The organism is Paenibacillus sp. J23TS9, from assembly GCF_018403225.1.
Lineage (GTDB): Bacteria > Bacillota > Bacilli > Paenibacillales > Paenibacillaceae > Paenibacillus_AQ.
In genome coordinates, this window is record NZ_BOSG01000006.1 from 230,687 (window position 1) to 346,029 (window position 115,343).

The 115,343-nt window shown below is 47.8% G+C and carries 88 protein-coding genes and 2 pseudogenes (1 of these 90 cut by a window edge); 16 read left to right on the forward strand and 74 right to left on the reverse strand.

The window, feature by feature from the left end:
- The 13 genes from KJS65_RS26850 to KJS65_RS26910 all read right to left on the reverse strand — a co-directional run.
- A protein-coding gene (locus KJS65_RS26850) for a glycoside hydrolase family 35 protein (RefSeq protein ID WP_213652889.1) crosses the window boundary here: on the reverse strand, positions 1 to 651 show its 5' end (the start). Its footprint begins 1,098 nt before the window's first position; the window shows 651 of its 1,749 coding nt (coding positions 1–651); its start codon is at positions 649 to 651; its stop codon lies beyond the left edge, outside the window.
- Positions 652 to 669: 18 nt separating this feature from the next.
- Positions 670 to 1,944, reverse strand: coding sequence for a Gfo/Idh/MocA family protein (locus KJS65_RS26855; RefSeq protein ID WP_213652890.1), 1,275 nt, complete (start codon positions 1,942 to 1,944; stop codon positions 670 to 672).
- A 37-nt stretch (positions 1,945 to 1,981) separates the two neighbouring features.
- Complete coding sequence (locus KJS65_RS26860; RefSeq protein WP_213652891.1) at positions 1,982 to 2,869, reverse strand: carbohydrate ABC transporter permease; 888 nt, start codon at positions 2,867 to 2,869, stop codon at positions 1,982 to 1,984.
- 16 nt (positions 2,870 to 2,885) lie between these two features.
- Complete coding sequence (locus tag KJS65_RS26865; RefSeq protein WP_213652892.1) at positions 2,886 to 3,776, reverse strand: ABC transporter permease; 891 nt, start codon at positions 3,774 to 3,776, stop codon at positions 2,886 to 2,888.
- A gap of 109 nt (positions 3,777 to 3,885) precedes the next feature.
- Positions 3,886 to 5,607, reverse strand: a complete 1,722-nt coding sequence (locus KJS65_RS26870; RefSeq protein WP_213652893.1) for an extracellular solute-binding protein — start codon at positions 5,605 to 5,607, stop codon at positions 3,886 to 3,888.
- A 373-nt stretch (positions 5,608 to 5,980) separates the two neighbouring features.
- The gene (locus KJS65_RS26875) at positions 5,981 to 7,339 is read right to left on the reverse strand and encodes a response regulator transcription factor (RefSeq protein ID WP_213652894.1); all 1,359 of its coding nucleotides are present in this window, start codon (positions 7,337 to 7,339) and stop codon (positions 5,981 to 5,983) included.
- Between the two features lie 2 nt (positions 7,340 to 7,341).
- Complete coding sequence (locus KJS65_RS26880; protein WP_213652895.1) at positions 7,342 to 9,087, reverse strand: sensor histidine kinase; 1,746 nt, start codon at positions 9,085 to 9,087, stop codon at positions 7,342 to 7,344.
- A 511-nt stretch (positions 9,088 to 9,598) separates the two neighbouring features.
- Complete coding sequence (locus KJS65_RS26885) at positions 9,599 to 13,915, reverse strand: S-layer homology domain-containing protein (protein ID WP_244864870.1); 4,317 nt, start codon at positions 13,913 to 13,915, stop codon at positions 9,599 to 9,601.
- Between the two features lie 46 nt (positions 13,916 to 13,961).
- Positions 13,962 to 14,969 (reverse strand): peptidylprolyl isomerase, encoded by a 1,008-nt coding sequence (locus tag KJS65_RS26890; RefSeq protein ID WP_213652897.1) that lies wholly within the window; start codon positions 14,967 to 14,969, stop codon positions 13,962 to 13,964.
- Between the two features lie 683 nt (positions 14,970 to 15,652).
- A complete protein-coding gene (locus KJS65_RS26895) occupies positions 15,653 to 16,324 on the reverse strand; it encodes a hypothetical protein (protein WP_213652898.1) in 672 nt (223 codons plus the stop codon).
- Between the two features lie 708 nt (positions 16,325 to 17,032).
- Positions 17,033 to 18,223, reverse strand: coding sequence for a DUF4317 domain-containing protein (locus KJS65_RS26900; protein ID WP_213652899.1), 1,191 nt, complete (start codon positions 18,221 to 18,223; stop codon positions 17,033 to 17,035).
- A gap of 178 nt (positions 18,224 to 18,401) precedes the next feature.
- Positions 18,402 to 18,971, reverse strand: coding sequence for an SF0329 family protein (locus KJS65_RS26905; RefSeq protein ID WP_213652900.1), 570 nt, complete (start codon positions 18,969 to 18,971; stop codon positions 18,402 to 18,404).
- A 243-nt stretch (positions 18,972 to 19,214) separates the two neighbouring features.
- A complete protein-coding gene (locus KJS65_RS26910; RefSeq protein ID WP_213652901.1) occupies positions 19,215 to 19,430 on the reverse strand; it encodes an XRE family transcriptional regulator in 216 nt (71 codons plus the stop codon).
- A 419-nt stretch (positions 19,431 to 19,849) separates the two neighbouring features.
- Here KJS65_RS26910 and KJS65_RS26915 point away from each other — a divergent pair, with 419 nt between their 5' ends.
- A complete protein-coding gene (locus tag KJS65_RS26915) occupies positions 19,850 to 20,323 on the forward strand; it encodes an alpha/beta fold hydrolase (protein ID WP_244864876.1) in 474 nt (157 codons plus the stop codon).
- A 116-nt stretch (positions 20,324 to 20,439) separates the two neighbouring features.
- Here the strand turns inward: KJS65_RS26915 and KJS65_RS26920 are convergent, their stop codons facing one another.
- The 11 genes from KJS65_RS26920 to KJS65_RS26970 all read right to left on the reverse strand — a co-directional run bounded on the left by KJS65_RS26920 (position 20,440) and on the right by KJS65_RS26970 (position 35,978).
- Entirely contained in the window at positions 20,440 to 20,802 is a 363-nt protein-coding gene (locus KJS65_RS26920; RefSeq protein WP_213652902.1) for a Rieske (2Fe-2S) protein, read from the reverse strand.
- Positions 20,799 to 21,893 (reverse strand): amidohydrolase family protein, encoded by a 1,095-nt coding sequence (locus tag KJS65_RS26925; protein WP_213652903.1) that lies wholly within the window; start codon positions 21,891 to 21,893, stop codon positions 20,799 to 20,801. The genes KJS65_RS26920 and KJS65_RS26925 overlap by 4 nt, the downstream gene beginning before the upstream one ends.
- A gap of 32 nt (positions 21,894 to 21,925) precedes the next feature.
- Positions 21,926 to 23,476 (reverse strand): extracellular solute-binding protein, encoded by a 1,551-nt coding sequence (locus KJS65_RS26930; protein ID WP_213653004.1) that lies wholly within the window; start codon positions 23,474 to 23,476, stop codon positions 21,926 to 21,928.
- Positions 23,477 to 23,552: 76 nt separating this feature from the next.
- Positions 23,553 to 24,413 carry a carbohydrate ABC transporter permease gene (locus KJS65_RS26935; protein WP_213652904.1) on the reverse strand — a complete coding sequence of 287 codons (861 nt, stop codon included), beginning with the start codon at positions 24,411 to 24,413 and terminating at the stop codon, positions 23,553 to 23,555.
- 13 nt (positions 24,414 to 24,426) lie between these two features.
- The gene (locus KJS65_RS26940; protein ID WP_213653005.1) at positions 24,427 to 25,284 is read right to left on the reverse strand and encodes an ABC transporter permease; all 858 of its coding nucleotides are present in this window, start codon (positions 25,282 to 25,284) and stop codon (positions 24,427 to 24,429) included.
- Between the two features lie 295 nt (positions 25,285 to 25,579).
- Entirely contained in the window at positions 25,580 to 27,901 is a 2,322-nt protein-coding gene (locus KJS65_RS26945; protein WP_213652905.1) for a helix-turn-helix domain-containing protein, read from the reverse strand.
- A 659-nt stretch (positions 27,902 to 28,560) separates the two neighbouring features.
- Positions 28,561 to 29,319: an ABC transporter ATP-binding protein gene (locus tag KJS65_RS26950; protein ID WP_213652906.1), complete on the reverse strand. Its 759-nt coding sequence runs from the start codon at positions 29,317 to 29,319 to the stop codon at positions 28,561 to 28,563.
- A 4-nt stretch (positions 29,320 to 29,323) separates the two neighbouring features.
- Positions 29,324 to 31,642, reverse strand: a complete 2,319-nt coding sequence (locus KJS65_RS26955; protein ID WP_213652907.1) for an ABC transporter permease — start codon at positions 31,640 to 31,642, stop codon at positions 29,324 to 29,326.
- A 114-nt stretch (positions 31,643 to 31,756) separates the two neighbouring features.
- The gene (locus tag KJS65_RS26960; protein ID WP_213652908.1) at positions 31,757 to 32,401 is read right to left on the reverse strand and encodes a TetR/AcrR family transcriptional regulator; all 645 of its coding nucleotides are present in this window, start codon (positions 32,399 to 32,401) and stop codon (positions 31,757 to 31,759) included.
- A 260-nt stretch (positions 32,402 to 32,661) separates the two neighbouring features.
- A complete protein-coding gene (locus KJS65_RS26965; RefSeq protein ID WP_213652909.1) occupies positions 32,662 to 34,959 on the reverse strand; it encodes a thiamine pyrophosphate-dependent enzyme in 2,298 nt (765 codons plus the stop codon).
- The gene (locus tag KJS65_RS26970; RefSeq protein WP_213652910.1) at positions 34,956 to 35,978 is read right to left on the reverse strand and encodes a 2-oxoacid:acceptor oxidoreductase family protein; all 1,023 of its coding nucleotides are present in this window, start codon (positions 35,976 to 35,978) and stop codon (positions 34,956 to 34,958) included. The genes KJS65_RS26965 and KJS65_RS26970 overlap by 4 nt, the downstream gene beginning before the upstream one ends.
- Positions 35,979 to 36,375: 397 nt before the next feature.
- On the opposite strand from KJS65_RS26970, the gene hcp reads away from it, so the two are divergent.
- Positions 36,376 to 38,064: a hydroxylamine reductase gene (gene hcp / locus KJS65_RS26975; protein ID WP_244864878.1), complete on the forward strand. Its 1,689-nt coding sequence runs from the start codon at positions 36,376 to 36,378 to the stop codon at positions 38,062 to 38,064.
- A 195-nt stretch (positions 38,065 to 38,259) separates the two neighbouring features.
- Here the strand turns inward: hcp and KJS65_RS26980 are convergent, their stop codons facing one another.
- The 5 genes and pseudogenes from KJS65_RS26980 to KJS65_RS27000 all read right to left on the reverse strand — a co-directional run bounded on the left by KJS65_RS26980 (position 38,260) and on the right by KJS65_RS27000 (position 42,757).
- Positions 38,260 to 39,489, reverse strand: a complete 1,230-nt coding sequence (locus tag KJS65_RS26980; RefSeq protein WP_213652911.1) for a multidrug effflux MFS transporter — start codon at positions 39,487 to 39,489, stop codon at positions 38,260 to 38,262.
- A gap of 232 nt (positions 39,490 to 39,721) precedes the next feature.
- Positions 39,722 to 40,429, reverse strand: coding sequence for a class I SAM-dependent methyltransferase (locus KJS65_RS26985; protein WP_213652912.1), 708 nt, complete (start codon positions 40,427 to 40,429; stop codon positions 39,722 to 39,724).
- Positions 40,430 to 40,817: 388 nt separating this feature from the next.
- Entirely contained in the window at positions 40,818 to 41,093 is a 276-nt protein-coding gene (locus KJS65_RS26990; RefSeq protein WP_213652913.1) for a hypothetical protein, read from the reverse strand.
- A 128-nt stretch (positions 41,094 to 41,221) separates the two neighbouring features.
- Positions 41,222 to 41,646, reverse strand: a pseudogene (locus KJS65_RS26995) (tRNA-dihydrouridine synthase); the annotation flags it as partial.
- An 88-nt stretch (positions 41,647 to 41,734) separates the two neighbouring features.
- Positions 41,735 to 42,757 (reverse strand): SGNH/GDSL hydrolase family protein, encoded by a 1,023-nt coding sequence (locus tag KJS65_RS27000; RefSeq protein ID WP_244864880.1) that lies wholly within the window; start codon positions 42,755 to 42,757, stop codon positions 41,735 to 41,737.
- Positions 42,758 to 43,023: 266 nt separating this feature from the next.
- On the opposite strand from KJS65_RS27000, the gene KJS65_RS27005 reads away from it, so the two are divergent.
- Positions 43,024 to 44,073 carry a GntR family transcriptional regulator gene (locus KJS65_RS27005; protein ID WP_213652915.1) on the forward strand — a complete coding sequence of 350 codons (1,050 nt, stop codon included), beginning with the start codon at positions 43,024 to 43,026 and terminating at the stop codon, positions 44,071 to 44,073.
- Positions 44,074 to 44,113: 40 nt separating this feature from the next.
- Positions 44,114 to 45,121 carry an SGNH/GDSL hydrolase family protein gene (locus KJS65_RS27010; RefSeq protein ID WP_213652916.1) on the forward strand — a complete coding sequence of 336 codons (1,008 nt, stop codon included), beginning with the start codon at positions 44,114 to 44,116 and terminating at the stop codon, positions 45,119 to 45,121.
- Positions 45,122 to 45,285: 164 nt separating this feature from the next.
- Here the strand turns inward: KJS65_RS27010 and KJS65_RS27015 are convergent, their stop codons facing one another.
- The 3 genes from KJS65_RS27015 to KJS65_RS27025 all read right to left on the reverse strand — a co-directional run bounded on the left by KJS65_RS27015 (position 45,286) and on the right by KJS65_RS27025 (position 48,767).
- Positions 45,286 to 46,824: an extracellular solute-binding protein gene (locus KJS65_RS27015; RefSeq protein ID WP_213652917.1), complete on the reverse strand. Its 1,539-nt coding sequence runs from the start codon at positions 46,822 to 46,824 to the stop codon at positions 45,286 to 45,288.
- A gap of 74 nt (positions 46,825 to 46,898) precedes the next feature.
- On the reverse strand, positions 46,899 to 47,810 hold the full coding sequence (locus KJS65_RS27020; RefSeq protein ID WP_213652918.1) for a carbohydrate ABC transporter permease: 912 nt from the start codon (positions 47,808 to 47,810) through the stop codon (positions 46,899 to 46,901).
- Positions 47,811 to 47,855: 45 nt separating this feature from the next.
- Positions 47,856 to 48,767: an ABC transporter permease gene (locus KJS65_RS27025; protein WP_213652919.1), complete on the reverse strand. Its 912-nt coding sequence runs from the start codon at positions 48,765 to 48,767 to the stop codon at positions 47,856 to 47,858.
- A 320-nt stretch (positions 48,768 to 49,087) separates the two neighbouring features.
- Here KJS65_RS27025 and KJS65_RS27030 point away from each other — a divergent pair, with 320 nt between their 5' ends.
- Positions 49,088 to 51,337 carry an AraC family transcriptional regulator gene (locus KJS65_RS27030; RefSeq protein WP_213652920.1) on the forward strand — a complete coding sequence of 750 codons (2,250 nt, stop codon included), beginning with the start codon at positions 49,088 to 49,090 and terminating at the stop codon, positions 51,335 to 51,337.
- A 149-nt stretch (positions 51,338 to 51,486) separates the two neighbouring features.
- Here the strand turns inward: KJS65_RS27030 and KJS65_RS27035 are convergent, their stop codons facing one another.
- From KJS65_RS27035 to KJS65_RS27060, 6 genes are all read right to left on the reverse strand, one after another.
- Positions 51,487 to 53,112, reverse strand: coding sequence for a hypothetical protein (locus tag KJS65_RS27035; protein WP_213652921.1), 1,626 nt, complete (start codon positions 53,110 to 53,112; stop codon positions 51,487 to 51,489).
- Positions 53,113 to 53,527: 415 nt separating this feature from the next.
- Positions 53,528 to 56,569 carry an alpha-mannosidase gene (locus tag KJS65_RS27040; RefSeq protein WP_213652922.1) on the reverse strand — a complete coding sequence of 1,014 codons (3,042 nt, stop codon included), beginning with the start codon at positions 56,567 to 56,569 and terminating at the stop codon, positions 53,528 to 53,530.
- A gap of 93 nt (positions 56,570 to 56,662) precedes the next feature.
- Entirely contained in the window at positions 56,663 to 58,288 is a 1,626-nt protein-coding gene (locus tag KJS65_RS27045; protein WP_213652923.1) for an ABC transporter substrate-binding protein, read from the reverse strand.
- Between the two features lie 93 nt (positions 58,289 to 58,381).
- The gene (locus KJS65_RS27050; protein WP_213653007.1) at positions 58,382 to 59,278 is read right to left on the reverse strand and encodes a carbohydrate ABC transporter permease; all 897 of its coding nucleotides are present in this window, start codon (positions 59,276 to 59,278) and stop codon (positions 58,382 to 58,384) included.
- Positions 59,279 to 59,289: 11 nt separating this feature from the next.
- Complete coding sequence (locus KJS65_RS27055; protein WP_213652924.1) at positions 59,290 to 60,204, reverse strand: ABC transporter permease; 915 nt, start codon at positions 60,202 to 60,204, stop codon at positions 59,290 to 59,292.
- Between the two features lie 277 nt (positions 60,205 to 60,481).
- A complete protein-coding gene (locus tag KJS65_RS27060; RefSeq protein ID WP_213652925.1) occupies positions 60,482 to 61,330 on the reverse strand; it encodes a helix-turn-helix domain-containing protein in 849 nt (282 codons plus the stop codon).
- Between the two features lie 140 nt (positions 61,331 to 61,470).
- Here KJS65_RS27060 and KJS65_RS27065 point away from each other — a divergent pair, with 140 nt between their 5' ends.
- The 3 genes from KJS65_RS27065 (at position 61,471) to KJS65_RS27075 (ending at position 64,161) form a co-directional block, all read left to right on the forward strand.
- Positions 61,471 to 62,412 carry an MTP-1 family protein gene (locus KJS65_RS27065; protein WP_213652926.1) on the forward strand — a complete coding sequence of 314 codons (942 nt, stop codon included), beginning with the start codon at positions 61,471 to 61,473 and terminating at the stop codon, positions 62,410 to 62,412.
- Positions 62,413 to 62,744: 332 nt separating this feature from the next.
- Positions 62,745 to 63,824 (forward strand): substrate-binding domain-containing protein, encoded by a 1,080-nt coding sequence (locus KJS65_RS27070; RefSeq protein WP_213652927.1) that lies wholly within the window; start codon positions 62,745 to 62,747, stop codon positions 63,822 to 63,824.
- Between the two features lie 4 nt (positions 63,825 to 63,828).
- Positions 63,829 to 64,161: an MFS transporter gene (locus KJS65_RS27075; RefSeq protein WP_244864882.1), complete on the forward strand. Its 333-nt coding sequence runs from the start codon at positions 63,829 to 63,831 to the stop codon at positions 64,159 to 64,161.
- A gap of 207 nt (positions 64,162 to 64,368) precedes the next feature.
- Here KJS65_RS27075 and KJS65_RS27080 read toward each other — a convergent pair whose 3' ends face one another.
- The 7 genes and pseudogenes from KJS65_RS27080 to KJS65_RS27110 all read right to left on the reverse strand — a co-directional run bounded on the left by KJS65_RS27080 (position 64,369) and on the right by KJS65_RS27110 (position 74,121).
- Positions 64,369 to 65,355 carry a tRNA dihydrouridine synthase gene (locus KJS65_RS27080; RefSeq protein ID WP_213652928.1) on the reverse strand — a complete coding sequence of 329 codons (987 nt, stop codon included), beginning with the start codon at positions 65,353 to 65,355 and terminating at the stop codon, positions 64,369 to 64,371.
- A 567-nt stretch (positions 65,356 to 65,922) separates the two neighbouring features.
- Complete coding sequence (locus tag KJS65_RS27085) at positions 65,923 to 67,728, reverse strand: glycoside hydrolase family 30 protein (RefSeq protein ID WP_213652929.1); 1,806 nt, start codon at positions 67,726 to 67,728, stop codon at positions 65,923 to 65,925.
- 541 nt (positions 67,729 to 68,269) lie between these two features.
- Positions 68,270 to 68,818, reverse strand: a complete 549-nt coding sequence (locus KJS65_RS27090; protein ID WP_213652930.1) for a GNAT family N-acetyltransferase — start codon at positions 68,816 to 68,818, stop codon at positions 68,270 to 68,272.
- Between the two features lie 57 nt (positions 68,819 to 68,875).
- Positions 68,876 to 69,748: an MBL fold metallo-hydrolase gene (locus KJS65_RS27095; protein ID WP_213652931.1), complete on the reverse strand. Its 873-nt coding sequence runs from the start codon at positions 69,746 to 69,748 to the stop codon at positions 68,876 to 68,878.
- 250 nt (positions 69,749 to 69,998) lie between these two features.
- Positions 69,999 to 73,130: an S-layer homology domain-containing protein gene (locus KJS65_RS27100; RefSeq protein WP_213652932.1), complete on the reverse strand. Its 3,132-nt coding sequence runs from the start codon at positions 73,128 to 73,130 to the stop codon at positions 69,999 to 70,001.
- Positions 73,131 to 73,570: 440 nt separating this feature from the next.
- A pseudogene (locus tag KJS65_RS27105) lies at positions 73,571 to 73,835 on the reverse strand (carbohydrate-binding module family 20 domain-containing protein); the annotation flags it as partial.
- 115 nt (positions 73,836 to 73,950) lie between these two features.
- Positions 73,951 to 74,121, reverse strand: a complete 171-nt coding sequence (locus tag KJS65_RS27110) for a hypothetical protein (protein WP_213652933.1) — start codon at positions 74,119 to 74,121, stop codon at positions 73,951 to 73,953.
- A 10-nt stretch (positions 74,122 to 74,131) separates the two neighbouring features.
- Here KJS65_RS27110 and KJS65_RS27115 point away from each other — a divergent pair, with 10 nt between their 5' ends.
- Positions 74,132 to 74,560 (forward strand): hypothetical protein, encoded by a 429-nt coding sequence (locus KJS65_RS27115; protein WP_213652934.1) that lies wholly within the window; start codon positions 74,132 to 74,134, stop codon positions 74,558 to 74,560.
- A 648-nt stretch (positions 74,561 to 75,208) separates the two neighbouring features.
- Here the strand turns inward: KJS65_RS27115 and ptsP are convergent.
- The 6 genes from ptsP to KJS65_RS27145 all read right to left on the reverse strand — a co-directional run bounded on the left by ptsP (position 75,209) and on the right by KJS65_RS27145 (position 80,618).
- A complete protein-coding gene (gene ptsP / locus KJS65_RS27120; protein ID WP_213652935.1) occupies positions 75,209 to 76,921 on the reverse strand; it encodes a phosphoenolpyruvate--protein phosphotransferase in 1,713 nt (570 codons plus the stop codon).
- Positions 76,914 to 77,186: an HPr family phosphocarrier protein gene (locus tag KJS65_RS27125; RefSeq protein ID WP_213652936.1), complete on the reverse strand. Its 273-nt coding sequence runs from the start codon at positions 77,184 to 77,186 to the stop codon at positions 76,914 to 76,916. Before KJS65_RS27125 ends, ptsP begins: the two co-directional genes overlap by 8 nt.
- Before the next feature lie 74 nt (positions 77,187 to 77,260).
- On the reverse strand, positions 77,261 to 78,712 hold the full coding sequence (locus KJS65_RS27130) for a glycoside hydrolase family 1 protein (protein ID WP_213652937.1): 1,452 nt from the start codon (positions 78,710 to 78,712) through the stop codon (positions 77,261 to 77,263).
- Positions 78,713 to 78,717: 5 nt separating this feature from the next.
- Entirely contained in the window at positions 78,718 to 79,965 is a 1,248-nt protein-coding gene (locus KJS65_RS27135) for a PTS sugar transporter subunit IIC (RefSeq protein ID WP_213652938.1), read from the reverse strand.
- Positions 79,966 to 79,977: 12 nt separating this feature from the next.
- On the reverse strand, positions 79,978 to 80,298 hold the full coding sequence (locus KJS65_RS27140; RefSeq protein WP_244864885.1) for a PTS sugar transporter subunit IIA: 321 nt from the start codon (positions 80,296 to 80,298) through the stop codon (positions 79,978 to 79,980).
- 2 nt (positions 80,299 to 80,300) lie between these two features.
- A complete protein-coding gene (locus KJS65_RS27145; RefSeq protein ID WP_213652939.1) occupies positions 80,301 to 80,618 on the reverse strand; it encodes a PTS sugar transporter subunit IIB in 318 nt (105 codons plus the stop codon).
- Positions 80,619 to 80,869: 251 nt separating this feature from the next.
- Here KJS65_RS27145 and KJS65_RS27150 point away from each other — a divergent pair, with 251 nt between their 5' ends.
- Together KJS65_RS27150 and KJS65_RS27155 are read left to right on the forward strand one after the other, a co-directional pair.
- A complete protein-coding gene (locus KJS65_RS27150; RefSeq protein WP_213652940.1) occupies positions 80,870 to 82,780 on the forward strand; it encodes a BglG family transcription antiterminator in 1,911 nt (636 codons plus the stop codon).
- Positions 82,781 to 83,060: 280 nt separating this feature from the next.
- Positions 83,061 to 83,405: a hypothetical protein gene (locus KJS65_RS27155; protein ID WP_213652941.1), complete on the forward strand. Its 345-nt coding sequence runs from the start codon at positions 83,061 to 83,063 to the stop codon at positions 83,403 to 83,405.
- A 463-nt stretch (positions 83,406 to 83,868) separates the two neighbouring features.
- Here the strand turns inward: KJS65_RS27155 and KJS65_RS27160 are convergent, their stop codons facing one another.
- Genes KJS65_RS27160 through KJS65_RS27170 form a run of 4 tightly spaced genes read right to left on the reverse strand, consistent with a single transcriptional unit; the run spans position 83,869 to position 86,609 of the window.
- Complete coding sequence (locus KJS65_RS27160; RefSeq protein WP_213652942.1) at positions 83,869 to 85,575, reverse strand: DUF2326 domain-containing protein; 1,707 nt, start codon at positions 85,573 to 85,575, stop codon at positions 83,869 to 83,871.
- On the reverse strand, positions 85,566 to 85,820 hold the full coding sequence (locus KJS65_RS30315) for an ABC-three component system middle component 6 (protein WP_374706225.1): 255 nt from the start codon (positions 85,818 to 85,820) through the stop codon (positions 85,566 to 85,568). The genes KJS65_RS27160 and KJS65_RS30315 overlap by 10 nt, the downstream gene beginning before the upstream one ends.
- Positions 85,793 to 86,389, reverse strand: coding sequence for a hypothetical protein (locus KJS65_RS27165; protein ID WP_213652943.1), 597 nt, complete (start codon positions 86,387 to 86,389; stop codon positions 85,793 to 85,795). The genes KJS65_RS30315 and KJS65_RS27165 overlap by 28 nt, the downstream gene beginning before the upstream one ends.
- A complete protein-coding gene (locus tag KJS65_RS27170) occupies positions 86,373 to 86,609 on the reverse strand; it encodes a hypothetical protein (protein WP_213652944.1) in 237 nt (78 codons plus the stop codon). The genes KJS65_RS27165 and KJS65_RS27170 overlap by 17 nt, the downstream gene beginning before the upstream one ends.
- A gap of 259 nt (positions 86,610 to 86,868) precedes the next feature.
- Between KJS65_RS27170 and KJS65_RS27175 the strand changes: the two genes are divergently transcribed.
- Complete coding sequence (locus tag KJS65_RS27175) at positions 86,869 to 87,711, forward strand: TIR domain-containing protein (RefSeq protein WP_213652945.1); 843 nt, start codon at positions 86,869 to 86,871, stop codon at positions 87,709 to 87,711.
- Between the two features lie 439 nt (positions 87,712 to 88,150).
- Here the strand turns inward: KJS65_RS27175 and KJS65_RS27180 are convergent, their stop codons facing one another.
- The 12 genes from KJS65_RS27180 to KJS65_RS27235 all read right to left on the reverse strand — a co-directional run bounded on the left by KJS65_RS27180 (position 88,151) and on the right by KJS65_RS27235 (position 103,397).
- Positions 88,151 to 90,034, reverse strand: coding sequence for a hypothetical protein (locus KJS65_RS27180; RefSeq protein ID WP_213652946.1), 1,884 nt, complete (start codon positions 90,032 to 90,034; stop codon positions 88,151 to 88,153).
- Between the two features lie 960 nt (positions 90,035 to 90,994).
- Positions 90,995 to 91,486 carry a DUF4358 domain-containing protein gene (locus KJS65_RS27185; protein ID WP_213652947.1) on the reverse strand — a complete coding sequence of 164 codons (492 nt, stop codon included), beginning with the start codon at positions 91,484 to 91,486 and terminating at the stop codon, positions 90,995 to 90,997.
- Between the two features lie 19 nt (positions 91,487 to 91,505).
- Positions 91,506 to 92,663, reverse strand: coding sequence for a DHHW family protein (locus tag KJS65_RS27190; RefSeq protein ID WP_306432996.1), 1,158 nt, complete (start codon positions 92,661 to 92,663; stop codon positions 91,506 to 91,508).
- 5 nt (positions 92,664 to 92,668) lie between these two features.
- Positions 92,669 to 94,075 carry an MBOAT family O-acyltransferase gene (locus KJS65_RS27195; protein ID WP_213652949.1) on the reverse strand — a complete coding sequence of 469 codons (1,407 nt, stop codon included), beginning with the start codon at positions 94,073 to 94,075 and terminating at the stop codon, positions 92,669 to 92,671.
- A gap of 35 nt (positions 94,076 to 94,110) precedes the next feature.
- Complete coding sequence (locus KJS65_RS27200) at positions 94,111 to 94,797, reverse strand: GDSL-type esterase/lipase family protein (protein WP_213652950.1); 687 nt, start codon at positions 94,795 to 94,797, stop codon at positions 94,111 to 94,113.
- 17 nt (positions 94,798 to 94,814) lie between these two features.
- Entirely contained in the window at positions 94,815 to 95,528 is a 714-nt protein-coding gene (locus KJS65_RS27205; RefSeq protein ID WP_213652951.1) for an N-acetylmuramoyl-L-alanine amidase family protein, read from the reverse strand.
- A gap of 619 nt (positions 95,529 to 96,147) precedes the next feature.
- Positions 96,148 to 97,965 (reverse strand): sensor histidine kinase, encoded by a 1,818-nt coding sequence (locus KJS65_RS27210; protein ID WP_213652952.1) that lies wholly within the window; start codon positions 97,963 to 97,965, stop codon positions 96,148 to 96,150.
- Entirely contained in the window at positions 97,962 to 98,639 is a 678-nt protein-coding gene (locus KJS65_RS27215; RefSeq protein WP_213652953.1) for a response regulator transcription factor, read from the reverse strand. The genes KJS65_RS27210 and KJS65_RS27215 overlap by 4 nt, the downstream gene beginning before the upstream one ends.
- A 501-nt stretch (positions 98,640 to 99,140) precedes the next feature.
- Complete coding sequence (rlmD, locus tag KJS65_RS27220) at positions 99,141 to 100,667, reverse strand: 23S rRNA (uracil(1939)-C(5))-methyltransferase RlmD (protein ID WP_213652954.1); 1,527 nt, start codon at positions 100,665 to 100,667, stop codon at positions 99,141 to 99,143.
- A gap of 595 nt (positions 100,668 to 101,262) precedes the next feature.
- Positions 101,263 to 102,144 carry a diacylglycerol kinase gene (locus KJS65_RS27225; protein WP_136608795.1) on the reverse strand — a complete coding sequence of 294 codons (882 nt, stop codon included), beginning with the start codon at positions 102,142 to 102,144 and terminating at the stop codon, positions 101,263 to 101,265.
- A gap of 196 nt (positions 102,145 to 102,340) precedes the next feature.
- Complete coding sequence (locus tag KJS65_RS27230; RefSeq protein ID WP_213652955.1) at positions 102,341 to 103,105, reverse strand: sirohydrochlorin chelatase; 765 nt, start codon at positions 103,103 to 103,105, stop codon at positions 102,341 to 102,343.
- A 1-nt stretch (position 103,106) separates the two neighbouring features.
- Positions 103,107 to 103,397, reverse strand: coding sequence for a YerC/YecD family TrpR-related protein (locus tag KJS65_RS27235; protein WP_213652956.1), 291 nt, complete (start codon positions 103,395 to 103,397; stop codon positions 103,107 to 103,109).
- Between the two features lie 666 nt (positions 103,398 to 104,063).
- Here KJS65_RS27235 and KJS65_RS27240 point away from each other — a divergent pair.
- Positions 104,064 to 104,627, forward strand: a complete 564-nt coding sequence (locus KJS65_RS27240; RefSeq protein WP_213652957.1) for a hypothetical protein — start codon at positions 104,064 to 104,066, stop codon at positions 104,625 to 104,627.
- Positions 104,628 to 104,784: 157 nt separating this feature from the next.
- Here the strand turns inward: KJS65_RS27240 and KJS65_RS27245 are convergent, their stop codons facing one another.
- The 5 genes from KJS65_RS27245 to KJS65_RS27265 form a co-directional block, all read right to left on the reverse strand.
- Positions 104,785 to 105,915 carry a C45 family autoproteolytic acyltransferase/hydrolase gene (locus KJS65_RS27245; protein WP_213652958.1) on the reverse strand — a complete coding sequence of 377 codons (1,131 nt, stop codon included), beginning with the start codon at positions 105,913 to 105,915 and terminating at the stop codon, positions 104,785 to 104,787.
- A 216-nt stretch (positions 105,916 to 106,131) separates the two neighbouring features.
- Positions 106,132 to 107,091 carry a magnesium/cobalt transporter CorA gene (gene corA / locus KJS65_RS27250; RefSeq protein ID WP_213652959.1) on the reverse strand — a complete coding sequence of 320 codons (960 nt, stop codon included), beginning with the start codon at positions 107,089 to 107,091 and terminating at the stop codon, positions 106,132 to 106,134.
- A 180-nt stretch (positions 107,092 to 107,271) separates the two neighbouring features.
- Positions 107,272 to 108,264: an inorganic phosphate transporter gene (locus KJS65_RS27255; RefSeq protein ID WP_136608799.1), complete on the reverse strand. Its 993-nt coding sequence runs from the start codon at positions 108,262 to 108,264 to the stop codon at positions 107,272 to 107,274.
- Between the two features lie 15 nt (positions 108,265 to 108,279).
- Entirely contained in the window at positions 108,280 to 108,894 is a 615-nt protein-coding gene (locus KJS65_RS27260) for a DUF47 domain-containing protein (protein ID WP_136608800.1), read from the reverse strand.
- Positions 108,895 to 109,129: 235 nt separating this feature from the next.
- Positions 109,130 to 110,236, reverse strand: a complete 1,107-nt coding sequence (locus tag KJS65_RS27265; protein ID WP_213652960.1) for a DUF3048 domain-containing protein — start codon at positions 110,234 to 110,236, stop codon at positions 109,130 to 109,132.
- A gap of 323 nt (positions 110,237 to 110,559) precedes the next feature.
- Between KJS65_RS27265 and KJS65_RS27270 the strand changes: the two genes are divergently transcribed.
- Positions 110,560 to 111,102: a DoxX family protein gene (locus KJS65_RS27270; RefSeq protein ID WP_213652961.1), complete on the forward strand. Its 543-nt coding sequence runs from the start codon at positions 110,560 to 110,562 to the stop codon at positions 111,100 to 111,102.
- A 97-nt stretch (positions 111,103 to 111,199) separates the two neighbouring features.
- On the opposite strand, the gene KJS65_RS27275 is transcribed toward KJS65_RS27270, so the two are convergent.
- Entirely contained in the window at positions 111,200 to 111,979 is a 780-nt protein-coding gene (locus tag KJS65_RS27275; protein WP_213652962.1) for a DODA-type extradiol aromatic ring-opening family dioxygenase, read from the reverse strand.
- A gap of 134 nt (positions 111,980 to 112,113) precedes the next feature.
- Complete coding sequence (locus KJS65_RS27280; protein WP_213652963.1) at positions 112,114 to 112,944, reverse strand: alpha/beta hydrolase family protein; 831 nt, start codon at positions 112,942 to 112,944, stop codon at positions 112,114 to 112,116.
- 420 nt (positions 112,945 to 113,364) lie between these two features.
- Here KJS65_RS27280 and KJS65_RS27285 point away from each other — a divergent pair, with 420 nt between their 5' ends.
- Entirely contained in the window at positions 113,365 to 114,030 is a 666-nt protein-coding gene (locus KJS65_RS27285; RefSeq protein WP_213652964.1) for a DUF1129 family protein, read from the forward strand.
- 201 nt (positions 114,031 to 114,231) lie between these two features.
- Positions 114,232 to 115,176: a hypothetical protein gene (locus KJS65_RS27290; RefSeq protein ID WP_213652965.1), complete on the forward strand. Its 945-nt coding sequence runs from the start codon at positions 114,232 to 114,234 to the stop codon at positions 115,174 to 115,176.
- The last annotated feature ends 167 nt before the right edge of the window (positions 115,177 to 115,343 follow it).

Here is a 115,343-nt window from a genome sequence, read left to right on the forward strand (position 1 = left end):
GGCTTCCTCCGCGCGCGAACCGAAGTTCACCGTCGCCAGCACGCCATCGACCATCCCGCCCTGCAGCATGGCGTCTTCAGGACCGTCGGAGGTGAACAGCAGTACGTCCATGCCGCGCTTGATCATCGCGTCCTTGAGATAGTTCAAGTAGGCTTTATCGTTGCCATAACTTCCGTATTCATTCTCGATTTGCAGGGCGATGATCGGCCCGCCTTGCGTGCAGAGCAGCGGCTTCAGCTTCGGCAGCAGGACATCGTAATAATCGTCCACATGGTCCAGAAACGGCTGATGGAAGCAGCGCAGGCGCATGTCCGAATCCGCCAGCAGCCATGCCGGCAAACCGCCGAATTCCCATTCGGCGCAAATGTATGGAGACGGCCGTACGATCACGTGCAGGCCAAGCTCCCCGGCTAGTCCGACAAAACGCTCCAGGTCGGCAATCCCTTCAAAATTAAACTGCCCCTTGGTCTGCTCATGAAGATTCCAAGGCACATACGTCTCCACGGTATTTAGCCCGAGAGCCTTCAGCTTCCGAAGCCGGTCTTCCCAGTACTCCGGCACCACGCGGAAATAATGAAGCGCCCCCGATAAAATTTGGATAGGCTTGTCATCCAGGATGAATGAAGAGCCCGAATAATGAAATGTTGGCATGTTGTCCTCCCGCTCTGTTTATTTCACTTCCTCGCGGCTGTACCGCTGTCCGAATTCCTCCAGACGGATCACTTCGCCCGAAATGCGGGATTCCTCTGCCGCGAACGCCATCAGGTGGCTCTGCACCGAATGTGCCGCCGACGTCAATCCCTCGCCTTCGCCGTCCGCCCGGACGAGTTTCAGGAAGTCCTTGACGAGTCCCATGTCGCCGCCGCCGTGTCCGACGTGGCCGCCCATATCGGAGAAGCTGATCCGCTCGACCTTGCCGCTGCCGAAGTGGATAATTTCGATTTCATTCTTTTCCATCGCGCCCCGGATTTCGCCCGTCGTTCCCATGAGCTTGATACCCCGGCTCACGTCCCGCGTGAACGCGCTCATCGTGAACGCGACCGTCACTTCGTTCGCGAATTCCAGATTGACGACCTGATGGTCGACCACGTCGTTGTCGCAATGATACACGCAGCGGCCGTACGGTCCTTCCTCCAGCGCTTTATAACGGGCTTCGTAGCTCATGTCATCGCTGATGGCCGATGTCGGCCAGTTCGTGTCCTCGGTCAAATAGACGTTCGGCGCGTAATAGAGGCAGGAATCCGCGACCGGGCAACCGTCGAGGCAGCGCAGCGGCGCGCCTTCCGGCGCCTCGGAGGCTTTGAAATGGGTCAGGTCCCCGAAGGAGGACACCTTGACGCAGTCCGCGCCGGCCAGCCAGGACAGAATGTCCAGGTCATGGCAGGACTTGGCGAGGATCATCGGACTGGACTCGTCCTTGCGGCGCCAGTTGCCGCGCACGAAGCTGTGGGCCTGATGCCAATACCCGACGTTTTCGTTATGCTGAATCGAGATGAGCCTGCCGATCTTGCCGTCCTCCAGCAGGTTTTTCAGCGTCTGGAAGAACGGGGTGTACCGCAGCACGTGGCAGATCGAGAATACCAGCCCCGCCTTTGCCGCCATTTCACCCATGTTGATGCATTCCTCGGGATCGGGGGACATCGGCTTTTCGAGCAGCACGTGATATTCGGCTTCGAGCGCCTTCATCGTCGGCTCGTAATGCTGCTGATCCTGCGTACAGATCAGGACGGCATCGGCCATTTTCGGCGCTTTGAAAAAGTCGTCCCAATGCTCGAAGCACATCTCGTCCGCTAAGCGATGTCTGGCCTGAAAGCTCTCCCGCCGCTCCCGCACCGGTTCCGCCACGGCCACCACTTCCAGCTCGTGCGGATGCGAGACCGCATATTCCAAATAGTTGATTCCGCGCAGTCCTGCGCCGATTAAGGCTACCTTTACTTTCTTCATCCGATTGTGCACTCCCTTACGTATATATCACAAGCTGCTATTCCTTGACGCTTCCGACCGTCATGCCTTTTACGAAGTACTTCTGCAGGAACGGATACACGACCATAATCGGCAGCGCCCCCATGAAGATCTGTGCCGTCTGCAGCGTCTTCTCGCTCAGGTTCTCCATGGCCTTGATCTGTTCGAGCGAAAGGGACTGCATCTGGGCATTGATCGACATAATCAGCGTGGACAAATACGTCTGCAGCGGATATTTATCCGGGGAATTCAAGTAAAGAATTCCGTCAAACCATGAATTCCAATGGCCTACGATCGTAAATAATCCAATCGTAGCGATGGAAGGGAGCGACACGGGCAAATAGATTTGCCATAAAACCCGCCATTGTCCGGCACCGTCTATCGTCGCAGCCTCATCCAGCTCCCGCGGGATCGACCGGAAGAAGTTCAGCATCAGCACCATGTTCCATACGCTCAGCGCTCCAGGCAATATGAGCGCCCAGATCGAATCGATCAAGCCTGTATTTTTTACGATGATATAAGTCGGAATCAGACCACCGCCAAAAAACATGGTGACGGCAAAAAACCAGACATACACCGTTCTGAATTTAAATTGATCCACAGATTTCGATAACGGAAAGGCGGTTATGAAGCATAAAAACATATTCACAGCCGTTCCCAGCACCACCCGCTCAACGGAAACGCCGAGAGCCCGGAAGAATTCCACCTTCTCCCCAAGATAACGGTAAGCATCGAAGTTGAAACCCACCGGCCACAGCTTGACTTCGCCAGCCATCGCCGCCGTGTTCGAGCTGAGGGAAACGGACAGCAAATGAATGAAAGGGATGATACCGAGTAGGGTAATGGCGGTAAGCACCAGCGTATTGAATACCACGAAAACCCTTCTGCTAAGCGTTGTTCTAATCATGTCTGTTGCCTCCTGCCTAAAAGATCCGGTAATTGTTGAATTTGTAAGCCGCATAGTAGGTCACGGACACGAGCACAAGCGAGATCACCGATTTGAACAGTCCCACGGCTGCCGCAGGCCCGAATTGCTGGCTGAACATGCCAAGCCTGTACACGAACGTGTCGATAATGTCAGATCCTTCGTATACGGTCGGGTTATACATGATCAGGATTTGTTCAAACCCGGCGTTCAAAATGCCGCCTAGGCTCAGTACCCCAAGCACGATGATGATCGGAGCGATGCCCGGCAAAGTGATATGAAGCATTTGCTTCCATCTTCCCGCGCCATCCACTTCAGCCGCTTCATAAAGCGTCGCATTGATGCCTGTAATGGCGGCCAGCATGATGATCATGTTATAGCCCATTCCCTTCCAGATATCGGAGCCGATGATGATACCGCGGAACCACTGATTGTCCAGCATGAACATGATAGGTTTCAATCCCATAGATGCAATTAATCCGTTTATGGGGCCGCTCAAAGAGAACAATTCGATAACAACGCCGCCAAGCACCGTCCAAGACAGAAAGAATGGCAAGAACACGGCAGACTGAATAAAGCGTGAGAACCAGCGTTTGGTAACCTCGTTGAGCAATAAAGCCAGAATCAAAGGCACCACCAAAGCGAGTACCATTTTAATAACGGCAATCAATACGGTATTCCATAACACTTGCTTAAAATCAGGGATATTAAACACATACTTGAAATTATCAAACCCGACGAACTTCGAGTGAAAAAAACCTGATAGCGGCTCAAACTGCTGAAAAGCCATGACTAGGCCGGCCATGGGACCGTAAGCATAGATCAACGTCACGATAATCCCCGGCAACAGCATGAGATGAAGTAAATATTCTTTTTTTAGTGTTCTCACAGATGAACCTCCCCGCCTAATCTTAAACGGGAGGAAGCGCCGATATCATCAGGCTCCTCCTCCCGTTCACCACTTCAATCCGATTGTTGCAGCATCTTAAAAGCCTGATTTATTTCTCCTGTTTGCCGTACCAATCGTTCACCTCTTGCGTAACTTGATCGCCGCCGAGGGATTTCCAGCTTTGAACGAACTTGTCGAACTCGTCCAATGAAGCACCCATAATAATTTTGGTGAAAGATTCCTGCATCAGCTTATCAAGCTGAGCGCCTTTTTCAACTTGCGCTTCCGTCGGAAGTCCGTAGAACTCGTTGTTCACGAAAGCACCGCTTTCCTTGATCTTGCGTGTTGTTCCCCAACCGCCGTCTTTCGCTGCACGGCTGAAATATAGTCCCCAATTCACGCCCTTGCTTCCGGTTTCCGTATTTCCGGATAAATAATCGTTTCTGGCTTTGAATACTCTTTCGACATCTTTGAAGTTTTCATCATCCAGCGTAATTTCCGTTTGTTTCGCATCAAGCGCCTTGTTGACTTCCGTATAGATCGTATCGATCGAGGCCGGGTTGTAAATCCGCGGATTAAACCAGTTGTAAACAAAGCCGTCTTTCGCCTCAGTCTTACCCTGATATTTCTTTTTGCCCACTTCAATGTAGTAATTTAACATTTTAATGGCAGCTTCCGGATGCTTCATACTCTTGTTGACCGCGAAAGCTTTTCCGCTGCGGATTTTAGGCACGAGCGATTTGCCCGGACCGTCCAAACCAGGAATTTGAATGGCGATCCAGTCCGCCTTCGGATCTTTATCGACACTGTTGTTCAGAGGGAAGTTCGGATACCACCATTCGCCGTACACAATACCCACTTTGCCTGCCACAATGTCCTCAACCGTCTTGGTGTCGTCCTTCAGCGCAAATTCCTTATCCAGGATGCCATCCTTATACCAGGATTGCAATTTACCGAGCGCCGTTTTCACTTCTGGCTGAATCAAACCTGGAATCAGCTTGCCGCCGCTGTCTTTAACCCATGCCGTTTGGTTGTTGCCATCGGATGGATAAGCACCAAAGCCGTTAAAGAAGCCTCTCAGGTCATAACCCCAGAAGAACAGGTTTTTTTGCAGCGCGACGCCGTAGGTGTCGCTTTTGCCGTTTTGATCCGGGTCATTTTTTGTAAAAGCTTCTGCGATCTTGTCCAGGTCATCCATCGTTTTTGGCGGCTGCAGCTTTAGCGCATCAAGCCAGTCTTTCCGTAGCCAGAGCAGCTGCGTGGACAGGAACGGGTCTTCGAAAGCCGGCATCGCCAGCAGCTTCCCGTCCTGGGAGAAGGTCTTCATCGCAAAACCGCCGTCAGACTCCATGTACTTCTTCAGTTCAGGAGAAGCGTAATCATTGTAGGCTTGCGTCAAATCGGCCAGCATGCCCTGATTTTTCAGCTTTTCAAAATCTTTCTGGCTCAGCTCCAAAATGTCCGGCAAATCAGCCGAAGCCATGGCCAGCGAGAATTTTTGCTCATACTGACTGTTTGGAACCGTCCATTTGTATTTGACTTCGATGTTCATCATGTCTTTCAGATCTTTCAGATACGCATTCTGATCCGGCGTAATGCCCTTCGGCGTCCGCGGATCCTCCGGCGGATTATAGCCGAGCACTTCCGTGACGGTCACCGTGTCGGCATATTTGCCGAGCGGCTCCGGCGGAGCGTCGCTGGTTTTCTCTTCCTTGGAAGAGGTCTGGGGTGAAGATCCGGCCGAATCCTTCGCGGGACTCGAGCAGGCGGATAATACGGATAACGTCATCGTGGCAACCAAAATCATTTTCCATGGCTTATTCCATTTCATGTTAAATGCTTTCCCCCTTTTATGTGCTGTCGCTGGTGTAATCTTGTCTGTACTTTCATTATAGTTTTGGAAGGAAAACGCTATCAATTTTGAGTTTTTTACATTGCTATCACTTTGTTTACCATCTGTATAGAATGAAATCTGCTTGATAAAAAGCAAATGTAGCGAAGGGGACGGAATCGTTCTGAAGAAGCGATAGCGCTCGCCTTTGTCTCCGAATTCATACCTCTTTCCTAGTAAAACCAAAGAATTTGGAGACAACAGCGATCGGAAGAACGATCCGTAACCGTAGCGGCCACGATGCACATTACCAAGAACTTGTTTACGCAATGAGAAAGAACGGATACATAGCATGAACGAGATCAATTCTCCGTTATTTCCCTCCCGCCAGGTGGGCGTTGCGGTAATCCTGAGGCGCCATCCCCATCTTTTTCTTGAAAAAGGTCGTGAAATACGAGTGCGAATCAAAGCCGACCCTGGCCGCGATTTCATTCAGCTTCAGGCTCGTATTCCTCATCAGCTGAACCGCGCCCTCAAGCTTTTTGTTCTGAATATAGTCCTGAAGGTTCTGCCCCGTCATTTGCTTGTAATAGCGCGACAAATAGGACGGATTGAAATGCACCTCCTCCGCGATCGCGGTCAAGGAGACATCTCCGGACAGATGCGTCTCGATATAGCCGTGAATCTGGTCGATCACCAGCTGCTTCATGTCCTCCTGCTTCATGCGTCCGGGCTCGTACAGCGCTTCTTCATGAACGCTTGCTCTTTCAATGTCGACAATGACCATATCGTGGCCCATGGCGGCCCGCCCCTGCAGCATCCGCTGCAGTGTCTCATACTGGCTCCCCGCGGTTTCCCAGCGGCCGGCGAGGTTGCCGGAAATGCCGAAGGATACGGATGCGCCCAGCAGCTGCTCACACTCGTTCTGAATCAGCTCCAAAATTCCCTTCATGTACACCGTGATTCCATGCCAGTGAAGCCGCTGCTCGCCGTCCCCTTCCTGAAAGCGTCCGAGCAGCTCCGTGCCGGGCTGCAGCAGCCATACCGGCACCCCGTCCTCCAGGACCGCATATTCGCAGGCGAAGGTGGATGGCAGATCATTACCGAAAATGCGCTGGATCGCCTCCTGAACCACCTTCGCGGGCAGCTCATCCATCCGGTCGATTTTGGCCGCGACGAAAAATGCCGGACGCTCCGCGTCGATGCCAAAAGAAAGCTCCTCATAGCGCGGATCGGACAGCAGCCCCTGGATCGGTTCGCCTCTCAATGCGCGCTGCATCAGCTCGTTCCTGAGGACGGATTCCGCGATCTGAAAATGCATCTTCGCCTTCTCCTCGCGGATTCTGCGCCGGTTCTCCTCGTCCAGCTTGGCCGACGCCTTCTTCACCGCCTCGAAAATCGGATCAATGCCCTCCGTTTTCAAAATATAGTTATCCGCGCTCTTGCGCAGCGCTTCATGCACGTATTCGAATTCGCTGTATCCGGTCAGAAAAATGACCCGGCAATGCGGCCAATAGTAGGTAATTTCGTCCACCAGCTGCAGTCCGCTTTTATGAGGCATGCGGATGTCGCTGACCAGAATGTCGAGCTTCATCTTCTTTGCCGTCTCCAGCGCTTCCTTGGCGGAATACGCCTTGCATACGTCAAGCTCAAGCTCCGTATTTTCCTGAAAAAGCTGAACCAGGCCGTTCACGATTACCGGCTCGTCGTCTACGATTAACAGTCGATACATGGTTACGCCTCCTCTTTATCTTCAAGCATAATGATCAGGTCCACTCTCAGGCCGCCGTAGGCGCTTTTGGATACAAACACTCCGCTGTCCGGACCGTATTTCAGCTGCAGGCGGTTATTCACGTTCACGAGCCCCGTATTCTCGATCAGCTTCGAGTCCATCGCCAGCTTCTCGCGCAGCCTCTCGATCACGTCATCCTGCGCCAAATTCCCGTTATCCTCCACGGTCACCCGCAGCCGGCCATCCCGGTATTCGGTGTCGATATAGATCATGCCTTCCATCATGCCATCCTCGAAAGCATGCTCGAACACGTTCTCGACGATCGGCTGGATAATGAGCCGCGGCACGGTCAGGGACGGCGGAACGTCGGCCAGGGCCTCGTATTCGTACGCGATGCGGTTCGAGAACCGGATGCACTGAATGTCGCAGTAATCGAGCGCATGGCGGTATTCCTTATAAAACGGCACCTCGTCCGCACCGCTCCGCGTTATGTACTGGTAATAGCTTCCCAGCTTCTGCGAGAGCTCGGCCGCGCTGTCGGCATCGCCGACCTTGCACATCATGTAGATGTTGAAAAAGCTGTTGTACAAAAAATGCGGGTTGATCTGCGATTGCAGCTGCTTCAGCTGGGAATGCTGCAGGGCGATCTTTTGCTCATAGTTCTCCTCGATGGAGCCTTTCAGCTTTTGCGCCATATTGTTGAAGCTGTTGAACACGTAATGGAATTCATCCTTCGTCTTGGAATCGATGACGATGTTCAAATTGTCGGTTTCGATCATGTGGAACGCCTTGACCAGCTTCGACAGCGGCCGGTGAATCATCAGATTGACCGAAAACGAATACAGCACCATCACGATGACGGCTATGATAAACAGCGTATAGAACCAGGTAATAAAATGGCTCAAGGGACGCGTGATTTCATTCTGGTTTACGTACATCAGCAGAGACAGATGCAGCGAGCTGACCTGGTTCGGTATGATAAAATAACTCACCCCGTTCACCTTGCGAATTTCGGACGCGTCCGCATCCTGCACATCGGGCTCCGATGTCAGGCTGAGCATCCGGTTCGACTCCTTCATATCCTTCGCTGTCGTCAGTACTGTGCCGAGCTCCTTGCTGCCGAGCAGCACCTCGGATTGCGGGTATAGTGCGGCAATTTCCTGCAGCGCTTCGAGCAGCTTGGGCCTGGAAATTTCGATATAGGACCAAATGCCGCCGTTGTTCTCCGTTTCGATCAGGAAGATACGGCTGCCGCTCCGGTAAAACGAAGGCTTGGGCTTCTCCGCCATCAAAGACGAGATCAGCTTCATTTCCGCGTTGGGCGTATTGGTGACGCCGGTATCGGTAGAAATGGTTTTGCCGGCCGCTTCAACATACACGCCGGCATTCACAACGTAATCGCTGGATACGGTGAGGGTCGACAGCCTGTCCCTAACTTGGTCGATCAGCTGGACCTCCTCGTAATTCTCAAGCAAACCTCCCCGGAAGCCGAGCTTCTGAAGGTCTTTGTCGTTCAGCAGCTGAAGCTGCAAGTTCCGGATAAAAAACATTTCCTTGTCGAGCTGTTTGGAATAAAAAGACGCGCCTGCCAATGAGGAATTCAGAATGGCATGCTTGGTGATGGACATCCCCTTGTAATTCAGCCAGATGTTCATCGATAGGAGAGGAAGCATAAACAAGATGAACACGATCACGATTTTTTGGTATACGTACCATTTGGATGACTTGCCTACTGCCTGCAGCTTCATGTCTTACCCCCGTTAGTCGTTTCATGTTCCGCTACCTCTAGTATAGTTTGAATGGAAGAAAGGAAAAGCCCTTTCCTGAACAAAAAAAGAACCGTCCCGATGGAAGATTCCTTGTGCCTATGAAAAACGCCCGCCATGCGGGACCTTGCTCCCACCCATTCAGATCCTTGGCCGGGACCGGGAGAACTCATGAGCTCTATACGGGTAAAAATGCGGGAAAGAGGGATGTCCCACTCTCTCCCGCATGTCTTCCGATTCCCGCTGAGGCAAGCTTTGCCATTCCAGAGCTGGCCTTGCTTCGGGTGCCGCCCCTCTGTATCTGCCCTACCGCACCTGCCTTACGATCATTTGGCGCGGGTAGCGTCTCGCATTCGCTGCTATTGCTTGTCGTATATTTCCAACTCGTTGATCGCGAAGTTGCCCCATTGCAGGTTAGCTGCTTGGATCTTGAGACGAAATTTCGACGCGGTCGTCTGGGCGCCCCATTAGTTTCTTTCTATTTTTTTTCATTTTAAAGCAGTCTATATAATATTTGTGCAGTTTCTCCTCTTGTTGAGATTTCCTTTGGGCTCAGGTTTGTTCCGTCTCCTGCAATAATCCCGGTTTCAACAAACTGCTTCATCGCATCCTTTGCATAATCTGCTGTTTCCCCGGCATCCTTAAAGTTATCAAGACTCGTTCCTTTCATATCGGTTGGCAGCCTATCAAGAGTTCTCAATGCCTGGAATAAGATAACAAACATATCTTCCCGGCTGATCGCAGCTTCCGGCTTGAATTTGTTATTCCCTACACCGGATACGAGGCCAAGGCGTTTTGCTGTTCCAAGGTACCCGGCATAGTATTTGCTGCCCGCATCATCAAAATTGTTCTGGATACTGCTATCCAGCCCTATATCATACGTATTCATTAACATGATAAGGAAGTCGGCACGAGTTACGCGATTCATAGGAGCAAATCGATCACCGCCCACGCCGGATATCATATTTCTTGCAGCCATGAAGCCGACAGCCTCATTGTACCAGTCTGTTTCTGCCACATCGCTGAAATTCACTTCATTATATCCGACTGCAAAATATGAAAAACGCGAAGCTGCAAAGTTCACTTTTTCCGTTAACGGATCAAATTTGCCAATAGCGGTTGTTAGGACTCCTTCACGATCCATACGGTAGACCACAATGGAGTTATGCTTTTCACCGGATTTAGGCGTATATGGTATGCTTATCTGTGCGCTTCCTTCGCCAAAGCTTGATACTGGGGTACTTCCGGCCTGTAATGTAAAATTATAGACTGGTCTGTCCCCTAGCTTGGCCCTTACGGTCTCGGTCAAGGAAGCAGGATCAACCTTTTTAGCGCTGATGCTGATATTTTCTGCCTTCACCTGACTACTGATGGAGACAACTGCTTTTTTATCAAAAGTGATCGTCCCCATTCCGGTGTCGATTTTCACTTCTGCTTTTGCGGTTTCGGCAATCTTCTTAAAATCATCTGAGGGAATTTGCAATTCAACAGCTTTGGCATCTTCAGCCCGTTTCACCTTGATTTCAATAACCAATTTTTGTGCGGAGGCTTCAGCCTTTTTAACATTGTCAATCAAGGATGCAATCGTACCGGCTTCAATCTTCGCACTGGCTGTACCGGTTGCCTTATCGACTGATGCCTGTACTTCAATCGTTATCCTTGCAATATTTCCGTCGTTCGTAACAGGAGGTGTTGGCGTTGGTTTTGGTACCAGCGTTGGTGCTGGCGTCGGCGTTGGTGTTGGTACTGGTGTGGCAGGTACTGTTGTACTTCCCCCGCTTGTACTTTTCACCTTAAAATCAACCGATTTTGCAGCACAATTTCCAGCCAAATCACAGGCTTTGACTGTGATTTTGTGTTGTCCGAGCTCAAGCGTATTCAACGCAATATCATCTAAATCCGTCAGAATCTTATCGTCCAGCATAACGGCTGTCTTCGTATGGTCGACTCCGCTCAGTTGATCTGTCACTGTAAACTTCGCCGGTTGAAGAAGACCCGTATTATATTCAGAGGAGACAACCGAACCAATCCTAATTTCCGGTGCTGTCCAGTCAACCATTGCATTGCTGTCGGCTTGAAAACCTCCTTCTTCCGATGTCGCTGTAATGACAGCTTTTCCTTCACCTACTGCTGTCACCCGTCCATTGTCGTCTACCTTAGCAACTTGGGCGTTATCCGTTCCCCATGTGACTTTTTTGTTGGTTGCGTTATCCGGAATAACTATGGCCTGCAATGCTATGCTGCTGGAAGAAGGATTAAAGATCACCTCCGGTTTATCAAGCTGAATTCCTGTAACGGGTACCTTATCCGGAATATACTCCGCAACAAGTTCAGTAAGCGCAATGCAGTCCCAAGTCAAATTTGCAGCCTTAACCTTCAAACGAAGCTTGTGTGCGGTAATCGTCGGAAAAGTGACTGATTGAGGTTCTCTGGTGCTGTCACTCAGCTGCCATTCAATTTTTGCGTCAGATAGAGCCGTCTTCCACTCGCTTCCATCGTAATACTCCACATCAAAATTTGTAATCCCTTGATCTTTGCCAAAATGCGTGTACAAAGTGAGCTTGTTAAGGGTAATCGGATTATTGCCGTAGTCGATTGTAATGTCACCCGGGAAGTCGCGATTTTTATCCAGGTTACCAGGTGTTCCCCATGCAGAGTTTATATTGCCGTCGATAATATTTGTAATCGGATTGTCTCCTGTAGGGAAGGACGTGGTGACCATGCCCTTGTTTAATTCAGGGTTGTTATATAATTCGATCTCGTTCACAGCAATGGCCCCTGGTTGTACGGCTCCTTCATTGACTTTTAACCGCATCTTGGAAAACCTGGTGAGAGGAAATTCCACTGATTTAATCTCATCTTGACCATTGTCCGAATCCCAGTTCAGATGAATGTCTGTCTTGATTGGAACCCACCCGGACCCATTGTCATATTCCAAATCGAATTGTGCTATGCCATATGTTTTACCCGATCTTGTATTTAATTTTAATTGATTAGCTGAAACTGCCTTTCCGCCAAAATCCAGCGTGATATAGTTCGGATAACTTGGCGAAACCTCACTAGACCAAGCCGTATTGTAATGTTTGTCGTTCATGTTTGCCGCCGGTTGTGAAGATGACGTTGTGAAGGTCGTACTTGCAGTTGCCTGAGGAGCCAGATCATCATTCGGGGTGTCGATAGTTCCGGCCTTAACAACTTCGATCGGATCGGGCATATCTTCACCGGCTGCAGGCACTTTTCCTTCATATTCATAAGCACCGATATCAGGCGCCTGGTTATACAGCTTATTGCCGAAATAATCCCGACTCCCGGCATCGCTAATGCGGATACCTGCGCCAATTAAAGGGGAATCTTCATGCAGCTTGTATCCGCCGACCGTGTCCATGCCATTCCCTCCGGTTCCGGGAGCGATAAATCCCGGTTCGGCAGTTACCTTATGGGCATCGGATTCGACTGTCGTTTTTCCCCCGTAATAGGCATTGTAGTCGAAGATTTGCCCTGTTAAATTCCAGCCCTTATCTCCGGCGCTATAGTACGCATTATTGTAGTTTTTAATGTTGCGCGGTTCACCGGATGCCTTTACATAGTAATCACTCATAACCGGATTGCCGGATGATTGTCCCACATAAACTGTATTATTGTAGTTATAAACATTATCAATCGATCCGCTGTACCGGAAGATGCTTCCTTTGTCATTTTGGCTGATATTGTACCTGACGATCGTGTTGAGCGTCCAATACGTATCATTGACATACAGCATAAATCCGCCGGCGTTATCATGGCTGTAATTATACTGAACCAATGAACCGATGTTTCCTGCGTCTACATCGAAACCATGTCCGTCCTCTTCTCCGTGTACAGATCCAAAGGACTCATTGAACTGAACGAGATTATTGTCCGCATATGCCCACCAGATTGAAGCATTTGTTGCCAGGTAGGTAGCTTCTTGTACCGTATTGTGTTCGACAACCGCACCATCCGTCACATTCCATGCGATCCCTCCCGTTGCCGCTCGGACCACGGAATTATTGGAAACCCTTACATTTGTGGAGGGCGTCCATGGTCCATATGGCTTTTGAACCCAAGGCCACAAATCCCCCATACCATATCGCAATATGCAATTGGAACCGATGTAAATGCCATAAGCGTCTACATCCGTCAGAGCATTGCCGTCAATGAGAATATCATCAAAAGCGCTTGGTGTTGTTGACCCCACGGAGTCAAATATAATTCCTCCGGAGCGTGTCGTATAGGAACCATCGACATCGTGAATGTTCATATTTTTAATATGAATATGATGTAGTATACCTGCTTCCTCATTCAAAATATATACGCCGCGACGCTGTCCGCGCTCATTTTGCCAGTTTCTATCAAAGGGAATCGACGAACGATTAGTGACCTCCAGATTATTTATTTCCCAATATTCCTGGTTTTTCAAGTAGACGGCTTCCAGTTCAGAGGTCACCCCCGATATTAATGGTTTTTCTTCGGGGTCGTCGGAGCCGTATTTATCAATTACGATCGGATTTCCTTCTTCTCCAGAACCTTTGGGCCACAGTCTTCCTTCCCATTCCCCATCGGATTTGAACAAAATTTTGTCTCCTGGACTGAAGGTCGTCTCATTCACTTTATCCAGTGATTTCCAAGGCGAATCAGCGCTCATGCCATCATTATTGTCATCACCCCCAGTGCTGTCAATATAGTAGGTTGTGCCCGAATCACTTGCACTTGTCGGAGAAACGACAAACCATGAACAGAGCATTGAAAATACCAGGATCATGCAAGCAATTTTTTTGATGCTTTTCCTCAAAGAAATCATTCCCTTCCATTTTTAATTATGTAATGCCATGTTGGCTTTACATTTCAAAGTTCCGGTACTTTTCTTCATTCAATACAATCTGTGCTTCGGATACCCGTTTTTGAACATAATCCTTATACCTGCTATCCATATAGTCATTAACAACCCTGTCCTTAACGAGATCAAATGGCAGATACGTTGAGCCGGGCTTGTTATTCTCGAGGCATTTGATGATATAGAAAGAGCCGTTTTCTTCAATTACTCCCCCCACTTCCCCAGGTTGCAGGTTCCGGGCGGCTTGAATGACAGGGCTTCTGGAGACATGGATATCGTTGTCCATTTGATATTGCTGCTCCGTCACTTGTACTTTTTGTCCCATTTCCCTTGCTGCCTGTTCAAATGACATTCCGGAAGAAATATCATTTGAAATCGCTTCCATTTCTTTCTTTGCTTCGGCTTTCAGCTGTTCATGGATATTCCGGTTTGAATCAAGAAATGAAAACGATATTTGCTTCACTTTAATTGACGCAGACGCTTGGTATAACAGGCTTTTATTCGCTTCATAAAACTGTTTCGACTGCTGCTCATCCGGCTTCCAACCATTTTTCTCCAGATTCTTGGTAACGGCCAATATCGCATTGCTCATCATATTTTCAAAATAGGCATTCTCCGTGTATTGGACAGGTCCGAAAATGACCTTATGATCGTTGACTGCTTTTTGCCTTCTGTCATTCTCGATGTTTAAGCTTCTTAGAAAACCTTCGTAGCTGATATCCTTCATTACTCCCTGCTCTTTTGCGATCATTTGCTGAACCTTCATGCGCACACAATCTTCCAGCGCTTGTTTCTTTAATAACTCCAGCGGAATTTCTCCTCCGTAGGAAGTGCTCCAAAAGGAAGCTGACTGTTGGGCGTTATATCGATCATGAAAATAGCCAAAGATTTGGGCTTTGTCCGCTTGAACGGCCTTCCGGAATTCATTGATATGAATCGGAGTACCGTTTATTGTTGCAATATTATAACTGCGGCGACTCAAATCGGGATAGACGGAACCCATCATGACCATGATGCAGATGACAACTAAAGCTGTTATTCCGGCAGTGCACCACCACTTATAAACGTTGAATTTACGTGCCGCTATTCCCCTCTCCCCCTCTTTACCAGAATCTTATCGAAATATAATCCCGTTTTAAGCGGATACAGCAAGTTCTCTCCATTTTGTTTAACCAGATCGTAGCACCTGGTTTTGTGCAAAACAATTTAACGCTTTTTACTTTTCTTTTCTTTTGTTTACTTGTTTGGTATTTAAGATCAAATTTATCGAAAAAAACGTACATTTCTATGGGATCATATCCCTTCATTCAGTTCACCGCTTACAGGTTGTCCCCGCCAAAACTTTAGAGTTACTCAAAGTAAAGAGCGTAAGAGCAAAATTTGCTCTTACGCTCTATGTCTCTTAAGGTTGAAACGGGAAAACGGCCTCTGTCATCCCGCGATCAACCACGTGCAGGGCTAGAACTAGTTTCCTTGGCAATCTTACTACTAAGCCCTATATGGGGTGCCGATCGATTAGTATCGCTACTCCGCTTTTTCCAATAACGTCTCTGTGGTGAGCGTAAAGCCCTCGATAACGGCATCTTCATCAACCTCGATCATAATGCAGCGTTTGCCTTGAAAGCTCACCTACTTCGGTGTCCTCCACTATCTTGTGTCGTTTTAACTCGAAATAAGTTAAGGAATCCTTATATTTTAGTAACCATTTCTATATTTATCGTCGAAAATCAGAGTAGACTCATTTTCTTTTCCTACTTTAATTATGAATCCGATAATAATATCTTTATCAACCTCAGGCAGTTCTAGGACGCCACTTACTGAAAGTTCTGAATTAACTGGGATTGTCTTCTTGATTTCTACTTTGCGTATCTCCCTTTGGATATTAGATTGTTTCTGCGGATCAAAGAAAGGTTCTATCCATTCAATAACATAATCAATATTCCCATTATTTTTAATATTAAAGTGATATTCTTCTCCGTCTTGTTCAGTTCCACTGATTTCTAGATCCATACCTGCTTGCGTCAGACCTTTTATTACTGAAATAATTGATCCATCTTTCTTACTAATATAATACGAGGCGGCAGGTGCATTTTTCACTTGGGGATTATAAGCTGCGTCAATATTAACCTGCCACACCTCAAGGTGCCTGTTTTCTTCCGGTGAAAAAATGAGTCGCGTATGTGTTTGTGCGTTAAATCGTGTCCAAATCTTTGCATCCTTATAACCATCTTTTTCCGCTTGAGAAAGGGCTGTTTTTTCAGCTTCTTCTTTTGAAAGGGGTGTACTTTTATTAAAATTTGCAATGAACATACTTACTAAAAGCATTGTTATAATGATCCCAAAACCAAAATAATAATATCTTTTCATAATATCCCCACTTATAGACCATTTGTCCAAACAAAGACAGGACCATTCCATTTCTCATTTTGCTCATCACAACGGCAAGGTCTTTCAAAAATCGAGGTCGAGCTTCAGAGTGCTCCATCATATTTAAGTTCTTTAAATTTAGAAACCTATGAACCCTCCTAATTAAGGCACATCAATTAAGAATTAATGTGTCATAAATAAATCCTCTTCTAACAAATAACGTCCGAAAGCAGCATTTAGTTACCGCATTTCACTTGAAACCTGAAGAAATAGAAAATAAATAATTAGACGCTAAAATTAAAAACTGCCTAGGATTATTTCTCCTGGTTATGGTTTTTTCCTTCACGATTTATTTTATCCGTGGGTCATTTCATCAACTGAACTTTGAAACCCTGCGGGCGACCATCAACCTATTCATGAAATTCAATCCAATCACAATCGTCTCCGTACCGCAAGCTTAATCCCCTGCGAAATGAACCGTTATCAATTGGAGCAGATGGGGTAATCCCTCTCTTCAGACTTATCTCTGTTCACCTACCGAAGAATTTAATTTTCACGGTAGTTGATTTCTGTCATTACAAAAAAAGCCCCCCTCACGCTAGACAGGTAAATTCATAAATCCTGTCTTCGTAAGGGGAGCATCTCCCTAAGCCACCGATGCGACCAATGCAAAATCCAATTTAAAGGCTGTTAACGCTTGTTTTCGCTTCACTCCGCTTTTTCCAATAACGTCTCCGTAGTCAGCGTAAAGCCCTCGATAACAGCATCTTCGTCAACCTCAATCATAATGCAGCGTTTGCCTTGAAAGCTCACCTGTTTAATATACCTTAAATCCTGTGGACTGATCGTAATCGTGGCTACCTTGGTATCGATCTTGATCGATTTGGACGTGAATTTCGGGATCACGCTGTTCGCCTTCAGTTCATAGTTCTTATCGTCAACGATAGTCTCAAACGCCCGTTCCACGGCTTCCTTGGTCACATTGTCTACCCCGCTTGCGGTCAGCACGCGCTCCACGTCGGTATAATCCAGCTTCGCGGGTTCTTCCTCATCCTGGTGGGATTCAATCACATGATGGATCTCCTCGTACACATGTGCGATCGTGGCCGAGTCCAGCTGTTCACCCGCCACTTCCTTCACGATGTCTTCAAAGATTCCTCTCTCTTCCAGTGCCGTCACAGACCGTTCCGCATTCAACACCTCTTCGATGAAATGCGGATTCGGATCATTCGATTTCCCCGTAGCATATAGAACCCGGTTCACGTCGGAATAATTGTCCGTCACACTGGGAAAAAAGAACCCTTGCTCCGGTGTGCTGAGCTTGATGATGGGATCCACAATGATATTATACTTATACTCTCTCTCCACATAGTCGAACAAGAGCGCCTTCCGCTGCTTCTCCGTAGAGTTCACGCTGCATAGAATGAACGGATGTCCGAACACTTCGTCATTCCCTGTCTCCTCGGCTTCATCATTTCTCGCCTTGGTCGGCCGGTAATATTGTCCGCGTACGAACGTAATGACCGTATCCCGTTCATACCTCGTGTCGGCCATCATTTTGTCCACGAGCAGCAGCATCAGATCCTGCCACTCCTCCGGATCTCCCGTCTGCAGAGCTTGGTGAAGCAGCACGCGCGAAGGGTCTTTCTGATCCTCCGCTTTCTCCTGAAACCTCAGCTCGAACAGCTTATGATCCAATTCGCCGGTCAGCAGCTTTTTGAAATTGCCCATGTACAGTTCCTGCTTCTCCCGGTCCACTAACTCAAAGGGATTCCGCTCCCAGTGATAAATTTCGTTCGTTTCCTTCATAATGTACACGTTAAGAATATCGTAAATATTCATCAAATGATTATCCAGCTTAAACTGCTTGCGTATGTGCGCGACTTCTTTCTTGTTCATGATTCGTTAGACAACTCCTAGAAAGTAAATTGGCTTTATAAGTATAAACGATATAAAAACCCTTCGCTAGATAAATTGAACTAAAGAAAGGGTAGGCAATCCGCCTGTATTCCATATGGAACATAGGCGAAGCCATGTGAAACTTTAGTTCATTTTATAATAGAAGGGTTTCATATTCTCAACATGTACTACGCCGCAGTTCATAAAAATACTGCACGCTGGGATGCTTTAACTTCATCTTCACGGACATGTTTAAAATTCGTTTTTTTCCGATTCGTCTGTCCACCAAAGCCAGAATATTCAATAAGATATCATCGCTCTCGATGCTTTCTTCTATAGAAGTAGCTAAAAACTTAGTAGCTGTAGCCACAAAATTAGATTTGCTTAATGAAGCCTGTGCCGTCAATAGCTCCTTTGCATATCCTGATATTTTTCTGTTTCTTGCAATGATTTTTAGACGATCCTCCGGAACAGTCCCTTTGGTGTCCTTTCTGACCGCTTCCATTTCTTCATCGCTGATCGGAATTTGAATATCAGGGTCATTCTTAATCTCCAGCTCCGCCCCATACCATCTGATTGAACTGGTTCGATCACTCATCCGGAGTACATCCTTTTTATCTACCGAAATATAACAAAGCCCTGCTTTATCAGGTAAATAACGATACCCCGTTGCACGGTATTCAACCCTTCCATCTAACGCAGGACAGAGAAAACTCTCCAGCTGCTGCTTTAATTTACTCCAGGACATGGTTCCTCCCTCCTATATCCTCAGACCCTGCATATGCGCATTTGCGGCTGTCAGGCTTTCTTTTATTGTAAAATAATAGCTCGTATCATTGCGCCTCTGTTCAGTATGAATAAACGCCTGCTAAAAAACAACCCACAAAGTCTGCATGGGCTAGCCTTAGGGACTCCTTGCCCCTTCGATTATGTAATAGGAGTACATGGTCCTCAGTCTGAAATATCAATGCCGTTAATCTCCCTTTACTTCTTATTCGTTCGGAATTAATTCATACAAGGCACGAACATCACAACCGATGGAATCGGCGATTGATATGGCAATTTTGAGTGGCATCACTCTTTTGTTTTCAATAAAGTCGTAAACTCGTTCCGGTTTAAAAAGCAAGTCTTTGGCCAGCCATTCCGCTGACTTTCCGGATTCCATCAATCGTTCATTCAGCAAGCAACGTCCAAGTTCAAATTTCAAGAAGCGATGACCTCCCACGTAAGAGAATATTTATTTAACCTTAAGCGTTGTCCGTTGCCAGCATGAGTATACTTTATAAAGAAAGCCTTAACGATAAAGTTCCTCATGCGTCTGCCCAATTTATCGGGGGGTTCCATCCGCGCTATCGTTCCTCGTTAGCTTCACGGCTCATGTCATAAACGGAACTCATCTTCGAGAATAGCCATCGTGATCATATCATGAAACTTTCCATCTATATTTAATGCGTCTCGCTGTAACCCTTCTCGTTTAAAACCAATCTTCTCGTTTACATGGATCGCTCGCGGGTTAAAGGTATATACGCCTAAATGAATTCGATGCAGCTTTAATGTGTTAAATCCATAACGAAGCATTTTGGCAATTTTGCGGGTATAATCATATGTGCAGGCTCGCCGCGTATTTTGAGCGATATTTTGATGAGCCAAAATGATGATGTGCTCACTCAACTGCCAAAATTACTGCAGAAAATCGCGAAAAAGCAAATCGCGGGCTTTAAAGTCAAATTTGACGCCATCACGGAAATGAGCGAGGAAGAAGCAAAACAGACAAAGGTTTTTGGTAAAACCTACGCATGGTATTTCAAGGAGATGGCCGGACATCCCGCAGTTGATTATCTGATCGCAACAGAAAAACCCGTGCTGATATTACAAGGAGACAAGGATTTTCAGGTCTCCACGGAAAAGGATTTTGCGCTCTATCAGCAAATCTGCATCGGTAAGCCCAACGTCCATTTCAAACTCTACCCTGGATTGAACCACCTGTTTATGAAGTCAGTTTATGGTAGGGTCAAGGACTTCAAAAAAGAGTACAAAGTCCCACAAAAGGTGTCTGCAGAAGTTTTGGAGGATATCGCGGAGTGGATATTGGCCAAATAATATAGATTAGTTCATTCTATATGGCTTATAGGATAGATAAAAACAGCCTAGAGTATTCCAGGCTGTTTACGTATAGTAAACGATCTAATTCAGGGGATACCTCCAAGAAACTTTCTTCAATTACGCTCCCGCAGCACAACATATACCCCGGCATCATCGGTTTCCACCGGATAACCACGCAGCTTCGCGTCGCTGCCTGCAGCCAGGTGATGACCGCTCTTCAGGTCGAATTCCCAGCCGTGCCATGGGCAACGCAGCACTTGATCCTCCAATCCATACTCATAATCGTAAACTCCGGAAGGGAGCCGCGTCCCTCGAATCGTACCCGCGCATACCGGCGCCGCCGCATGTGGACAAACGTTACGCCACGCGTAGTATTTACCTTCGATTCGAAACAGGCCGATTTCCATCTCTTTCAATTTTACAATAAGTTTGCCTCCGTCGCTGATCGCATCTGGCTCCGCCACTTTCACTCTCATGCGGGACCCGCCTCCTTCGGCCCCTCCGGGATCGGGAAGCCGTACAGCTCTGCAGCGGTATATCCTAGAATGCGTTCCTTCAGCTTCTGAGGAAGGCCTCTCAGCACCACTTTCGGGTTGTCGAAGTCCCAATGCGGATAGTCGGACGAGAACATGGCGATCTGTTCCGCTTGCATCATCTCAAAAATTTGCAGCAGATGTTCCGGCTTCTTCGGTTCTTCGATCGGCTGCGTGGTTACACGCACATGCTCCACAATATACTCCGAAGGCAGACGCTTGAGCCATGGCGTGGTATCGCGCAGCGCTTTATAGTTTTTGTCCATGCGCCACATCAAATGGGGCAGCCAGGCTATACCGCCTTCGATCGCTACAAATTTAAGCTTCGGATATTTTTCGAACACCCCTTCGCATACCAGGCTATTGATATGAGTCATAAAATTCGCAGGCAGAATATTATGCCATTCCATATACCGGGTCGGGTATCCGGCAGGTGTCGGGGCGCCGGATATCCCCTTCCCTTCCGTGCCCGGGTGAATGGCGACCGGCAGTCCATTCCGTTCTGCCGCTTCGTAGATCGGATGGTAGAAGCGGTTGCCGTACGGCATACGCGCTCCACTTCCCATCACGACCTGCACCATGCCCGGATGCGATCCCATCCTGTCGATTTCCTTGACGGCTTCGGCCGGGTCGGAATGGTTAATCTGAATGGAGCCTTTGAATTTCGGGCTGACGTTCAGCCAATGATCCGCCAGCCAATCGTTGAAGGCGGCAGCGACGGCATTCGCATAGTCCGGATCGGCATGAAGAGAAATGCCCTGCTCTCCTCCGCCCGTTAGTATGCCGTAATCGATGCCGAACGGTTCCATATAATGCTGAAGGACAAACTGCGGATCGCTTCCGGCCGAGCCTCCATTGTCGGGCTTTGCGTCCTGACGCAGTACACCTACGGGCGAATAATACTGCCCGTGCACACCGATCCCGCTTTCGAGCCATTGTTGATGCCATACTTTCGGCAGATAAGGCAGCAGGTCCTGCGGTTTGTCGATTGCATTGTGGATGTCAGCATCTACGATAAACGATGCGGATCGCATTCTATGCCCTCCTTTGATTTGTATTTGACCGCTTACTTAGAGCCATACGTGCGCGTATATGCCGTATTGTACATATCCAACAGTTCATCGGCGCCGAGCTTCTTCAATTGATCCAAAAACTGCTGGTAGTTCGCATCGGTAATCGGCGTCTTGCCTGTGACGAATTCCGTAATTTTCTGCTCCAAAAACTTGGTGAGCGGGGTCAGCTTCGATTTTTCCAGATCGAGCTCTTCCGTCGTCTTCACGAGCGCCTTAGGAGCTGGAATGATGAATTTTTCATAGCTGCTGTTGATCGCTTTGCTTTTGTCGTCGAGGCCTCTCTCCCACGTTTGACGTGCGAGTGCATTGTTCAGCGAAATGTTGTCGTACCATACGCCGAAATCGCGTCGCAGCGGCACATACGGGCTAGCGCCGAATTCTTTCATGTAGACAGGCTCCCCGTTCTCCAGGGTATACGACTTGCCTTCAATGCCGAGCGACAAATATTTGGTGCCTTCTTCACTTACGAGATAGTCAAGGAATTTGACAGCTCTTTCCTTATCCTTGACTTTGGCCGAAATGGCCCGCCCCACCGATCCTACGACCGGACGGGAAAACTGATACGTCTTTACGCCGTCAGCAGCAAACTCAGGAAGCGCTTCCAGGTCGTAATTCGGCGTGCCGGCTTGCTTCGCTTTATCGATCGTCGGGTTCACTTCCGCCTTCCAGTAGTAGGTTACAGACGACTTTCCTTTTAAGAACCGTTCTTCCCACTGATCCGGCGTCAACAAATAAAATTCGGGATCAAGCAGCTTTTCAGTATACAGCTTATTCATAAATGCGAGTGCATCCTTATATCCGCTGTTGTATGGCGCGAACTCGTATTTGTTTTCCGTCGGACTTTGATTGAAAAAGCCTGAAATACCCGTGAAAATCTTTCCGAATACGGTATACATTCCGGTATCCGCCGTGACCGGGGTATTGAAGCTGAGCGGGTAGCTGTCCGGTTCTTTAGCCTTCATGTCTTTCAGGAATTGATAAAATTCATTGAGATTGGTGGGGGCCTTCAAGTTATATTTATCCATCAAATCCTTGCGCGCCATCCAAATATAATTGAAGCCTTTACCGGCGGGATCACCTTCGAGCACAGGCACGTCGTAAATGCCGCCGTCCGCGCCCGTGGCCACGGCCTTCGCTTCGGGGTACGTATCATAAAACTTTTTGAGATTGGGCGCGATATCCAAATAATCCTTCAAATTCAGGAATACCTTCTCCGGCCCATTCTCCCTGGCCTCTTGATTAGACGGTTGGCTGATATCCGTGATTGTGTTGGTAGCGATCATAATCTGCCGCTTCTCCGTCAAGCCCTCTTGGCTGACGACTTGCCAATCCACTTTGACGCCCGTTTTCGCTTCAATTTCCTTGAAGATTTCCCAATCATTCTTTACCTTTCCTTCCGGGCGGTCGTAAACCAACCAAGAGAACGTAATTGGCTTTGTCGAGTCTGTCCCCCCTCCGTCTGCCCCTTCTTTCTTTCCGCCTTTTCCACTGCAGCCGGCGGTCAGAGTGCTCAGCATTACGGCAGAAAGGATGATGGCCATCATTCTTTTACTCACTTGTTTGAACCCTCCTTTTATTTTGCATTGGATATATAGGAATAGATCCCGGTGGAATCTATATCTATCCCTTGATTCCACCGATCATGGTGCCCTGTACGAAATACTTTTGAATGAACGGATACACGCATAAGATCGGCACCGTAGCGATCGTGATCATGGCGTATTTCAGCGTCTCTATATAGTCGGTGTTGCCTTCGCCCTGGACATTCGAGCCGGCGATAATGATGTTGCGCAGCATGATCTGCAGAGGATACATGCTCCGATCGTTCAAATAGATCAGCGCATCGAAGAACGAGTTCCATTGATTGACGGCAGTAAACAAACCGATGGAGACGAGTACCGGAAGTGAAAGCGGAAGTACAATCCGCAGGAACACCTGCATCGTGCCGCAGCCGTCAATGGTGGCGGCATCTTCCAGCTCTTCCGGCAATCCCTCGAAAAAGGTGCGCATGATGAACAAATACCAAGTGCTAACCAGCGACGGCAGCACGATCGCCCACATCGTATCAAGCAGGCCCAGATTCTGCACCACAAGGAAGGTCGGGATCATCCCCCCTCCGAACATCAGCGTGAAGGCCGCCAGAAACAATATCAGCGGACGGCCGGGGAGCCCCTTTTTGGCAAGCGGATAAGCCATGGCAGATGTAACGGCAAGTGATAAGAAGGTTTGAACGGCGGTATAACGAATCGTGTTCCAATAGCTGATCCATAGATCCGGATTGCCGAGGAGCCTTTCATAAGCAACAAAGTTAATCGCTTTGGGCCAGAGAACGACCCGCCCGCTCATGACCATAGCGTTATCACTGATGGAAGCGGAAAACACATATATGAGTGGATATACCATGACGATAATAAGAATGATCATGATGAAGATATTAACCCCGTCAAATAACCTCGAGCCGAAGCTTTCCTTGATTTTCATGACTAGCCCCCCTTCACCATAGACTTGTATCCGAGAACTTCTTGACGACACGATTCGCTGACACGACCAGCACGAATCCGATCACCGACTGAAACAAACCGACAGCCGTAGCGAAGCTGAAGTCGGCGGTTAGGATGCCGCGCCGGTAAATGTAAGTATTGAGGACGTCCGCGGTTTCATAAGTCATCGGATTGTACAGCAAAATAATTTTTTGAAAGCCGGTTTCCATAAAATGGCTAAGCGTCAGGACAAACAGGACGATCATAACCGGGATCATGCCGATGAAGGTCACATGACGCATTTGTTGAAACCGATTGGCGCCATCGATTTTAGCAGCCTCATACAAGGTCGGATCGACGCCGGCAATCGCCGCCAAGTACAAGATGGTACCCCAGCCGATCGTCTGCCAAATTTCCGAGCCTACGTAGATCGTTCGGAACCATCCCGGCTCGCCGAGAAACATAATTCGCCCGACGCCGAGCCAGTCGAGTATATGATTGATGATTCCGGTCTGCTGCGACAAAAAGGTAACCATAATGCCGGCAATCACGACGGTAGATAAAAAGTGAGGCATATAACTCACGCTCTGCACGAACCATTTGAACTTCCGGCTTCGAATTTCATGGAACAGCAAGGCAAGGATGATCGGCGCCGGAAAACGGAATAGCAGATCGTACACATTGAGCATGACCGTATTCCGGACCAGCTTCCAGGCATCCGGCGTATTGAGGAAAAAATCAATAAAATGCTGCAGCCCAACAAACTTGCTGCCCATGATCCCCCGGCCGATTGAGAAATTCTGAAACGCGATGATCACCCCGTACATCGGCGCATACTTGAAGAGGATGTAGTACAGAATGCCGGGCAGCATTAACAAATATAACGTTCTGTACTTCTTCAGCTTGAATCGGAGTGAAGCACCCTTTCCACTTTGTACTCGGGCTGGTATTTGTGCGCTTGCGGCATCACTTCGGTCCAATGACAACGGTTTCACCTCCTTTGGCAGGCGTTTGAACGCGAGCCGAATGTTTGCTCTGACTATAGGTTGTGACACGCCGCCGGTAAAGCACCAAGTTTTCGGAATGTCTCCATTTTTACAAGCCGCATGACACCGCCATCCGCATGATCAGCAGGAGAAAAAAATGAGACTTCGAAAAAAAGAAGACTCATGATTGATGGATCGTGCGATATTTAGCCGGAGTAATTCCTTCGTAACGGCGGAAATTACGGATGAACGAGTTCCTTCCCCAATAGCCAATTTGTTCGGCTATATCATCGATTTTCAGATCCGTTTCGAGCAAAAATTGCTTCGCTTTCGAAATCCTGTACTTGGCGATGTATTCCACATACTTCTCACCCACCTCTTCCTTGAACACGCGGCTGAAATGACCGGCGGACATGTTCATTTGCTCCGCGAAATATTCAATGGAGAGCTCTTCGTTATAATGGGTCCGAATATAGTCCAAAATTTCAGCAAACTGTTGTTTCCGGTCCGGTGCTTCGGTGGTCCGGAACAATACGCCGTGTATTTCCCGGAATGTTTGCCTCAATTCTTCCCAGGTTACACAGCGGTTAATGGCAGCAAACAACTCAGAATGGAAAGAGATGTCAAAATCATTTCGCTCACTTTCGATGGCGCGAGCCCAAGTATTCAGCACATCGGTGCCCAAGTTCTTCATCTGATGTGCGTTCGCATTGCTCCGCATTCCGGCATCCAGCAAGTCGAACACGGACTGAAGCAGGTTTTTGCAATCGCCGGCTTTATATCTATTGAAGATCCGGTTCACTTCTTGTGAAGACAAGAAACTGTCGCCTACCGATCGCTCCTTCCACACTCTTTGTTCGCTGCAAATTTCGGCACCCGTGTGCAAACTCTTATAATGGAGCATCGAGAGCGCATCGTTGTAAGACTGATGGAGGGCGGCGACAGAATGAACCGTTTTCCCGATTCCAATGGAAGCTTTGTAGTAAGGATGCTCCAGGAGCATCTTTATAACATCCGCTGTCTCAGTGGGGTCGCAAAGCCGGTTATCTTCGTGATGCAATACGCAGGACAATTGTTCGGATCGGGTTTGACATACCCATATGATCGCCGGGGACAGCTTGCGAATTTTCTCTTTCAGCTCGGCCAGCATAAATGATTTGGACGTCTCAGACAGCTGCTGCGCGAATGGCGAATAGTATTGGATATCGATGCAGAGGACCGTTGCGGTTGATACCGGCTTGTAAGGGAAGGCAATTTCTTTCGCGTAATATTCGATCGATAGGCTGTCACGGTATTCACCAAACAACACTCTCGCAATAAATTGCTCCTGTACGATCGGGAACATGCCGCTTACCGTCTGTATCAGCTCTTTGTTTTTAGAGATCAGCGAACGCGAAAACCGTTTTATCTTATCGAACTCGTTGCCGCAGTATGAGCCGGGTGCGTCATCCAGATGCTTATGCTGTGATTCCAATCCCGTTTTAATTTCGTGGATCGGGTTGTACAGCCTCCGGCTCAAATAAAAAGAAACCAAACCGCCTACGACGATAAAGATGCCAAGCAGCACAAAAGTCATCGTACGGATCGTGCTGGCCGGCTTCATTAAGGCGGACAGATTGATCATGCTTACATAATACCAAGTATCGTTAAACCGGGATTTGGAAAATGATAGCGCTTTCTTATCTGGATTTAAAAATAAAGTCTGTTCCGGATTCGAATGGAGCATCGCAGCAAATGAATCGGGCTGCAGCTCGGACGATCCGTTTGAGATCAGGACGGAGCCGGACGAATTGACGAGCATCGTATCTGTTACCCACTTCTCCTGGATGCCCAATTGCTCGCGAAGCTTATTTAAATCCAGATTCACGACCAAATAGACGTCGGGACTCGCGCTGTTAAATGGATAGCTCATCAGCATGGCGGTGTTCAAGTGGGTTGAGACGATGTCTCGAGTGAATGGCGGCCTTTCAAATACGGTATGCGGTTTTGTAAAAACCATCGATTTCTTGCCAGTAAAATTGGCAAAGTAGGAGGGTATATCCGTATCTTTGATCAGATACTGTTCCTGGAAATACTCGTCTTTGCTGTTGTATGTATTGCCGTCGATGACCAGATCTTCGCTCGCAAAGTACAGGAAAGATTTGTACACCAGATTTTCCGATTCCAGTTTATTCAGTTGTTGCATGAGCGAGTGGATCCGTTCATAGTGCTGTGTGAGTTCAGCCGGATCGCCGGACGTTCTGGAAAAGTTCTTGATGCTTGCCGTTGACAGCATGTTCACCATATCACGTTCAAGAGAGGCGAAGGTGTCATCGGTTTGCTCCGAGAAATGCTGCATGATGGTATTGTTCAATCTTTCTGCATCGTGCTCAATCAACCGGACAACAAAAAAGTTGGTCAGTACGGCGGCTACGATGACTGGGATAAGAATCAGCGCGAAGTAGTTAGCGAATAACCGACAAAACAGCACCGTGCGATACGTTTGCCAGAAACGGTTCACCATGACAACCCTCCTAATAAAATTTCATAAATCAAACTCAATTATAAAATATTATTTCATCCCAATCTTAAACTATTTTCACTACATTTGTAATTGTTTACTTTGCAAAATACCACAGATTATCAGAGCCTTATATCTGGAATTGAGGTTATCTTTGACGGTGGGCGCCTGACGCATGTATTCCAGAAATCCTCAATCGGTTTATTCTAGGGGATTTGAATGGTCCGTTGAACGACCTCGTACCTGCATCCCGTTCAATCACGCTTCCTGCCGGTTAGTTTAGAGATGTGCACAGTATGGTCCGGATATGACAGAAAAAGCCAACGTTTATAAACGTTGACTTACTCGCCAATACTTTTTCAGCTCATGTTACCCGTTACTTCAATAAGGAATTTAGCTAGATCGTGAAATGACCCTGATTTTTGATTTATTCGGTGAACGATAAGAGTGCGTTAAACCATGAGTTCTGGTCTCAAATCTTCTTGTATTAGTAAGAAGAACGTACGTTTAAAAAGTTCCATGCGTTTAGTTTGGGAACAACACGTTTACTGGACAAGATTGACAATCAATAGTCTGGCTTTTAATTTACCTGATGTAGGCTCTAATACCGCACTTCTCCTTCGAAACGCTACAGATATGGGAAATTTACTAATTCTAGACGATCAAATCCCGATCTCCCGCATCTTCTCCGTTACTACTTCGATCCTTCCGTCCATGTCCATTCCTTCATACTTCGGAAGCTTCAGCTTGCTTACGATGGTTCCATCCCGCATAAACATAATACGCTCTGTCCGCGCCGCAACCTTGGCGTCATGAGTTACAAGCATCACGGCCGTACCGTCCGCATTGATTTCAGATAAGATGTCCATAATCTCTTGAGCGGATTGTGAGTTGAGCGCACCCGTAGGCTCGTCTCCGAAAATAATTCTGGGGCTGTTCATAAGCGCTCTGCATATACCCGCACGTTGAAGCTGACCTCCCGAAACCTGCGTAATATCACGTTTTTCAAGCTCTGCTATGCCTACCCTTTGCATAAGCAATCTGGCCTTCTCCGAAATTTTCACTACATTTCTCCTGTTGTCCCGCATGGCTGGAAGAATGATGTTGTCAAGGATATTCAGATTGCTCAGCATCGTTGGCTGCTGAAATACAAACCCCATTGTCGTCCGGCGGAGATCAGAGAGCTCATTCTCCCCAATAGCCGATAAATCCTTCCCATCAACAACGACTGTTCCGCTATCAATGCTGTCCGTCCCGCTGAGCGCGAACATGAGCGTCGATTTCCCCGAACCCGAAGGACCCATAACCGCAACGAACTCTCCCTCGTTTATTTCAATGGATACCCCATCTAGAACATTACGCTTTTCATGGCCCTCACCGAAAGATTTTACGATCCGATCACCGATCATCATCTTCTTCATATGCCTACCCCTTCATACTCTCGGAAATTTTTATTTGGCCTGCACCCGTTAAACCGATGATGGTTGCGATCAGTACAGAGCCAATCATCATGAATGGAATGAGCAGGTATGCAGATAGTGGATGAATCGCAAAAGTAAATGTCGACGCTCCAAAGGAGGAGATCACTGCACCCGCTAACAGCTCTCCGAGCGTGTTCGCCAGAACCGTCCCAAGAATAATACCAACGATTAGAACGAAAACAGAACGGGAAATATACTGCGCCCTTATATCCGAGTTCGTAAAACCGAGTGCTTTCAACACGGCAATAGAATATCTGTCTTTCGCGATGAGCAGCTTCATAAACAACAGAGTGATGAGCAGTGTTATCACTAATGCAACTACGATGGAGGCGAAGGAGGCCTTTTTGACAGAGCTTATCGTGGATCCGAACGTCTGTGCAACAAACTCATCAATGTCTGAAACTTTTGCAAAAGCAAACCTGTTCTTATATTCTGATGTTTTTTGGTCAACAAGCGATTGATCCGAAAGCTCCGCGCAAATCACAGACCACATCATATCTGCTGTGTTATCAGCGAATATAGCCTTTGCGGTTTTGCCGCCGTTTGTAATGTCGGAATAAATTCCGCTTACCGTTAATGTTTTTTCTGCCCCCTCAGTGATCAGCGTCATGTGTTCGCCGACCTTTTTGCTGAGCTCATCGGCGTTCAAGGCGGAAAGGGCAATTTCGGTTTCTGCAGCGGGTGCTCTACCCTTGGAATAATAGATAGGGAACACCGAATGATCTCCGAGTTCAATCTTTATATTTTCCTCTGATCCGTTTTCCGTTTTTACTTTGAATGTTTTGGTGGTTAAGACGACGTATTTGGAAATAGCACTGTCGTTCTTCATACTGTTTTCGATTTCAGATGTTTTCGCGGAAATATGATCGGTCTGCTGAACATCCATCCGCATATCATAAGTTCCAATCCCCATATATTGAATGAAGCTTTTTGAAGAAATCGTGTTGTACAGGTTCTGTGGAACAATCATGATGAAGGACGAAATCACGAGAACCACAAGCATTGTAGCGTAAAGTTTTTTCCTTGAAAGAACATCTTTGATACCTAGGAAAACATTTGTGTTAAACCATCTGTTTCCGCTCAAGCGAAGCCGCTTTGTACCTGCGCTTGTTTCAGATGAAGTGCCACAGCGTATGGCTTCTGCAGCAGATAGGGTCCGAAAGCGTCTCAGCACTCCGTTTACATAGGCCATCATAGCAAGGAATATAAGCAGTATACCGATGAGTCCGAACAGCGGCGCAAGAGATGAATGTTCACTATCCCCCATATACAGGCGAATATTCTCAAGAAGCAACCCTTTAAACATAAGCGAAAGTGCATAACCGATCACACTGCCTACAGCCGCTATGGCTGCGTACTTCGCAAGATAAATATGCTTTATGTCGGAAACCCTGAGCCCTATGGCCTTCATAACACCAATTGCTCTATAATCTTCTTCGATTTTCGCAAGGAGCGTAAAGCGTATGCACATCAATGCGATGGCAACGATCAGAACACTTACAAGAAGGATCACGGCAATCATCATGCCGTCCGAAAGTGCGTTGAGCATTTTTAACAGCGGATATGTAATGGTTGGTCCGTTTGCTTCAAGTCCTGCGGAAGCATAAGCGGTTTCGAATGCGCCGAGTGCCGACATGTCCTTTAATCTGAACTCTATTAGATACTCCGTGCTGCCAAGGTTTTTTATCTCTGCGTAATCATGTGTGCTCAGAAGAAATCTCTTGGAAGAGGCAAGCGCAGAATTCATCTGCGAATCGCGAAGGAATCCCGCCACAGTAAATTCCTTGCCGCTTACGAATGCCTTGTCACCAATCTTTGCCGTGTGATCTTGCATGTAGCTTATTGGAACATAAAGCTCTCCGTCGGAGACATGAATGATGTTGCCGTCCAGATCAAGCAAAAAATCGAATTTTTCATTTTGTATACTGAATCCGTTATCCTGAACGCTATTCGTAAGCGAACGGTCACCAAGAATAATTCTAGCGCCATCGATGTTCAAAAATTCGGCGACTTGGAATTCATCGACATTACGATTCTGCTCAGCAAATGATGCAAGACGGGCCGTATTCACTTCACCCGAATGCATCTGTATAAAATGCGGAGTTTTAGCTTGTGTCATGAGCATGTCCAGCGCACCTGAAAGATTGACGACGAGGATCGCGGCGAGAGATACAAGCATAGCTGCGGCAGAGACAAATATCATCGTTGCCAGCGTAATCACTTTGCTCTTTAACATGTCATTGCGTATGATTCGATAATACATGGGCCACCTCTGTCTTCAGGCTTATGAACTGTCTTTAAGTTATACATAAATGTTTCTGAAGCAAGACCACTGCGCACAAGTATTGATGCAGCAGCCGCAAACAATGTGCACATATCAGCTGTTATCAGTAGTTTTGTTGTCAAATATCTTCATGATGTGCATGAGTTCCCCTTGCTTAACTCCCAGCATTCTTTCAATATGGAAGATAAATGCATGCATACGTGCAGCGAGCTCTTCATTCGTCATTTCAATGTAATCATCATCAAAAACCGTATTTGCATAGATCACCACCATCTCCATACACTCGTACGGAAACGGTGTGTTAAACAATCCCTGCTCAATGCCCTCTCGGATCACTCCAGCCAGAATAGGCGTAACCCCGCTGATGATGACTCTTTGAATTTTCTGGTGCATCAACGCATTCTGCGGCTTATGAATATGCTCCATCATTTCTGCGCTGCTTCCGCCACTTATGTTCAAGGCCATAACGACTTGGATAATACGCTCGACGACAGGTATGCTCTTGTTCTCGGCAATTTCCTGAGCTGCATCTAATAGACGGACCTTATACCGATCAATCAGCGCATCCATAATATCTTCCTTCGATTTGAAGTGATGATATAATGTTCCCCGCGCAATCCCAACCTTTTCGAGAATATCGTTGGTACTCGTCCCATCAAAGCCCTTCTGAAAAAAAAGCTCATCTGCCGCATCCAGTATTTCGTTTATACGTTCCTCGGCTTCTTTTACAATCCTCATTTTTCATCCACCCCTAAATAGACCGACTGTCTGTCTGTTAGTCTGATGATAACATGCTATTTCGCTTTGTCAAGAACGTTATGTTGTTGTTAGGCGCTGTTCTCTCAATACATTTACATCGTATAATACGGAAGCTTATAAACCGATAAATGTAAAAAAACCACATCCCTTCTTCGCGGACCGTTTTATCCGTGTCCAAGATTCGGGATGCAGTATATTTAGCTGCCAGGATCTGAATCCTAGTATATTGAATTGAATCATTACAACAGCGGATGCTCATGCTTCGCTTTCAAAATCGACCAGCGCCGCTCCACTTCCTTTTCAAATTCATCAAGCATTTCCTTGTTTTCTTCCTTGAGCAGATGTCTTGATTTGCCCATATATTTCAGCCAGTCGCCGAGCGGTACCCGCTTATTCTTCGCCTCCGGATCGAACGTAATGTTCGTTTGTCCCTGTTCCACTTCATACAGCGGGAAAAAGCATGCATTCACGGCCGCGCGAACGATTGTCTCCCCTTCCTTATCGTCGGACTTCCAGTTCAGCGGGCATGTGATCAGCAGCTTGCCGTAGACGGTACCTACATTCTGGGAGTACCACTGCGCTTTTGCCGCCTTTTTTACAAGGTCCTGCGGGAATGCCTCCGTCCCCGTAAATACGTACGGAATATGCGCAGCCGCCATCATTTGCACCGTATCTTTGTGATGAAACGTTTTGCCCTGCTGCTGTTTGCCGACGCCGGAAGTACTGGTCATGTGGCCTAAAGGCGTAGAATACGAAAGCTGTGCCCCGGTGTTCATGTAGCCTTCATTATCGTATTCCAGAATGATCAGATTATGGCCCCGCAGCGCCGTCCCGATAGCCGAACCCATCCCGATGTCCATGCCGCCGTCGCCGGTCACCATTACAAACGTAAAGTCCTCGGGAACATCGATTTCGCCCCGGCGTTTCTTCTCTAGGAACGCCTCTACCGTGCCGGATAACGTCGCCGGTCCGTTCTGGAACAAGTTATGAATGAAGCTCTGTTTATGCGAGTTATACGGATAACCCGTCGTGGTGATATAAGCGCAGCCGGTATGAAACAACGTGACGACATTGCCTTCGATCCCTTTGAAAAAGAGCTCCAGCGCCGGGAAAATACCGCAGCCCGGGCAGGCTCCGTGACCGGAAGCAAACCGCTTCGGTTTGGCGGCAAGTGCCCGCATCGGCGGCGCCTTAACGGACAGCTTGTTCGTCGCCTCATCCATCTTCACCGTGATCAGGCCGGATTTAAAGCTGTCGCCGTTCATCGGCGCGATGACTGGCTGCAGCTTGTGCGCCTCATCTCCCGGCGTTTGGCCGTAATAATCAAACGGAACCTTGGCATACCCCAGCTCCATGGCCTCCAGCGCCAAGGCAAAAAAAGCTTCCGCGTCATCCGCGTAATAGTCTTTCCCGCCGAGGCCGAAGATGCGGGACAGCACAATCGGCTGCGGACCGCGGATTTCCTGCAGGGCCGCTTTGACCTCATGCGTCAAATTGCCTCCTTGTGCGCCGTAAGAATCGGCGCGTTCACCGACCAGTAGCGCCTTGACGCCCGTCAGCGCCTCGCGGATTTCCTTGGCCGGGAACGGCCGGAGAATATTCGGGCTGATCACGCCCGCTTTGATTCCTTGCGCCCGCAGCCGGTCCACGACGTCTTTGGAGGATTCGGCTGCCGAATTGAGCAGGAACAGAGCCACCTCCGCGTCTTCCATGCGGTACAGATCAAGCGGCGAATAGGATCTTCCGGACAGTGCGGCGTACTCCTCCGCCACTTCCTTGAATACCTCGCCCGCACGGTACATGGCGTTCGATTGCTGGAAGTGGTTGTTCATCAAGTCGTCGCCGTTCATGTAAGCCCCAACGACGATCGGCTTGTTCTCGTCCAGCACATGCGGAAATTCCGGCGGCTGTTCCCCTACGAACTCACGGACGGTTTCCCGGCTCGTAAATATGTGCACCCGGCGTTTCTGGTGCGACGTGAAAAATCCGTCATACGCCACGATGACCGGCAGGCGCACGTCTTCATGCTCGGCGATTCGCAGCGCCATGATGTTCAGGTCATACACCGCCTGCGGTGAACGGGCCGTCAGAATCACCCAGCCCGTATTGAGGCCGTAGTAGAGATCCGAGTGGTCACCGCGGATATCCAGCGGGCCACTGACCGCCCGCGTCACCAGGTTCATGACCATCGGGAAACGGGTGCCCGCCTGCACGGGCAGCTGTTCGATCATATACAGGAACCCGTTCGCGCTGGTCGCATTGAATACCCGCGCTCCGGCTGCGGCTGCGCCGTAACAGATTCCCGCCGAGCCGTGTTCGCCGTCAGCCGGAATGAGCTTGATGTCGTGTTCGCCGCGCGTCCGCATCATGTCAAGATATTGGGCGATTTCCGTAGACGGTGTAATCGGAAAATAACCCATGATGTGATAATTGATCTGGGCAGCTGCCATGGCGGCCATTTCGTTGCCCGATTCGAAGACCGCCGTTTGGGCGGCAGGCATCTCGTGCTCGGTTGCTTCTTGGATTTTCATGTTCATGATCTGACTCCCTCCGCGGTTAAATAGGGGAATGCTTGCGGCACACGGTGCTGCTCCGCATAATGCGGCTCTTCCAACATGGCGGCCAAAGCGGTGGTCGGGCAAGCTTCCACGCATTTCAAGCAGCCTTTGCAATACTGGTAATCGATGCCTTTCATAAACATCTGCAGGTTGCCGCGTTTATCCGGTTTCTGCTCCCACACGATGCAGAAATCCGGGCATACCGTATCGCAGGCGGCGCAGTGAATGCAGTCCTCGATCTTGTATTCCGGCAAATATCCCTGCCGGGAGGCGCTAAGGTCCTTCAGGATGCTGTTGGCCGTCACGTTCAGGATCCCGCCGGGCTCCTGCGTTTCAAATCCGAGAACCGGCTGCGGTCTTGCGAAAGCCACCGGGTCTATAAGCCCTGTGCCATTTCCCAAGGAAAGGAACCGGACTTCGTGATACCCTCTGTCAAAGGTCCGCAAATTCGCTTCCACGAGGTGTGGCAGCTTTTTCTCAAACGTTGTGCGGATAACCTGCCGCATATCGTCCGGGTTCAGGAAGCTGCATATCCGGAACAAGGCGCCCAGCATCGCCGTATTGACTTTCGTTTTTTCCTCAACGGCAATGTTCAGCGCATCAATCACCGCAAGCGTTCCCTGCGTCATGTTCAGATCCGCGGCAACTTCGGCAAGGTCTCTCGACGTATTCACAAGTACCGTTCCATCAGGCTGTAATCCGCTTATGACATCTATCGTCTTATACAATGCTTCATGAAATACACCGACGACATGCGGCTGCTCAATGGGACTGTGATCGCGGATTTCCACCCCGGGATCGCAGAACCTTACGAAACTCTTCACCGGCGACCCTTTTTTCTCCGAGCCGTAGCTGGAAAAATTAGAACCGTTAAGGCCGGAGCCGGTTACCCCGGCTTCGGCCAGCATTTTCCCGGCCAGATTGGCGCCAAGCCCGCCGATGGATTCGAGACGGATCTCGAAAAATCCCAGTTCATTTTTGTGAGGCAATATCGACATATTCTCTCTCCTCATTTCTTCTAGAGGTAGTTCAAAAAGACCGCTTTTGATCACGAAGTAAATCGGAGAAGCAGATTCGGCATCGAATCTAGAATTCAGCCGGGCCTTCCGGTGCTCACGTACCCACAAGTACGCTCCGCTCCTCAGTCCCTAGCTTCATCCAATCTTCTTGGTGCTGAAAACCGTCCTTTTTGAACATTCATTTATAAGTCCATAAATCCAGTTTAAAAGAACAATCCGACAGGCTTTGTGATTTAACACACAAACTTAAAAAATGGTGATTGGAATCACCTTTCCGGTTATCGCAGCGGAGTATACTGTGTCTGACAGTCCAATGACAACGCGGACTTATGTGGACCTTAGGCAACCAATAACTCACGAAACCGGGGGAGAAATAATGACTAACATCGCGACAGAGAAGGCCTTAAATCATCAGCCGTCCATGTTCTGCTTTCAATGCCAGGAAGCATCCAAAGGAACCGGCTGCACCCTTGTCGGCGTATGCGGCAAACCGCATGACGTGGCGAACCTGCAGGATCTGCTGATCTATCTGCTGAAAGGGATCTCTTTTCTCAGTCAGGATGTCCGGCTGCCGGAATTCCTTGAACAGCGCGTATCGCTGTTTATCATGGACTCCTTGTTTGCAACCATTACGAACGCCAATTTTGACCGCGAGGTGTTTGTGGGGAGAATCCGGGAAGCCATGGCGCTCCGCGGCGAGGTGCGCGCCTATTATAACGAGCAATATCCGGAAGGAACCGCTAATTTCCCGGATGCTGCCGTCTGGGAAGCGGATCATGAAACCGCATTGGATGAAAAAGCGCGCACTGTCGGTGTCCTATCAACCCGCAATGAAGACATCCGCTCGCTGCGCGAATTGATTACGTACGGCTTGAAGGGAATGGCTGCTTACACGTACCATGCGCTTCACCTGGAGAGAGACGACAACGAATTGAACCGGTTCATGCGCCGCGCGCTTGCGGCTACGCTGGACGATAGCCTTGAAGTGCAGGATCTCGTCGCTTTGACGATGGAAACTGGCAAGTACGGCGTGAACGCCATGGCAATGCTGGACGAAGCGAATACTTCCGTTTACGGAAATCCGGAAATTACGAAGGTTAATATCGGGGTTAGAAACCGGCCCGGCATTCTCATCAGCGGCCACGACCTGAAGGATTTGGAAGAGCTGCTGAAGCAGACGGAAGGGACCGGCGTGGACGTATACACTCACAGTGAAATGCTGCCTGCCCACTATTATCCGGCATTCAAGAAATATGAGCATTTTGTAGGCAATTACGGAAATGCCTGGTGGAAGCAAAACAGCGAATTCGCATCCTTTAACGGGCCGATTCTGATGACGACCAACTGTATCGTTCCGCCAAAGGACAGTTATAAGGACCGCATTTATACCACGGGCAACACCGGCTTCCCGGGCGTCCGCCATATCCCGGAGGCAGAGGACGGCGCTGCCAAGGACTTCTCCGCACTGATCGAGCAAGCGAAAGGATGCCCGGCCCCGACGGAGCTTGAAACCGGCGAGATCATCGGCGGCTTCGCCCATGCCGCCGTGATGAACGTGGCTGATCAAGTTGTCGACGCCGTAAAGTCCGGCGCGATCCGCCGGTTCTTCGTCATGGCCGGCTGCGACGGACGGATGAAATCCCGCAATTATTACACCGATTTTGCGGCAGAGCTTCCGAAAGACACGGTCATCCTGACTGCAGGCTGTGCCAAATATAAATACAACAAGCTTGCCTTAGGCGAAATCGGCGGCATTCCGCGGGTTCTGGATGCCGGGCAATGCAATGATTCCTACTCCCTGGTCGTCATTGCTTTGAAGCTGAAGGGAGTATTCGGCCTAGAGGATATCAACGAGCTGCCGATTTCCTACAACATTGCCTGGTACGAGCAAAAAGCGGTGATCGTGCTGCTTGCCCTGCTGTATCTTGGCGTCAAAAATATTCATCTGGGCCCTACGCTTCCCGCATTCCTGTCGCCAAACGTGGCCAAAGTCCTCGTGGATAACTTCGGGATCGGCGGCATTACCAATGTGGAAGACGATATGAACATGTTCCTTGGTGCCTGATAAACCAATGCCCCTAACCGGGGCATTGGTTTTTATACAAAGCTTGTTTGCGCTCGATTCGCCCTTGCGTAAAATAAAAACGTTTTCTGCCCGTTAGTTAAGGAAAAAGGCAGCCGGCTTTTGGGTCGGCTGCCTTCAAATGTATTCATTGAGCTATCGTTTCCCATTAGCTTAACTACACAAACTCAGTCTGACCTAAAAATTAGGCTCGGATTGGGCTTGTTGTGATGCTCCACGCGGAACTTTTCTTACCAGAACGAAATAAGCGAGCATTGCTGCAGTGCTCGTCGCTAAAATAATTACGCCTAGCGGAACCGCGGTGTTTTCACCTGCGATACCAACCAGAGGAGCAACCACCGCACCTAGAAGAAAAGGTATGACACCCAACAGCGCGGCAGCACTTCCCGCCATATTGGCCTGTCTCTCCATTGCAAGCGGAAATGCTGCAGTTGATGTAATACCTATTGAACAAACAAAGAAAAACAGCGGTATGACCAAGGTGAAAAGTGGACCATGGACTACAGCTACCACCAAAACGACGATGCTTGCAAATAAGGCCACACATAGGCCAAATAGCAGAAATGCCTGTTCAGATATACGATGCGCCATCCGCCCCACTAATTGCGATCCTATAATCAAGCTAATGCCATTCGATCCGAAAAGCAATGCGAAAACGGCCGGTGTGACGCCGTATATATTTTGATAGATAAAAGGCGTTCCTGAAACATAAGCAAAGACACCGGCGATCATAATTCCCTGTGCCAGCATGTAGCCGACAAACTGGCGATCGCGCAAGAGAAGCCCGTAGCTCCGCAATTGGTTTGCGAAGTTGGGTGTTTCGCGTCTTTCAGCTGGAAGAGTCTCCTTCAAACGCCATTTTGTCATCGCCAATAAGTAAATTCCCAGCAGGGCCAGTGCGATGAACACGCCAATCCATGTCGTGAACGAAAGAATGCCGCTGCCTGCAATCGGTGCAGCAAGTGGACCCAAATTACCCACGAGCAAAAGCAAAGAGAAAAATTTAGTAAGTTCGTGACCGCTGTAAAGGTCGCGGGCTATTGCCCGCGAGATAACGATTCCTGCGGAAGCGGCAAACCCTTGGGCAAATCGGAATAGTATTAGCAATCCAATATTGGGTGCGAATGCGCAAGCCAACGAGGAGATGATATATACGGCCATGGAAATCAGCAGAGGATTTCGCCTGCCATAGACATCGCTTAGCGAGCCCATAACGAGCTGACCTATGCCTAGTCCAAGTAAACAAGCCGTCAGGCTAAACTGGACGAGTGACGCGCTTGTATTCAAATTTTCTGCGATTTCAGGAAATGCCGGTAAATACATATCAATCGTAAATGGGCCTAACGTCGAAAATAAGCCCAACAACAAAGCCAAGCTAAAAACATTCCATTGATTATTTTTTCTCATTATAAATTGAATCCCCGATTCTAGTATGGTTTCTATTATCTAAGTTTCATCCGCCGTCGGCAATGTACATAGTGTGAGAAGTTCTGCCCGTTAGTGTAACACGGCTGCTAATCGATGCCGGCAGCCGTGTTTTAGTTTATTTATTGAGCTATCGATTCACGTTAGCTCAACTAGTTGTGCAAAGTAAACCTGAATCTCAAACATGGTGTTTTGTTTATTACTGATAAATTACTCATACATGTGGCGTCGACCCAGGGACTCTCGAGTCTTTTCTACTGAAAAAGACGGCAAAATCCAAATACTTATACATGCAGTCTACATCAAGAAATCCGGCTTCCTCCAACCATATGATTTGATCGTTTAGTTGGGCATTGATATCCAGCTTTCTTCTTTCCACAGACGCTTCAATGGCCTCACGGGAAAGACCACTGTCGTTAATATGCTCAAGCCAGCGTCGTCTGTAATACTCATCGGATGCAGGATGATTTCCGGCCACTTGATCCGCATTAACAAATATACCGCCTGGCATCAGAGCTTGATGTATCGTCACAAATAAATGCTGTTTTGCCATATGAGTGAGATGATGGATGGATAACGAAGAAATGACGATGTCAAACGACTCGGTAAACGTATAGTTCGAATAATCTCCGACGATATACCGAATGCTGTCGTTATGCTGGAATCGCTGACGTGCCCCCTCTAACATTTTGTCGCTTACATCCATGAGCGTAAGCTCTGCATTGGGGTATTTTTGCAGCACCATGCCTGAAAAAAGCCCGGTACCCGCCCCCAAGTCAAGAATTTTCGGTGAGGCAGCAGCACTTTCAACTAAGGATAGAGCCATTCCGTAGAAATCGTCGAAACAAGGGATCAGTTTTTTTCTTTGCTCGTCATATCCACTCGCGATGGCATCGAACAGCTTTTTGACGGATGAGTCCATAACAACACCTCTTTTTCAACTATTGTAATGGGAAAGCATTTGTTGGTGAAATATATAAATCATATTGAATTAATAGCTTATACCTATAATCACAAAACATAACTTACACAGAAAACGGGTACAGTACGTGGTTCTTTATATCCTGTACGCCGGACAGCAATATAATATATCCAATAGCTTCACTAATCTGCCCGTTAGCTTAACACCTGAGGTCAGTTTACAACTTTATTTTCACTTTATTTTTTTAATTCCAAAAGAAATGGCTGCAGTCGCATATTCCCGTTCATAAGTACACATCAATACAGTGGTTCGATATAATACAAATACCTAAGATTGAACTGAAGACTAACGAACAGTTCGAATCGGCCTTTTCTTGTCCATCCTGTGGCTAAATATCCCGAAGCAGCGAAGTATTCAACTCCGCTCTTCCCAGGTAACCGCTGCAGATGACAGGGCGGTTAATGATTTCATATGCTTTTTTAAGATTCGTAATGTACTCCTGACTCCAAGTTTCAAACGATTCGAATTCCTCCTTAGAAATTTGGTGGTACTCCGGGGTGTCGGCGATCCCCGTTAGGGCCTCGTACGCGTAAATATCATCGCCAAACTTTCCTACAGATTGGTATCTACCTGTTTTTAGTCGGATGTAATCGGTGTATCTCAAGGCCATCACTCCATATGATCATAAATATTGTACAATTATAATAATCCGCAAAAAAACTCCATCCCCTATGGTATGGAGTTACTTCGCATTATCACACTGATTAAAGCACAATTAAAGTAAGACATCATTTAACAGTCTCCGCCCTCATCCATATGCCCCGCAAATTCGTCCAGAAGCGCACGCACTTCATCGGTAGACGCCGTGCTCATCAATTGATTTCTTAGCTCGCTTGCCCCTCTAAACCCTTTGACATAAATTTTGAAAAAGCGATGAAGAGCTTTGAATGGACGGGTCTCTAATTCTTGGGAGTACTTATCATGGAGATCAAGCTGCAATCTCAAAAGGTCAAGATATTCGGTACTGCTATGTTCCCTCGGCTCCTTTTCAAAAGCAAACGGATTTTTAAAAATACCGCGCCCGATCATGATCCCATCCACGCCATATTGTTCAGCCAGATTCAAGCCCGTTTGACGGTCAGGAATATCTCCATTAATCGTGAGCAGCGTATGTGGCGCCACACGATCCCGAAGTTCTTAATTTCAGGAATCAGTTCATGTGGGCGTACATTCGGTTAATCTTATATCAATTTCACTTAACTTCTTGCTTGGACAAATCTACTTTTCGCGATATAAGAATGATTGTCAGAACACGCATTCCGTTGCGATTGACGGACGCTTAAGCAGTTTCCAACCGGTTTTGGCGGATATAAACGAGGCCAGCTCCGAGCCCATGCGGTAATGCGTCTGATAGCCGGGATGATAACGGCCGCCCCATCCTTCCACCTCCGGATGAATCAATCCCAAGTCAACCACGAATACCTTTGCGTTTCCGTTTTGATTAAAATGGGACACGACCTGTTTCACGCTGGCAAGATAGTTGTTATTCATGGTTCCGACACAGCAAAAGACATACGGATCATGATATTTTTCCAGGATAACCCGGATGAATTCGATATAAGCGGCAATATACTCCTCATCATGAATCGGCGTAGAATAATCGTTCTGGCCCAGATTAATGACGACTCCATCAGGGATATACCGGGAAAAGTCCCATGGCGCCGTCTCTTTGCCGAGCGTCCCGGAAAAATGCTCCGGCAGTCCCTGCCTATTTCCTACCGCATCCTGCCAAACGCCGATACCGCAGATGGCCATCGTATGATATTCCGCGTTCAACATTCTGGCGCTGATTCCGACATAGGACATGTAGCCGTCATCCAGATCCGGAGCTTCGGCGAGCTCATGCGGATGACCAATCCCTGCTCCATCCGTGATGGAATCGCCGAAGTATTCCAGCCGCAGGGGCCTTGCCGCGGGCGGGGCAAGGAAGCTTCCGCCGTCAGGCAGAGTAAACTGATGAAACGCAATACTGCCGGTCAGAATCCCCGTACGCTTGTGGATCTCCAAGGTGTGTTCACCATCCGGCAGCCCCTGTTCAATGATGTATTCATGGACGCCTTTCTTCAGGTTGATCCAATTCCGGGCGACGCCGTCCACTACAATTTCAACGTAATCCTGGCCTTCGGAATCCTCCGCCGTCATCGAGATGGCCGTCCCTTGAAAAGCAACAAATACGGCGCTGTTCACCCATCCGCATTTCGGCTTCTCTATCTCGGCGAGATCGAATCTCCCCATCAATCTGGCATATTTGGTAAAGCTAAATTCCAAAACTGCTCCTCCCCTCAGCGTCTGCATTGACTTTTAGAATCCAGTCCTTTAAAATAAAGTATACTTTATTAATTAATAATTATATATCCAGACTATCATTTTATACATAACAGGTCAATGAAAAACCACATATACGGGTTCAATTTATACATATAACATAGTAACAGATGCATAATCTTGAAATACCTCAATTAATAAAGTATACTTTTATTAAACTTATATAATAGCAAATCATTTTCAGTAGACTGTAACAAAGGAGAGTTATTGTGAGCGAGCCCAAATACGAGACAGTAAAACAAGCGCTGCTGCATCAGATTAGGGCCGGCGAGCTTCGACCCGGCGATCGATTGCCGAATGAAGAAGACCTCATGAAACAATTTCAAGTCAGTGGCATCACGATTCGAAAAGCGATGACGGAATTGGCCAACGAGGGCGTGATCACGAGAATCAAAAGAAAGGGCTCTTTTGTCAACGGAGCTCAAGCCGAAGACCATTCGAGCCGTTTGATTGCATTCATTTTATCGGCAGAGGACAATTATGATGTCTCTTATATGAAGATCATCAAGGGCGCGCAGCAAGCGGCGGCCGAATTCGGTTACTCCTTGATCGTGGAATGGAGCAACGATGAACAAGCATCCATTCAGAAAATGCTGGACCGAAAAGTGGACGGCTTCCTGATTTATCCGTTCGATCCGGTTCAAAGCAAGGATAACTACCTATTCATCGAGCAAAACAACATCCCCTACCTATTGGTAGACCGGTACAACGTGGATCATCCCAGCTATTTTTCCGGATGCAATAACTACGACGGGGCAATCCTGGCCACCCGGGAGCTGATCCGCCTGAAGCATTCGAGAATAAAATTCGCAAGCTACCACTTTTTTCTTCACTCCGAGCAAGAGCGCTTCGCAGGCTATTGCAGCGCCATGCGTCAGGCGGGGCTTCCGGTAGAAGGCGATCATTTATTGACCCGCATAGATTATGACGCATTATCAGGCAGCGTGATGAAGCGGGATATCACCGCTTTGTTCTGCTCCAATGACAAGCTTGCCGTTGAAACCATCGAACAACTGACCGGCCGCGGCGTCAACATCCCGCAGGACGTTTCCGTCATGGGCTTCGACGATTGGGACCATGCCGGCAATCTGTCGGTCGGGCTGTCCACCGTTCGGCAGGACTTTGAAGAGATCGGCAGGAACGCCGCGAATTTGCTGAACCAGGTTATTCAAGGCCAAACCCATGGAGGCAGCACGAAAATATTGTCGGGCGTTTCCTTGGTGCTCCGGGAGTCTACATGCGAGAATCCTTACGCATAACTCCCTGAATGCAAATAGATCCACGAAAGGAAGGTATGCAATGAAATTCGACTTTTTGAATTCAAGCCTGAGGCACGGGCTCTTCCGTCAAGAACAGGACGGGATCTCCTGCTTTCTTCCCGGCAGTGCGGTAACCGTGCGCTTTCAAGGGCGGGAAATCACCGCCGAAATCGAGGATGTCAACGGAGAGGGGAAAAGCTGGGTTAACGTCTATATCGATGATCTTCCGGTACGGGTGATGAGAATCGATCCGGATAACCGGCTGTACCAGCTTGCGGACGACCTCGAGGACAAACCGCATACGTTAACGCTGCAGAAACGTACGGAAGCGGCATTCGGCAGCATTAAATTTACCGATTTAACGGCGGAGAACGGGACATTTCTGAGCCCTCCGTCCCCTCTGCCCCACCGGCTGCTCATCATTGGCGATTCGATCACGTGCGGCTTCGGCAACGAGGCGCAGATTCCATGCGACTGCGATGCTTCGCGCGAAAATATCGCGCTTGCCTACAGCTCGCTGACCGGTCAGCTTTTGGACGCCGAGACCTTGATCGTGGGCGCTTCCGGTACCGGCTGCTATCAGAATTTCGGCGGCTCCAAGGAAGGCCGCATGTCGGATTATTTTATGGAAACGATCTGTCCTTATCTTGATCAAGAAGCCATGGATCCGTTTCATCCCGACATGATTGTCGTTAACCTGGGGACCAATGACTGGTCCGCGCCCATCCAACCTTCGGATTATATCGATCAATACCGCAAATTGACGGGTTTTATCCGCGGCAGATATCCGTCCGCCCCATTATTCTGCGCCATCGGTCCGATGACGCTTGGACCCGCTCCCCATTTGAAGGCTCTTGTTCAACGTCTCCGCCAAGAAGGCGACGACAGCATTCATTTCGTGGAGTTCCCGCTCATCCAGCGGCCGGAAGACGGAATGGGAGGCTCCGGACATCCCTCCGTCAAGAAGCATCGGCAAATGGCCGAACAATTGGCCGAGGCGATCCGTCAGGTTTGGTCCGGTTCAGCCCCGTTTAGCGGCAGCCAGTAGAACATTGGGACCTGAAAAGGACGGCTACGTCAAAAAAACTATGCCTGCCTCGTAATCACTTCCCTAAAAATAAAAAAGCCTGCTGAAGTTATTCAACAGGCTGACCGCTTCCTATTACGAAGCGGTCCTTTTTTTGCAGGTCGTTGTTCGATGAACGGCCATTTTTATTTTGCCAAGTAGGCGTCGACTTGTTTCTGCAGCTCAGTCTGGATCTTCTTAAGCACCGCTTCGCCTTCTGTTTTGAACTTGGCGAAGTACTGGTCCGGATCAAGCGCACCGTTAAATAATCCGCTATAATATTTGGCCTGAATGGTCGCGAACTGGGCCACTTCGTTCTTCACCGGCGTCGGATCGAAAGTGAATCCGGTGAGGATGTCCTTCGTGAAGTTGTCTGCTTGCGTAATGAATTGACTGTACTTCTGCGTCTCTTCGTCCGTACCGGCCCACTCCCGCTCTAACGTAGGATTCAACATGAGCTGGAACGAGACGATACCGCCATCGTTGTTCAGCGTTTCGTATTGATGCTCACCAGCCGATTTCCAGTTTACGCCTTCGATGCCGTGCTCCAGCAAATCATAGTTCTCCTGCTTGTTCGCCCAATCGAGGAACATCATCGCGCGGTCTTTATGCTTGCTCGTCTTCACAATACAGATAAAGTTATCCATCTTGAAATTGGAAAGGTTCTTCCCTTGGGTGAGGTCAAACAGACGCACGGCTTCCAGCTCACTGCCCGAAACGACCTGTTTCAGCTGGTCGTTGAACGATTGGGGAATCCCAAAGGCCATTTGGGGCGTAGCCGCTACTTTATTCTGAAGCTGCATTTCCGCCGGACTGCTTTTATTCGTCAAGACGTCCTGCGACATGACTTTATCCACGAACAGCTTGCGGACATCCTGGATGCCTGACCAGATCTTAGGTTCCCGGGTGTCAAAGAAGTTGTAGACTTTCCCGTCGTTGCCCTTGTAATACAACATCAGGCTGGCTCCGGCAAAATTCGTCGGACGAATGCTGACGCTGGTATCGTCCCGGATCAGCCAGTTGACCCAGCTGTAGGTGACGTCGTCCGCGCCCGCAAGGAGCGGCGTAATACCGGATTTACCGTCACGGACGGCGTAGAGATAAGCTTTCAAATCCTCGTACGTCTTTACGGGCGGCAGGTTTAGCTGCTCCCTCAGGTCCTTCCGGATGAAAATCGATCTCTGTTGGGTATAGGCGCTTCCCAAGGGAACGCCGTAGATGCTGCCGTTAATTTTGTTCGCGTCCCACATTTGTTGCGGCCGCGTCTTTTTCACATTGGGGCCGTATTGGTCCAGAAGTCCGCTTAGTTCTTCGTAGTAGCCCTGGGAAGCCATCGTGTCCAGATGCAGCCACGGAGCATCGAACATCAAATCCACGCTCTCTCCCGAAGCCAGCATGACGTTGGTCTTCTGATTCAGATCGGCAAAGTCGACGAATGTGAATTTAACCTGTGTATTGATTTCGGCTTTTAATCTCTTGTTGACTTCTGCCAGCACCTCGTCATAGTTTGCGCCTTTCGCCCCCGGAACGACAACCTCCAAGGTAACCGGATCAAGGGATGAAGCGCCGGCTTCCCCGGAATCGGCAGGCGCGGCGGCATCCCCGCCGGCGCCGGAGCACCCGGATAAAGCGATTGCCAGTCCGAGCAGCACCGGCATGAAGAACTTGCGTTTTGATTTGGCCATGCAAATGACTCCCTTCAAAATAATTATCTTATCGTGTGTGTTCAAAAAATCGGGTTTTCAGGAACCTCTTATACTCAGCCTTTCACCGAGCCGAGGGTCAGGCCTTTGACAAAATACTTCTGCACCATCGGATAGACGAGTATGATCGGACCGATCGTCAAGCATACCGCTGCCAGCTTGACCCCTTCCGCCGGCGGCAGCGTCAGCACGTTCCCATGATTAAGCGACGTGAGCTGCATCTGCGACATGAGCTGCCGGAGCAGCAGCTGGAGCGGGAACATATCGCTGTTATCGATAAACAGAAGCGACAGCCACCAATCATTCCAGTATTGCAGGGCGTAGAACAAGCTGATCGTCGCGATCACCGGCGTCGAGATCGGCCGGATAATTGTGAAGAAGATCCTCCACTCCCCGGCGCCGTCCATGTTAGCCGATTCGTTCAACTCGTATGGCAGCGAGCGATAGAACGAGACCAAGATAAACGCAAAGAACGGATTCATGACGTAAGGGAGCACAAGCGCCCACAGCGTATCTTTCAGATGCAGCCACTGAACCACCAGAAGATAGAAGCCGACGAGCCCCGAGCCGAAGACCATCGGCACGTAGGTCATAAACGAGAGGACGCCGCTGTATCGGTTCTTCGGATGGGCCAGCACGTAAGCAAACAACATGGTGACGACGAGGCCGAGCACGGTTCCGATAGCCGTTACCGCAATGGTGATGCCATAGCTGGTAAACATTTGCTTGCCTTGAAGGAGGAAACGATACGACTCCAACGTAAACTCATCCGGCCATATGGAGTATCCGTTCACCGCCAAGCTTCGGGTGCTGGAGAACGAATTGATAACCATCAGCCAAAAAGGAAACAAACAAACGAGCGCAAATAGAATCAGAAACAGTCCAAACAACCAGACGGTCATTTTATCGGATAACCCGCCCTCCCGCCGGACTCGCGCGGGCGGGATCAGAGCAACCGGACGATTCATATGGTATTCACCTCCCTTTGCATTTCGCGAATTTTGAACTACCTCTTAAAATAATCTGGAGTCTTTATCGATTTTTCGAACCAACGCATTAAACGAAACGACGGCGATAAGCCCCATGATAGACTGATAGAACACGATAGCCGACGACATGCTAAAGTTGCCAAGCTGCCTTAACGCCCGGTAGGAATATGTATCGATGACATCGGTCGTCGGGAATAGAATCCCGTTGTCCCCGACAATTCCGTAGATCATGCCGAAATCCCCATAGAAAATCCGCCCGACGCCCAAGAGAACGAGAATGATGATCTGCGGCTTCAGCAAGGGCAGCGTAATGTATTTCATCTGCTGCAGCCGCGTGGCCCCGTCCAGACGGGCGCTCTCATAATAATCGGAGGAAAAACCGGTAATGGCAGCGAGCAGAATAATCGAGTAGTAACCGGCGCTTTTCCAGATTCGCGTAAGCGTTAGAATAATCGGCCATACCCATGGGGTCTGGTACCAATCGACGGCTTGAAGCCCGGTCATGCTCAGCACGCGGTTAAACAGGCCGTCCGTATTGTTGAATAAAATGAATGCCATATACCCGACGACGACCCAGGAAATGAAATAAGGAAGGAAGACGACGGATTGGATCGTGCGTTTAAACCATTTCAAGCGGATCTCATTCAAGAAGAGAGCAATGAGAAGCGCAAAGACCATCTCGAAAATAATGAACAGCGCATTTAAATAAACCGTATTGACCGTCACTTGAATCCAATCCCGATTGGAGAAAAAGAAGCGAAAGTTATCCAGCCCCACCCAATCACTTCCCCATATGCCTTTGCTGATCTGAAAATCCTTGAACGCTAGCAGATGTCCGGACAGAGGAATGTAGGAGAAGACAACGAGAAAGACGATTCCCGGTATCGCCATTGAATACAAGCCCCGGTTTCTTACAAGATCCCTTAATACTCTCAATGTATGGTATCCCTCCATTCGTTTCTGGTCTGTCCGATGTGGCCATATCCTGACAGAGTTAATTATGTACGGAAGGATAGGTTTGGAATAGTCCTCATTGTGACACAAGAAGTACTGGAACTTAAGAAAGATACGCACGTCTGGTTTCCGGCGCCGTCTTGATTTCTACTTTGTCAAAATGAGGACTTCACACGAAAGTCAGGATATGATTGAGTAAGGAGGTGCCGGTCATTTCTCCTGCCTGGAAATTTCGGATATATACCCAGTTCGGATACATACCTTTATGCCGCCAATCCATCAGCAAGGAGTGCTGGAATGATATGAGGATCAAGTCTATTTTGCAGAAGACCTATGTTCGTACCTTTCTATTACTGACAACCGTTCTGATCTGTTCCATCCTTCCTTTCGTCTATTTACTGTCTGCGGAATTCTCGAAATACACCATGCTCGAGGTGCGCAGCAATTCACAGAACGAAGTCAACAACCTGGCATCAAAGACCGAAATGATTCTCGGTAAATTGAAATCTTACGGACTCAGCATGTACGCCGATCAGAATATTCAGAACTGGTTCTTCGATACAAGCAAAGATCCGCTCATCGATCATGCCGCGCTCGTCGCTCAGTCCAATTTCATGTCGACCGAACCGCTCATCCAGCGATCCTATCTGATTAATTTGAAGCACGGCCTTGTCGTTGATTCCAAAGTCGGCATCGTCCGGTTCGAATCCTTTGCTGACCAGAGCATACTGGAGCGGGTGAAATCATTCCACCCGGAATATTTGCGCTTCTTTAATCATTCGCCGGAGGATTCGGACTGTCTGGCCCTCATCCTGCCTGCAACCCCAGAGAAGCCATCTGATTTCTATCTTGTGCTGCTCGTCGATAAACCGCTGCTGTCGAAGCTTCTGTTAGGCCAAACGACCTCTTCGGAGCAGGACATCCGGATTCTCGACGAGGATGGTCAGCTTCTATTAGGCATGTCCGATCCCGCGCTGAGCGAACAGCTTTATCAAACGGGCCGGGAACAGCAGCGCAGCGTTTTTCAGGTTAGCTTTCCGAATCAGAGCTGGTTCGTGAATACAGCCAAGCTGAACACTGAAAATTGGACGGTATATTACTCGAACGAGTATCATACGTTGACTCGCCATATAACCGCATTCCAGCATAAATTGATAACGTATACATTACTCTTGCTGGGCATCGTCTCGGCGTTATTCTTCTGGAGTTCGCGACGTTCCTTGCGTTCCATTACCTTTTTGTCGGACAAGCTGAAAGGGAGGGTTGGATTCGCAAACTCCGCGTCTGATGCCATACCGGACATCCAATGGATCAACGACGGCATCGATCTGCTGCTGAACAACGTGGAGCAGCTTCATGCTTCCATGCGCAACCAATCCGAGCTCGTTCGAACGGAGTTTCTCGCCCAGTGGATGCTGCACGGGACGCCAGGTACCAAGAGCTACGAATATATCCGGAGCCAGACCAAGCTGGCTTCCTGCGACGTTCTGTTTGTGGCCGTCCTTCGGATCGAAACGTATACGGCTTTTTGCGAACACTACGACTTCCCCTCCCGGAAATTGATCAAATATGCCATACGCAATATTGGCGAAGAAGTGATTGGGGCAGGCTCTTATGCGGCCGAAGGCTTGGATATGGGGGGCGACCATCTGATCCTGATCATCGGGAGCCATGAATCGGGAGCGCTTCAGCTGCGACGTCTTCTGGAGGATACGCACCACCAAGTGGCACGCATCCTGAACGTCGAAACAACCGTGGCCGTCAGCAATGCCTTTGACTTCGGCACGAATATCCGAAACGTATATGATCATATCTACGAATTAACGATGCTGCGTTTCCTTAAGGGAGAAAAGCAAATTTTCCTGGAGAGCGATTACGAAGAGTTTATGGCAGGGTATCCTTCCGCCTCCGAAGCGCTGGAGACGACCGAGATCATCAAGGCCATCCGCCGCGGCCGACCCGAGACCGCCATCCATTTGCTGCGCCAGCAAATGAAGCATGTCCATGAGCTGCCATATCGCAACTATAAGCTGAACCTGACCTATTTCACCTACGATCTGCTCAAAAACTTCAACAAATCCAGCGTCCTGCATGAGATCAGCAGCATCCATCAACTGCTCGAGCGGTACGGCACGCTGTCCGAGTTTCAAGCGTGGCTGGAGGGCATCGTCACGACGCTCGCATCCGAGACCGAGGCTCCGAAATCTCCGAACCGCAAAGAAGAGATCGTGCTGGAGATCAAAGAATTCGTGGACAGCCATTTGCAGGATGCGCAACTATCGATCGAGCAGGTGGCCGACAATTTCTCCTTCTCCGTGAGCTATATCCGGCAGCTATTCAAGGAAATCATGAACATGTCATTGTCCGAGTACATTCTCCAGGAACGAATCGAGAGAGTGAAGGAGAAACTGGTATCCAGCCAGCTCTCGGTACTCGAGATCGGGGATCAATGCGGCTTCCTGTCCAAAGGCCATTTCTTCTCCTCGTTCAAGAAATTCACGAATCTGACTCCAAAGCAGTACCGGGAAAGCCACGGGGACTTCTCCAGGTGAAAATATCGCCATTCCTGCTTCATATGGAGAAGCTGCAAGCCAGGCTGTACGCAGAAACAAGCTCAAGAACGGACAAGGACCTTTCCGGCAAAGCCCCGCAGCGCTTTCGGAAAGGTCCTTATTCGGGTGAATCTCAAAAGGTCCGGCGCCTATTGTCCTGCCGTTCCTTGAACCGGCTCAAGTCCCAGCTTAGGGTTCGCCAAGTCGAGTTTGTACATGACTTGATTGTAGTTATACCGCGGCGTCGGGACATGATTCGTGAACGTATTCGTATAAGTTCCTTCGAAGTAGATGACCCGCCCACCATCCTTGTTGAAGATTTTGTGCTGCGCTACGTTATAAAACGTATAATTGTTATGCGTCACGATCTTTTTGGCGCGGGTCCAAGGACCTTGAGGCGCAGGAGCTTCCGCGTACCAGATTTCCCCGAGTACCGACGTCTTGCCTTGCGTCTGCTGAGCGATCATTACGTAACGTTGCCGATATACATTCCATTCAATGGAGCTTTGGGCGATTTGAACGTCGTCACCTGTATCGATATCCTTCAACTGATAATAACGCAGGTCGTCAGCTTTGATCAGGCCTAACTGAATCAGCTCTTTCTCTTGTTCTTGGTTGAGCGGCTGAGTGTCCTTTTTCCAGCCCCAGACGAGCTTGCCGTCCGCATCCCGTTCCAGCGACGTTTGAGCCCCGCTATATGTCGTTCCCGGCGCCAGGCAAGTAAACGATTCGTATTGGGTATAATCGATGATGGCGTCATAGCTGGCAGCAACGCGCAGATTCGGAATCCGGTGTTCGGTAAAGAGCCAATAGCCCTTGCCGTTCTCCTCGTAATAGGTCGCCTGGCCGCCCGGATGGCGCCAGTCGTCTTTGGAAGGAAACTGCACGACTTGCTCGAACTCCTTCGTATTGTCGTTAAAGGCAAGAATGCCGAAAGCGCTGAGGTCGGGATTATGCGTGCTGTAGCCGGCGAGCAGGCGCTCCTGGCCGGTGCCGTCCTTGGCGGTCATCAAACCGAATACCCAGGCGATTCCCGCGCCGTCGGGCAGCGGTGGCACCAAGCTTTTGACGAACCCGTCCTCTTTCGTAAAATAGTTGAGGTTGACGCCGACATCCGGATCCAATCCGCCTTTTTGCGGCAGCTTCGAAGTCGCTCCCGTGACGCGGAAGTTCCCCAGCGGGTAGGCCGGCCTGTCGGTGTCGCCCCAGAACCAGTACAGTTTATTGTTGTACTCAATTGTCTGCACAGAATCCTGTCCCATGACCAAGCCGTTGATCAGCGGCTCCTTAATGGGCGGCTTCTGGCCAACGAGTAAGCTGTCGCGATAAATGCCTTGGCCTGTCAGCCGGTACAGCCGCTCGGCAATGTTGATCCGGTTCATCTCAATGGTGATCGTACCCCCGGGTAAAATCGGTACGGCCTGCCCACGGTTGCCGAACATGTCGGCAGGGATATCATACCCGTCGCTCGCTAGATGGAAGAAGACTGTTTGATCCATCAGGCCGGGCTCGTTGAATGCCACGACGCCGGCACTGTCCGTGTAATACAGGATGTTATTCGTCGTCTTCAGCTCAACAAGAGGGATGCCCCGGCCCGTCTCGGCATCCACGATTTTGATCATGAACGGCTCCTGTACCTTTTTCTTCTCGCTGCTCGCATTCAGCTCGGAGCTGCTTCCCTCCGCCTGCGCTGCCATCGCGGCACCCGGTGCCGTCATGACCATCAGCAGCGCGCAAGTCCAAATCCCCGCTCTTTTCCACGGCTTCATTTTCATTTCTCTTACCTCCCGGTCTTTGTCGTTTTGATCGAATCCAATCAGCGAGCTGTCTCATACACCCCCTGTTCACATCCTGTTTCCGCTTGAGACGACTCTCGACTTCGTAACAAGAAGTAGCCATAGCAACAACGGATCGCGTCGCGGCTGTGAACTCCCCTTAACCACCCCCTTTCAATGCATAGCGCGATACGAAGGTATACGACTGATATGGATAACCAAATGTAAGCGGATACAAGTTCTACTATGCGTAACCTCCGTTTAAACGCTGCACAGCTACCATTTCATAGTAGAAATGCCTTGCGAACCGATCAACCCGCACATCATTATCGCATGCCGTTCGGCGAATAAGGGAGGCCCGCTTCGGCCCGAACTTCGAAAGAAATTCGCGCCGAGCTCAGCCTGCATTCATCCTTTATTCCTTCCGTTCCACTTGGAGCCGAATCGTTTTCACCTCAAACGGACGGAACTGAAGCAATACTTTTCCACCCTCGTGCGGCAATTCCACCATCTTCTCCTCCAGCATATCGGTCTCATGTACCGCCGCAGCAGGCAGCCCTGCGCGAAGCTCGCACGCGATGGAGGCTCCCTTGCTCTCATACAGACGAACGATCCAATCGCCCGATCCGTCTTCGGCCAGCTTGACCGTCTCCGCGATCACATTGGCTTGATCTACGCTGATCAGCGGCTCCGCCGCCTGGCTTCCTCCAGGCACGAGGCTGACAGGATAGTTCAGCTCGTAGGCTTCCTGCACAACAGGACTGTCCAGGAAAGCGCCATTCCAGAACGTAAATCCGTAAGTAAAATGGTGCACCCCTTGGTCTGAAGTTTCATCCGGCCATGTCGGAGCCCGTAGCAGCGTTAAGCTCATCGTGTTATCGTTGACGGAAATGCCGTATTTGCAGTCGTTCAGCAGCGCGAAGCCGCGGTTCGCTTCCGCAAGCGCAGACCACTTATGCTGAACCACTTCGTAACGGTCCGCATCATGCGGACGCGAAGCATGGTTCGGTCTCTTCACGTAACCAAACTGAATTTCCTGCAGCGATTCGTTCGTATGAACGCGGACCGGGAAATCGACTTTCAGCAGCTTATTCTTCTCACGCCAGTGAATCGTCGTGTGAAATTCCACCCGGCGGCTGCCGGCACGCAGACGGATATCCTGAACCATGGTCGATTGGTTCAATTCGCGCTCGACCCGGATATTCGCGAAGAGCGGACCGTTCGCGGTGACGGATACCTTGGAGCTTGCGTTCAGCTCGACAGGTGCCAAGCGATAGCGCCGATCGATCTCCCATGCATCGAAATCCGAATTTTGATCCCGGTACATCCGCATGGCGTTGCAGCGGTCCGCCGCCCATTCCGTTCCGGTCTCTTTGTCGAATATACGGGTAAGCTCGCCTTGTTCGTTCATTTCGAGCGCAATCCATTCGTTCTCCATATGCGATTCCGTTGCCATGACGGCGGGCACGGCAGGGTGATTCGCCGCTTCTGGTACCGTCTTATACGTCGACCAGCCTATTGAAGGCGTCTCCACCTCGGCATAGCGGATACCTTCGTGCAGCTGCACCGGCATGGCCGCGCCATTCTCGCTTGCAATTCCATTGACGCCAGCCGGCAATGCGACCAGTTCCTTTCTTGGCCAGGACAGCGAGTTAAAGACGGTAACGCGGGAGACATCGTCATCTGTCAGCGCATTTCTTACGTCCGAAGCCATGTCGTACACGCGCTGATTCAATTCCTTCAGCTCAAGCTGCGCCTCTTCATGGACACGATGGATGGATGAGCCTGGCAGGATATCATGGAATTGGTGCAGCAGCAGAACCTTCCATAAACGGTCCAGCTCCTCGTGAGGATATGTCCGGTAATGCAGCAGCTCCGCTGCTGCTCCCCAAAGCTCCACCTCGCGGAAACCGATTTCCGCCTTCCGGTTCAGCTTTTTAATGATGGCTTGCGTCGTATAGGTCCCGCGGTGAGCGGGATAATAGAGCTCTCCCACGTATTTGGCATCCGGGATGCCCTTTTCGATCTGATCCTCGAAAAATTCGATCGGCGAGCCATGCTTCGTTTTGGGAACGCCCTCCAAATTACCGAGTCTGCGCATAAACTCGAGATCGTCGCGGTTGGAGCCGCCGCCTCCGTCTCCGTGTCCGAACTGGGTAAGCCGCGTAGAGATTCCTTCCAGCTGGACGCGGTCGCTCCACTGATGGATTAAGAATGACGGATTGATCCGGATCGGGTAGTAGTCGCCGTAATTCATCAGATGCGTCAAAATTTGCGAACCGTCGATCCCTTCCCACATAAACGTATTATGCGGGAACGGATCTGCGATATTGTCGTAAGTACCGAACAATTTTGTAGACGCGAAATATTTGATCCCGCAGCCCTTCATGATTTGCGGCAGGTTCCCGGAATAGCCGAATACGTCAGGCAGCCACAGCATTTCGTTGTCCACGCCGAATTCTTCCTTAAAGAAGCGCTTGCCGTGCAGCACCTGGCGAATCAGGCTCTCGCCGCCGGGCAGATTCGTATCAGGCTCCACCCACATGGAGCCTTCAGGAATAATTCTGCCTTCCTTCACCGCCTGTTTGATGCGCTCGTACAGCTCCGGATACAGCCTCTTGACCAGCTGGAACAAATACGGTTGACTCTGGGTGTACGTGTATTCCGGATATTCGTCCATGAGCGCAAGCTGATTGGACATGGTCCGCGCAATCTTCCGCTTCGTCTCCGCGATCGGCCACAGCCAGGCGACATCCAGATGGGACTGTCCCATCAGGTACAGAGTAGGCGCCGTCGAACCGTTCACGCAGGAAAGGAGCGGCTCCATGATCTTTCGGCACTGCTTTACGTTCTCTCCCAACCCTTCCTGGCGCAAGGTCAGGTCGACCGTCGCAAATACTTGGGTCAGGCAGCGGTCAATTTCCGCAACACGGAGGGATTTGGCATCGAGATGGCTGCGAAGATCGTACAAGCATTCCAAATCGATGAAAAATTGGTACACGTCCTCTTCAAAAATGCAAAGCTGTGACTCTCCGAACATCGGCCGGGAATCCGTATGACCCGCATACGCTTCTGCGACAATGTCGAATTGCTCGCCGGTTTTCGCTGAACGGGATAAAGTCACGTAATGATGGTTGAGATCCTTAGCACCGCTCACGATACCGTTAATATAGACGGTCGCTTCGGATCCAAAGTCTAGCATGGCCACAATCCGTTTGCCTTCGGCTTCCTTGGGGACGACGACAGTCGAATGAAACCAGCCGTATTCCCATTTCTCTCCCCACCGTTGACCCGGAACGATGCTCTGGAACGGTCGCCCGTTCATTTCATGGATAAACAGCTGTTCCTTTGTCGTAAAACCGGAAAAATCGATTGGAGAAACCTTCGTTATCATATATTGATCTCTTTTATTCAGCAGCTTTTCGGCATGGAATAAAATCTCTTTTTTTTCACTCATGGTTTTTCTCACATCCTATGGTTGCGTAATCTACGATCCTATCGCTATCGATATACCGCCTCCCGCTGCGTTCGGCAGCGGGAGGACTTACCTCTATTCATTTGCCGTGGCTCTTTGCGCAGCATCGTTATAAATTTTCAGCACTTCATCGATGTCGCCCATTTTTTTGAGCTTATTGATGAAGGCCTGCCAGTTATCGAAGCTGTTCTTGCCTGCCACGAATTTGGCCTGTTCTTCCGTCACGAACGTCTTCACCGGGTTCATGATCTCCGAGATCCGCTGGCTTTCGTTACCCGTAAGCTGAATCGACGGCTCGCTAAGCCAGGAAGGGACATAGTCATTCTTGGGCATGGGTAGACTCGTCAGGAATGGCGATTTCTCAATCGGCACCTCTTCATATTTGCCGTTAAATACCGTATAGTCTGTCGCGGCAAAATCTACGAACGCTCTTGCGTCGCTCACCATCTGCAGGCCGGGGTTATAGTTTCGGCTTGCGCGCATGCCGTATTTATCGCCCTCAAGCCATGGATCCTTGGCCGTTTTGAGCGAGTCGACAAAGGTTGGAACGCCGTCTTCTCCGACCGTATAGGTCGTGCCCTCGATTCCCCAGGTAATGAGCCGGATCATTTCATCCGAATATTGATAATCGATGAATTTGATCAATTCTTCAGGATTTTTCACTTTTGAGCTTACGCCGTAAACTGCCCAGCCTAAGTCAGGAGTATTGCCGTTCACAACCTCCTGCCAGGCCTTTCCGTATTTCGGATTGTCCGGATACAGCGAAACCGCGTAAATCTTGCCGTCGTTAGCCGTTCTGGTGTACTCCGCCGGCGTCGTAAACCACTGCGTCAGCCACATCAGGTTGTCGCCGTTCAACGCTTTTCTTTTCAGCGTATCGTCCGTATCAATCGTATACTCCGGATCTAACAGCTTCTCCGCATACAGCTTATTCGCGAATTGGAGCGCGTCTTTATATCCGTCTTCCAACACTCCGTATACGTATTTCTCCCCATCCCAGAAGATTTCGTCCCGGATGTGGTTCGCGGAGAACAGGGATCTCAGGCTGTTCCATTTGGTTGCGACGGGATATTTGTCCGGATAGAGCTCTTTAAGCTTCTTGGCGGCTTCATAAAATTCATCGAGCGTTTCCGGAATTTTGATGTTATTGGCCTTAAACACGTCATAGCGGTAAGCCGACGTATTCTGGATGAGCATACCGCGATCCTCGGGGAACCGGGGCGTGGAGGTTTCTCTAAAGGTGTACATCTTGCCGTCGGCATCCGTTACCCGCTTCATTCCGTTCTTGACCTTGCTGATGTAGTTCATATAGTTCGGCATTAGATCTTTATATTGGGTTAACTCGAGAAGCTGGCCTTGCGCGGCCATTTCGGTCGTATCATAGAATAATGGCGTCACGAAGAAGTCCGTCAGATCGTCGCTTGCGATCGTGAGCTTAACCTTCTCGTCATACTCAGAGGACGGAATATAGTTATATTTGATTTCTACCTTCTTGCCCATGTAAGCTTCCATGCGTCTGTGCCATTCCTTGCCTACCAGACTATTCGGATTATCCACGCCGCTCGCGGGCAGCGTGACCGAGAAGTGCATCACTTCCTGAGTATCTTCCTTGGCATCGGAATTTTCGGACTTGTTCGAACATGCGGACAAAACCATCAGCACGGCCAGCCCAAGGACCAACATTTTTGCCAGTTTATTCATTCGGTTCCCCCCTAATCTCACAATCATTTTCGAATCTGCTATTCATGCCTTGTCACGAACATCTGCGCACCCTTACACCGCCGCCTCCGCTTCTTAGCCTTTGATGGAGCCGACGAATATCCCTTTGGTAAAATGCTTCTGGAAGATCGGATAGATGCACATGATCGGAAACATGGTAATAATGATGACGCTCATGCGTACCGCCTTCGGATCAAGCGTTTCACCCGGGGCATTAATAGCGACTGAGCCACCTCCCACTCGCCCTTGAATCGCTGTCGTATCCAAGGTGAACAGGTAGTTTCGGAGCACCATCTGCAAAGGATACATATCCTGATTTCGCAAATAAATCAAAGCTTCAAACCAGCTGTTCCAGCTTCCGACCAGACCGAACAGGGCAAAGGTTGCAAAAAGCGCCTTCGACAACGGCAGGATGATTTTGAATAGAACCACCAAATCATTCGCGCCGTCGATATAGGCAGAGTCCTTCAGCTCCGAAGGAATATTCAGAAAGAACGTTCGAAACAGGAACACATTGTAAGCGCTGATCGCGCCGGGGAGGATCATGACCCATACCGTATCCAATAGATGCAGACTACGCATTAGCAGATAGGTCGGGATGAGGCCTCCACCGAAGAACATCGTAATCATGAGGAAAATGGTAAGAAACTTCTTGCCCGCAAATCCCGGAATCGTGAGCGGATACGCCATCAGTGCCGTAAACAGCAGCATGATGACCGTCGAGCCGGACGCATAGATGATCGAGTTCAGATACCCTTTGAAAATGTAAGGATCGCGGAACACTGTCGTATACGCCTCCAGATTAAACCCCTTAGGCCAAACCGTTACGCTTCCTGAGGAAATGTAACGCGCGCCGCTTAACGACGTCGCGATAATGTTTAGAATCGGGTACAGCACGACAATCAGGATGAATAGCATAATGACAATATTGATCACATCGAATGCTCTGGAACCCATGCTAGCTTTTTTCAACATCCCACCACCTAGAACAAACTCGTTTCTGAAACTTTCCGGCTGATCCAATTTGTCATGAAGAGAATAATAAAGGATATGGCCGACATGAATAATCCAATCGCCGTGGTGTACTCGTATTGCGCACCTAGTATACCTTGACGATAAACATAGGAACCGATGACATCCGCTACTTCGTAAGTCTCAGGCGAATAAAGCAGGATAATCTTCTGAAAATCGCTTCCGAGGATGCCCCCCACGGCAAAAATCAGCAAAATGATCGTGGTCGGCTTGAGCGACGGCCATGTGATATGTACGACCTTCTTCCATCGGCCGGCGCCGTCCACCTCGGCTACGTCATACAGCGTCGGGTCGATTCCGCTTAGTGCGGCAAGGTAGATGATGGTGCCGAACCCGATGCCCTGCCATATGCCGGAAGAGATGAAGATCGTCCGGAAATAGTCCGATTCGAGGAGAAACATGACCGGGTCTCCGCCAAAGAAGGCGACAATATGGTTGAACAAACCGTCTCTAGCCGTAAATTCCTTCAGCAAGCCCGCAACGATGACGACGGAAATAAAATGCGGGAAATACGAAACGGTCTGAACAAGCTTCTTAAAGCCCCGATTCTTCAGCTCATTAAACAGCAGAGCCAATATAATCGGCGCCGGGAATGACCAAAGCAACGTATACAAACCGAGAAGCAGCGTGTTTTTTAGAACCCTAAAGGCCATGGGATCGTTGAAAAAGGAAGTGAAGTACTTGAACCCCACCCATTCGCTCCCCCAGATCCCCTTGGAAGCATTGAAATCTTTGAAAGCGATTAATATTCCGTACATCGGAAAATAGTGAAAGACTAACAGCGTCATAAAGCCGGGAAGCACCATAAGGTATAAGTAGCGGTGCCTGACGATTCTGGCGACGAGCCTGTTATTGGTTGTCTTCAAGGAAACACCTCCTGACTGTTAACATGTCGCGGTCGGATACGGCTGACACGATTACTCGCTGACACTTGAACTTGGCCACTCGGTTCGCTTCTTATGTAAACGCATTCATTTTCACCTCCAAGACTTTCTTCGAAAACGTATAGCTCCCAGCTGCCGTCCCATACAGATTATTCTCTCATGTTGTATACGAAGTTATTATGTTAGGTTAAAAAATAACACATACTATTTTCTTCGTCAATATATAAAATTTCCTTAAATTTCTTCATTGATTTGTATACTATCTACTCATTATCCCGAACTGGCGATATCGATGAGGCGTCAGGTTATGCTTCCGCTTGAACAGGTCATAGAAGTAACTGACGTTATCGAGTCCGATCTCCAAGCTGATATTCACGATTTCCATATCGGTGTTTAGCAGCAAATTCTCGGCGTATGACATCCTCAATTCGTTAATGTACTGTGTCGGGGACATGCCGAGATGCTCTCTGAACATTCTGCATACATAGGCATGCGATTTGCCCGACAACCCGACAAGGGCAGCCGTTCCCCGCGTGAAGTGCTCTTTCTTTTGGGCGTCCCTGCATAGGGCCCTGAACCATTCCGGCTGTCCGGTTCGTTCAATCGGATCCGCTTCGGCCTTGATGTACCGGGAGAACAGGTCGGTCAAGATCGCTCTAACCTCCGCTTTGACGGCCAGCTTCTTCTCCTGCGGGATCAGACTCAGCTGGTCCAGCCGGTACCTCACGTATTCCTTCTCCATCTTGGACAGCAAGGTTAACGGCGGCATGGCCGGCTCAAGCAGCCTTTCGCTCGGGAACCCTTCTCCCAAGAAAGAAATCAGGTCGTCCAGAACCTCCCGGTTGAACGACAAATTGATGAACTGGCAATCACCATCCTTCGTCTGCTCATAGCAGTGAACGTCCCGGTCGCGTATGAACACGAGCGCGTTCTCTTCCAGCATCTGACGCTTGCCGTTAATGACATGCACGACACTTCCCTTCAGAATAAGAAACAGTTCAAAGAAATCATGCGTATGCATGCCGATCGTATCGCGCACCGAAGAGATCAAGCGATAGTGGGCCTGAATGTCTGAATCAATGCCGTCTGCTGCAAGAAGCTTCATCATAACGTTCCCCTCCTTGTTTGTATGGAGGCAAGCCCCTCCAAGGTCAAAACACCATAATGCATTCCAAAATGGAGCAAGATTTGCAGCAAACTGTTCGGTTAGTATGTTGGTATTGAAGCCTGAAAGGAGATTTGCCACGAATGAACTTACTCAAGCTGCGTCAGCAATTCGAAGAAAACAAACGCATTTATGAAAGCGCCAAGCTTGTCTTCCGCGGAGTCGAAGGCTTCGATGTCTACAATCCCTCGATTCCGTTCGAATGGAACGGCAAGCGCTACATGTATGGACGCGTGGAGAAACGGCAGGAATGGGCAAGATCTTGGGTTCGCCTGTTCGAACAAAGCGGTCCCGACGAGTGGACCGTCGTGCCGGATACGATGATTTATCAGCTGGAAGACCCGTATATCAGCGTGATCGACCAACAGCTCGTACTCGGCGGCACACATGTCCGCTATAACCAAGGACGGCTCGATACCTTCTACGGTTATTTCTATAAAGGCTGCGACCTTCATGATCTCTTCTACTTCACAACCGGCCCGGACACGATGAAGGACATTCGACTTGTCGAGCTTCAGGGCGGTAAGATCGGCGTATTCTCCCGTCCGCGCAGCGAAGAAGTACGCAAGGAATTCGGGAGCGAATCCTTAGTCGGATTCACCGTCATCGACAGCCTGGGCGACCTGTCTCGGGAAGTTATCGAGAACGCCCCGTATATCCGCGGACTGTTCGGCAAGGATGAATGGGGTGGCTGCAACCAGGCATACTTACTCGAAAGCGGCAAGATCGGCGTCATCGGCCATATCTGCTATGCTCAAGAAGACCGATCAACTTATATGAATATGGCCTTCGTATTGGACCCGCAGACGAATCAATTCTCGGATCTGAAAATCATTGGCACCCGTCCTTGTTATCCGGCCGGCCCCGCCAAGAAGGCGCATCTGACCGACTGCGCGTTCACCGCCGGCATCGAAATGCGCCCCGACGGCAAGGTTAATCTGTACAGCGGGATCGGCGATACCGAAGCGGCGCGCATCGTCATCGACTACCCGTTCGATAAGGAAGGCGCCATTGTCACCTTCTAAATGACTCCAAGCACCCGAGCTGCCGGATATCCCGGCGGCTTTTTTTATGGCCGATCAGGGGCAAGGTACCGCACCATTCATTTTGCAAAACGCCATCTTATAATGTTATTATAACAAGTGTTAACAAAACACATACTTTATTTGACCTCATCGTAATACAGACCTTTATGAAATTCAAATATTATCTATAATTAAGCTCTATTTCCTCTTCAATTCTGAACAGAACTCGGTGATTCGACAGAACCTATATCCGAGATAGGCTCCAATTACGTATACTTTTTCGAGAAATATGCGTTATACTTGAGGAAATGTTGATATGAGGTGAACTTATTTTGAGCAATAATGACTTGGCTCAGCCAAAGTACCAGATGGTAAAAGACTATGTCTTGTCCCAGATCGAGAATCAGGAATTTACGAAGGATGATCGGATTCCCAGCGAATCGGAATTTTCCAAGCTGCTGGATGTCAGCTCCATCACGGTGCGTAAAGCGCTGTCGGAGCTGGTAAACGAGGGCGTGATCTACCGCGTTAGGGGAAAGGGCAGCTTTGTCGCCAGCCAACCTGCCAACTCGGACAAAACCTCGAATCTGGTCGCCTTCGTCATCTCCGGGGTCGAACTGTACGATAGTTCGTATATGCAGATTATGAGAGGCATACAATCCTTTCTGGGCAAGCATGGCTGCAAGCTGATCATCGAATTCGTGGAGAACGACTTTGAACAGGAGCACGAGCTCGTGCTGGGGCTGATTCAAACGGAACTGCGGGGATTACTTATTTATTCTTCTGATCCTGAAGCGGCAAAGAGCTATCTCGGGGAGATTCGCAAGAAATCGATCCCGTTCGTAATGCTGGATCGTTCCCCTTCCGGCTATCCGGTCAACATCGTCACCTGTAATAACCACGACGGTGCTTATGAAGCCGTCGAATACTTGATACAGCAGGGTCATCGGCGAATCGGATTTGCGGCTTACGACTATCATCTAAGCCCGGAGGTCGAGAGATATAACGGTTACTGCAATGCCATGTCGAATGCAGCCATTCCAGTCCCCGATTCGCTCTTGTTCCTTGACAAGGAACTGGACTACACCGAGCTTGCGCGCCTGATCCAAAGCGGAGAGCTGACTGCTCTGTTCTGCGCGAACGACAAGCGGGCCCTGGAGGTCATCGAGCAGCTCACCGCTCTGGACATTCGGATCCCCGAACAAGTATCCCTGATGGGTTTTGACGATTTCGAGAGCTCCAAATTCGCCAAGGTCGCCTTGAGCACCGTGAAGCAATATTTCGACGTCCTCGGCTATGAGAGCGCCAAGCTGCTGCTCGAACTTACCGAGGGCACGTCTTACGGCAGCAAGAAAGTCATGCTGCCTACAAGCTTGGTCTTACGCGACACGATCAAGCCGGTCAAAAGCTAACACCATGCAAAAAACTACCTCATCCGTTGCCTTATGGGTAGGCGGTACATCCGCACCGGTTGTCTATGCGGCCGTGGCGTTATGGGGACTTACCTTCGGCGGCGCCGCCACGCTGCTGCAAACCGCGCAAGCCATGGTAAGCGGTGAAGAAGGCGTAGATATCGCAATGCCCATCAATACCACGGTATGGAATCTGGCCATCGCCGGTGGAGGTATCGCAAGTGGTACTTTGCTGGAGCTTGTGGGTGTACAGTCGTTTCCAGGAGTGCTATTGATTCTGCTGCTTGCGGCTTTGCTTATCGCGTGGAGTGCGAGGAGACACGGCTTCCCCCGGTAACAATGCGCTGCATAGACGGAAAAATTCTCCCCCTATTCGGTCATCATAGGAGCTTACTCTGATCAGACTTATTCATAACCTGAATTTTTTTTTTTACTTGAACAGGATGGAGATCGATTGGATAGACAAAGGGGAAGGCTTGATGGATCTGGTTTTCCCAGTTTCCATTCATACCTTCCCCGATTTTATCATGGGTTTATTCGATTTTTAACACGTGTCTCCGCCCACATCCATATGCCGCGTAAATTCGTCGAGAAGCACACGCACTTCATCGGTAGACGCCGTGCTCATCAATTGATTTCTGAGTTCGCTCGCCCCTCTGAACCCCTTGACATAAATCTTGAAAAAGCGATGAAGAGCTTTGAATGGACGTGTCTCTGATTCTTGGGAATACTGATCATGCAGATCCAGCTGCAATCTCAAAAGGTCAAGATATTCGGTACTGCTATGTTCCCTCGGCTCCTTTTCAAAAGCAAACGGATTTTTAAAAATACCACGCCCGATCATGATTCCGTCCACGCCATATTGTTCAGCCAGCTTCAAGCCCGTTTGACGGTCAGGAATATCTCCATTAATCGTAAGCAGCGTATGTGGCGCCACACGATCCCGAAGCTTCTTAATTTCAGGAATCAGTTCCCAATGCGCATCGACCTGGCTCATTTCCTCTCTTGTACGCAAATGGATCGAAAGATTCGCTATATCTTGCTGCAATATATGTGTCAGCCAGTCCTGCCATTCATCCACTTCTGTGAATCCAAGCCGGGTCTTCACACTTACAGGCAATCCTCCCGCCTTAGCGGCTTGTATGATTTCAGCGGCAACCTCTGGACGGAGAATCAAGCCGCTTCCCTTCCCATTGGATGCCACATTATGAACAGGACAGCCCATATTGATGTCGATCCCTTTATATCCTAGCTTCGCCATACCGATACTCATTTGTTGAAAATACTCCGGCTTATCGCCCCATATATGCGCAACCATGGGTTGTTCATCCTCGGTAAATAGTAAACGGCCACGCACACTATGATTTCCTTCCGGGTGACAATAGCTCTCCGTATTAGCAAACTCTGTAAAAAACACATCCGGTCTTCCTGCTTTACTCACGACATGACGAAAAACAACATGCGTCACATCCTCCATTGGTGCAAGTACAAAAAAAGGCCGGGGTAAATCAAGCCAAAAATTATGGTTCACGTCAAACTCAAATCCTCTCGTATAGTTACAGCTTCGAAAGTTGACCCAAATAAGTGAAAGAACGAAATCCCCAATTAGAAATTCGTTCTTTTATATTATACTAATTCCAACCAAGCTACGCCACATGGCTTGAGTATCGGTCAATGTATTTTAAGCCATGTTCATTGTCTTCAGGAATTTTATATAAAGTTAAAAGTCGTTTTGACGCACCCAAATTAGTTCAGGCCACGGCATTGTAAAGCGCCCCCGATTATCTCTCCTTTTAGAGAAATAATACTCGACGGTCATATCACCAGTTACAACTTGTTATATACAATTTGTTTTATACATTTAATCCCCACATTCAAAGGATAAAGATTATCCGGCATCGACATCACTAAATAAACCTTAATTCTAAAATGCAGTATACAGTAGACTTATTCTGTAGCTTTACTTTGATGTTTAAGGGACACCGAAATACACCGATATCATGATGATTCGGCTTCGATTTACATATGTTCCGGTGCTCTAAAAAAGGGACAGGCTCGGGAGCCTGCCCCTCTCTTCCTATTCCAGCATGGACGTGAATCAGACGAGTGAATAAATCACCACTTTGGATACCTGTTTCTCCCAGGAGTCGCTGCCCGATAATTCAATCTTCAAATACTGCGTTCCTGCAGGCAGCTGCTGCACGGGCGTATATGTCTTCTGATACCATTTGCTGCCCGTATAAACGCCCGGCGTGCTCGTATGCGCCACCTGCGTCCAGTTCTGGTTATCCGGCGAAGCATAAAAAGCCACACCGTCCCACACGCTGAATTGATATAAATCCGCTTTGAACCGGGTCATGTTCGCAACGTTGTACACGAAGCTTTCGGTCGTTCCCGTGCTCCGCTTGACGCGGGACGTATCACCGTTAAAATAACCGCTGTTTGTCGTGTCCATGCTCAGCCCGCCGGTATGGGAGAACGTCTTGGACCAGTCGTTGAGATCGTCCGTCATGGCCTGCTCCTGGGGAACCGCCGAACCGTTCTCACCGACGTAAGTGACCACGCTTTTCGGCGGAATCGCCGTCTGGAACTTGCCTCCCGCCAGCGGGATATCGGGTCCGGCGGCAAGGTTCAAATCGCCGTTTGTCGTGTAAGGAGTCAATTTCCCTGATGAAAATCCGCTCGGCACCAGGTTCACCTGCGCGGTGGCATCGTTGTCGTTAATCGCCACGATCGCAAACTTGCCGCTGGCCGGATCCTTATAAGCGGAGGTGTATACGCCCGATTGCGGGCTGTCCGTTGCGCCGATGCGAACGTAACCCGGCTTGATGAATTTGCTGAAATTGCCGAAGGCATAATACCGTTTCGTCAGCTGGAACGTGCTCGTCGCCTTGTCGACATTGATCAGGCCTTCGTCGTTGTTGCCGGGAATGGCTCCGGTCCAGTACATCCATGCGTTGACACCTGCTTTGGTCATGAAGGTGTGCGTCTGCTTGGCGAATTTGAGCGCGGAGCCCATCCCCGGATCATAGGAGTCCACCTTGGACACTTCGGTCATCCATACCTTTTTGCCCTTGGAGGCCGCGGTCGAAAACGGAGTTGTCGGGAGCTCCGTATTGATCACCGGAACGGGATAGTTATGGCCGGCTACGATATCGAGCCTTTCTGCCGATGCCGGATCGTTCAGCGAATCCTTGATCAGATCCTCCGACCACCACGACGATTCGCCCGCGATCACTTTGGTATTTTGAACGCCTTCGTTAATCATCGCCTGCTTCAAATTATCTTTCAGAAAAACTTCGAAGTTGGTCGAATTCCATTCGCTCGAATCCCAGGACAGGAACGTCATCGAATTGGGTTCGTTGGCAATGGACACTGCATACAGATCGAGTCCGAACTGCTGCTTGTATGCTTTGATGAATTTGGACATGAGGAGGGCGTAGTCTCCATAGTTCTCCTGCTTCAGGTAACCGCCGCTCGTCGTAGAGTTGTTCGTTTTCATCCAGGCCGGCGGGCTCCAGGTACTCGCGATCAGCTTATTGACGCCTCTGGCCTTGGCCTGCTGCATGACCCAGACTTGATCGGGTCTTGCACTGAAATCATATTGTCCCGGAGCCGGGTTGAACTGAGGGAACAGCGCTCCGCGGAAAATGGATATGCCGATGCCGGTATCCGGCTTGAACAGCAGGTCCATGACCTGGCTGCGCGCCGGCTCCTGCAGATCGTAGATGGCATCGGACCATCCGGCTTGCGAGACACCGAATCCGTCGATGTCCTGCTTCATGTCGTTCCAGTTGACCGTGACGTCCGCCGCCGCATGTGCAGTAAGCGGTATCGCGATCGCCGCCGTCAATATGGTGCATAGGACAGCGCTCATCAGCTTTTTGACCATTTTTCTTCCCACGACAAAACCACCTTTGCTTGAAGATGATGTAACACCCGGGAACCAAGGTACGACATGTGACGAATGATTCGGTAAATGCTTCAGCCATCCCCCCTTATCCGTGCACCTCTGCATGCTTACGCGACGATTATACAAAGCCCCCGGGAAGCAGGCTACCAATTTGGTGACTTTTTGATCCAACGTTGATGACTGATTTCGATATGAGCTGCATGGAACGTTGTAAAGCAATCCGCACATGCATCATTCCTTCCATCGCTGTTGCCTCCGGATTTCCGGAACGATTGAATCATCGACGAAATCCGGGTACAACGGCGAATGCTTCGCTTGTACGGCCTCATCCGCTCTGTTGCATCGTGCTTGGACCTCCTCTTTTATCTACAGCTCTCGGGTTCAATTAACGTGCCATGCGCGTGTTTCGTTGCAACAACAAAAAAGCCCGCGTCCCCAGGACGCGGGCCAATCGATGAAGCTTAGGTGTCACCCTATGCTTTTCCAACTGCAAGCAGATAAAAAGCGCCCTTGAAGGCACTTTTTCAGATAATCATGGATTGATTTTGCGCTTCAACACGCTTTCCAGCAAAGACCAGCCTTCCATGCATTCGGGCGTCGTCAGCAAGGGTTCGAAGCCGAAGTTCAGATACATGTTGATCGCTTGGTAACTGGTCGTCTGCGTCGTCAAATAAGCGCGTGGATGATACCCGGCCAGGACCTGGAGCGCTGCTCCGAGCAAGGGCTTGGCCAGTTTCTGTCCCTGGTATTCCGGACGGATGGCCACCCAATGAATTCTCCCGATCTTCTCTTCGCCCTGAAGCGCACCGTACCACGCCGTCGTCGTTCCAATCGCTTCGCCGTTTCCGTTCTCAATAAACAAGCAGCGCGATTCCATTTCATGTGTATGGGAGCCGAATTCTTTGTTAAAATGCTTCAATGCTGCGTCCACATCCGCAAACTCGCCTACACTTGCTTCAATCTCTGCCCAAATCCCCTCGTCTCCCGGTTGATAGTTTCTCACGCGATATGGCGAAGGAAACGTGTACTGCGGAATGTTGCCAAGATCCGGACGAATCATCGTTAACGGAATTCGTTTCATGCGATTCTCTCCTTTCGGCTGCGCTTGGCCAGGTATAAGCTGTAGCCATTTCCGCCGCTATGATTTCACTGCACTCGCGGCCGCATAGATGAACCGCTCTCCTCTCGCCATGACATGAATCGGCAAAGACGGGAAGTGATCGTACACATAGTCCACAAAGTACCCCGGGCGCTCGGCATTGCCTGCAAACAGGTCATAGTGCATGGGAACGGTCATTTTGAAGCCGGCGCCACTCGCCAATTCCGCAGCCTCCCGGTAGTTCATGTTTCCCACGATGCCTCGTTCACTGCGATAGAAATCGCGCCCGTTGATCGGAAGGAGCCCCAGATCCACCTCTTCCTCGCGGAGTCTGGCCTGCAGGCCTTCGTAAATGAGGGTATCCCCTGCATGGTACAGGGTCACTCCGTTCAAACGGATGATGTAACCGATGTATTCATGAAAGCCATCCCGGTCGGTTGATAGCTCTTCATGTGCCGCGGCGATCGGCTTTATGACGGCCTGTCCGCTGTATTCCTTGCCGGTATCCGCGATGTGAAACCGTTCTGCCCTCACTCCTCGTCCCAGCAGCGTTTCCCTGCAGCACGCCGGTGCGAAAAACAGGGTCTCCCGCGCTTGCGCCGCCATCGCGTGGATGGTGTCGGGATCCAGATGGTCTACATGATCATGCGTAATGAGACAGTAATCGGCGTTCGTGATTTCTTCCGGCCGGACAGCAGAAGGATAGGCGCGGCGAAGGCCGTACCGGCTTTCCGCCAACGCATCCTCAATCGTAAAGGGATCGATATAGATCGTCGTTGAACCGCCCTTTACAATAAAGCTTGCCTGACCCAGGCACCAAAGCGCTACCATGCCGTACGGCAAGATAGTTTCATCAATTTCCTTGATCAACGCGTTTCCGGCGTCATTCCCTGCTGTTCTGTTGTCCCTCATCAATGCTTATGCCCCTCTCCTCGTCGCTTCCTCCAAGCCAGGAGGATCGTCCTTGCGAACGAAACAGTTTTCAGGAATGCTCTTCGCGAAAGGGAGGCTTATTTCCTCCCGTCCAGCGGATTTTTGCCGGTTTGAGCCAAAAACGTTGAAAACACTTAAATATACTAGAATACGGGTTGTTCGGCTTGCTCGCCGTTATGCCTCTGAAAAAAGCCGCCAAACCGGCGGCTTCGATACATATAATAGATGTCTATTCGCTCCCGAAAAACTGCTCTTGATCCGCCCCGGAAACGGACAATGCGATATCTGCCGATTTCGCAACCAGCCTGAATTGATTGGCGTTTACCGTTTCCGCCGCGGCGGCTACGGATGCACCTTGCAGTTGACTATTAATGGCCTCAACCAAAGCCTCCATGCCGGCATACTGCCTATCCAACGTTACGATGGCCGTATGCTCCCCATCGCTCACGTTAAACGTACGATTCCTGCTATGGTCGATATCGTTTCCGTTATATTGCCTCTGCGAAAAGAAATATTGCCAATCAGGCCCGCCTAACGTAACGGAGGAAGCCGAACCTGTGCTGAATGCAAAGATCGAGAACGTATTCCCGAAACCGACGGCACCCAAGGTACGATTCCCCAGGTTGATTCCATGCGCATTGCAGTAATCCTGAATAAAACTGTCGACGACCGATCCCATAATCTGTCCTTTCGTAAATTCGTTCTGAGGAACATTCCATGTGAGATCGATCGGAATCGTAATCTTCCCGTCGCTGATCGTGAAATGTTTGGTCGCACTTTGGAAGTCGGTCGTTTGGACCTGAAAGCTCTCCCCTCGGGCTTGCGTTGCATCGATGGTGGAAAAGTCAAAATCGGAGACGGCTTTGCTCGTGATCGTCTCCGGCTCGCTCATGACAGCTTTCACGTGAACGGTAATCTCTTTCGTATCGGAAGCAGCTCCTGCGGTGATATTCGCGATGAGGACAACGTCCGTATTTTCGTTCAATCCTTCGCGCTCCACGCTACCGGTCGATATATCCACGATCGATGATTGCTCCGGGTCTTTCAGGCTCCAAGCAACCGTCGCGCCGTCTTGGGCGCTTGTCAGCGCAATCTTCTCCGCAACGCCGTTGTAAACGACCTGCAAATTCCCTTTGGCCGCGACCACGATTCTCAAATCCATGATCATGTCCTCGGCGTCCGTCAACCTGGCGATACCACCTACCCGCGTCTTTTGGCTATCCGTTAAAGCAGCATAATGAGCGCGCGCTTGCGTTACCGCTGGTTCATCGGTCAGCTTGATATCCGCTTTCGCTGGCAATGCTTGGATTTCCTCCCGGACCGGAGCTGCAGCTGCTTCATCCAGCGCTGCCTGCGCTTCCAGTTCGGCAATCGCTTGTTCGGCCTCCGTTAACTTGGCGATGCCGCCTACCAAGGTTTTCTGCGCGCCGGTTAACGCATCGTAATGGGCGCGCGCTTGGCTTACCGCCGTTTTATCGGACAAAGTAACTTCCGATTTCGACGGCAAAGACGCGATTTCGGCTCGGACCAGAGCAGCAGCCTGCTCATCCAGCGCTGCTTGGGCTTCCAGTTCGGCAATCGCTTGCTCGGCTTCCGTCAAAATGGCAATGTTTCCTACCAAGATTTTCTGCGCATCCGTTAACGCATCGTAGTGTGCACGCGCTTGGGTGACCGCCGGCTTGTCGGTCAGCTTGGCGGCCGCTTTTGCAGGCAATGCCGCGATCTCCTGCCGAACCGGAACTGCCGCAGCTTCATCCAGCGCTGCCTGCGCTTCCAGCTCGGCAATCGCTTGTTCGGCTTCCGTCAATTTGGCGATGTCGCCTACCAACGTTTTTTGCGTATCCGTTAACGCATGATAATGGGCGCGGGCCTGGACGACGGCCGGTTTGTCGGTTAAGGCGACATCCACTTTCGACGGCAAAGACGCGATTTCCGATTTCACCAGAGAGGCCGCTGCTTCATCCGCCGCTGCCTGCGCTTCCAGCTCGGCAATTGCTTGTTCGGCTTCCGTCAACTTGGCGATGCCGCCTACCAAGGCTTTTTGCGCATCCGTTAACGCGTCGTAATGGGTGCGCGCTTGGACGACGGCCGGTTTGTCGGTTAAGGCGACATCCACTTTCGACGGCAAAGACGCGATTTCCGATTTCATCAGAGATGCCGCTGCTTCATCCGCCGCTGCCTGCGCTTCCAGCTCGGCAATCGCTTGTTCGGCTTCCGTTAACTTGGCGATGTCGCCTACCAAAGCTTTCTGCGCATCCGTTAACGCATCGTAGTGTGCACGCGCTTGGGTGACCGCCGGCTTGTCGGTCAGCTTGACATCCGCTTTCGTAGGCAATGCTTGGATTTCCCCTCGGACCGGAGACGCCGCTGCTTCATCCGCTACTGCTTGAGCTTCCAGTTCAGCAATCGCTTGTTCGGCTTCCGTCAATTTGGTGATGTCGCCTACCAACGTTTTTTGCGTATCCGTTAACGCATGATAATGGGCGCGGGCCTGGACGACGGCCGGTTTGTCGGATAACTTGATATTTGCTTTGGCAGGCAATGCCGCGATTTCGGCTTTCACCAGTTCTGCGATGGCTTGATCCGGATTTTGATGAGGAGTTCCTTCCCCTCCGCCTGTAGGTGGCGTCGACGGAGTTGGAATGGGAGTAGGTATGGGTGTAGGCGTAGGCGTTATAGGTGTTGTAGGCGTTGTGGGCGGTACTATTGGCGGCTGCCGGGTGCTGCCTTCGTCCGCCTTTGCCTTGTTGTTCAGAAACTGGACCGTCACGAGAGCCGCGTCCTGGCGACTCGCCTTATTTCCGGGATTGAAGTTACCGTCGGGGTATCCATGTATGAGTCCCAATTCAACCGCAGCGGCGACGGCATCTTTGGCCCATGTGGAGATGAATGCAGTGTCAGAGAACGTTAAATTACGGCCTTTACCGGCAGGATTCACGCCCAAGGCGTTCACGAAAATCACCGCCATTTGCTCGCGGGTAAGGTTTTGACCCGCCCCGAAAATCCCGTTCCCCATGCCTTTAAACAATCCTGCCTTAACCGCCGCTTCCACGGCAGCATAGGCATAGTTTTCTTTCGGCACGTCTTTGAAAGTCGGCGTTCCCGGCGGATGGCTAAGGTCTAATTGGAGCGCATTGGCCAATATGACCGCAAAGTCCTGCCGCTGGATGCCGCTCGCCGGATTGAATTTTCCGTCGCCGTTTCCATGGATGATTCCTCTGCTGACAAGCTCATTGATCGCATCTTTGGCATAACTGTTTGAAATGTCGGACAGGGATGCATCTGCGGATGCATGCGGCACCAGGGCGCCTAACAGAGCAGCCGCCGATAGAATTGATATCGATTTTCCTTTTAAACTCATCTCGTACTTCCTCTCACAATAAAATCGATAGAATAGATGCCTTGATTACAGGTCACGGGTGCTTCTCGTACAAAGATCCAAGCGGATGTTTTCTATCATTCTAGCATCGATAGATTAACGACATGTTAATTTATTCCATGCATTCCTCCTCCAAGGTATGGGTTTTGGCGTCTTCATTATGAACCTCCTTCGCACGCATATTGATTGTTTTCAGGCTCTATTTTAATACTATAAAACGATTTTGGATAATAGAAAATCCCCCGTAAGGGGGACGCCGAGAGAGTCATAAAATCTTCAACCGCACTACTCGCACCAGCCGGTTCTTAAGAGACGCAGCCGTTCGCTGGCATCATGTCCGCAGCCGTTGATCTACGCAAAAAAACGCCGCGAGCTTGATTAGCTCGAGGCGCTGTTCATGATAGCGGGGCAAACGTCCTCCCCTACGGCTGCCAGTCGACGGTTACCGTCGCCGTGCCGCTTGCAGGGGTCGTGAACATGTGGTTGGAGCCCCCCCTCACATGTGACGTCAGAACCGTTTTTCTTCATGAATTTGAACTGAATCGCCGTGCCCGCCGGCACGCTTACATCGTAATACCATGTCGGATAAGATTTAATAACGGCATTGAACATCGGGCCGATGGCGTTTGCCGGCGCCCAGTTGCCCAGTTCATTGACGCTGCCCCTCAAATAGACGTTCTTATTCATCAGTACCCTCCATTATCGAACAGTTTGATATTATGCAACTTATTTTCGTTGTCTTCAACCATCTAGTGGTTTCGTATATGATCTGGGGAAATGGGAATGATTCTGCGGAACCGCTTTAGCTTGATAACAATCCTTCTATTCCGTCGAGCTGCCATTCCAAAGCAATCGATCCGTCAAGAGTCCATTCATAATTGAACGTATAGACCTGTCCAGCCGCGACCGCCGGCTGCATATTCCATACCTTCGAATCCTTCAGCCTCTGGAACGTCTCCCATGCGCCTTTCATGTTGCCGCACGTGATAAAGTATCCGGTCCGCCACAATCTCAGCGATGTGATTCACCGAAATGAACAGCCGCTGTATCTCAGGACTCATCAGCCCTTCCACTTCGACCGGAAGAGACGCTGCAATCAATTTCTCCGCATTGACCGGCCGATTGCCGATATTTTCCGAACCTTCTATATCCTTGCCATAAGTATCCAATACATATTTGGTGGTGAAGGAAGGCTTGATGCCAAGCGCAAGCATGTCCCCGGCGTACTGGATAGCCGCCACTTTTTGGGGATGAACGGGGATGCTTTGCGACTTGCCTGTTCCATCCGTGAAATCTCTGACGGCGTCTTCATCGGACTTGACGGATCGCTCTGCTCCGCGGATTCTTTTTTGGCTTCAGACAGATTCTGCCGTTTTCCTGTTTCGATGTCCCGTCCGCCCCGCATGCCATAAGGACAAAACAGAACACCATCACCAGTGCCGCAGATGGCACTTGTTTTTCCTAAGTACTTCATCGTTCTATTCTCCCTTTATTGATAATTGTTCTCAATGACATGTCTTACTATATCTTATCCATGCCTTAATAGAAATGGACGAAAGTGAGAACCTGTCGGATAAAAGTGTGATACAATGAAAAAAGCCCTAATTGAAGTAGGGCTTAAAACCTGACTCATGCGAAGCATTAAATCCAAGTTCCCACCTTCCTTGATTCACTTGTGCCATTCTAAAATTTAAAGTTAACTTTAATCAAGTGCGTGGCCAGGCAGTAAACCGATACTTATTAGCAAAACAAAAAACCGTCAATCACTCAAATTCGTGTTTGACGGTCTTTTTAGTTATGGAGCCTAGGGGGATCGAACCCCTGATCTCATCGCTGCCAGTGGAACGATAGGGTTTTGGATTTCAAGAAAACTGTGACCAAAATCAAATTTTACGGCTATTTGCTGCATCAGAATTTTACGAAGTCATGGATTATAAATGTAACGCAAATAAATGACATACTGGCGCTTTGCTCAGGAAGCCGTAAAAGAAAAAGGCATGACCAGTAGCATGTCCCGCAAGGGAACGCCCGCTGATCATGCCCTAATCGAATCGTTGGCTTTATATATCCACTCGTCGAACGAGTGTGACCACTTCTTCCGCCGTGCCGCAGCCTAACGCTTTCGCTGCGAGCATGCGCATCTCTTCCGCTGACAGCTTGGAGATTTGGCTGCGAGCCGGAAGAATGGAACTGGCGCTCATGCTGAACTCGTCCAGCCCCAAACCGACAAGCAGCGGGATCGCGGTGGCATCCCCGGCCATCTCGCCGCACATGCCCACCCATTTGCCCTCCGCATGTGCAGCGTCGATGACCATTTTCACAAGACGAAGGATGGACGGGTTATACGGCTGGTACAGATAGGAGACTCGCTCGTTCATGCGGTCCGAGGCCATCGTATATTGAATCAGATCGTTAGTCCCGATGCTGAAGAAGTCTACTTCCTTGGCGAAAAGGTCTGATAAAACCGCGGTAGACGGGATTTCCACCATGATGCCCAGCTGGATCTCGCCGGAAACCGGAATACCCTCGGCCGTAAGCTTCGTTTTCTCCTCCAACAGAATCGTCTTGGCTTGACGGAATTCGTCGAGCGTAGCGATCATCGGAAACATGATCCGAAGGTTGCCGTAGACACTGGCTCGAAGGAGTGCGCGCAGCTGCGTACGGAAGATGTCCTGACGCTCCAGACAGAGGCGGATGGCACGGAAGCCCAGGAACGGGTTCATTTCCTTCGGCAGTTCCAAATACGGTAGCTCCTTATCTCCGCCAATATCCAGGGTACGAACAACGACGGGTTTGCCCTCCATCCGCTCGAGGACAGCCCTGTAGGCCGTAAACTGTTCCTTCTCCGAAGGCATGCTGTCCCGGCCCATATACAGAAATTCCGTCCTAAACAACCCTACGGCTTCTCCTCCGTTCAACAGAACGTTTGCCACGTCCGCAGGGGTTCCAATATTAGCCGCCAGCTCGACGTGTTTCCCGTCCTTCGTAACGGTAGGCACATGCCGAAGCTTAGCCCATTCTGCCCTTTGGGCTTCATACTGCTCTTGTTTGAGGCGATATTCAGCCACGGTTGTGTCATCAGGATTCAGCAGTACGGTCCCCTTCATTCCGTCCAAAATGAGCAGATCCCCGTCCTTCACCTGCTCCAGAACTTCCTTCGTGCCTACAACAGCCGGAATCTCCAGTGAACGGGCCATGATGGCTGAATGGGAGGTTCTGCCGCCGACGTTCGTGGCGAAGCCTTTGACAAAGTTACGATTAAACTGTGCTGTTTCCGAAGGTGTCAAATCCTCGGCGACTAGAATGACCTCCTCATGGATCGCTGCCAGATCCAATACTTTGGCGTTGAGGAGATGGGAAAGTATCCGCTTCGACACGTCCTTCATGTCTGATGCTCGTTCCCGCAGGTAAGGGCTCTTCATATTTTCAAACATGGAGATGAATCCAGCGGATATTTCATGCAAGGCGTATTCAGCGTTGATGCCTTCCTTTTGGATTTTGTCTTCGATCGGACCCAGCAGCTCCGGATCGTTCAGCACCAACAGGTGAGCTTCAAAAATCTCCGCCTTCTCAACTCCAAGCTGCTCCAGCGTGCGCTGCTTCAGCTTCTCCACGTCTGCGATGGACAGAGCCAGAGCCTCCCGGAATCTGGTTACCTCCATATCTCCATCTTGAACGGTACGCTTCTCTACGCTAAGCTCCGTATTTTCAAGTACCAACGCTTTGGCGATGGCATAGCCTCCTGCCGCTGCTATTCCCTTGATGTTAAGCATGAGCGATTCCTATGCTTTCCTTGGCGAAAATTTCGTCGAGTGCCTCAAGCACATCGGACGCATCTTCTCCTTCCGCAATGAAAGTGACAAGATCTCCGGGTTCCAAACCGAAGGAAAGAACACCAAGGATGGATTTCATCGTAACTTTGCGGTTGTTTGCTTCTGCGAATACCTCTGATTTGAACTTGCTTGCGGTGTTTACCAGTGCTGTAGCCGGGCGTGCGTGAATACCGTCTTCATTGGTGATTTTATAGGTTTTTTGCATGGAATTTCACACTCCTATGATTACTCATTATATCTAGGTGTTTATTTAAGAAGAGTTTACGATGGAATGAACATTTAAACTTCTGACCCGTTGGAGGCAATAACCTGCTTATACCAATAAAAACTATCTTTTCGGATACGTTCTCCGGTTCCATTGCCTTCATCATCGAGATCGACGTATATAAAACCGTACCGCTTGGACATTTGCTGCGAAGAACAACTAATAATATCGATGGGTCCCCAGGCACAATAGGCAATGACGTCAGCGCCATCATAAATGGCACGTCCTACCTGCTCAATATGACTTCCCAGATAGGATATCCGATAATCATCATGAACGGAGCCGTCTTCAAGCTTGTCATACATCCCGAATCCATTTTCAGCTATGATAATCGGCTTTTGATAGCGATCCCAATATTGGGAGAGTGCATTATATAATCCTTGCGGGTCAACATTCCAGCCCCATGGATTCGCTTCTAAATGGGGGTTTACACTGGTAGAATCGGGTTTATTCACATTTTTTGCGGAATTCACCATTTGCGAGAAGTAGTATGAAATCGCCAAGTGATCCATGGTATTCTCTTTCAACAGCTGCAATTCCTCTTCCGTCATCTGCAAATCATAATGATTTTCCCGGAAGTAATTCAGCGCAAATTTCGGATACTCCCCCAGAAGTTGAACATCTGTAAAAAGGTACTGCATACGATTATGCTGCATCGCGAGCACTACATCATCGGGCTTGCAGGAATTAGGATACACCGTGCCGTCAGCAACCATCGTCCCAATCTGCAGATCATAACTCAGTGTTTTGGCATGCTTTTGAATTTTAGCCGAGGCCACCATTTGATTATGAACGGCTTGATATAACGCTTCTTCCGTCGAATCATATTGATCGCTGCATATGCCGAGAGATAAAAACGGTTCGATTTGTATCATATTGATTTGATTAATGACGATCCAATACTTCACCCGATCTCCAAAACGGTCCAGCAGCACGTTGCCGTAACGTTCAAACATATCGATCACAGCTTTATTTTTCCATCCGCCATATTCCAATGTGATGTGTATTGGAGTCTCATAATGCAGCATGGTGATGATGGGCTCAATGCCGAGCGATTTCATTTTATTGATCATCTTGTCATAATGCATTAAGGCTGCCTCGTTAGGCTCCTTCTCATCCCCCTTAGGGAACACTCTCGACCAATCAATGGAAGTTCTAAATGTTGTAAAGCCCATTTCCGCAAGCAGCTCTAAATCGCTTTCAAACGTGTGATAGAAATCAATGCCGAAGCGTTTTGGAAAGTAGTGTGCCGTATCCACCAGGTTATTTTTCACCTGTTCCAACGTCATCCCCTGCATCTCCAACTGCTGAATTTCCATATTGGATAAACCTTTTAGGTAGGGCTGAACATCGGATGAATTGGGCAGCTTGCCATCTTCCGTGTATGCACCATCTGCTTGGCTGGCCGCAATGGCCCCTCCCCATAAAAAGTCTTTTGGAAAAGCCGGATAGTTATTTTTACGCATCGTATTTATTCCTCCTCTAACAGTTCCATATCTTGTTTGACCGCCTGCTTATCATAGATCTTGAAAAATGGATAATAAATGAGCCAACTGATAACAAACAAAATAACAACAAACAATATGCCACGAACGGATTCCGTTATAATCCAGCTTTGGATCACCGTAGGCAAGTACCAGAGCTGAAATGGCTTATGCGGAATCGGAACAAACCCGATTTTCATGACAAGCCAGGTTAACACCGGCCCTACGATCCCATTGATCCACATCGGAATCATCAAAATGGGATTGAAAGCAATCGGTGCACCAAACACAACCGGTTCATTAATATTGAAAATAGCCGGGATCAGGGAAGCTTTGCCTATCATTTTTAACCGCTGTGATTTAGCCATAAATGAAAGCATGATGACCAGAGCCATCGTCGCACCGCCGCCACCGATCAAGAACAGCGCTCCCGCTTCATTCGTGAAAATGCTGGTAACCGCCCTGCCTGCCTCAAAGCTGGCCTGATTCGCGGCAATAGCAGGTAATGCAATGGCACTCGAGACCGGATACAATACCCAACTCGAAATCCCGAACGTATATAAGAATGCGAAACCCAGGAAGTTGATAAGTACAAATCCCCAGAAACCTTGCCCCAAATGAATGAGCGGCGAAAAGATGGAATTGACCACATCGTACAAATTGATATTTAATTCAAATGTGAATAGCCAGCCGATTAACAATATTAAAGTAATGGGAATGAGCGTATTGAACCACGTTGCAACAAAATCCGGAATCGGAGAGTCTTCACCAATAATTTTCCATTTAGAGAACATGTTCATGATCATACCTACAAACAGCCCCGCAATCAGAGCGGCAATCATGCCAGCTGTACCGAACGTGTTGAGATCAAAGCTGATCCGGCCTTCCGCGGTAATCGAAGGAAAGACCAGGATGAGAAAGAATGCTAATCCGGCAAGACCGGCTTGTTTGGAAATGCCTTTGTGCCCCTTATTGTTCATGACAGCTTCCGGAATCAGGTACGCAAGAAACAGTGAGAATAGTCCGAATGAGAATGTGCTAAGCAGCGAAAGGTCCGGAAAGCCCTTCCAATAATCTTTAACAATAGACAATATCGTTGCGAACGAGCCGATGAAAATCATCGGCATCGCCGTTAGAATGGCGCTTTGGACGGAAGTGACCCAAGGATTCTTTGCAATCTTATTTACCTTTGGCGCAAAAACATCGGTCATCCAAGACATCAACTTATCGAACATCTTTGCTCCTCCTTAGAGTCTCTTGTATAACTTGATCATTTCCCGCATGATGTTCATTTCTGATTTCACAGTCATCATCGTATCTTGGGCATGGGCGAATAAGGGTGAGAACGGAAATTCAACACCGTCCGCTTCTTTTTGCAGCGTCTTGGTTTGAGCTTTATGAGCAATGACGATTTCTTTGTTTGCTTCATTCATCAGCTGATCTGCTTCGTCAAACGCCCCTGCCGATGCTTTGTCTACCGCTTGAAAAACATAATCGCGAGCGGTACCGGCATGCATAATCACATTCATGGATATGGTGGCGAGTTCCTCAAGTGTGATTTTTTCCATATTTATTTATCTCCCTCCAAAAAATCCTTAGCGACATTTACCAATCCTTGACCATCCAAAGAACCGTATACTTTTTGCGGGATAATGCCATATTTAACGCCTGCTGCTTCACATACGTCTTTAACGTCTTCTATCATGTACTTCAAATGCGGTGCTACGAGCAGCAAATCAACACTGTTTAAATTCTCTGCAAGTTCAGCCTCGCTCTTCGCTTTAAACTCTATATCTTCACCTGTTTTTTTCACGGCCTTCCGCGCAGCCGCCGCCATAAAACCGGATGATGCTCCTGCTCCACACACCAACAACACTTTTTTTGTCATGATCGTTAACCTCCCTTTGGTTTACACGTTCAGTATGCCATGTTCCGAAAAGCCAAACTAATATGAAACTTTCCTACCCCTAGGAAAGCCGGAATCGCTTTGCTTCATTTGAGCTCTTCTTATCAGGAATGTCCGTGTTACACAGAAAAATTTCCTAAGGGTAGGAAATTTCTAAATTCCGGGTATTTTTAGCTCTGCATTATACTAATACTATGAAAAATACATCCAGAAATAATAAGGAGGGTTAGCCGGTGAAAAGTGCTAAATTAACAGCTTTTCTTAACTACCTGGAAGCACAAAATGACTGGGTCACTGCTGCCGCCTTAGCCAATTATTTTAAAGTGTCTACCAGAACGATTCGCAATTATGTAAGCACGATCAACGATGAAACACCCATCATTGCATCCAATTCAAATGGATATAAATTAATGATGCAGGAGAAACGAAATGTGACCGCTTCCCTGCAAACTCAAGATACGCCGTCCAAACGAATGAACATGATGCTGAAGGAGCTCATTGTAAACACGGAAGGGCTCGACATTTTTGATTTGAGCGAAAAGATCTTTGTCAGCACATCCACAATTGAAAGCGATATTATGAGCGCCAATCATCTCATTCTTCCATTTCATATGAAAGTGAAGCGCAGAGGCAATATGCTGATTTTGGAGGGAGAGGAATCGGAAAAGCGCAAGCTCATGAGCCACATCATCACCCAGGAGGCCTCGCCGCAATTTTTAAGTACGGTTAGCGTCCAGGAGATTTTCGAGGAGTATGACATCGTTCTATTAAAGAGTATCGTTACGAGTATTCTGGAGAGGTATAATCTTCTAATCAATGAATACACGATTAACAGCATCCTCTTACACTTGGTCATTACCATGGACCGGATCAGAAACAACCAATCGATTGAACACAAGCTTCATGCAAGAAGCGTGAAAAGCAATCTGGAGATGAACGCGGCAATCGATATTGCGGACAGGATCGGTGCCGAGTACGGAATCGTTTTTAATGAAGCTGAAAGATATTATTTAATGCTTCTGCTTTCGAGCAAAACGACATTGTTAAACTATCAGAGCCTCACTCCCGAGACGCTGCCCAATTTTGTGGACAAGCACTACATGGATCTGGTTTATACGCTGCTGGAAAAAGTGAAAGAATCTTATTTTATCGACCTTTCCGAAGATGAGTTTATCGTTAAATTCACGCTTCATATCCGAAATTTGATATTCAGGGCGAGAAACAAGCAGTGGTCAAGAAATCCGTTAACTTACAGTTTTAAAGATACCTACCCGTTAATCCATGAAATATCCGTCTTCATCTCCAATGAATTGCAGAAATTGGAGAATATTTCGATTGTTGAAGATGAGATCGCGTTTATTTCTTTTCATATCGGCTCCTTTTTTGAGCGAAAAAAAGAACTTGAGACCAAAATTTTATGTGCTGTCGTATGCCCGAATTACTATGGTATGCAATTGAATCTCGTTCAAAAAATCGAAACGAAGTTCAAAGATGTCATCGAGATTATGCAAGTCGCTTCGGAAATTGATCATTTGCATCATACCAACAAAATCGAATTTATCATTTCGACGCTTCCTACGAAATCGCTGCACATTCCAACGATATTTGTCCATCCGTTTATAACGACAGAAGATTTCGAGCAAATCCAGAAACTGATAGTTAAATTAAGCGAGCGGAAGAATATTTTAAACGTGAAAAATTATCTTGAGATGTTTTTTGACGAGGATTTGTTCCTGAGAAACATTTATTTAAATAGCGCTGAAGACTATATTAAGTTTATGTCCCAAAAGCTTTTGGAAAAGCACTACGTAAAAGAAGATTATTGCGAGTCTGTATTGGAACGGGAGAGAATGTCTTCGACAGCCTTTAACAACAACGTGGCCGTGCCTCACTCCATCACGATGGATGCCAATCGAACGGGGGCATGCATCATTATCAACGAAAAGCCCGTCAGATGGGGAGAAGAAAAGGTTCAAATTATCACCATGATTGCAATCAATAAAACGGAAAGACAGCTATTTAGCCATATCTTTGAAAGCTTTATTAACATTCTTTCGGAATGGGAAAATATAAAGGAATTAACCAAAGCAAAGAATTATCAAGACTTTCTAAATCAAATTACGCTTCTCATGGATGAGATATAAAGAATCACGAATGATACAACTCCTGTTCTTGAGCAAGTAAAATTCCTTATATCGAGGTAAATAAGTGCTCATGTGACCACGATTCTGAATCATAAGTTTCTATGATGACTTCTGGATTAATCGTGTCTCTTGTATGAAACGTTATCGTTTGAATAACTCGCCTTCCTATTTGGACATTCTTGATTATATATATTATCTGGACTGTCAATTGGAAGATATCAAAGCTTATCTTCTGTTACTTCATATATTTGGTGAACTGTTGGAGGAAGATTATAGCCTTATGCAATTAATGATTGCTGAACTGGAAAGAAAAATAGAGAATGCCCGTCATTACTTACATCCCAAGGAACTTACCCATACATGGAATGCTTCGGAGGAAGCAGAGTATGGCAAACCTATTACTCGGCTACATACCATGATTGAGCATGTGTTTAAGCCCGCTTATTTTATCAATCCGGTTGAAGAAAAGCAGCATCCTAAACCTTGGACAGATATACGATCGGTTACAGGTAACAAAACATTACAGCAGTCGAGAAACGAATCGTATGAAAAAGAAAGATATGATAAAAAGTGCCCAACAAGCCTTTGCTATCAAAGGAGCCGCACACATATCTTCCATTTATGATTACAGCATTTACTATCTTAATGAGTGAGATTTGAGCCGTTGAAGAGCTTCCATAACGTGAGGCTCTTTTTCGTGAACGATCATAAAGCAAAACTAAAAATGGGGCGCTGCCCCAAACCCCATCCTCGCCAAAAGCAGATGGTCTTTGCCAAGACTACCATATGAAAGGATTTGGGCTGGATTGGGATTCAAGGGTCAAGATAAACTCGCTTCGCTCGCCCTTGATTTCCGTAGCATGTCAGTCTTTTCCAGGTGAAATTTGTCACTCATTTGCGTTATTTGAAAATTTAACAAGTTCGTTATCATCAATATCCATAAGAGAATAAGCCCGCACAAAACAATACCTTATCTTTTTCAAATAGATAGGTAGCTTTCTCATAAATGACGCAAGCTTTAGCTACATGATTTATTCGAATTAACGCTGGTAATAATTTTACTCTAAAGTCATATAGTTCTTCAGTTGCTATACTTTAAAGAATTTATCATCCGCACTTAATTCGAGAACTTTTGCTTCTTCAACATATTTAATTTCGACTTTACCGATTCGTTCTCTTAAAATTGGAATTATATATTGTCCATTAATATCCTGACATAGTTCAAATATAGTTTTTAGTTGATTAATATGGGTATTTTCTAACTTATCATGTATAACGAATTGTGGAGCAGATATACGCATCTCTTCAGCATACTTCATGTAAGCTAAATCAAAAGCAACTATGACAGCTTTCTTTTTCCCTGTTCCAACATTCCCACCAAAAGAAGCAACTGCTATAGGGAATTTTTTTTCCGATTTCCAATTATTATTATATGCTAGTAAATATTTTTCTCCGTATAGCTTTTCGCAATATGACGAAAAAATATTATTGAAAATTTTCATTTTATTATCTATTTCATTTTCGTCGTATTTAGCTTCAATCTCTTGAATCTTTGAAATCAAATCATTTTTAATACGATCTTGTTCTTCAAGCAACTTTAATGATTGAAGGATTTCTCCTTTCCTTAAAGTGAGTTCCTCAATTTTTTTGTTTAATACATTTAATTCATCCAATAAACCTTCATCAAGTATTTCAACAGTAATCTTCTTTTTTTGCTCAAGCAAAAGATCAAGTTCTCCTGCATGAATTTCTAGCTGTTTTTGTTTTGCACTAAGTTGTTGAGCAATAAAATCAATCCGATTCTGAATCATTTCATTATGAAAACCCACAAGATCTTCAAATTTTTTCTGTAAATCAGGCAAGTAAGTCTCTGCTTCTTTATAAATTCTCCCTAGTATTGAGATGTTAATATTACTTTTTTCACCTGATAGTTTTTTAATGCTATCATTTATTGTATTTATTTCAAAATCCAAAAACTGAATTTGTTCCTCCAGTTCAATAATTTTGGAAGTTAAATTTCTTTTTTTATCCAACTCTTCCTTATATGTTTCAATGTATGACACTTTACTTCTTTTGGCGTAATATTCAAGCAAATCCTTCTCAATAATTTCTTTCTTCTGCTTCAAAACACTAATTGAACTAATACTTTCATGTTTTTCCAACATACCTATTGCTTTTTGACAATCTGCTAATTGAGTAGAAAGATCATTTTTTTTACTTACCAATTCATTTCCTAATATTTGAAATAGATAACTGTATACCGCATCATATGTATCATTTGTTATTACGCCAGGTAAAAATTTTATCATGCTTTCAGATGAGGTATTTGATACTCTTATAAACTTTGACATAAGTTGTCTGAAAGAGGGGTGTTTTTCTTTAGACTTAAAAATTATTTCTTTTAATTCAGAATTAAAATTATCTTCTGTAAAAGGTTCATTTCCAATGTGCCTTTTACCCCTCGGAAATAAATCTCGACGAATAGAAACCTTTTTATTATCTTTATCAATCAAAATTAGCTCAGCTTGTACCTTATAATCCAATAAAAAATTTTTTATCTCTTCATTTTCACTTCTAGTATCTGGATCATAATACAGCTCACGTACTGATCTCGCTCCTAAACAAAGATCAATTATTTTTATAACTGTCGTTTTTCCAACGTTATTGCCACTTTCACTTGAAACATCGGTAGTGCTATCAACAATAAGACTTAGTCCCTTTGGATTAAACTTAACATTGCGTATAATTTCAATGGAGGGCACTGTTTTTTTTACAGTAAGCCTATCTATGCGCATAAAGATACCCTCCCATTTTCCATTTTAATAATTGATAAAATATACAACCAATCTAAGGCATAGTAATAAAAATCAATATGTATGTCTTCCCCTACAGATTTTTTGAGTAACTCAAAAATATTCTCGATCTGTTCATTGTTATTCTCAAACAAAATTTTAAGAACCTCACTACCTAGATAGTATAAAGACAGCATCGGTTTTCTATCAGAATTAATTATCATGTCGGCTTCTCCAATATTTTGCATTTCATAAAACAATAACAAACAAAACAAGTAATTCCTATCTCAATTTCTTCCATACTTATTTCACTAACATCATTAGAATCAAAAATGCTTTGTTTTATTTTAAGAATAACACTTTCGATTAAAAAGTCAGCATTCCTTCTAATTGTGTCAATTTCTGAATCGTGGTTCCGCTGGCACTCTAAAAGCAATTGTCCTTTGCTCTCCAAATACCAGTTTCTAACGCAACGTAAAATCTTGCCTTTGCTACCTATGTTACTATCATCAAAAACATTAAGAATATCGTCAGAATGCGTGTAATAAATAGCATGTTCTTGAACAATTTCTTTGTATTTAATTACGCAATTATGCTCTATTTTTTTATCCGGTCTAAAGGTATCAATGTCTAAAGAGACATCGGAATCCTCATCTTCTATACAAGTAGAGCTCAATATTTTAACCACTGATGAAATCATTGAAGAAATCTTCACAGGCTCTTTTACTAGGTAATTTATTGTTCCTGAGTTCGTTCCTACCATAATCCCTTCATTAGTACCACTATTATCTAGATTCATTTCATGGGTGTTCAACATTTCCGCGTACCTCTCCTGTATTGATGCCACTTATCACTCCGGAATTTCTCCCAGAATTACTGACATTTACGCTTCCTGAATTAGATAGGTTTCTATTCTTTTCAGCTTTAATTTCATTTAAAGTATTTCTAGCTTCATTTTTAGCTCGAACTGCAATAACAGTAGATATCACTGTTGCACTTGTAGCAATAATAGTAAGAATCAATATTGTCACTTCCACTTATGCATCCTCCTATTTCCATCATTTACCTTCCTATTATTGTATATCAAAAGTATAAAGATCACCATACCATACTTTTGACGAATCATTTAAAAATAAGGCTTTATACTCTTACGTGTTACCTCTTATTACCCATAATGAAAAAAAACCATAGATATCTAGATATAATTAATATATATACTAAGTCCAAATACTTCTTCCTTATAAGCAAATAATTCTGTTAATATTAATGCATATTGGTCATAATGGGAGGATTGCAATGTATTACCAAGTTCTAATAGAAGTGACAGAGAAGTCCGGTAAAACGACAAGTAGTAGAAGTATTTATGAATTAGATAAAACAAATAAAGAAAGCATATTAAGTGAAATAATTCTTCCATATTTAAAGAAAGATGATTTTCAATTTGACGGATATTTTCTGAAAACGGATAGTATAGTAAGAATTGTAGTAAAAACCACTCAGCAGTCAGTACGAGTACATTCGCAATACGAAAATGATAACATGGAACCTGGACTAATTATGTATGTCTCCCCCGAAGATATAGTTAACTATGATAAGTACACCCGAGATATTACTAAAGAAATATTTTCTGAAGGAAGAAACTTAATTGATACTGGAGTTGTTCAAGACACTATAACTAAAGAGGTAACGGAAGTGGATAAAACCAAAGTATTTATTGTACATGGACACGATGATTTGGCTAAAACAGAAGTTGCACGATTTATCGAAAAGCTCGGCTTTGACCCAATTATTCTCCATGAACAAGCTAGTTCCGGCAAAACCATAATAGAAAAAATTGAAACTTATTCAAATGTGGGATTCGGAATAGTTCTATATACACCATGTGATCTTGGTGGGCAACGCAATAGCAAAGATTTTCAACCACGTGCTAGACAAAATGTTGTGTTTGAGCATGGATTTTTAATGGGTAAAATCGGAAGAAACAATGTGTGTGCACTAGTTAAGGATAAAGTTGAAACTCCGAATGATATTTCAGGTGTTGTGTATATCGCTCTAGATGCGCACAGAGCATGGCATATTGCAGTAGCTAAGGAATTAAGAAATTCTGGTTATACTGTTGATATGAATCTTGTGTTATAAGTGCAATTATCTACCTGCAGCATTCCAAGAAATTAATGCTCATTCACAAAAATATTAAAAAAGGCTACAGTCCTTATATGACAGTAGCCCACCACTAGTTTTGAACCAAGACTATAAAGGCTTTGGCTCATTGTTTTAATGTGACCATTACCTCTACTCTCCGTTTCCCCACTATTTGTGATAAGGTTCACCACAACGAGTCAAACGGCGAACTGTATCAATCATCGTAACGCACAAACGGCGAGAGCTAATTGCCCTCACCGTTTTCATTAGTTTCTGAAAACACTGATGCGTCAAACCTAACTCTATATTTTCTGCTTTACAACTTTACGTGATACAATTTTCTATCTGGTGAACGCGAATTAGTATTTATCGTAGCGGATTCATGCTCCCATCAGCTTATACGTATTAATTATCCTCTTGGTTTTTTGGTCAACAATTAGTTAAAATCAAGAAAGTTAATTAATCGCTCCAAAAATTTCTTTGCATTGTATCCCTTTCTTATGTCTGGAACAATATCGAGATACTTAATCCGGTTTGAAATCTCTATGGCAATTAAATCTGTATACTTATAACCCGAGTTATTATTACCCCATATTTTTTTCAATTCATCCCACTTAACATCGCTTAAAAGTTTATTTATCATGGATTTTTTATAGTGTTCACGATTCTCTTTTCTAAAATGCTCGTAAGCTTCATTAATTTCATATTCTAAAGCATTTTGAACAGCACTTTCCAAACGATCATTTGCATCAAATAATGCTAATGAAAAAGAAGTTAATTTCACATCACTGTTCTCCAAAGCAGTTGCATATTCCTCATTTGCAATTTGCATTGACTGATCATAAACACTGAAATTCCAATAATCTCCATGTCTATTTACAGAGCCACGAATGTAGCCTGCTGATTTAGTGTTTATTATATCTTCTTTTATTTTTGCAATAAGATCTTCATAGTGATCTGTCAAAATATATAAATGACTATACATTTCTTCCTTGATCCGTATCAATTTCTCTTTATGTTTATCTTCAAGACTGTTGGATGCTAGTATATCCAACTGTTTGTTAATTCCAGACAGCTCTTCATCATATTTTATATACATCTCATTTATTTTATATTCTATTGTTTTCCAAAAAGTCACTTGCTCAGTTTCATATTCGGCTAAATTTACTTCATATATTTTTTTCCCAGCTTCTATTCCGAAATACGAGTTGTAGAAAAGCATATTATTACTATCCAAAGAAATAGCCTGCCAATTACTAAGGGCTTCTCTCTTTTTGTTATCTTTACCTGTTTCTCTCCCATTAGCACCATTGACATCGAACAATTCACTTCCACGCTCTAAACCTAATACAAAATTCCGATACTTTAAATCTTGATTTTGAAGAACAAATACATTTTTGAGGAAGCCTTGCGAAACACGATTCCCATATTCATCGATATCATCACAAATGATGCAGATATTATGTTTATCTTCACATATTGCGATGATATCGCTACGTACTGCATCGCCATCAATTCCACGAGTATCAATTACTTTGCGAATTTGATCTGGAACTTTAATATTCCAATCACTTTTTCTTATATATACAATTATTTTCATTGGATATGGGAAACCCTCAATAGTACAATCATTAATTCCTGCTATGGTCTTCTTTAGCCAACTATTTATATCCTCTTCATTAGAATAAGTTATTCTATTTTTAGTACGGGAAGAATAATTAATTTTTTGTTTTATTGCTTCGGAGGCTAGTTCATACAATTGCTTATTTTCATCTAATGGTAGTGTACTGTTTTGTTCTATATATATCTTATACTTATCTTCACTTGTAGGAAATTTAGATAGATTTTCGATGGCCCGTTGAACTTCAATTGAACACTCGACATTAGCTTCCTGCTTAATAACTTTCCGACAATAAGCATCCACTAGTTCGTGCAACTCATCTTCGCCAATCCCTATAATCTCTACTTCAACATTCATTTTCTCATCATCAAAAAAAACAATTTCTGTTTCACATAAAGTCGTTCTTCCTGTGCCTGTTTTTAAAATAGGAATCTCAGATAATGATTCACCTATTCTTAATTTCTCCTTATTAACAAACCCTAATAAATTTGAAATTGCTGTAGATTTTCCAATACCCACTTTTCCAATAAAACAAAGATTATAATTCTCAATTGAACAAATTTCCTCAATCTTTTTCACCCTATTTAACAAAGGACCTACCATTATCTTACTAATATTATTTACAGTAGGTGCTGATCGAACAACATCGATCTTACTTATAATTTCTTTGCATTTAGTCAGTACGAACTTTTGATTCATTTTCCCTCTCCCTCCATATTCAACATTAGATTGTATTTGCTCATAAATACAAGTGACAACATCTCAGGTAGTTAATCAATTCGACATTTTCCAACAAATCCCTTCTCAGAAAATAAGAAAGCACCCGTCAGTTCAAACAGGCGCTATCTTTAAATTTGATATTTGAATCCTAATTATTTCAGCACCAACATTACACTTCACTCCACATGTTATTGCATGTTTACACTCCCATTGGCAGGTTTAGCATCTTCGCTTCAATCTTCAACTCGCACTTTTGCTTTACCACTATTTGTGATACGGTTCACCGTGAATGATCATGAACTAAGTTGCCGGTTACTTCAATGCAGATAGGGAACAGCTTCCGCGATGAACTGATTCCTTCAGATTGAATTATCGTTTCCGTTATCGGAACGCAGCTGCCAGCAAAACTGAAACCACCCACAAAGCAAAATTAATGGGCTCTGCGGTTTATACGATCCACAAACAGAGGGTAACTTGTCTGGTCCTGAACATTTCGGACAACCAAATTTTTCAGATCGTATATTTCATCCCTTAATAGGTCTGAATTTGCACTCTTAGAGCTTCTGGTTAATTTCATGGCGCAACGCTCTAAAGCCTCATCCAGTACCGATTAGATTGTATGTCCCCCAAGTCTCGGTGCAAATGCTGTTCCGCGGCCGTGCAATCTCGCTAACTGCCATTCACTCCCGGAACAGCCTCGTACAATTCCATATGTCTCAGTTTTGACATGATTTTAGAATAAACCTATTGTTATCTTAAATCGAAAGACAAAGCTTCAAGCGTACATTCAATTTTTTAAACAAAACAGTAAGCGGCTTGATCATAGTAGTGATCAGCCACTTACTGCTGTTGTGTTGCCCATCCGAACTTCTGCAAATAAACAATGCGGTCCCTTTAGCTCCCAATACCGCCCTAAATAGAGGAGCGGACAATCTCCTGTTATTTAAAGGCTTTGTCAAACGCACTTTCGATTTTCTCGGCATCCTTGGAGACCGTAAACAAAATATATCGACCTTTGACCTTTAATACATGCTTTTCGACGAGGTAAAATTGCTCGGGACGGTAGTCTTTCAACTTGACCTCTTGAGCCTCGATTCTTTTCATGATTTTTTCCTTAACGCTTTCCGCTTGATTCTCTTGTTTCACTTTGATCACGGCCAGTTCATTTGCTTCCACGTTCGATTCTGCCGTATACAGCACAAAATCCTGAACTTCATCTGCATCGAGATGATACAGCTTCTTAAGCCTGTTCATATCCCCTTTTTCCATATCTTCCATAGAAGCCACTTGCTTGATGCGTTCCTCAATTTTATGGACAGGAACGTCCTTGGTGTCTTCGTTCTTGCCAGAACACCCGATCAAAATATCACATAAGATCATGACGGCAGACAGGACAAACAAGTATTTAATCTTCTTTCCAGTAAGCATCATTACTGACCTCCTTTTTGCATTATTCCACGGAATCCGCTAATGATTTAATTGATGGATCTTCCAAAAAAGTAGTAATATTATACAAAATCAACATGTCGTGGATTTGCCGATCTTCCGTAAGTTTCAGTACATCCCCCTCATAATATCTGAGGTCTATCACATCAATTTCGCTAAAATGCGATGTTAAAAAAGGGATCAAGCTGTTTGCATACGAATCTTTGACAATAAGCAGCCTTCTCCCTTCCGTATTGTCAGTTGTTATTCGGATCACGCCATGATTCCCATTGAAAAATACAGTGTATTTATCCTTCTTGGTGAGATTTACCATGACGTACATCGAATCCGCACTTTGCTGTTCGTCTACATAATCCACGGAAATGGTCCCCGGTGTTCTTGGATAATAAAGCTCAATAGAATCCGGCTGTAAGTGCCTAAACCCGCTTTTCGAATACAAAGATCCATAGAACTGACTGGTGACTTGACGAATGTTGAAATCATCTTCGTTCTTGGGTGTGAAACCCAGTGGCGCGCCCATTTCCCGATAGGCAAGGAAAGCACCTTTGGTCGTCCAGTGATGGTCTGTTTTGTAATAGATCGGTTGCTCCTTGTTCGCCTCTAGAGCGGGGGAAACATCGATACATCGAATGTCTCCGGGAAGAGAATCCTTTATCTTTTCCCAATAGACCATCTCATCACCACCGGAAGCATAAGGCGGCAATTTATCCTGAAGCACTGCAGCGGCCGTCGGCACCAACATCATATATTTACGTAGACCAGGCGTAGCCTTATCAAATGCTTGAACAGCTTTCACCTTGTCTTCCAAATCTCCTTTTTCGGGAGGAGAAAATTTTTGAATCAGGTACCCGTCCTTGCCGATGTAAACCCCATTGCTCTCTTTTTTTCCCATTCCTTGGTCCGCACCGGATTTTAGTCCAATCCAAAAGTCCCTCTCCATAAACTGATCCGATATATACGATTCGAATTCTGAAGTAAACTTGCCTGATCCTAATGTTTCAAGCGAGAATTTCGGGAGCTGCTGCAGCATTCGGTTCTCTGATTCGGAAAATACTTTACTCGGGGTCAGAAAGTTGATAACCAATACCGCTCCGGTAAACATCAGCAGTAAAATGGCGAGTGCGCGATAATATACCTGGTCGTACTTCTTCAAATCAATCACCTCCATTAAAAACGAAAGTATAAGAACGGATTATACGTTTCATTGACCAGGTAAGCTGTTGACGCCACCATAAAGATGAAGTAGATGGCGGAAGCGGCAATCGATCCAAATCGGGCGAACCTGGTTCTGATGTTGGTCAGCGCTTTACTGGGAAACGGCGTGGCACAAACCACCAAAATCAGCAGCAGCAGGGCGTTCGTCGACAGATCGTAGAGCGACCGGTTGTCCACGAACCCATTTGCTCCAGCGCCAAACATCGTTCCGATGAATGTCATGGCTGCAGGCAGATGTTCAAATTCAAAAAATACCCAGCCGATGATCACGATAATTAAGGTGTAGACATGGCTCATAAACGCTGGTAAACGCTGAAACCATTTCAAGAGAAATAGCTTTTCGATCGTGACAAAAAGACCGAAATATAAGCCCCAAATGATAAAATTCCAGCTCGCTCCATGCCACAATCCGGTTATAAACCATACAACCGCCAAGTTTCTCAACTGTTTCAGCATACCAACTCGGTTCCCACCGAGCGGGATGTAGATATACTCACGGAACCAGGCACCGAGCGAAATATGCCACCTCCGCCAAAATTCCGTAATACTCTTGGAAATATAAGGATAGTTGAAGTTCTCCATAAATTCGAATCCGATCATTTTACCTAACCCACGCGCCATATCCGAATACCCGCTAAAATCGAAGTAGATTTGAAACGTGAAGGCGACAATGCCGAGCCATGCGGAAAGAACCGACAGCTCCCCCGCAGGCACCGCTTTGACGCTTGCCCACAGCAAACCGATATTGTTGGCAAGCAGCACTTTTTTAGCAAGTCCTCTGATAAACAGTTCCGCCCCTTCGCCAAAACGGTCCAACGTCACTTTGCGGTTAACAAGCTGCCCCGCAATATCTGCGTATTTAACGATCGGTCCCGCTATAAGCTGCGGGAACATCGTCACGTAGGCGCCGAAGGAGATTAGGTTCTTCTGAACAGTCACCTTCCCCCGATAAACGTCGATTACATAAGACATCGTTTGGAACGTGTAGAAGGATATTCCCACCGGAAGCGGAAGATCTGCTGCCTGCAAGTGCAGGTTAAATAACGAATTAATATTGTCGAAGACGAAACCCGCGTATTTAAAGAAGCCCAGAATTCCCAGGCTTCCAATCATGGATATGATCAAAACTCCCCGTGCAATCGCCTTACGGTGCCTGTATTTTTCGATCAGGATCCCGTTCACATAGTCGAATACCGTCGAGAAGATCATGATGAAAATATAGACAGGCTCGCCCCATGCATAGAAGATCAGGCTTGCGACGAGCAGAATGGCATTTCTAATCCTCATGGGCGATATATAGTAGATCAGAATTGTGACCGGCAAAAAGAGAAATAGAAATATAAGGCTGCTAAAGACCAATCCCCGTCACCTCCAGTTCTTGACCTAGTTGCATGTTATTTCACCCGATCTTTGAGCAAATCCAGCATACGTGCATAAAACTCGGGTTTAAAATGAACGCCGTCCGAACTGTACAAATTTTGGCTGTCCGTAAATATGGAGGATAAATCGACAAATTCGACCTGCTTCTTGCTCGCCAGCTCTTTTAAGCCTTGGTTGTAATCATTGATATTTTTGTAGCGTTGTTCCACTTTTTCAGCTTCCGGCGTAACCGGAGTCACCGGTAAAATCGTTATGGATGCCTTCGGAAGTTTCTCCTTGATGCTGTCGATCAATTTGGCGTAAAACTTCAGCGAATACTGCTTGGGGTTGTCGGTTATTTGGGGCGGCAATAAGATATCATCGGATCCCAGCATGATAAATACATGCTGCGGATTCCGCTCTGCCAGCTTATCGACATCTCCACCCTCCAGAGATAGCTCGGTAGTCGTTCCCGCACCTGCCACTACATTGAAGTCGTCCAAGATGTCATGGTAGGATAGCGCCTCTGTAATCGAATCCCCCAGAAATACGCTGTGTTGAAAAATCGTTTTATAGGAAGTAGTGTTTGACTTCTCCAAGGGAGCCGTTTCATTGACTTCTGCCATAGGCGTCTCGCTTTGCGCATTTTGCCCATTCCCGCATGCTGCCAAGGCGAGTGCGATGCTGCCTAAAAATAGTGTTGAAATGACTTTTTTATACATGGGATCATTGTCCTCTCTTAATTTAAATTTAGGTACTCCTTTATGCCTTCCAGAATGGAAGCAGCTATTCGGCTTTGAACATCTTCTGTCAGCATTGCTTTCTCTTCCTGCGGATTCGTTAAATATCCCGTCTCGATCAAGACGGCCGGCATTTCCGTATCCTTTAGAACAAAATAATCTTGTTTCTTCGCTCCCCGGTCCCGAAAGCCGCTTGCCTGAACTACTTGTCGTTGCATGATATCGGCCAAGGATTGCGAATTCTCATGGTAATAGTACGTTTCCGTGCCCGACACGCCAGGGTCCTCGTACGTATTGCCGTGAATGGATATAAACAGATCCGCACCCAGATCATTGGCAAATTTCGGCCTTTCCCGATCCACCGAGGATATAAACCGGTCGTCCGTCCGGGTCATATACACCTGGATTCGCAGTTCTTGCTTCGCCAATTCCTCCACCTTGTGCGCCAGCTTCAGCGTAAAATCCTTTTCGAAACTTCCGCTGGCCCCTTTCGCCCCGCGGTCTTTTCCACCATGCCCTGGATCAATGACAATTTTATACGGCGTCCCCGGCTGATGAGGTGAATTACTGTTTCCGCTTAATAGGTCCATCATCCGATGGTTTATTTCGGTCTTGCTTCGGCTTCCTGCCCCATCCCCCGAATTGATGCTGTACAGCAAAACGATCAGCACCGCGGACAACAAGAATGCGACCGTCAGTACGGCTTTTCTCATTCTCTCTCTCCTCCTTACAATAAAGAGTGTAATCGCCCGAGATAAAGATAAAGTGCAGATTATATCAAATTGATTTATAGATTCAGGCAGCAATGATAGATAAAAAGAGCCGTCCAACCGAGATCCACATGGGCCCTCGTGACAGCTCTTTCTTCCAAAAAAATTGATCCTGTGCTGCGCAGCAATGGTCTTTCAGATTCCAGTCGTTCGATTCGATGGTCCCATCCCAAATCTTCATTCCTTCTTTTGCGATTTGATCGCGGGTCTTCTTTTCGTTTAACCCGGGGACCGAGCCGTAAGGTGGACGCACCAAATGTGGATTTTCGCTTTTCGCTGCAATTGGCTTCCTTGCATGAAAAAAGTGGCCTTGACGCCATGTTACCGTAACACGTCGAGAAATTTTGCAAGAAAAATGGCTTGCCGTCTGCGCCTCTTTGCTCTGTGCGTTCTTTCTCTCAGACCCCGACGAAGGTTTGGTCCTATTGTCATTTTCAATCCATCCCCCCTCTCTCAAATAGAAAGAATAACAGGGAAAGATGCAGAAGAAGTGCAGATGAAATCACCGCCATTTAAAAAAAGAGAAAGCGCAGAACCGAGGTCCGCGCTTTCTTCCGTATTCCTACGCTTTTTTATTCAATTGAAAATAAAACAAAACTCCATCGGAGGTATTGGTAACGCCGTAAGCCACCCCGTGCATCTCCAGAATCTTTTTGGAAATGGCGAGGCCTAGCCCGGTACCTCCCGATGACCGCTTTCTGGAAGGTTCGCCGCGATAAAATCGGTCCCAAATCTTCTCAAGTTGCTCTTCCGGGATGGAGGTTCCTTTATTTTCGATGCAAATTTTAACGGTGTCCTGATCTTCCGAGGTGGTTATGAGAATGGACTCCTGCTCCGGCGTATAACGAATCGCGTTGGTGAGGAAATTGACGACGACCTGCTCAATTCGCCGCTCATTCGCCACCACTTCAACAGGTTTCAGTGACGTATTAAGATGTAATTGCTTGGCCTTGATATCCGAAGCCAATTTTGCGCATACCCGTTCGATAACGGCGTCAATATAAAAGGAATCCATGTCCATTTTGTATGTTCCGGATTCATATTTTGCCAATTCCAGCATATCTACGATCAGCAGATCCATTCTTTTGACTTCGTCCTCCATTGCCTTAAAATAATAATCCCGTTTATGGCTTGCCACCCCGTCCTTCAGAATCGCAAGGCAGCTCTGAATGACACTTAACGGGGTTTTCAGCTCATGCGACACGCCGGATATAAATTCTTTTCGCGTATGTTCCAGCTGTTTTTCTTTCTCGATGTCCTGCTGAAGCCGAAGAATATGGGAGTGCAGCCGCTCGGAAAGCTCGTTAATGTTGCGCGATAAGTCGCCGATTTCATCCTTCGTTGTGATGGGGATTTTTTCCGAAAAATCGAGCACTACCATTTGCTTTGTCGTACGGCTGATGCGCAGCAGCGGCCGAGCGATCTGGCGGGAGTAATAAAACGATGCCAGCAGCACGAGAAGCAGAGTGACAATAATGATATACACATAGTAATCTTTGATCATCCCTGTGGCTTCATTGACCGGTTGAAGTGACGTCATCGCGAACAAGTATGCCGGATTACCGTCGCCATCTTGAATGCGGTCCACGAAAATTTTATAGTCCACGCGATTTTCCTCGACATCCATGGTCCGATTCGAATTCGCGGCAGGATCATAGTCGCCGTACAGCAGATCCGCTTGGAAAGCTTTGATACGGTCCAGAAATAAGTGATTCGTATAACGAGAAACTTCTGCGCCTTTCGGTATCCGGACTTTCGCAATGGTTCCTTTGACCAGAAATGTGGGATATTTTTCACGATATTGGATCGCGTTCGTTCGATTGAGGACCTCTCCCTCTTTGTTCACCATCTGCCGATTTTCCAGCCGGTTTTCCTCTCTCATATTGGATACGGTCATCCCCATCCGCTGGATAACCGGCTGATTGTTCATGATCAAGCCTTCAATTGCGATCCGTTCTCCTTCTTTAATCCAAGGAGTGAGGAACGGATTATCGCTGCTGAAGTCCTCTATGTTGATAACACTGTATAGAGGTACGGTCATCGTTTTATTGGAAAGCGCAGAATCATCCGAACGGTCCAGCTTGATCTCCATGAAGAAATCATCCGAATACTTCAAATTACCTTGGGCGTCCAAAGCCGTGATCCAGGTGTTATGCTTTTGATAAAAGTCTTGCTCCGACTTTGCTGTCTCCTGCGTGTTCGAGGCATGATTCAGGTAGTCTTGTTCATAAGCCTGAAGCGCCGCGTTGACGTCCTTCACTTTTTGATGAACATAAAACTGTTTGAAAAATACGGTTTGCAAGGTAAAAATAACAGCAAGGATGAACAAGCATAACCCCGTCGTTAATAGGAACAGCTTAAGAACAATGCCTTTTTTCATAACTTCTCCTCGAACTTATAACCAGATCGAACGATCGTGACAATACGCTTGGCATGTTCCCCCAGCTTGGAACGCAAATTGCGGATATGGCTGTTAACGGTCCGATCGTCGCCGACGATATCATACCCCCAGATTTTTGTAATCAGCTGTTCTCTGGTTATAATAATTCCTTTGTTTTTCATCAGATAAGCCAAAATTTCAAATTCGGTATGGGTCAAACTACAGTTATCCCCATCAACCAAAACCGTTCGGGATGGGAAATGGATTGAAATACCGCCGCAAGACAATGTATCTTCCTCTTGTTCCCGAATCCGCTTTGTTTCCAACAGCCGTTTCGCCCGTGCCAGCAGGATTGGAGGACTGTACGGTTTGGTTATATAGTCGTCGGCACCTAGTTCAAAACCCAGCAAAGTATCGTCTTCATCCGAACGGGCCGTCAACATGATAATCGGAACATTCGAAATCTTTCGGATGCGTTTGCAGACAGACCATCCGTCCAATTCAGGGAGCATGATATCCAGTATGATCAGATCCACCTCATGCTCTTGAAATAACGCCAGAGCATTTTTCCCGTCCCCCGCCTCAAGCACCTCATATCCTTCTTCCAGCAAATAATCTTTCATGATTTCCCGTAAAATAGGCTCATCTTCTACAATCAGTATGGTTCTTGACATAGGACAACCTCTCAACTTTTTTTCTAGAACCCAGAGCGTAAAACTCATAGAACTACCGATTTACACTATATTTGAAATTTGAATTTTTGAAACTTATCCTCAGCATGGATCTACTGTAGAATCTCCAACGAGGACTGTATGTATGATGCTACAAAGGTTATCCTATGGAGATAAAGATTATATGCAGATGAGATGCAGATCAATTAAAAAAAGAGTAGAACATACGTTCTATGATCGGGAAGCGGCGGAAACCTTAGAGTTCAGAACATAGTGATGGCTTCTTTTAGAAAAGAGGACTGACTAATCCGCAATTTGATATGTACGTTGATTCCGTCTCTACGAATTTTGATACCGCCAACTCTCGTATGAAGCATCCTTTTCTTTTGTTGGGTTGAATCTTACGCTCATTTAATTACTTGGGTTAAGCTAACAAATATAGCCCGAACTCAAGAAGCTTCGGGCAGTTTGGCTTTTCAAACAGGTAAATGTGGCCTTTAAACACTACTCCCTCACCAACAAAGCCACACTCTCCACATGAACGGTATGCGGGAACATATCCACCGGCGTCACTTCCACCGTCCGGTACCCGCCATCCTCCAGCACGCGCAAATCCCGCGCCAACGTAGATGGATTACAGCTCACATATACCACACGCTCCGGCTTCATCTCCAGAATCGTCTCCAGCAGCTTCGGATCGCAGCCCTTGCGCGGCGGGTCGACGACGATGACGTCCGCTTCGATGCCATGCTCTTTCCAGGCAGGGATGACATCCTCGGATGCCCCGACTTCGAACGTAACGTTATTCATTCCGTTCAGTTCCGCGTTACGGCGTGCATCTTCAATGGCTTCCGGAACGATTTCAACACCGTACACTTTGCCAGCATGCTGGGCCAAGAAAAGCGAAATCGTACCAATACCACAGTACGCATCGATAACCTTCTCTTTCCCGGTCAACTGCGCATACTCAACCGTCTTCCCGTACAGTACCTCGGTTTGTGCCGGGTTCACTTGATAAAACGAACGTGCTGAAATAGCGAATTTCACATCGCCGATATAGTCATAAATGACTTCTTGTCCCCAAAGGACACAGGTAGTATCGCCGAAGATGACGTTCGTCTGCTTCGTGTTCACGTTCTGGCAGATGCTGACGACCGACGGCAGCTGGGCCTGGATCTCTTGGATCCACTCATCCGCGTGTGGGATCTTGTTACCGTTGGTGACAAGGACGATCATCATCTCGCCGGTACGGAAGGCGACCTTCACGACGACGTGGCGCAGCAGCCCTTGGCCGCTTTCCTCGTCGTACGCGGTAATGCCGAACTTACGCCCGATGGCCTTCACGCGGGCAACGACCTCATCGTTGCTCTCATGCTGGATAAGGCAGGCTTCCATGTCGATGATGCGGTGGCTGCCGCGGGCGTAGAAGCCGCCGACCAGGCCGCCTTCGGTGACGCCCATCGGCACCTGCGCCTTATTGCGGTAGCGCCACGGCTCGTTCATGCCCGCTGTGGCATGAACCTGAATGCCTTCGCTTCCAGGCACGGTACCCGCTGTAGCCATAACCTCCGCATCCACATGCTCACTATCGATAGAAGCAGCACCGTCACGACGCACCACCGGCTCCCCGCTCACCTGCAGCTTCCCGATGCGCACCAGGTTGTCCACGACAAGCTGACGCTTCCAGGCCAACTGTGCCTTATAGTCCATATGCTGCAGCTGGCAGCCGCCGCATTGGTCATAGATCGGGCATGGTGCAGCGATGCGGTCGGGGCTGGCTTGGACCAGCTCCAGCAGCTTGGCATAGCCATACTGCTTCTTGGTCTTCAGCACCTTCACGCGCACCTTCTCGCCGGGAAGGGCTCCGGCCACGAACAGGGTATATCTTTCTGCGCGTCCTACACCTTCCCCGTCATGATTCATCCCGATAATATCGATTACGGCCTCGTCGTTCTTCGCCACCGGCAGTCCGGTGATTGGCGCAGGGGTGCTGCGGCGGCCGGAGTTCCTGCGGCTTTGTCGCTTATTCATGCTGCTCATGTCACTTCTTTCCTCATATATTTCAAGTATTTCGCGGTCTCTGCTCTTCTCGCTGAATTCCACGCTTCAACTTCGTTTCAATCTATACAGAACCCTATGAGCCCTAATTCCAAAGCTCTCCAAGGTCAATTTTAAAATCGTTGATTTATAACAGATAATCTCATATGATCCCACTTATCTGCCTCTCAGAACATTTTACTTTTGACATCTTTCATGCAGTACTCACATCGCCATCCTGCGAAAGAGGTCATTTCACGCAAATTTACGTAGTTTCATTCCGAAACACGTCGTTTCTTACCTGCTTCATCTCTCAAGGGAATTAGGTCCCCTTTACACAAAATCAACTCTTCCAGATACCTTCTCACGCTGGAGCCATGTCTGCATCCATCCTATTATACCAGACATCGCCCCAACGCAAAAAAAGATCAAGATGCCCCGCTCTCCCACCCTTGATTTCCGATGAACAGCGTCTGGACATCTTAACCTACGTGAACTTCTGGTATGTACCGGTTAACGGCCGCGTGGGCCGTCTTCCAAATTGCAACACACTTATACTCACATCTACCTCATCGAAACTGCCATCCACCTACGCAAAAATCCGCAAATGCTGATGCAGTACCGAAAACTGGCCCGGAAGCGATCCGCCCAGTTCGCCGTCGAGGTTGAGCAGCACTTTGCCTGGAGATGTGACTTCCATGGAGCTCGTGCGGAAGGATATGACCTTCTTGTCGTTCATATGCTCCCCGCGCAGCGCAAGTGTAACGACCCGTACGAACTCCGCCAGGTTGCATTTCTTGAGGGCAATCACGTCGAGCAGACCGTCGTCGATCCGTGCTCCCGGTGCCAGCTTCTCGAAGCCGCCGACCGAGTTCGTGTTGGTGATCAGAAAGAGCATGAACTCGTCATGGATCGTCTCCTGTCCTTCGGCGTTGATGATCAGCTCCTGCGGTGACAGGCTGACCATTTTCTCGACACCTTTAATATAGTAAGCCAATTGGCCGATCATCGTCTTCAGGCGGCTTGGCACATCATAGGTAAGCTCCGTTAATGTTCCTCCACCCGCAATGTTGATGAAATAACGGTCATTTGCTTTCCCCACATCGATCGGACGGGTCTGCTGCCGGATCACCAGATCGCAGTAGTCCTCCCAATTCCTTGGAATGCCGAGTCCACGGGCAAAATCATTCGTGGTTCCCAGCGGGAACACGCCGAGCGGAGGCACATTTTCCTTGCCTGCCATCCCGTTCACGACCTCATACAAGGTGCCGTCGCCGCCAGCGGCGATAATCATATCGTATCCGCGCTCCACCGCATCCGCGGCGGACGCGGTTGCATCGCCTTCACCTGTTGTTGCATGACAGGAGGCTTCGATGCCGCCTTGGTCGAGCCTCTGGAGAATGTCCGGCAGACGCCGTCTCATTTCCTCTCGGCCTGAGCTGGGATTATAAATCAATCTTGCTCTTTTCATTTACCATACGCCACCTATTTTAGGATTTGCACATGACCATAGAATCACCAAAGGTATCTTATCTGTAGTCCATTCTATAATCTTTACCGCTAATTTTCTGCATAAAATAATTCACGGCATAAAGCCGTCAAACGAATTTACACAAAATCCGCTTCCGTTGAATCAAAAAAACTCCCGTACAGAAAAATATAACTTATTATTCCACTTTTAACCAGTCTTGAATCTGCTCATCGAGCCATACAGTCAGCAGCGGATGCGGCAGCAGCGCTTTACCGGAATATAGGTAGCTCAGGCCTTCGAGGCGCTTCGGAATCACTTCCCGGATAAAATATCCCTCACTCAAAAAGAGCGGAGCTGCAATAACCTGCATCCCGCGTTCCTTCTGCCAATATTGCACTTTGGTTCGCACGCTGTCCGGCCGCAGCAGCGCAACATCGGTCGCGGCCAGTCCGCTGATCTCACGCACCTGCTCCGCAAGACGCGCCAGTCCCTGCTCCCAGCGCTGCCGGAAGCCTTCATGGCTGCTGCCATGTCCGATCAGGACAAGCGCCTCCTGCCCTGGATTCTGAGATACAGCCTTCGCCTTGTCCCAGATCATTTCCGCCACATAGGGCCCATGCTCAATCGGCGAACCATAATGAATTCTCGCATGGACACGAAATGGCGCCAGATCGCTCTCAAAGGACGGAGCATCAATGACGCCAAGCGCATACGCGATTTCATTCACATGTGTGCTCCCCGAAGATACGAACAGCGGAATAACCAGGATGTCTGTGACGCCCTGGCTCTCAAGCAGGTTGAGGCCATCCTGAATCAGCCGCCCTTCTACAATTTCCAAGAACGAAGCCGCCACAGGGAAGTTTCCCCGCAGCGGCAGCTGATTGATGGCATGATCGACCAGATCGACCCAAGCTTGTTCCCTTGAGCCGTGACTGATGACGAGTACGCCCTGTTTGCGCATCTTATCGTCCAAGACGCTCTAATGTCATTTTATACCCATCGTTGCCATAATTCAAACAGCGCTTCACACGGGAAATGGTCGCCGTGCTTGCTCCTGTTTCAGCCTCGATTTGGTTGTACGTATTGCCTTTACCAAGCATGCGCGCAACCTCCAGGCGCTGGGACAGCGACTGGATTTCATTCACGGTGCACAGGTCATCGAAAAACACGTAGCATTCTTCAATGTTTTTGAGCGTCAAAATTGCCTCGAATAATTGGTCAATACTTTTATCATTAAGTTTCTTCAGTTGCACTGAATCATCATCCCCTACTATTACTATGTAATTTCATTGTACCCGAGCGAGTATAGACTTTTCAAGCATTAACGAATTCACGCACTACAGAGTCACAAGATCAGACTGCCATAGAGCCCCCTGGCATCGCCCCTCAGACATATCCTTAATCTCGCATTTTAGCTAATATTAGTCATTTAAAAGGCATACCAATAGCGGCTCTCTGCATGTTGATCTGTAGAGCCGAAGCGGTTAGTTCTCTCTTGGTCTCTGTCCGGTAACCATCTGAATATCGAATGCTGCAAAATCCTGCTGAATATCATCGCCGCCTTGAAAACGCTTTAATTATACCTCAGCAACGCAGTAATGTATAGATTTGGAACAGTAATTTTACAATGCAGCTTACTCTGGAGCGTCTACAGAGTTACTTCCAGACCGCCTCTTTCGCCCTTCCTATCCCCTCAAACTGAAGCGATGAAGCATATCCTTAAGGTCAGCAAACTCCACTTCAGCAAAAAAGAACCCCGGCGCTCCCGGGTCCATAACCTGTATGAAGTTCTTCTTACCGCATGCTCTGGGTATTCGCCCGATTCCGCTCCTATCCCTGTCTACCGGGCATTCGTCCATACCTTATGTTTGCCCATGACATACAGTATAGTAAAACAACCCAAAAAGGAAAGTGATACCATGCCTGAGCATTACTATCACCGCAAGCCTCAAAACGATCAGCGCTCGCTGAACGGCGGTCCTTTTTCCCCTTACCCATCCTATTCACCCTATCCGGGTATCCCTTATAACGACTTCGCCGGCCCCGGTACGGGGATGGTTCCGTTCCAGGGTGCCGAAGCTTTGGCAGGTGCAGAAGCATTAACAGGGGCCGAAGCTTTGACCGGAACGGCAGAGCTCGTAACTGCTGCAGCCGCGCCGGCAGCCGCAGCAGCCAAAACCGGCTTCTCCCTCGCCAACATCGGCGAGCTGAAGGGGATAATCGACCGGCTGGGCGGCATTGACGGCATCGTCAACAATATCGGGAAAGTGCAGAAGGTCATGACCGGCGTTCAGCAGGTCGCACCGATGTTCAAGCTCTTCTTCGGCAAAGGCAAAACCAACAGTGCTTCCAGCGGAGATTCCCGTAGACGCAGACGTCGGAAGAGAAAAAACACAAACAAGAAATCCTCTTCCAGCAAACGTAAAAACACCGCTTCCCGTTCCGGAAAGTCGAAACCATCCTCCGGCAAAAAGCGGCGCTAACCAGACACATAAGATCCATCTTTGAGATTGTAACAGCATGAAATCCTTGTCCAAAGTTCGCTTCCGAATCCGATGCTATCAGCTTTGACGACTGGTCTGAAAGCCTGTAAGATATCCGTCTTAAATGCAGGGGGCGTCATGCCCCCTTTCTATCATCTCACATCTCTCGCCAAAACAGTTCCGGATTGGCGATATTCTCGTTTTTATATTCACATACGATCTCTTTCAGCCCGATTGGGGTGTCAAAATCAATGGCAAGCCAAGGATTCATGTCCGGCGGACCAAAACTAACCTTCAGATTCTTGGACGTAGTATCAAAAACCATGCTTCTGAGCGTCCCCATCCCGCTTGAATAATAATGGCAGCAAGGACCATACGGGTAAGGGGTGGACAGCAGTGCTTTAACCTTCTCCTCATGAATGCAGGGTGCATCCCGCAATAGCGAATTCCAGACGGATGAATAACGGATTTCGGAATTCCAAAAATGATGTTCATCAAATTCCTTCATTTCATGGCTCACATAATGATTGGTCGCTACCAAGAACCCGCCAACCGGCTTCCGCACGGACATTCTTTTTTGATTGGGCGAAAAGCTTGCCACCTCGAACAAAGATACCTGATGCGCAGCGTCTGCAACCATAATATTTACATTAGTACATAACGGAATTTCTTCCAGTAAACACTGAGCTTCGTATACATCCTTGCAGCGGTCCAACAGAGCGCGAATTGCAACCCAGAATTCACAACCATTTCCTCCAAGCGGTTTCAAATAAGCCGTGCTGGACATGGAAACGACGAGCCCATATTCATTCATCCCATCCATTCGTCCCGCATTCTGCAGGGAGAATCCCATATGTTTGGGTTTTCCGGTTACCCGGGTAACGCATAGGCTCCTTTCGTCCTTCACGAAATATTCATAACTCCTTCCAACATATAAATGCCCGTCACTCGTATTCTCCGGAAGGACTGCAAATTGGCAGCAATGGGGTGATTGATGATATGAGTTGGCGTAACATATGATTTTTTCCGCTTCAAAGTTTAATTCATCTGCAAACCCTTGGATTTCATCCGTAAAGCCGGGGCATATGCTATCGATCATCATCATTTTTTTATGGGCCTGTGCCGCAGATATATAGTTCTGCCCCTCCATTGGACTGATAAAATAGGCGATGTCATCCGGATAATGTTCTTTTAATGTGACCGCCCGCTGCTTTCCCACCTCATAATGACTTCCTTCCGTCACATGGATATCAAAAATCATCGGTTCTTTTTGAACAAGCGTCTCCATACATCCCAACCTTTCCGATATTTGCTGGCCTCTTTAACGTTTTTTCTCCTTCCCGCCGCAAGCTTATCATTATAAAAAAATTAGGTCTAATGGAGAATCCGTCATCCTCATCCCAATAATAGATATATAAAAAAAGCCGCGACATGCGGCTTTGAATGAATGTATCAGCTTCATTGATTAGCTATAGCAGACCCTTCAACCGTCTACAGGTAAATCTTACTTGAACCAGCCCCGCTTAAGGAACCACAGCACCATACCGCCGCCCAGCACGAACATCAGCAGCATGACAGCCGGATAACCGAATTTCCAGGCCAGCTCCGGCATATTGGTGAAGTTCATCCCGTAAATGCCTGCGATCAGCGTCAGCGGCATGAATACGGTCGTAATGACCGTGAGCGTCTTCATGATCGAATTCATCCGGTTGGAATTCAGCGAAATATAGCTGTCCCGCAGATCCGCCGTCATTTCACGGTCCGCCTCAATCATGTCGGTCAGCTTCAGCAGATGGTCATAAATATCTCCAAAATACACTTTATGCTCGTTATTGCTTTGGACATGCTGGGAGTTGACGATCCGGTACATCAAGTCCCGCATCGGCACCACGGTGCGGCGCAGCTTCAGCAGGCGTCCCCGCAGATCGAATACCTGGTTCATCAGGTCCTCGACGGATTCCGTGCTCCCCCGGTTCTCCAGCTCTGCCAGCTCATCCTCGATGCTGAATACGCTGGGAAAATATTTGTCTACGAGCTTATCCATCACGTTATAAGCGCAGGAGACCGGTCCACGCGACCAGATTTTACGGTCATGGGCATGCTGGATAATCTCGGTCCACGCCTCATCCACTTCCTGCAGCTCTTTACTGTGAAAGGACACGATGAGGTTTTGCCCCAGGAACAGATCCACTTCCTCCACATGCAGGCTATCCGGGTCGAGCGCATGCAGCACGAAGAACTGCAGATCATCATAATAATCAAGCTTCGGACGCTGCAGCACATGCAGACAGTCCTCCACCGCCAGTGGATGAAAATGAAAATATGTAGTCAGAAGCGCCGATTCCTTCGGCGTTGGTGCATTGAAGTCCACCCACATCCAGGCGTAATCCTCCGGCTGAATCTTCTCCAGCGGAATTCCGGTCACGACCTCATGCGAGCGGGTTATAGCCAGCGTACGTATCATCGGTATTTGCGGACCCCTTTCACCTGAAGACTTTGCATGAATTTAAATTGCAAAATCCCGACCTTCTTAGGTACCCTCTATTGTACATTATCAGCAGTCTGGTCATGAAATCATCCATTTTCCAGCATACAAAAAAGCCAACCGATTCGATTGGCCTCCACTCTATTCCTATTGTTTTGTCTAAAATAGTATTTTAAAAATAATACCTGCCAGTATGGCGGAGATCGGAATCGTAATAAACCATGTAATGACGATTCGTCCAGCCAGCGACCATTTCACTTCGGAAAAACGCTTCGCGCTGCCTACACCGAGTATTGCGGAGGTTACCGCATGGGTTGTACTGACGGGCAGATGCAGCAAAGTTGCGCCGAAGATGACGGAAGCAGAGGTAAAATCAGCCGCAAAACCGTGAATTGGTTCGATTTTGAAAATTTTCGTACCCATCGTCTTGATAATCTTCCAGCCGCCAATGGAAGTGCCGAGCGCCATCGAGGTCGCTGCCGCAATTTTAACCCAAAGCGGTACTTCAAGACTATCCAGATGTCCGGAAGTGACGAGAGCAAAGGTGATAATCCCCATGGCCTTTTGCGCGTCGTTCGTACCATGTGTAAAAGACTGTGCTGCAGCCGTAAGGATCTGCATGGTGCGGAAGCCTTTGTTGACGGTATGCGGACTCTTCTTCGCAAAAATCCATTTGAGGATCGTCATAATAATATAACCGATGACAAATGCAATAAGCGGAGACAGCAAAAGTCCTTCCACGATTTCAATGAACCCGCTCCATTTGAGGTGATCCGAACCGGCTCCAACAAACACCGCACCGGCCAAAGCACCGATCAGCGCATGCGAGGAGGAGGACGGAATGCCCAGCCACCAGGTCGCCAGATTCCAGATAATCGCAGCAAGCAATGTGGCGGTAACCACTTCCAGGCCGTTATCTAGCGTTGTCGGATCCGTAACGCTGCCACCGATTTTCTTCGCAACGCCCGTGAAGAGAATGGCGCCGAGGAAATTCATGAATGCTGCCAGTATGATCGCCGTACGCGGCTTGAGCGCACGAGTCGATACCGAGGTTGCAATCGCATTGGCCGTATCATGGAAACCGTTAATGAAGTCAAACGCCAGCGCAAGGAAGATAACAATGCCTATAACGAAAAATGATGATGTATCCATGTTTTAGTAGACCCCTTACGAGTTGCTCATAATGATCGATTCCAGCATATTGGCCACATCTTCACATGCGTCTGTGGTTGTTTCCAGCCGTTCGTAAATCTCTTTGCGCTTGATCAGCTCGATCGGATCTTTCACTTTCGCAAACAGCTCTTTAATGCAGATGCGGAGCAATTCGTCGCCCTGATTCTCCAGATCGTTTAACCGGATCGTATATTCACGGATCGCCAGAAGCTTTTTCTGGGATAACAGGTGAATAGCTTTTTGAATCTCGTAAGCCGATTGCCGCAAAATTTCCGCAAACTGTACGATATAATCGTCAGGATCCGGCAAATGATACATATCGAAGCGGGAAGCACAAGCCTCCAGCCCGTCCATTACATCATCCAACGTGGTCGTCAAATCCATGATATCGTCGCGTTCGATCGGCGTGATAAACGTTTTGTTGAGTTCCGTAATAATGGTGTGTGTAAATTCGTCACACTGCGACTCAAACTTTTTCATTTCATTGGCAAAAAGAAGTACATCCTGGAGATTGTTTACATGCTGAGCGAAATAATCGGCAGCTTGTACAATCGTATCGGCCATATTCTCCAAAGTTTGGAAAAATATGTCCTTTTTCTTCAATTTCATACGATAACCCCTTTACTTAAAATTGCCGTGAACGCGCGAAAAACAGAAAAATGACAACCCTAGTTATTTTATCAATCCGTGACACACTTTGTAAAGATAAGCACCTTTCTATTTTAACGGAATGTAAAGGCCATTTCAGGATTTCTTACTTATAATTACCCATTCATACGCAAAATTATCCAAGGCTTGGATGTTTGATTCCCAGCATTTTCATAATTCATCTAAGCTCTCCGCCTTACGACTGATGAATTTCGACATGGCTGTCGAAGGTTGGCGCATTCGGTACAATATTGAAATACGTGGTACCCGGGAACAGCGGCACTTCCTGTCCGTCCTTCATGAAGCGGATGACATCTCCCTTGGTACGCACCCATTGCCCCTTAATGACCTTTCCCCGTTGCAGCAAAATAGCCTCTCCACCCGAACCGACGTTTACGGCAAGGCGGCCCACATCATCCAGCGTCTTATGATCCGCTCCCAAAATAATCACATTCGCAGCGGTGAGCTGCTGCCCCGTATTCAGGTCAATATGCGGCTTGCCGTTAATGGAGCGCAGATATACTTTGCTGGCCTCATGATACTGGTAGGACACCTTGTAGCTTTTGAGCAGGAATGTGATATCCACACCCGAAGCGTTGCCGCCCTCTGGAATGTCGTCCTCAGCACGGAACTTATAGGAAGGTATGTTTACATCCTTTTTGTATCCATGCTTGTCAGCACCCTCACGGAGCTTGTCTGCACTCGAATACAGGTTATGCGGTGCCTTGCGCGACTTGTCTCTCCAAAAGTATGCCCCTGCGTTGCCGATTTCATCGAGATCTTCCTTATGCTGCTTCTGCAAAATCGCATAGGCATCATTGCTGCCGCCCGCATGCACCAGGACGCCGCCATAGCTTTCGCCGATATCGATCAGATAAGGACGGATGCTGCGGATCGGCCCGATGGTCTCTTCGGTTCCCTTGCTCTGGAAAATACCGATCAAACGCGTAATGCCGCCTTCAGCCAGCACTTCATATACGATATCCGCCTGGGTGAGTCCGGACTGCGGGCGCGCAGCCGGTGCATTGTTAATCATGATGGACAACGGACGTGTCGTTACAGGCTGATCCACAGGCAGTCCGGTCAACGGCGCTGTGTAAGCTGTCTGCGGTTCTCCTGATGAAATCGGATCTTCCTGCGCCGGCTCATCCGGAGGCGTCTGCTCCTCCACGACTTGCGCTTTCGGCGGATCTGCCTTGGGCTGTCCGCAGGATACGAGTATTGACCCCAATAATGTAAAGCAGATCAAGCTGCTCCCCAGCTTGAACCCCCATCCTTTTCTTAAGCTGTTACTCTTCTTCATATATTACATTTCCCCCTTAACGGTTCTCCCTGCTCCTTATGTCCACTGCTCCTCTGATCTGTCATCCCTTTTCGCTTCCTTTTGTTCCCATTTAAGCATAAAAGGCCGGGTTTGTCTTTGCTAACCATATAGAATGTATAAGATAATTTTAAATTTAATCTAAAATTGTGATTTAAATCACATATCATGTGAATTAATTCACATATAATAAAGACATGAAAGAGATGATCATCTTCCAACAAAAAACAAGAAGCTTACAACAAGAAAAAGCATCTACTGCAAAGCTTCCTAAAAACAATAAAAAACTTGAGGAGTGGATTGTAATGTTCAACAACTGGCTGAGAAATAACAAAGTGGCAATGTGGTTACTGACGGTGGTCCGGATCTACCTTGGATATACCTGGATCAAAGGCGGCATCGAAAAATTAACGGGAGGATTCGATGCAGGAGGCTTCCTGCAAGGAGCTATCGCCAAGGCTAGCGGAGATCATCCGGCAGTTCAAGGCTGGTGGGCTGCATTCCTGGAGCATGGCGCACTGCCTGGAGTGAAATTGTTCAACGTTGTTATCCCGCTCGGTGAAACGCTGGTCGGATTGGGACTCATCCTGGGTACCTTCACTACCTTCGCAGCCCTGATGGGTATGGTGATGAACTTCGCCTTCCTCTTCTCGGGTACGGTAAGCACCAACGCACAAATGGTAGTGCTTGAAATCTTCATCGTCGTCGCTGCCGCGAATGCCGGACGCATCGGATTGGATCACTGGGTAATGCCTTATGTACGCAGCCTCTTCCACAAGAAAGTCCAAGATCATGCTCCAGCACCTGCTCCAAAAGGCGGCATGACGAAAACCAAAGGCGCTGCATAAATAAACAACCAGGAACATCGATCATAGCGCATCAAAAAGAGCCGGGCTGGTATTTCCAGTCCGGCTCTACTCATGTTATCATTCATATTCTTCTTGATCAGGAGCCGAACATCCAGCAGTTCAGGCTGAGGTTACCATACTGGTAAGCCTGAAAGAGGCGCTTGGCTTTGCGGTCATCATCCGCCGCACCCATCGCATAAAAGAGCGGGGTGAAATGCTCCACTCCATAAGAAGGCACCGCCTGGCGGGCATATGGAGCTTTTTTGTCATAATCAAACAACTCATGAACCTTCCAGCTTTCCAGCTGCTTGGCGATCCATTCATCGAACTCTACGGCCCATGTATCCGGTTCACCCGACTGGCTGATCATGCGCAGGTTATGCACAAGTCCGCCGCTGCCGATCACCAGCACATTTTGCTGACGAAGCTCCTTCAGCATCGCGCCGATCGCATACTGTTCTGCGGGGGAACGTCTGGAATCCACAGATAGCTCTACAACCGGAATGTTGGCGTCAGGGTACATTTTCTGCAAAATCACCCAAGCTCCATGGTCTAGCCCCCGGCCGAGAACCGGTTGGTACGACAGATTGCCAGCATCGAACAGCTGCCCAATCTGCTGGGTAAGCGATGCAGAGCCCGGAGCCGGATACCGCAGTTCGTACATGGCTTCGGGAAAACCGTAGAAGTCATGCATCGTACCGTGGGATTCATCCACGCTGACGGACTGGTCAGGACTATCCCAATGCGCCGAAAAAACGGCAATGGCCTCCGGAGTAGGAAGCTCCCGTCCCAGGTTTTCCAGAAAACGCGTGTATCCGTTATCTTCCAGGGCGAGCATAGGTGAACCGTGCGCTACAAATAAAGATGGTAATGTCATCGATGTCAACCTCCACACGCCAGTATAAGTTGCTACTTATATTTTACCGTGTATGAAGAGATAATTCCAATCTCTGTATCACTGCTGGCTGTATTTATTTCAAGTATGGTATAGTTATGCGCATTTTTCTGCCGTTAGATCATCCAGTGCTGCCAATCCTGCTGCAGCGTCTTCTGCTCGTTTAACCATTCTTTGGTCCGGTGAATCAGCTGCCCGCAGTGCGGACCTGAAGAATAGGTGTGATTCCCCTGGAAAATAATCTCTTTGTCGCAGCGGCCCTCGGACCGCATCCAGAACACCTTTTGGTACAGAAAAGCGTAATCGACCGGAATGGTATCATCCGAGGTGCCATGAACGACAAGTACATTGCCAGTGAACTTGATGGCCTCCTGAAACGGCTGATATGTTCCGAGCGAATCAAAAAATGCAGGTGCCAATTCGAATCCAAGATAATCGGAGCTGCCCGTCTTGACCGCGTGATCGTACACCTCACGTCCGGTGATTTTCACGATATCGCTCAGCGGATACCCTACCGCCGACCACAATACCAGATTCTTCACCCTGCGGTCACGTACGGCAGTCAGAATGGCCACGGCACCGCCGAGACTATGCCCGATCAGCGTCACCTGGGATGGATCAACATTTCCGCAATCAAGGGCATAATCAAGCACAGACCGGGTCTGGGCAATCATGGATTCCAGCCCTTCCTTACCGTAATCGCCGGTGCTTTCGCCGCAACCAGCATAATCGAAGCGCAGCACCATGTTCCCTTCCCCTGCCAGTTCCCTGGCAGTCTTCACGAACAAACGGTCCACGCCAACCCGGCTTCCGACGAAGCCATGGCAGATGACAACCAGCGGAGCACGCTCCCCGCAGCGTCCGTCCTTGCCTTCCTGCTGCGCTGGATAATGCAGGCTCGCGGTCAGTTCCTCCTGGCCATGTCGGATCATGATCTGTCTTTCCATGACTCCACTCCCCTTTACATGTTAGATACATTCATATTTTCTATATATTATATAATTCCGATAAGTTTAATGAGATATAAGTTTGAAGTCCATATTATCACCGCAGGTTTGCGTGTGTCAATCCTAATCCGTATGGCTTTTTTGTAAAATGATAAGGTTTGGTATGGAATGGGCAATCGTGGCAGAAACTATGGGTCAGACCTGCTATAGAAAGGGACTTGGATATGTGGCAGCAATGGATCTCTCATATACGCGAACATCCCCTCTCCTGGGTGCTCGCTGCCTGCGTTATATTAGCCATTATCTATGTGGCTCTCAACTATGAAAAACTTTTTTATCAGGAATGAACTATTCAGGACTTACCGGGCCTTGAATTCGGCTGTTCCTGTTCCTATACTTGTTGTATACGGAGGAACGGATATGACAACAAGACAAATGATACAAGAGAACAACCGTCTGCGGGAGCAGATGACGCCGGCAAACCGGGATTTTTATGAGGATATCGTCGTTTACGTGCGCGACAGCCGGGTAGACCGGCCGCAGGGCGAACAGCGTCTGCTTGAACTGGCGAAGGACGTGCTGGACGCGCAAAAGAAAGGCCAATCTGCCTCGAAGCTGCTCGGTGGGGATGCAGAAAGCTATGCCCGCTCAGTCGTTGAATCGCTGCCGTCCGTTAAGCCTATCGAAGGAACCGCCTATTACATCATGATCGCCTGGACCGCTCTGACCATTCTGTTCCTGGTGGAGGCCGTAATCGGTTATGGGGCGCAGCTTGCAGGTTACAGCGGTAGTCCGCTGAACCGCATCAGCCTGCTGGCCATCATTCTGATCGCTGTTGGCTCCATTGTGATCATGGAAGTCCTCATGAAGTCGCTGAGCAAACCGCAGGAAAACGAGAATAAGAAGCCGGGAATCAACCTGAAAGCCATCGGCATCTACCTGATTGTGATGGTCGTTGTGATGGTGATTGGTTTTTCACTGCGCAGCATGCTGCCCGTATTTACGGTACCGCCTGGGCTTAGCCTGGTTCTGTGCATTATTGGCATTCTTGGGATCCGGTTTATCTTTTTACGAAAATCCAGATAGGAAACGCTTGGGTAAAAACATCTTTGTACTGCACAACGCATGCGTTTGTTGCTGACAAAGATGTTTTTTTGCGTGAAGGGTGAATTCTTGAAATATTTCCAAGTTTCTTTCAAATGTTTACAAGTCCGAAACAAACGGACACCCTGGCGAAACAACATGTGGGTAATATGTGATTAACGAAACCTTGGAGGTGCTTTTTCAATGAAATTATCAAAATCCGCAGTCACAGCCGCTGCCCTCATAGCCGCAATCAGTTTACAAGCAGGTGCCGGAGCGATTCATGCCGCCGGAACAACCGCTGCTCCCAAAGTCATCTCGGCTTCATCAGCAGCTTCCGCCAAAACGGCGCATCAGAACGCAGTCTACAACCATATGATGAGCTTGCTCAAATCCCCATCCAAGCAAGCTGAAGCCGTAAGTTATATGGAAAAGAATATCTATCAAGTGTCGCCTTGGCAGGGTTCCATGATGGTGCTGAAGCTCGAAAACGCTGAAAAAGCGAATCTCGACGCCTGGAACAATAAGTTTTTCAAGGACAGCATTCAGAGCAAACTGATGAAGCTTATGAAATCCGGAGATGACATGACATCCCTAATCAACAAAACCAGCGACAAAAGTCTGAAAAGCTTGCTCAAGGGCGCCCGCGATAGCGGCTACATGCTGCAAACATCCGAAGGCTCGTTCTATCTGGTACTGGATTATCCACGTTTCCAAAAGGTACGCTCCTATGTCTCTACCGACATCAAGAGCTACATTGATATCATGACAACGGAAACCAAAGCTCCGTTTGCCAATGACGGCGCCTTGTCCATCGGATGGACGGAAGTGACGAAGCGAGCATTGTCGCAGGAAGCCTTCGTGAATTCCTTCCCGCATTCCAACCGTACAGCCCAAGTGAAGTCGCTGTATACCATGTACCTGAGCATTTCGATGTCCGGTCTCAATAACACACCGTTGTTTGACTATGACACCAAAAAAGCCGATGCCAAGGCCAAAGCGGCCCTGCAGGCTGCTGTCAGCAAAGGGGATCCTTCCAAAAGCGTTTACCTGAAAAAGCTGAAAGGTTTCCTCGACGTGCTGGAGAAAAACAATGACATCCTGACACCCGAAGTCGATAAATACAGAAAAGCTGCTTCCGGCATGTAATAACGCCTATTAGACCGGCCGTAGTAATCGCAATAAGGTCTCTGCCCCTCTCTGCTTCTAAACGGAGCGGGCAGGGGCTTTTTTTATGCGGGTAAGGTAGATCACATTCAAAAACGAGCTGCAAAATTTGGTATGAAAGCCTGAGTTTGAAAGCATTGTTTACGGTT

Bases quoted from the DNA above. Each gene is read 5' to 3' on its own strand.
- KJS65_RS26855 (WP_213652890.1), bottom strand. From the start codon at position 1,944: ATGAAGAAAGTAAAGGTAGCCTTAATCGGCGCAGGACTGCGCGGAATC.
- KJS65_RS26860 (WP_213652891.1), bottom strand. From the start codon at position 2,869: ATGATTAGAACAACGCTTAGCAGAAGGGTTTTCGTGGTATTCAATACG.
- KJS65_RS26870 (WP_213652893.1), bottom strand. From the start codon at position 5,607: ATGAAATGGAATAAGCCATGGAAAATGATTTTGGTTGCCACGATGACG.
- KJS65_RS26875 (WP_213652894.1), bottom strand. From the start codon at position 7,339: ATGTATCGACTGTTAATCGTAGACGACGAGCCGGTAATCGTGAACGGC.
- KJS65_RS26880 (WP_213652895.1), bottom strand. From the start codon at position 9,087: ATGAAGCTGCAGGCAGTAGGCAAGTCATCCAAATGGTACGTATACCAA.
- KJS65_RS26890 (WP_213652897.1), bottom strand. From the start codon at position 14,969: ATGGTCATGATGGGTTCCGTCTATCCCGATTTGAGTCGCCGCAGTTAT.
- KJS65_RS26895 (WP_213652898.1), bottom strand. From the start codon at position 16,324: ATGAAAAGATATTATTATTTTGGTTTTGGGATCATTATAACAATGCTT.
- KJS65_RS26900 (WP_213652899.1), bottom strand. From the start codon at position 18,223: ATGAACAAGAAAGAAGTCGCGCACATACGCAAGCAGTTTAAGCTGGAT.
- KJS65_RS26905 (WP_213652900.1), bottom strand. From the start codon at position 18,971: ATGTCCTGGAGTAAATTAAAGCAGCAGCTGGAGAGTTTTCTCTGTCCT.
- KJS65_RS26920 (WP_213652902.1), bottom strand. From the start codon at position 20,802: ATGAGAGTGAAAGTGGCGGAGCCAGATGCGATCAGCGACGGAGGCAAA.
- KJS65_RS26925 (WP_213652903.1), bottom strand. From the start codon at position 21,893: ATGCGATCCGCATCGTTTATCGTAGATGCTGACATCCACAATGCAATC.
- KJS65_RS26930 (WP_213653004.1), bottom strand. From the start codon at position 23,476: ATGATGGCCATCATCCTTTCTGCCGTAATGCTGAGCACTCTGACCGCC.
- KJS65_RS26935 (WP_213652904.1), bottom strand. From the start codon at position 24,413: ATGAAAATCAAGGAAAGCTTCGGCTCGAGGTTATTTGACGGGGTTAAT.
- KJS65_RS26940 (WP_213653005.1), bottom strand. From the start codon at position 25,284: ATGCTGCCCGGCATTCTGTACTACATCCTCTTCAAGTATGCGCCGATG.
- KJS65_RS26945 (WP_213652905.1), bottom strand. From the start codon at position 27,901: ATGGTGAACCGTTTCTGGCAAACGTATCGCACGGTGCTGTTTTGTCGG.
- KJS65_RS26950 (WP_213652906.1), bottom strand. From the start codon at position 29,319: ATGAAGAAGATGATGATCGGTGATCGGATCGTAAAATCTTTCGGTGAG.
- KJS65_RS26955 (WP_213652907.1), bottom strand. From the start codon at position 31,642: ATGTATTATCGAATCATACGCAATGACATGTTAAAGAGCAAAGTGATT.
- KJS65_RS26960 (WP_213652908.1), bottom strand. From the start codon at position 32,401: ATGAGGATTGTAAAAGAAGCCGAGGAACGTATAAACGAAATACTGGAT.
- KJS65_RS26965 (WP_213652909.1), bottom strand. From the start codon at position 34,959: ATGAACATGAAAATCCAAGAAGCAACCGAGCACGAGATGCCTGCCGCC.
- KJS65_RS26970 (WP_213652910.1), bottom strand. From the start codon at position 35,978: ATGTCGATATTGCCTCACAAAAATGAACTGGGATTTTTCGAGATCCGT.
- hcp (WP_244864878.1), top strand. From the start codon at position 36,376: ATGACTAACATCGCGACAGAGAAGGCCTTAAATCATCAGCCGTCCATG.
- KJS65_RS26980 (WP_213652911.1), bottom strand. From the start codon at position 39,489: ATGAGAAAAAATAATCAATGGAATGTTTTTAGCTTGGCTTTGTTGTTG.
- KJS65_RS26985 (WP_213652912.1), bottom strand. From the start codon at position 40,429: ATGGACTCATCCGTCAAAAAGCTGTTCGATGCCATCGCGAGTGGATAT.
- KJS65_RS27010 (WP_213652916.1), top strand. From the start codon at position 44,114: ATGAAATTCGACTTTTTGAATTCAAGCCTGAGGCACGGGCTCTTCCGT.
- KJS65_RS27015 (WP_213652917.1), bottom strand. From the start codon at position 46,824: ATGGCCAAATCAAAACGCAAGTTCTTCATGCCGGTGCTGCTCGGACTG.
- KJS65_RS27020 (WP_213652918.1), bottom strand. From the start codon at position 47,810: ATGAATCGTCCGGTTGCTCTGATCCCGCCCGCGCGAGTCCGGCGGGAG.
- KJS65_RS27030 (WP_213652920.1), top strand. From the start codon at position 49,088: ATGAGGATCAAGTCTATTTTGCAGAAGACCTATGTTCGTACCTTTCTA.
- KJS65_RS27035 (WP_213652921.1), bottom strand. From the start codon at position 53,112: ATGAAAATGAAGCCGTGGAAAAGAGCGGGGATTTGGACTTGCGCGCTG.
- KJS65_RS27040 (WP_213652922.1), bottom strand. From the start codon at position 56,569: ATGAGTGAAAAAAAAGAGATTTTATTCCATGCCGAAAAGCTGCTGAAT.
- KJS65_RS27045 (WP_213652923.1), bottom strand. From the start codon at position 58,288: ATGAATAAACTGGCAAAAATGTTGGTCCTTGGGCTGGCCGTGCTGATG.
- KJS65_RS27060 (WP_213652925.1), bottom strand. From the start codon at position 61,330: ATGATGAAGCTTCTTGCAGCAGACGGCATTGATTCAGACATTCAGGCC.
- KJS65_RS27065 (WP_213652926.1), top strand. From the start codon at position 61,471: ATGAACTTACTCAAGCTGCGTCAGCAATTCGAAGAAAACAAACGCATT.
- KJS65_RS27075 (WP_244864882.1), top strand. From the start codon at position 63,829: ATGCAAAAAACTACCTCATCCGTTGCCTTATGGGTAGGCGGTACATCC.
- KJS65_RS27090 (WP_213652930.1), bottom strand. From the start codon at position 68,818: ATGAAACGAATTCCGTTAACGATGATTCGTCCGGATCTTGGCAACATT.
- KJS65_RS27095 (WP_213652931.1), bottom strand. From the start codon at position 69,748: ATGAGGGACAACAGAACAGCAGGGAATGACGCCGGAAACGCGTTGATC.
- KJS65_RS27100 (WP_213652932.1), bottom strand. From the start codon at position 73,130: ATGAGTTTAAAAGGAAAATCGATATCAATTCTATCGGCGGCTGCTCTG.
- KJS65_RS27110 (WP_213652933.1), bottom strand. From the start codon at position 74,121: ATGAAAGGCGCATGGGAGACGTTCCAGAGGCTGAAGGATTCGAAGGTA.
- ptsP (WP_213652935.1), bottom strand. From the start codon at position 76,921: ATGCTTAACATCAAGGGAATAGCAGCGGCAGGAGGCTATGCCATCGCC.
- KJS65_RS27125 (WP_213652936.1), bottom strand. From the start codon at position 77,186: ATGCAAAAAACCTATAAAATCACCAATGAAGACGGTATTCACGCACGC.
- KJS65_RS27130 (WP_213652937.1), bottom strand. From the start codon at position 78,712: ATGCGTAAAAATAACTATCCGGCTTTTCCAAAAGACTTTTTATGGGGA.
- KJS65_RS27135 (WP_213652938.1), bottom strand. From the start codon at position 79,965: ATGTTCGATAAGTTGATGTCTTGGATGACCGATGTTTTTGCGCCAAAG.
- KJS65_RS27140 (WP_244864885.1), bottom strand. From the start codon at position 80,298: ATGGAAAAAATCACACTTGAGGAACTCGCCACCATATCCATGAATGTG.
- KJS65_RS27145 (WP_213652939.1), bottom strand. From the start codon at position 80,618: ATGACAAAAAAAGTGTTGTTGGTGTGTGGAGCAGGAGCATCATCCGGT.
- KJS65_RS27155 (WP_213652941.1), top strand. From the start codon at position 83,061: ATGCAATTAATGATTGCTGAACTGGAAAGAAAAATAGAGAATGCCCGT.
- KJS65_RS27160 (WP_213652942.1), bottom strand. From the start codon at position 85,575: ATGCGCATAGATAGGCTTACTGTAAAAAAAACAGTGCCCTCCATTGAA.
- KJS65_RS30315 (WP_374706225.1), bottom strand. From the start codon at position 85,820: ATGCAAAATATTGGAGAAGCCGACATGATAATTAATTCTGATAGAAAA.
- KJS65_RS27165 (WP_213652943.1), bottom strand. From the start codon at position 86,389: ATGTTGAACACCCATGAAATGAATCTAGATAATAGTGGTACTAATGAA.
- KJS65_RS27175 (WP_213652945.1), top strand. From the start codon at position 86,869: ATGTATTACCAAGTTCTAATAGAAGTGACAGAGAAGTCCGGTAAAACG.
- KJS65_RS27180 (WP_213652946.1), bottom strand. From the start codon at position 90,034: ATGAATCAAAAGTTCGTACTGACTAAATGCAAAGAAATTATAAGTAAG.
- KJS65_RS27185 (WP_213652947.1), bottom strand. From the start codon at position 91,486: ATGATGCTTACTGGAAAGAAGATTAAATACTTGTTTGTCCTGTCTGCC.
- KJS65_RS27200 (WP_213652950.1), bottom strand. From the start codon at position 94,797: ATGTATAAAAAAGTCATTTCAACACTATTTTTAGGCAGCATCGCACTC.
- KJS65_RS27205 (WP_213652951.1), bottom strand. From the start codon at position 95,528: ATGAGAAAAGCCGTACTGACGGTCGCATTCTTGTTGTCCGCGGTGCTG.
- KJS65_RS27210 (WP_213652952.1), bottom strand. From the start codon at position 97,965: ATGAAAAAAGGCATTGTTCTTAAGCTGTTCCTATTAACGACGGGGTTA.
- KJS65_RS27215 (WP_213652953.1), bottom strand. From the start codon at position 98,639: ATGTCAAGAACCATACTGATTGTAGAAGATGAGCCTATTTTACGGGAA.
- rlmD (WP_213652954.1), bottom strand. From the start codon at position 100,667: ATGAATAAGCGACAAAGCCGCAGGAACTCCGGCCGCCGCAGCACCCCT.
- KJS65_RS27225 (WP_136608795.1), bottom strand. From the start codon at position 102,144: ATGAAAAGAGCAAGATTGATTTATAATCCCAGCTCAGGCCGAGAGGAA.
- KJS65_RS27230 (WP_213652955.1), bottom strand. From the start codon at position 103,105: ATGCGCAAACAGGGCGTACTCGTCATCAGTCACGGCTCAAGGGAACAA.
- KJS65_RS27240 (WP_213652957.1), top strand. From the start codon at position 104,064: ATGCCTGAGCATTACTATCACCGCAAGCCTCAAAACGATCAGCGCTCG.
- KJS65_RS27245 (WP_213652958.1), bottom strand. From the start codon at position 105,915: ATGGAGACGCTTGTTCAAAAAGAACCGATGATTTTTGATATCCATGTG.
- corA (WP_213652959.1), bottom strand. From the start codon at position 107,091: ATGATACGTACGCTGGCTATAACCCGCTCGCATGAGGTCGTGACCGGA.
- KJS65_RS27255 (WP_136608799.1), bottom strand. From the start codon at position 108,264: ATGGATACATCATCATTTTTCGTTATAGGCATTGTTATCTTCCTTGCG.
- KJS65_RS27260 (WP_136608800.1), bottom strand. From the start codon at position 108,894: ATGAAATTGAAGAAAAAGGACATATTTTTCCAAACTTTGGAGAATATG.
- KJS65_RS27265 (WP_213652960.1), bottom strand. From the start codon at position 110,236: ATGAAGAAGAGTAACAGCTTAAGAAAAGGATGGGGGTTCAAGCTGGGG.
- KJS65_RS27270 (WP_213652961.1), top strand. From the start codon at position 110,560: ATGTTCAACAACTGGCTGAGAAATAACAAAGTGGCAATGTGGTTACTG.
- KJS65_RS27275 (WP_213652962.1), bottom strand. From the start codon at position 111,979: ATGACATTACCATCTTTATTTGTAGCGCACGGTTCACCTATGCTCGCC.
- KJS65_RS27280 (WP_213652963.1), bottom strand. From the start codon at position 112,944: ATGGAAAGACAGATCATGATCCGACATGGCCAGGAGGAACTGACCGCG.
- KJS65_RS27285 (WP_213652964.1), top strand. From the start codon at position 113,365: ATGACAACAAGACAAATGATACAAGAGAACAACCGTCTGCGGGAGCAG.
- KJS65_RS27290 (WP_213652965.1), top strand. From the start codon at position 114,232: ATGAAATTATCAAAATCCGCAGTCACAGCCGCTGCCCTCATAGCCGCA.